This window comes from Vibrio sp. LaRot3 (assembly GCF_027587025.1).
In the GTDB taxonomy this organism is placed as follows: Bacteria; Pseudomonadota; Gammaproteobacteria; order Enterobacterales; family Vibrionaceae; genus Vibrio.
In genome coordinates this window covers 1,267,181-1,382,523 of record NZ_JAPPTI010000001.1, presented here as the reverse complement: position 1 = coordinate 1,382,523, position 115,343 = coordinate 1,267,181, and the positions used below count along the sequence as shown (strand labels likewise).

The 115,343-nt window shown below is 45.5% G+C and carries 109 protein-coding genes and 1 other RNA gene (1 of these 110 cut by a window edge); 63 read left to right on the top strand and 47 right to left on the bottom strand.

All coding sequences use genetic code 11. The annotated features are described in order from the left end of the window. Positions 1–622: the 3' portion of an orotidine-5'-phosphate decarboxylase gene (gene pyrF, locus OH461_RS06285; RefSeq protein WP_270019738.1), read on the top strand. Its footprint begins 74 nt before the window's first position; only the last 622 of its 696 coding nucleotides appear in the window; its start codon lies beyond the left edge, outside the window; the stop codon is at positions 620–622. 66 nt (positions 623–688) lie between these two features. Here the strand turns inward: pyrF and miaE are convergent, their stop codons facing one another. Next, a complete protein-coding gene (miaE, locus tag OH461_RS06280; RefSeq protein ID WP_270019737.1) occupies positions 689–1,465 on the bottom strand; it encodes a tRNA isopentenyl-2-thiomethyl-A-37 hydroxylase MiaE in 777 nt (258 codons plus the stop codon). Positions 1,466–1,532: 67 nt separating this feature from the next. Then, entirely contained in the window at positions 1,533–2,297 is a 765-nt protein-coding gene (locus OH461_RS06275) for a DNA repair protein (protein ID WP_270019736.1), read from the bottom strand. Between the two features lie 363 nt (positions 2,298–2,660). Here OH461_RS06275 and cysB point away from each other — a divergent pair, with 363 nt between their 5' ends. The 5 genes from cysB to OH461_RS06250 all read left to right on the top strand — a co-directional run bounded on the left by cysB (position 2,661) and on the right by OH461_RS06250 (position 7,962). Beyond that, the gene (gene cysB / locus OH461_RS06270) at positions 2,661–3,635 is read left to right on the top strand and encodes an HTH-type transcriptional regulator CysB (protein WP_270019735.1); all 975 of its coding nucleotides are present in this window, start codon (positions 2,661–2,663) and stop codon (positions 3,633–3,635) included. Positions 3,636–3,725: 90 nt separating this feature from the next. Continuing rightward, positions 3,726–4,916 (top strand): methyltransferase, encoded by a 1,191-nt coding sequence (locus OH461_RS06265; RefSeq protein WP_270019734.1) that lies wholly within the window; start codon positions 3,726–3,728, stop codon positions 4,914–4,916. A gap of 243 nt (positions 4,917–5,159) precedes the next feature. Next, positions 5,160–6,125 carry an ABC transporter substrate-binding protein gene (locus tag OH461_RS06260; protein ID WP_270019733.1) on the top strand — a complete coding sequence of 322 codons (966 nt, stop codon included), beginning with the start codon at positions 5,160–5,162 and terminating at the stop codon, positions 6,123–6,125. A 104-nt stretch (positions 6,126–6,229) separates the two neighbouring features. Then, positions 6,230–7,171 (top strand): ABC transporter permease, encoded by a 942-nt coding sequence (locus OH461_RS06255; protein ID WP_270019732.1) that lies wholly within the window; start codon positions 6,230–6,232, stop codon positions 7,169–7,171. After that, entirely contained in the window at positions 7,168–7,962 is a 795-nt protein-coding gene (locus tag OH461_RS06250; RefSeq protein ID WP_270019731.1) for an ABC transporter ATP-binding protein, read from the top strand. Before OH461_RS06255 ends, OH461_RS06250 begins: the two co-directional genes overlap by 4 nt. Positions 7,963–8,047: 85 nt before the next feature. On the opposite strand, the gene dusC is transcribed toward OH461_RS06250, so the two are convergent. Then, positions 8,048–9,004: a tRNA dihydrouridine(16) synthase DusC gene (dusC, locus tag OH461_RS06245; RefSeq protein WP_270019730.1), complete on the bottom strand. Its 957-nt coding sequence runs from the start codon at positions 9,002–9,004 to the stop codon at positions 8,048–8,050. 197 nt (positions 9,005–9,201) lie between these two features. Here dusC and OH461_RS06240 point away from each other — a divergent pair, with 197 nt between their 5' ends. The 4 genes from OH461_RS06240 (at position 9,202) to serS (ending at position 13,267) form a co-directional block, all read left to right on the top strand. After that, a complete protein-coding gene (locus OH461_RS06240; RefSeq protein WP_270019729.1) occupies positions 9,202–9,816 on the top strand; it encodes a YecA family protein in 615 nt (204 codons plus the stop codon). A gap of 99 nt (positions 9,817–9,915) precedes the next feature. Further along, positions 9,916–10,515, top strand: coding sequence for an outer membrane lipoprotein chaperone LolA (gene lolA / locus OH461_RS06235; RefSeq protein WP_270019728.1), 600 nt, complete (start codon positions 9,916–9,918; stop codon positions 10,513–10,515). Positions 10,516–10,518: 3 nt separating this feature from the next. Beyond that, on the top strand, positions 10,519–11,868 hold the full coding sequence (locus tag OH461_RS06230) for a replication-associated recombination protein A (RefSeq protein ID WP_270019727.1): 1,350 nt from the start codon (positions 10,519–10,521) through the stop codon (positions 11,866–11,868). Positions 11,869–11,959: 91 nt separating this feature from the next. Beyond that, positions 11,960–13,267: a serine--tRNA ligase gene (serS, locus tag OH461_RS06225; RefSeq protein ID WP_260259396.1), complete on the top strand. Its 1,308-nt coding sequence runs from the start codon at positions 11,960–11,962 to the stop codon at positions 13,265–13,267. 40 nt (positions 13,268–13,307) lie between these two features. On the opposite strand, the gene OH461_RS06220 is transcribed toward serS, so the two are convergent. Then, positions 13,308–14,159 (bottom strand): LysR family transcriptional regulator, encoded by an 852-nt coding sequence (locus OH461_RS06220; RefSeq protein ID WP_270019726.1) that lies wholly within the window; start codon positions 14,157–14,159, stop codon positions 13,308–13,310. 111 nt (positions 14,160–14,270) lie between these two features. Between OH461_RS06220 and OH461_RS06215 the strand changes: the two genes are divergently transcribed. Next, positions 14,271–14,918, top strand: a complete 648-nt coding sequence (locus OH461_RS06215) for a glutathione S-transferase family protein (protein ID WP_270019725.1) — start codon at positions 14,271–14,273, stop codon at positions 14,916–14,918. A gap of 92 nt (positions 14,919–15,010) precedes the next feature. Here the strand turns inward: OH461_RS06215 and OH461_RS06210 are convergent, their stop codons facing one another. Together OH461_RS06210 and OH461_RS06205 are read right to left on the bottom strand one after the other, a co-directional pair. Next, positions 15,011–15,556, bottom strand: coding sequence for a hypothetical protein (locus tag OH461_RS06210; RefSeq protein WP_270019724.1), 546 nt, complete (start codon positions 15,554–15,556; stop codon positions 15,011–15,013). A gap of 152 nt (positions 15,557–15,708) precedes the next feature. Then, complete coding sequence (locus tag OH461_RS06205) at positions 15,709–16,596, bottom strand: LysR family transcriptional regulator (RefSeq protein WP_270019723.1); 888 nt, start codon at positions 16,594–16,596, stop codon at positions 15,709–15,711. A gap of 176 nt (positions 16,597–16,772) precedes the next feature. On the opposite strand from OH461_RS06205, the gene OH461_RS06200 reads away from it, so the two are divergent. Continuing rightward, positions 16,773–17,441: an NADPH-dependent F420 reductase gene (locus tag OH461_RS06200; protein WP_270019721.1), complete on the top strand. Its 669-nt coding sequence runs from the start codon at positions 16,773–16,775 to the stop codon at positions 17,439–17,441. A 251-nt stretch (positions 17,442–17,692) separates the two neighbouring features. Continuing rightward, entirely contained in the window at positions 17,693–18,571 is an 879-nt protein-coding gene (locus OH461_RS06195; protein ID WP_270019720.1) for a DMT family transporter, read from the top strand. Between the two features lie 71 nt (positions 18,572–18,642). On the opposite strand, the gene ansA is transcribed toward OH461_RS06195, so the two are convergent. After that, positions 18,643–19,659 carry an asparaginase gene (ansA, locus tag OH461_RS06190; protein ID WP_270019719.1) on the bottom strand — a complete coding sequence of 339 codons (1,017 nt, stop codon included), beginning with the start codon at positions 19,657–19,659 and terminating at the stop codon, positions 18,643–18,645. Positions 19,660–19,805: 146 nt separating this feature from the next. After that, a complete protein-coding gene (gene sppA, locus OH461_RS06185; RefSeq protein ID WP_270019718.1) occupies positions 19,806–21,656 on the bottom strand; it encodes a signal peptide peptidase SppA in 1,851 nt (616 codons plus the stop codon). Positions 21,657–21,899: 243 nt separating this feature from the next. Here sppA and OH461_RS06180 point away from each other — a divergent pair, with 243 nt between their 5' ends. Then, complete coding sequence (locus OH461_RS06180) at positions 21,900–23,903, top strand: NADPH-dependent 2,4-dienoyl-CoA reductase (RefSeq protein WP_270019717.1); 2,004 nt, start codon at positions 21,900–21,902, stop codon at positions 23,901–23,903. A gap of 69 nt (positions 23,904–23,972) precedes the next feature. Here the strand turns inward: OH461_RS06180 and purU are convergent, their stop codons facing one another. After that, a complete protein-coding gene (gene purU, locus OH461_RS06175) occupies positions 23,973–24,806 on the bottom strand; it encodes a formyltetrahydrofolate deformylase (protein ID WP_270019716.1) in 834 nt (277 codons plus the stop codon). Between the two features lie 232 nt (positions 24,807–25,038). On the opposite strand from purU, the gene OH461_RS06170 reads away from it, so the two are divergent. Continuing rightward, complete coding sequence (locus OH461_RS06170) at positions 25,039–25,239, top strand: hypothetical protein (RefSeq protein ID WP_270019715.1); 201 nt, start codon at positions 25,039–25,041, stop codon at positions 25,237–25,239. 130 nt (positions 25,240–25,369) lie between these two features. After that, positions 25,370–26,062, top strand: a complete 693-nt coding sequence (locus OH461_RS06165) for an aspartate/glutamate racemase family protein (RefSeq protein ID WP_270019714.1) — start codon at positions 25,370–25,372, stop codon at positions 26,060–26,062. Positions 26,063–26,140: 78 nt separating this feature from the next. On the opposite strand, the gene OH461_RS06160 is transcribed toward OH461_RS06165, so the two are convergent. Beyond that, entirely contained in the window at positions 26,141–26,389 is a 249-nt protein-coding gene (locus tag OH461_RS06160; RefSeq protein WP_270019713.1) for a DUF3297 family protein, read from the bottom strand. 87 nt (positions 26,390–26,476) lie between these two features. Further along, the gene (locus OH461_RS06155) at positions 26,477–26,935 is read right to left on the bottom strand and encodes a MarR family winged helix-turn-helix transcriptional regulator (RefSeq protein ID WP_270019712.1); all 459 of its coding nucleotides are present in this window, start codon (positions 26,933–26,935) and stop codon (positions 26,477–26,479) included. A gap of 131 nt (positions 26,936–27,066) precedes the next feature. On the opposite strand from OH461_RS06155, the gene OH461_RS06150 reads away from it, so the two are divergent. From OH461_RS06150 to rnd, 8 genes are all read left to right on the top strand, one after another. Further along, entirely contained in the window at positions 27,067–27,489 is a 423-nt protein-coding gene (locus OH461_RS06150) for an organic hydroperoxide resistance protein (protein WP_270019711.1), read from the top strand. Positions 27,490–27,603: 114 nt separating this feature from the next. Then, positions 27,604–29,529, top strand: coding sequence for an ATP-dependent DNA helicase (locus OH461_RS06145; RefSeq protein WP_270019710.1), 1,926 nt, complete (start codon positions 27,604–27,606; stop codon positions 29,527–29,529). A gap of 8 nt (positions 29,530–29,537) precedes the next feature. Further along, a complete protein-coding gene (tsaB, locus tag OH461_RS06140; protein WP_270019709.1) occupies positions 29,538–30,239 on the top strand; it encodes a tRNA (adenosine(37)-N6)-threonylcarbamoyltransferase complex dimerization subunit type 1 TsaB in 702 nt (233 codons plus the stop codon). 45 nt (positions 30,240–30,284) lie between these two features. After that, positions 30,285–30,587, top strand: a complete 303-nt coding sequence (locus OH461_RS06135; RefSeq protein ID WP_270019708.1) for a chromosome partitioning protein ParA — start codon at positions 30,285–30,287, stop codon at positions 30,585–30,587. Positions 30,588–30,646: 59 nt separating this feature from the next. Further along, on the top strand, positions 30,647–31,201 hold the full coding sequence (locus tag OH461_RS06130) for a Slp family lipoprotein (protein ID WP_270019707.1): 555 nt from the start codon (positions 30,647–30,649) through the stop codon (positions 31,199–31,201). Continuing rightward, entirely contained in the window at positions 31,201–32,067 is an 867-nt protein-coding gene (locus OH461_RS06125; protein ID WP_270019706.1) for an alpha/beta fold hydrolase, read from the top strand. The genes OH461_RS06130 and OH461_RS06125 overlap by 1 nt, the downstream gene beginning before the upstream one ends. A 141-nt stretch (positions 32,068–32,208) precedes the next feature. After that, positions 32,209–33,921 carry a long-chain-fatty-acid--CoA ligase FadD gene (gene fadD / locus OH461_RS06120; RefSeq protein ID WP_270019705.1) on the top strand — a complete coding sequence of 571 codons (1,713 nt, stop codon included), beginning with the start codon at positions 32,209–32,211 and terminating at the stop codon, positions 33,919–33,921. A gap of 68 nt (positions 33,922–33,989) precedes the next feature. Then, complete coding sequence (gene rnd / locus OH461_RS06115) at positions 33,990–35,108, top strand: ribonuclease D (RefSeq protein ID WP_270019704.1); 1,119 nt, start codon at positions 33,990–33,992, stop codon at positions 35,106–35,108. Between the two features lie 50 nt (positions 35,109–35,158). On the opposite strand, the gene OH461_RS06110 is transcribed toward rnd, so the two are convergent. Both OH461_RS06110 and OH461_RS06105 read right to left on the bottom strand, forming a co-directional pair. Next, positions 35,159–35,626 (bottom strand): hypothetical protein, encoded by a 468-nt coding sequence (locus OH461_RS06110; protein WP_270019703.1) that lies wholly within the window; start codon positions 35,624–35,626, stop codon positions 35,159–35,161. A gap of 10 nt (positions 35,627–35,636) precedes the next feature. Further along, positions 35,637–37,592, bottom strand: coding sequence for an alkyl/aryl-sulfatase (locus tag OH461_RS06105; RefSeq protein ID WP_270019702.1), 1,956 nt, complete (start codon positions 37,590–37,592; stop codon positions 35,637–35,639). A gap of 301 nt (positions 37,593–37,893) precedes the next feature. Here OH461_RS06105 and OH461_RS06100 point away from each other — a divergent pair, with 301 nt between their 5' ends. Further along, positions 37,894–40,590 (top strand): hypothetical protein, encoded by a 2,697-nt coding sequence (locus tag OH461_RS06100; RefSeq protein WP_270019701.1) that lies wholly within the window; start codon positions 37,894–37,896, stop codon positions 40,588–40,590. Between the two features lie 73 nt (positions 40,591–40,663). Here the strand turns inward: OH461_RS06100 and OH461_RS06095 are convergent, their stop codons facing one another. The 3 genes from OH461_RS06095 to rne form a co-directional block, all read right to left on the bottom strand. Then, positions 40,664–42,247: a phospholipase D family protein gene (locus OH461_RS06095; RefSeq protein ID WP_270019700.1), complete on the bottom strand. Its 1,584-nt coding sequence runs from the start codon at positions 42,245–42,247 to the stop codon at positions 40,664–40,666. A gap of 154 nt (positions 42,248–42,401) precedes the next feature. Beyond that, the gene (locus OH461_RS06090; protein ID WP_270019699.1) at positions 42,402–43,961 is read right to left on the bottom strand and encodes a SulP family inorganic anion transporter; all 1,560 of its coding nucleotides are present in this window, start codon (positions 43,959–43,961) and stop codon (positions 42,402–42,404) included. 700 nt (positions 43,962–44,661) lie between these two features. Beyond that, positions 44,662–47,694, bottom strand: a complete 3,033-nt coding sequence (gene rne / locus OH461_RS06085) for a ribonuclease E (RefSeq protein WP_270019698.1) — start codon at positions 47,692–47,694, stop codon at positions 44,662–44,664. Between the two features lie 567 nt (positions 47,695–48,261). Between rne and rluC the strand changes: the two genes are divergently transcribed. Next, positions 48,262–49,209: a 23S rRNA pseudouridine(955/2504/2580) synthase RluC gene (gene rluC / locus OH461_RS06080; protein WP_270019697.1), complete on the top strand. Its 948-nt coding sequence runs from the start codon at positions 48,262–48,264 to the stop codon at positions 49,207–49,209. A 91-nt stretch (positions 49,210–49,300) separates the two neighbouring features. Here the strand turns inward: rluC and OH461_RS06075 are convergent, their stop codons facing one another. Next, the gene (locus OH461_RS06075) at positions 49,301–49,882 is read right to left on the bottom strand and encodes a Maf family protein (RefSeq protein ID WP_270019696.1); all 582 of its coding nucleotides are present in this window, start codon (positions 49,880–49,882) and stop codon (positions 49,301–49,303) included. A gap of 160 nt (positions 49,883–50,042) precedes the next feature. Between OH461_RS06075 and yceD the strand changes: the two genes are divergently transcribed. From yceD to OH461_RS06000, 15 genes are all read left to right on the top strand, one after another. Next, positions 50,043–50,567 carry a 23S rRNA accumulation protein YceD gene (gene yceD / locus OH461_RS06070; RefSeq protein ID WP_270019695.1) on the top strand — a complete coding sequence of 175 codons (525 nt, stop codon included), beginning with the start codon at positions 50,043–50,045 and terminating at the stop codon, positions 50,565–50,567. 31 nt (positions 50,568–50,598) lie between these two features. Continuing rightward, a complete protein-coding gene (rpmF, locus tag OH461_RS06065) occupies positions 50,599–50,769 on the top strand; it encodes a 50S ribosomal protein L32 (protein ID WP_260259363.1) in 171 nt (56 codons plus the stop codon). 9 nt (positions 50,770–50,778) lie between these two features. Further along, positions 50,779–51,804, top strand: coding sequence for a phosphate acyltransferase PlsX (plsX, locus tag OH461_RS06060; RefSeq protein WP_270019694.1), 1,026 nt, complete (start codon positions 50,779–50,781; stop codon positions 51,802–51,804). 5 nt (positions 51,805–51,809) lie between these two features. Beyond that, a complete protein-coding gene (locus OH461_RS06055; RefSeq protein ID WP_260259361.1) occupies positions 51,810–52,760 on the top strand; it encodes a beta-ketoacyl-ACP synthase III in 951 nt (316 codons plus the stop codon). Between the two features lie 72 nt (positions 52,761–52,832). Continuing rightward, positions 52,833–53,756 carry an ACP S-malonyltransferase gene (gene fabD / locus OH461_RS06050; RefSeq protein ID WP_270019693.1) on the top strand — a complete coding sequence of 308 codons (924 nt, stop codon included), beginning with the start codon at positions 52,833–52,835 and terminating at the stop codon, positions 53,754–53,756. A 21-nt stretch (positions 53,757–53,777) separates the two neighbouring features. Continuing rightward, a complete protein-coding gene (fabG, locus tag OH461_RS06045) occupies positions 53,778–54,512 on the top strand; it encodes a 3-oxoacyl-ACP reductase FabG (RefSeq protein WP_260259609.1) in 735 nt (244 codons plus the stop codon). 235 nt (positions 54,513–54,747) lie between these two features. Beyond that, positions 54,748–54,981: an acyl carrier protein gene (gene acpP, locus OH461_RS06040; RefSeq protein ID WP_004406112.1), complete on the top strand. Its 234-nt coding sequence runs from the start codon at positions 54,748–54,750 to the stop codon at positions 54,979–54,981. 90 nt (positions 54,982–55,071) lie between these two features. Then, on the top strand, positions 55,072–56,313 hold the full coding sequence (gene fabF, locus OH461_RS06035; RefSeq protein ID WP_270019692.1) for a beta-ketoacyl-ACP synthase II: 1,242 nt from the start codon (positions 55,072–55,074) through the stop codon (positions 56,311–56,313). A gap of 84 nt (positions 56,314–56,397) precedes the next feature. After that, on the top strand, positions 56,398–57,201 hold the full coding sequence (gene pabC / locus OH461_RS06030) for an aminodeoxychorismate lyase (RefSeq protein WP_270019691.1): 804 nt from the start codon (positions 56,398–56,400) through the stop codon (positions 57,199–57,201). Continuing rightward, positions 57,198–58,214, top strand: coding sequence for an endolytic transglycosylase MltG (mltG, locus tag OH461_RS06025; protein WP_270019690.1), 1,017 nt, complete (start codon positions 57,198–57,200; stop codon positions 58,212–58,214). Before pabC ends, mltG begins: the two co-directional genes overlap by 4 nt. Further along, entirely contained in the window at positions 58,211–58,843 is a 633-nt protein-coding gene (gene tmk, locus OH461_RS06020; RefSeq protein ID WP_270019689.1) for a dTMP kinase, read from the top strand. The genes mltG and tmk overlap by 4 nt, the downstream gene beginning before the upstream one ends. Next, complete coding sequence (locus OH461_RS06015; protein ID WP_270019688.1) at positions 58,843–59,805, top strand: DNA polymerase III subunit delta'; 963 nt, start codon at positions 58,843–58,845, stop codon at positions 59,803–59,805. The genes tmk and OH461_RS06015 overlap by 1 nt, the downstream gene beginning before the upstream one ends. Continuing rightward, positions 59,796–60,563, top strand: coding sequence for a TatD family hydrolase (locus tag OH461_RS06010; protein WP_270019687.1), 768 nt, complete (start codon positions 59,796–59,798; stop codon positions 60,561–60,563). Before OH461_RS06015 ends, OH461_RS06010 begins: the two co-directional genes overlap by 10 nt. 445 nt (positions 60,564–61,008) lie before the next feature. Next, entirely contained in the window at positions 61,009–62,505 is a 1,497-nt protein-coding gene (gene ptsG, locus OH461_RS06005; RefSeq protein ID WP_270019686.1) for a PTS glucose transporter subunit IIBC, read from the top strand. Between the two features lie 233 nt (positions 62,506–62,738). Next, positions 62,739–63,116 carry a hypothetical protein gene (locus OH461_RS06000; protein WP_443088446.1) on the top strand — a complete coding sequence of 126 codons (378 nt, stop codon included), beginning with the start codon at positions 62,739–62,741 and terminating at the stop codon, positions 63,114–63,116. Between the two features lie 57 nt (positions 63,117–63,173). Here the strand turns inward: OH461_RS06000 and OH461_RS05995 are convergent, their stop codons facing one another. Both OH461_RS05995 and OH461_RS05990 read right to left on the bottom strand, forming a co-directional pair. Continuing rightward, positions 63,174–63,269, bottom strand: a complete 96-nt coding sequence (locus OH461_RS05995; protein ID WP_260259352.1) for a MetS family NSS transporter small subunit — start codon at positions 63,267–63,269, stop codon at positions 63,174–63,176. A gap of 2 nt (positions 63,270–63,271) precedes the next feature. Next, the gene (locus tag OH461_RS05990; RefSeq protein ID WP_270019684.1) at positions 63,272–64,738 is read right to left on the bottom strand and encodes a sodium-dependent transporter; all 1,467 of its coding nucleotides are present in this window, start codon (positions 64,736–64,738) and stop codon (positions 63,272–63,274) included. Positions 64,739–65,346: 608 nt separating this feature from the next. Here OH461_RS05990 and OH461_RS05985 point away from each other — a divergent pair. Beyond that, complete coding sequence (locus OH461_RS05985; RefSeq protein WP_270019683.1) at positions 65,347–65,859, top strand: prepilin-type N-terminal cleavage/methylation domain-containing protein; 513 nt, start codon at positions 65,347–65,349, stop codon at positions 65,857–65,859. Here the strand turns inward: OH461_RS05985 and OH461_RS05980 are convergent. Continuing rightward, a complete protein-coding gene (locus tag OH461_RS05980; protein ID WP_270019682.1) occupies positions 65,856–66,452 on the bottom strand; it encodes a porin family protein in 597 nt (198 codons plus the stop codon). The two genes, OH461_RS05985 and OH461_RS05980, sit on opposite strands and share 4 nt — an antisense overlap. Positions 66,453–66,644: 192 nt before the next feature. Between OH461_RS05980 and cydH the strand changes: the two genes are divergently transcribed. The 4 genes from cydH to OH461_RS05960 all read left to right on the top strand — a co-directional run bounded on the left by cydH (position 66,645) and on the right by OH461_RS05960 (position 70,430). Beyond that, positions 66,645–66,737 (top strand): cytochrome bd-I oxidase subunit CydH, encoded by a 93-nt coding sequence (gene cydH, locus OH461_RS05975; protein WP_260259348.1) that lies wholly within the window; start codon positions 66,645–66,647, stop codon positions 66,735–66,737. A gap of 9 nt (positions 66,738–66,746) precedes the next feature. Next, positions 66,747–67,919 (top strand): patatin-like phospholipase family protein, encoded by a 1,173-nt coding sequence (locus OH461_RS05970; protein ID WP_270019681.1) that lies wholly within the window; start codon positions 66,747–66,749, stop codon positions 67,917–67,919. A 242-nt stretch (positions 67,920–68,161) separates the two neighbouring features. After that, positions 68,162–69,379 (top strand): sugar metabolism global transcriptional regulator Mlc, encoded by a 1,218-nt coding sequence (gene mlc / locus OH461_RS05965; RefSeq protein WP_260259346.1) that lies wholly within the window; start codon positions 68,162–68,164, stop codon positions 69,377–69,379. Positions 69,380–69,482: 103 nt separating this feature from the next. Next, complete coding sequence (locus OH461_RS05960; protein ID WP_270019680.1) at positions 69,483–70,430, top strand: chemotaxis protein CheV; 948 nt, start codon at positions 69,483–69,485, stop codon at positions 70,428–70,430. A 304-nt stretch (positions 70,431–70,734) separates the two neighbouring features. Here the strand turns inward: OH461_RS05960 and OH461_RS05955 are convergent, their stop codons facing one another. From OH461_RS05955 to OH461_RS05940, 4 genes are all read right to left on the bottom strand, one after another. After that, positions 70,735–73,806 carry an error-prone DNA polymerase gene (locus OH461_RS05955; RefSeq protein ID WP_270019679.1) on the bottom strand — a complete coding sequence of 1,024 codons (3,072 nt, stop codon included), beginning with the start codon at positions 73,804–73,806 and terminating at the stop codon, positions 70,735–70,737. Between the two features lie 9 nt (positions 73,807–73,815). Beyond that, entirely contained in the window at positions 73,816–75,213 is a 1,398-nt protein-coding gene (locus OH461_RS05950; protein WP_270019678.1) for a Y-family DNA polymerase, read from the bottom strand. A 2-nt stretch (positions 75,214–75,215) separates the two neighbouring features. Next, positions 75,216–75,893 (bottom strand): translesion DNA synthesis-associated protein ImuA, encoded by a 678-nt coding sequence (gene imuA / locus OH461_RS05945; RefSeq protein WP_270019677.1) that lies wholly within the window; start codon positions 75,891–75,893, stop codon positions 75,216–75,218. 140 nt (positions 75,894–76,033) lie between these two features. Continuing rightward, a complete protein-coding gene (locus OH461_RS05940; RefSeq protein WP_270019676.1) occupies positions 76,034–76,789 on the bottom strand; it encodes a YciK family oxidoreductase in 756 nt (251 codons plus the stop codon). Positions 76,790–76,879: 90 nt separating this feature from the next. On the opposite strand from OH461_RS05940, the gene sohB reads away from it, so the two are divergent. Further along, positions 76,880–77,941 carry a protease SohB gene (gene sohB / locus OH461_RS05935; RefSeq protein WP_270019675.1) on the top strand — a complete coding sequence of 354 codons (1,062 nt, stop codon included), beginning with the start codon at positions 76,880–76,882 and terminating at the stop codon, positions 77,939–77,941. 201 nt (positions 77,942–78,142) lie between these two features. Here the strand turns inward: sohB and OH461_RS05930 are convergent, their stop codons facing one another. From OH461_RS05930 to rrtA, 11 genes are all read right to left on the bottom strand, one after another. Next, entirely contained in the window at positions 78,143–78,997 is an 855-nt protein-coding gene (locus OH461_RS05930; RefSeq protein ID WP_260259339.1) for a tagatose bisphosphate family class II aldolase, read from the bottom strand. Next, entirely contained in the window at positions 78,988–80,181 is a 1,194-nt protein-coding gene (gene nagA / locus OH461_RS05925) for an N-acetylglucosamine-6-phosphate deacetylase (protein WP_270019674.1), read from the bottom strand. Before nagA ends, OH461_RS05930 begins: the two co-directional genes overlap by 10 nt. Continuing rightward, a complete protein-coding gene (gene agaF / locus OH461_RS05920) occupies positions 80,171–80,611 on the bottom strand; it encodes a PTS galactosamine/N-acetylgalactosamine transporter subunit IIA (RefSeq protein ID WP_270019673.1) in 441 nt (146 codons plus the stop codon). Before agaF ends, nagA begins: the two co-directional genes overlap by 11 nt. A 59-nt stretch (positions 80,612–80,670) precedes the next feature. Further along, positions 80,671–81,555, bottom strand: coding sequence for a PTS N-acetylgalactosamine transporter subunit IID (agaE, locus tag OH461_RS05915; protein WP_270019672.1), 885 nt, complete (start codon positions 81,553–81,555; stop codon positions 80,671–80,673). Beyond that, positions 81,545–82,321, bottom strand: a complete 777-nt coding sequence (gene agaW, locus OH461_RS05910) for a PTS N-acetylgalactosamine transporter subunit IIC (RefSeq protein ID WP_260259335.1) — start codon at positions 82,319–82,321, stop codon at positions 81,545–81,547. Before agaW ends, agaE begins: the two co-directional genes overlap by 11 nt. A gap of 17 nt (positions 82,322–82,338) precedes the next feature. Beyond that, the gene (gene agaV, locus OH461_RS05905; protein ID WP_270019671.1) at positions 82,339–82,812 is read right to left on the bottom strand and encodes a PTS N-acetylgalactosamine transporter subunit IIB; all 474 of its coding nucleotides are present in this window, start codon (positions 82,810–82,812) and stop codon (positions 82,339–82,341) included. Between the two features lie 58 nt (positions 82,813–82,870). Continuing rightward, positions 82,871–84,028, bottom strand: coding sequence for an SIS domain-containing protein (locus tag OH461_RS05900; protein WP_270019670.1), 1,158 nt, complete (start codon positions 84,026–84,028; stop codon positions 82,871–82,873). After that, positions 84,028–85,335: a D-tagatose-bisphosphate aldolase, class II, non-catalytic subunit gene (locus OH461_RS05895; RefSeq protein WP_270019669.1), complete on the bottom strand. Its 1,308-nt coding sequence runs from the start codon at positions 85,333–85,335 to the stop codon at positions 84,028–84,030. The genes OH461_RS05900 and OH461_RS05895 overlap by 1 nt, the downstream gene beginning before the upstream one ends. 8 nt (positions 85,336–85,343) lie before the next feature. Next, positions 85,344–86,120, bottom strand: coding sequence for a transcriptional repressor AgaR (gene agaR / locus OH461_RS05890; protein WP_270019668.1), 777 nt, complete (start codon positions 86,118–86,120; stop codon positions 85,344–85,346). A gap of 458 nt (positions 86,121–86,578) precedes the next feature. Then, complete coding sequence (gene agaR / locus OH461_RS05885; protein ID WP_270019667.1) at positions 86,579–87,349, bottom strand: transcriptional repressor AgaR; 771 nt, start codon at positions 87,347–87,349, stop codon at positions 86,579–86,581. 86 nt (positions 87,350–87,435) lie between these two features. Then, entirely contained in the window at positions 87,436–87,999 is a 564-nt protein-coding gene (gene rrtA, locus OH461_RS05880; RefSeq protein ID WP_270019875.1) for a rhombosortase, read from the bottom strand. On the opposite strand from rrtA, the gene OH461_RS05875 reads away from it, so the two are divergent. Then, complete coding sequence (locus OH461_RS05875; RefSeq protein WP_270019666.1) at positions 87,988–88,599, top strand: tRNA-uridine aminocarboxypropyltransferase; 612 nt, start codon at positions 87,988–87,990, stop codon at positions 88,597–88,599. The two genes, rrtA and OH461_RS05875, sit on opposite strands and share 12 nt — an antisense overlap. Positions 88,600–88,602: 3 nt before the next feature. On the opposite strand, the gene OH461_RS05870 is transcribed toward OH461_RS05875, so the two are convergent. The 3 genes from OH461_RS05870 to OH461_RS05860 form a co-directional block, all read right to left on the bottom strand. After that, positions 88,603–89,919 (bottom strand): anti-phage deoxyguanosine triphosphatase, encoded by a 1,317-nt coding sequence (locus OH461_RS05870; RefSeq protein ID WP_270019665.1) that lies wholly within the window; start codon positions 89,917–89,919, stop codon positions 88,603–88,605. 119 nt (positions 89,920–90,038) lie between these two features. After that, entirely contained in the window at positions 90,039–90,623 is a 585-nt protein-coding gene (gene yfbR / locus OH461_RS05865; protein WP_270019664.1) for a 5'-deoxynucleotidase, read from the bottom strand. A gap of 121 nt (positions 90,624–90,744) precedes the next feature. Continuing rightward, complete coding sequence (locus tag OH461_RS05860) at positions 90,745–91,959, bottom strand: pyridoxal phosphate-dependent aminotransferase (RefSeq protein WP_270019663.1); 1,215 nt, start codon at positions 91,957–91,959, stop codon at positions 90,745–90,747. Positions 91,960–92,166: 207 nt separating this feature from the next. Between OH461_RS05860 and OH461_RS05855 the strand changes: the two genes are divergently transcribed. The 7 genes from OH461_RS05855 to OH461_RS05825 all read left to right on the top strand — a co-directional run bounded on the left by OH461_RS05855 (position 92,167) and on the right by OH461_RS05825 (position 99,692). Next, on the top strand, positions 92,167–93,474 hold the full coding sequence (locus OH461_RS05855; protein WP_270019662.1) for an isochorismate synthase: 1,308 nt from the start codon (positions 92,167–92,169) through the stop codon (positions 93,472–93,474). Further along, a complete protein-coding gene (gene menD, locus OH461_RS05850; RefSeq protein WP_270019661.1) occupies positions 93,474–95,207 on the top strand; it encodes a 2-succinyl-5-enolpyruvyl-6-hydroxy-3-cyclohexene-1-carboxylic-acid synthase in 1,734 nt (577 codons plus the stop codon). Before OH461_RS05855 ends, menD begins: the two co-directional genes overlap by 1 nt. Next, complete coding sequence (gene menH, locus OH461_RS05845) at positions 95,194–95,985, top strand: 2-succinyl-6-hydroxy-2,4-cyclohexadiene-1-carboxylate synthase (protein ID WP_270019660.1); 792 nt, start codon at positions 95,194–95,196, stop codon at positions 95,983–95,985. The genes menD and menH overlap by 14 nt, the downstream gene beginning before the upstream one ends. A gap of 25 nt (positions 95,986–96,010) precedes the next feature. Next, positions 96,011–96,877 (top strand): 1,4-dihydroxy-2-naphthoyl-CoA synthase, encoded by an 867-nt coding sequence (menB, locus tag OH461_RS05840; protein ID WP_270019659.1) that lies wholly within the window; start codon positions 96,011–96,013, stop codon positions 96,875–96,877. Between the two features lie 131 nt (positions 96,878–97,008). Continuing rightward, positions 97,009–97,995, top strand: coding sequence for an o-succinylbenzoate synthase (gene menC / locus OH461_RS05835; RefSeq protein WP_270019658.1), 987 nt, complete (start codon positions 97,009–97,011; stop codon positions 97,993–97,995). After that, the gene (gene menE, locus OH461_RS05830; protein WP_270019657.1) at positions 97,995–99,410 is read left to right on the top strand and encodes an o-succinylbenzoate--CoA ligase; all 1,416 of its coding nucleotides are present in this window, start codon (positions 97,995–97,997) and stop codon (positions 99,408–99,410) included. Before menC ends, menE begins: the two co-directional genes overlap by 1 nt. Positions 99,411–99,518: 108 nt before the next feature. Further along, positions 99,519–99,692, top strand: a complete 174-nt coding sequence (locus OH461_RS05825; protein WP_270019656.1) for a hypothetical protein — start codon at positions 99,519–99,521, stop codon at positions 99,690–99,692. Here OH461_RS05825 and OH461_RS05820 read toward each other — a convergent pair. From OH461_RS05820 to OH461_RS05810, 3 genes are all read right to left on the bottom strand, one after another. Continuing rightward, positions 99,689–100,612 carry a YeiH family protein gene (locus OH461_RS05820; RefSeq protein WP_270019655.1) on the bottom strand — a complete coding sequence of 308 codons (924 nt, stop codon included), beginning with the start codon at positions 100,610–100,612 and terminating at the stop codon, positions 99,689–99,691. The genes OH461_RS05825 and OH461_RS05820 overlap by 4 nt on opposite strands. Before the next feature lie 143 nt (positions 100,613–100,755). Continuing rightward, positions 100,756–102,630 carry an MFS transporter gene (locus OH461_RS05815; RefSeq protein ID WP_270019654.1) on the bottom strand — a complete coding sequence of 625 codons (1,875 nt, stop codon included), beginning with the start codon at positions 102,628–102,630 and terminating at the stop codon, positions 100,756–100,758. A 15-nt stretch (positions 102,631–102,645) separates the two neighbouring features. Continuing rightward, positions 102,646–103,236 carry a TetR/AcrR family transcriptional regulator gene (locus OH461_RS05810; protein ID WP_270019653.1) on the bottom strand — a complete coding sequence of 197 codons (591 nt, stop codon included), beginning with the start codon at positions 103,234–103,236 and terminating at the stop codon, positions 102,646–102,648. 194 nt (positions 103,237–103,430) lie between these two features. Between OH461_RS05810 and OH461_RS05805 the strand changes: the two genes are divergently transcribed. Together OH461_RS05805 and OH461_RS05800 are read left to right on the top strand one after the other, a co-directional pair. Then, positions 103,431–104,306 (top strand): Tim44 domain-containing protein, encoded by an 876-nt coding sequence (locus tag OH461_RS05805; protein ID WP_270019652.1) that lies wholly within the window; start codon positions 103,431–103,433, stop codon positions 104,304–104,306. Positions 104,307–104,410: 104 nt separating this feature from the next. Next, positions 104,411–104,731 (top strand): DUF1244 domain-containing protein, encoded by a 321-nt coding sequence (locus OH461_RS05800; RefSeq protein WP_270019651.1) that lies wholly within the window; start codon positions 104,411–104,413, stop codon positions 104,729–104,731. A gap of 61 nt (positions 104,732–104,792) precedes the next feature. Here OH461_RS05800 and tsaA read toward each other — a convergent pair whose 3' ends face one another. Both tsaA and OH461_RS05790 read right to left on the bottom strand, forming a co-directional pair. Further along, positions 104,793–105,191, bottom strand: a complete 399-nt coding sequence (tsaA, locus tag OH461_RS05795; protein WP_270019650.1) for a tRNA (N6-threonylcarbamoyladenosine(37)-N6)-methyltransferase TrmO — start codon at positions 105,189–105,191, stop codon at positions 104,793–104,795. A 10-nt stretch (positions 105,192–105,201) separates the two neighbouring features. Then, positions 105,202–106,089: a DMT family transporter gene (locus OH461_RS05790; RefSeq protein ID WP_270019649.1), complete on the bottom strand. Its 888-nt coding sequence runs from the start codon at positions 106,087–106,089 to the stop codon at positions 105,202–105,204. Positions 106,090–106,190: 101 nt separating this feature from the next. Between OH461_RS05790 and OH461_RS05785 the strand changes: the two genes are divergently transcribed. Continuing rightward, positions 106,191–106,778 (top strand): TetR/AcrR family transcriptional regulator, encoded by a 588-nt coding sequence (locus OH461_RS05785; RefSeq protein WP_270019648.1) that lies wholly within the window; start codon positions 106,191–106,193, stop codon positions 106,776–106,778. 21 nt (positions 106,779–106,799) lie between these two features. Here the strand turns inward: OH461_RS05785 and OH461_RS05780 are convergent, their stop codons facing one another. Further along, positions 106,800–108,002, bottom strand: coding sequence for a CobW family GTP-binding protein (locus OH461_RS05780; protein WP_270019647.1), 1,203 nt, complete (start codon positions 108,000–108,002; stop codon positions 106,800–106,802). A 194-nt stretch (positions 108,003–108,196) separates the two neighbouring features. Then, positions 108,197–109,270, bottom strand: a complete 1,074-nt coding sequence (locus OH461_RS05775; RefSeq protein ID WP_270019646.1) for a PLP-dependent cysteine synthase family protein — start codon at positions 109,268–109,270, stop codon at positions 108,197–108,199. 125 nt (positions 109,271–109,395) lie between these two features. Here OH461_RS05775 and OH461_RS05770 point away from each other — a divergent pair, with 125 nt between their 5' ends. Further along, complete coding sequence (locus OH461_RS05770; protein WP_270019645.1) at positions 109,396–109,854, top strand: Lrp/AsnC family transcriptional regulator; 459 nt, start codon at positions 109,396–109,398, stop codon at positions 109,852–109,854. A 63-nt stretch (positions 109,855–109,917) separates the two neighbouring features. On the opposite strand, the gene tesB is transcribed toward OH461_RS05770, so the two are convergent. Continuing rightward, positions 109,918–110,778, bottom strand: coding sequence for an acyl-CoA thioesterase II (tesB, locus tag OH461_RS05765; RefSeq protein ID WP_270019644.1), 861 nt, complete (start codon positions 110,776–110,778; stop codon positions 109,918–109,920). A 190-nt stretch (positions 110,779–110,968) separates the two neighbouring features. Between tesB and OH461_RS05760 the strand changes: the two genes are divergently transcribed. Beyond that, a complete protein-coding gene (locus tag OH461_RS05760; protein WP_270019643.1) occupies positions 110,969–111,391 on the top strand; it encodes a YbaY family lipoprotein in 423 nt (140 codons plus the stop codon). 24 nt (positions 111,392–111,415) lie between these two features. Here the strand turns inward: OH461_RS05760 and OH461_RS05755 are convergent, their stop codons facing one another. Continuing rightward, the gene (locus tag OH461_RS05755) at positions 111,416–111,718 is read right to left on the bottom strand and encodes an MGMT family protein (RefSeq protein ID WP_270019642.1); all 303 of its coding nucleotides are present in this window, start codon (positions 111,716–111,718) and stop codon (positions 111,416–111,418) included. A gap of 123 nt (positions 111,719–111,841) precedes the next feature. Between OH461_RS05755 and OH461_RS05750 the strand changes: the two genes are divergently transcribed. From OH461_RS05750 to ffs, 3 genes are all read left to right on the top strand, one after another. Further along, on the top strand, positions 111,842–112,582 hold the full coding sequence (locus OH461_RS05750; protein WP_270019641.1) for a hypothetical protein: 741 nt from the start codon (positions 111,842–111,844) through the stop codon (positions 112,580–112,582). Positions 112,583–112,786: 204 nt separating this feature from the next. Beyond that, a complete protein-coding gene (locus tag OH461_RS05745; protein ID WP_270019640.1) occupies positions 112,787–114,748 on the top strand; it encodes a GGDEF domain-containing protein in 1,962 nt (653 codons plus the stop codon). Between the two features lie 159 nt (positions 114,749–114,907). Continuing rightward, an RNA gene (gene ffs / locus OH461_RS05740) (signal recognition particle sRNA small type) lies at positions 114,908–115,004 on the top strand. Positions 115,005–115,343 lie beyond the last annotated feature (339 nt).

Here is a 115,343-nt window from a genome sequence, read left to right as displayed (position 1 = left end):
TGATCCTACGTCATGCCGCCTAAAAGTAGGCAAAGAGATGTTTACACTGTTTGGTCCTAATTTCGTTAAAGAGCTGCATAAACGTGGCTTCTCAGTATTCCTAGACTTAAAATTCCACGATATTCCAAATACTTGTTCAAAAGCGGTACGTGCTGCGGCTGAGCTAGGGGTATGGATGGTCAACGTTCACGCTAGTGGTGGTGAGCGCATGATGACTGCCTCACGTGAAATTCTAGAGCCGTATGGCAAAGATCGCCCACTGCTTATTGGTGTTACTGTATTAACCAGTATGGAGCAAAGTGACTTAGCGGGTATCGGTCTTGATATTGCGCCAAAAGACCAAGTGATTCGTTTAGCATCACTGACTAAGAACTCAGGCTTAGATGGTGTGGTATGTTCTGCTCATGAAGCTTCTATGCTTAACACAGAGCTTGGTAAAGAGTTCAAGCTAATTACTCCAGGGATTCGTCCTGCTGGCTCAGAACAAGGTGACCAGCGCCGTATTATGACACCGGTAGAAGCGATTCAAGCGGGCTCAGATTATTTGGTCATTGGTCGTCCGATCACTCAAGCGGCAAACCCTGCGGAAGTATTGGCTCAAATTAACGCGACGTTAGCGTAAGCATCTGAGTAAATAGAGTAAAAAGGCCAACATATCGTTGGCCTTTATTCGTTTAGGATAGCGGTATTAAGCTGAAGTAGGTATTCCGCTGTGGAATTTGAAGTCACTATCCGGTGATGAGATAAGCTCCGCTTCTAACTGACCCAAAAACGCCACACGATCAGAAATATCTTTGCCTGCGATTTCTTCCGCTAATATCAAGTAGTCTTGATAATGGCGAGCTTCTGAACGAAGAAGAGAGATGTAGAACTTAGCTATATCTTCATCCATGTGCGGCGCTAACTTGGCAAAGCGCTCACAAGAGCGGGCTTCAATATAAGCACCAATAATCAGTTTATCGATCAGTGTCTGAGGTTCGTGAGTAGCCATTTCAGCTAATAAGCCTTTGGCATAACGACTAGCCGTTACTGGCTCATACGCAATGCCTCGTTGCTCCATTATTTCAAGCACTTGATAAAAATGGTGCAATTCTTCTTTGATCAGCAATACCATCTTATCAATTAAATCTTGGCTATAAGGTGAGTTAGACTTAGCCATGATCGCCTTAGAGATATTGCTTTTTCCCTTCAACGTTTCAAGTGAGCCTGTTTTACGATAAGCGAAATCTTCATAAGGTTTAAACCAGTCTAATAGGCTATGTGCACTCTGTTTATCCACCGCATACTTGCGAATGAGGTACATCGCTGATTGGCCTGCCTTTAACTCACACAATAAGTGATCAATTAAGACGGTTTTCAGATTTTCTGGTTTAGCGGCTTCCGATACCCACTCATCGGGCGTTGGGCATTGAAGGAACTGATTAATAGGAGCGAGCAGCTCTTGATATTGTTCTAGTTGTTTCATGTGACTTTACAAATTTATATAAAAAAGGCCGCGATAGCGGCCTTGGTCATTTGCTGCGGTAAGTATATTACCACTTTTTCTTTTCGCCAAAGAGCGCATCCATATCATCGTTGCGTTCTTTTTCAGCAGATAATTGAGCTTCTTCTGAGTTTTTGTTTTGGCGACGTTGCTCAAGGTCATCGTACATGGCTTGTAGTTTTTCACGCGCCTGTGCTGAGTAAGCGTCATTCTTAGTACTCAATACATCTAAGCCTTTGCGCAATAGCTGAACTGCAGTGCCTGGCTGCCCGCGCACAATGGCATCGTTAGAACGTTTGATTACGTTTTCGATGTTGATACGAACTTGAATCGTTTCTAAACGTGCATTCTCAGCAACATAGGCTTGAGTTTCGAAACGACCTTTGTTGTGTTCGTTGCGAATCGTGTCACGCAGACGCTTAACCAGCTTCAGCATAACAATCGCTTGTTTATCGCTGCTTGGCACTTTAAATGCTGCCGTTTCGCCGCTCTGATTGCTGTTTTTTAGCTGTTCAATTTGCTGCTTTACGTGTTCTACGCGCTGCTCTAATTGTTTGTTTTTAGGATCAAGCTCATGCATATTTTGCACAGCATCTAAAATACGGTTATTCAGACAAAGCAATAGGTCTTTACTAAACGGCATATGATGCGCATGACCGATAAGCTCTTCAGTCGCATCAATAATAGCAATGTAACGAGCGCTTTCTTGTTTTTTGGCAGTGGCGATTTTCGCGTTGTACTGCAGCATAATGTTGTAGCCAAGAACTAATACCAACAAAATGGCAACTAAAGCGATGATTAACCCAATATTCATAAATTCCGTATCTTATGTTTATGATGGCTAGCCGATAAGCATACACGATTCTGTACACCTAAAGCACTATATTCTCCATCATTTATTCCAACATCCTGCCTATTATTACTTGTTGCTGATTTGATTAATATTGAAAAGCTGAAATTAGACCAGAAACTGGGCTTTCCATTGCAAAAATCGCTTTTATAAATCTTATCTTTATCGAGATATCTGTCTATTTTGTCAATTTGACTGTTAATTTGATCAAAGAGACGTTATAACTAAAACTTATAAACTATGTGAGCGAGCTGCTAGTTGAACAGTTCAACTGTGGGGCTTGGTTATATCCATTGAGTCCGTCGATAAGGGATTACGAGGTCGAGAATGAAGTTACAGCAACTGAAGTACATTGTTGAGGTAGTCAACCATAACTTAAATGTCTCTGCTACCGCAGAAAGTCTTTATACCTCACAACCGGGTATCAGTAAGCAAGTTCGTTTGTTGGAAGATGAGCTGGGTATTCAAATCTTTGAGCGTAGTGGTAAACACTTAACTCAAGTGACGAATGCTGGTGAAGATATTATCCGCATCTCACAAGAGATTTTAGCTCGCGTAGAAAGTATTAAAGCGGTAGCGGGTGAGCACACTCATCCTGAAATGGGTACGCTGAACATTTCAACAACACATACTCAAGCTCGTTACGCACTGCCAGATGTGATTAAAGGATTTACCGCGCGTTACCCGAAGGTTTCGCTGCACATGCACCAAGGTACGCCAAGCCAAATGTCTGAAGCGATTGCTAAAGGAACAGCAAATTTTGCGATTGCGACAGAAGCGCTGCACCTTTATCAAGATGCGATCATGCTGCCTTGTTATCACTGGAATCGTTCGATTGTTGTGCCGAAAGACCACGCTTTGGCTCAGAAAAAGCATATCACCATTGAAGATTTAGCCAGTTTCCCACTGGTGACTTACGTGTTCGGTTTTACCGGACGCTCAGAGCTCGATACTGCATTCAACAAAGTGGGCTTAACCCCTCGTGTGGTGTTCACCGCGACCGATGCTGATGTAATCAAAACTTATGTGCGTATGGGCATTGGTGTAGGCGTCATTGCCAGCATGGCGATTGATAAAGAGCAAGATAGCGATCTAGTTGCCATTGATGCGAGCCATATCTTTGGTGCAAGCACAACCAGTATTGGCTTCCGCCGAGGCACTTTCTTGCGTTCGTACATGTTCGATTTTATGGAGCGATTCGCTCCGCACCTTACTCGCCCAGTAGTTGAACAGGCGCTTTCGCTTAAATCGAACGTTGAAATTGAAGAGATGTTTAAAGACATCGATTTACCGGTGCGTTAAGTCAAACGTCAGCACTATTCAAACTCTCTGCTTCCCTCTAGAATAAGGGGTACCAACGGTCTATGACACCGAATACCCCTAGAGGGAAGCATGCAACACCTTTTCCAATCCATCGATTCTTTTCTGCTTGAGCATCAAGCTTATTGGCGTTTTGAGCCTTTTTTTTCCAGTCACGGTTCTCAGCTGCCATGGCAAGAATTGCATCCAGAGCTCTGTCACTGGTTAGAAAGCTTATCTGAGCAGCAAATTGAACACTATAAGCAGGATTTTGCTTCGTTAGTGGACGAGCTTGCGCCTTTTTTTCCCGATCTAAAAGTGCACATAGAACAGCTTGTTGTTCCTTCACTACCTAATCATGGTCTCGAACTAGCGCGCGGCGTGGAGTCAGGTGTTCCGGGCAGAAAGCTCACCCAGATTGTTTCTATGGGGGAGGCTGCCCTAGCAAGTCATCATGGTCGAGAATGGCTTGAATGGTGCTCTGGTAAGGGTTTTTTAGGCCGTATTCTCGCAAGCCAAAGTGGCGAGAAAGTGACGAGTTTTGAGTATCAGCAAGCGCTGTGCGAGTCAGGCCAACATGAAGCGGATAAACAGCATCTGCCAATGCAATTTGTACAGGGAGATGCTTTTAATGAGTCTGCTGTGAAGGTTTTTAATGCTAATCAACACGCAGTGGCTCTGCATGCTTGCGGTGATCTTCATGTGACGCTGCTTAAACATGGGGTGAGCCATCACTTACCTGCGATGTCTATATCGCCATGTTGTTATCACTTAATCCAGAATGACCATTATCAAGCGATGTCTGATCAAGCAAGACAATCTCAACTTTCTCTTACCCAGCAAGAGCTTCGTATTCCATTGCAAGAGTTGGTGACTGGTGGAGAGCGAGTAAGGCGTCATCGATTTTTGGAAATGAGTTATCGACTGGGTTTGGATCTATTGCTTCGTGAACAGCTTGGTTATCAAGAGTATGTGTCGGTTCCAAGTATTAAAAAATCGCAGTTAGCAGAAGGTTTTCAAGCGTTTTGCCAATGGGCGGCGGATAAGAAGCAAATTTGTTTGCCTGAGGTCGAATTTGACCACTATTGGCAATTAGGCCAAAAGCGCTATTGGAAAATGGAACGCTTGAGCTTAGTACAACAGATGTTCAAGCGAGGCTTGGAAATGTGGTTGGTATTGGATAAAGCGCTGTTTCTACAACAACATAATTACCATGTCACGATTAATGAGTTTTGCTCGCGTGAGACGACACCACGCAACCTACTTATCAGTGCTCATCTTTAAGACGAACCCTATGTCAAATGTCGCTGGCTGAGATTCAAGGCTAGCGACAAACTCAACCTCTCCTTTTGTTGAATTGATGTTAAATCTTGCTTTCAATTTGTTTAACTTATTGGTAATAATGAAGGATGTGCGCAATAAGTGCACAAATAACTAATAATTAAATAAGCCAAGTACCCAGTTAACTAACTAGAGGTGACGGCAAACACACAACATCCCATTCAATGCTTAAATCAAGGAGTTAAGATGAAAGCAGGAAAAGTCATCGCAACCGCCGTTCTTGCCGGTGCAGCATTACTTTCTTCAGGCAGCATCATGGCAAAAACCGCCACTGTTGCAGTTTCTCAGATTGTTGAGCACCCAGCCCTAGATGCAACTCGTCAAGGTTTAGTCGATGGCCTCAAGGCCAAAGGTTACGAGCAAGGAAAGAACCTAGAATTTGATTACAAGACAGCGCAGGGTAATCCTGCCATCGCCGTACAGATTGCCCGACAATTTGTGGGTGAGCGTCCAGATGTATTAGTGGGTATTGCAACCCCTACCGCGCAGGCATTAGTGTCCGCTACCCGTGATATTCCGGTGGTATTTACCGCTGTCACTGACCCTGTGGGTGCAAAGCTGGTTAGCCAGTTAGAACAACCGGGCAAAAACGTAACGGGCCTTTCTGATTTGTCTCCAGTAAGCCAACATGTTGAGCTTATTAAAGAGATTCTGCCAAACGTAAAATCTATCGGTGTGGTGTTTAACCCGGGTGAAGCAAATGCCGTTACTCTTGTTGACCTACTCAAAGAGAGCGCAAAAGCACAGGGTATTGAAGTTGTAGAGGCGACTGCACTGAAAAGTGCTGATGTTCAATCTGCCACTCAAGCGATTGCGGCTAAGTCCGATGTGATCTACGCGCCTACCGACAACACCGTCGCAAGTGCGATCGAAGGTATGATCGTTGCCGCGAACCAAGCGAAAACCCCTGTATTTGGTGGAGCGACTTCATACGTTGAGAAAGGGGCGATTGCGAGCCTAGGTTTTGACTACTACCAAGTTGGTGTTCAAACCGCGGATTACGTGGTGGCAATCTTGCAAGGTGTTGAGCCCGGAGCACTGGATGTACGCGTTGCCAAAGGTTCAGATTTGGCAATCAACAAGACAGCTGCGACTAAGCTCGGTATAGAGGTTCCTCAAGCCGTGTTAGATCGCGCAACAAGCGTTAAGTAATACTCTTAAAGCATGGTTAGTGGGTAAAGGAGTTTACCCACCTAAAGCTTACGCCATCAGATGTATTGTTGATGGTGTGAGCATTAAGCAGAGAAGGAGTATGTATGTCTGCTTTTGCTTTTTTTGGCGCGCTTGAAATTGGTTTGCTCTATGGCCTTGTGGCTCTTGGCGTGTACCTAACATTCCGCGTGCTTGATTTTCCTGATCTTAGTGTTGATGGCAGCTTCCCTATGGGGGCGGCAGTTGCCGCGACTGCGATTGTTGCAGGTATCGACCCTTGGATTGCAACAGGTATGGCGATTTTAGCGGGTGCGGCAACGGGTTGGGTTACTGCATTTCTCGCGGTTAAATGTGGAATTTTGCATCTTTTAGCTTCCATTCTTACCATGATCGCCGCGTTTTCTATCAATATTCGCATTATGGGACGTCCAAACATGGCGCTGCTGGGGGAAGAAACCATTCTGACTCCTTTTGAAGCGATGGGTGATCCGGTTTATATCCGTCCTCTGGTCGTTGGCGTATTGGTACTGATCTCTTCTTGGTTTGTGGTTCGGCTACTAAACAGTGACTTTGGCTTAGGTTTAAGAGCCACTGGCGTTAACTCGCGTATGGTCTCAGCACAAGGTGCGAGCACTTCGTTTTACACGTATTTCGGTCTTGCGCTATCGAACGGGTTTGTTGGTTTTGCGGGCGCGCTGTTTGCTCAAACCAATAGCTTTGCTGATGTGACGTCCGGCGTGGGTACGATTGTGGTTGGTCTAGCGGCGGTCATTCTTGGGCAAACTCTAATACCCGGTCGTAAGATTTGGGTTGCGGTAGTGGCAGTTGTGGTCGGCTCGGTATTGTATCGACTCGCAGTGGCCTTTGCGTTGAGTACCGGTATGTTTGGCTTACAAGCATCGGATTTGAACCTAGTGACAGCAGTATTAGTCGCCATTGCGCTTATCGCTCCTAAGATTCGGAGCAATCTTCGTGCAAAAAAGCTTAGCCCTGCGACGGGCAAAGCATCGACGAAGACAACCAAAGGATCAAGAGAGGCGGTATGATTCGTTTAGAAGATATTCAAGTGACGTTTAATCCCGGCACTATTTTAGAAAATCGCGCTCTGAAAGGCGTGACATTAGAAGTCCCAGAACATCAGTTTTTGACGGTTATCGGTTCAAACGGTGCAGGTAAGTCGACCTTATTGGGTGCTGTCACCGGTGAAACCCCTATGGTTGGTGGACGAGTATTGATCGATGAAAGCGATGTTACTCGGCAGACGGTTGCTCAACGTGCTACTCAATGTGCACGAGTATTCCAAGACCCACTGGCAGGCACTTGTGGTGATTTGACCATTGAAGAGAACATGGCTTTGGCCTATATGCGTGGTAAGCGTCGTGGTTGGAGCCACTCACTATCGTCCAAGCGTCGTAAATTGTTCCAAGAGCGAATTAGTATTCTGGGGTTAGGTTTGGAAGATCGCCTAGGTGATAACATTGGCTTGCTATCAGGGGGGCAACGACAAGCTGTGAGTCTTGTTATGGCAACATTGTCAGACAGTAAGTTGCTGCTTCTTGATGAGCATACTGCAGCGTTAGACCCTAGAATGGCTGCATTCATAATTGATTTAACCAAACGCATCGTTAAAGAGTTTAATTTGACGGTGATGATGGTGACTCACTCGATGAAAGATGCGCTTGCGTGCGGGGACAGAACCGTGATGCTACATCAGGGTGAAATCGTCCTCGATGTTGCAGGCGAGCAGCGGTCAAACATGCAAGTGCCAGATCTGTTAGAGATGTTCTCTAAAGTTCGTGGCGAAGAGTTAGCTGACGACAGTTTATTACTCAACTGAGTCAGTTTAACCGTTTGGAGAAAAGTCAAAGCCCTATCGAGTTTGATAGGGCTTTTTAGTCTTGATTGCTATTTATGCTTTGCTGCTACTTTTGGGCGATGAGCTCATCACGGTAGCGAGTAATGTATTCAACAATAGGTGCCGCTTTGTTGAAGGTGCGGATTTGTCTAAATAGCTCAGCGGCTTGCGGATACTGTTGGCGTAAGTAAGAGAACCATTGCTTAACTCGGTTAGGGTAATAGAGACCTTTATCGCCTTTCATTTCATAGCGTGAGTAAACCAAAAGCAGTTCGACCACTTCTTCCCAAGGCATCTCTTTGTGGTTGTGTTTGACTACGTTACCTAAGTTAGGCACGTTGAATGCGCCGCGGCATACCATTAGTGAGTCAACGCCTGTTGTTTCGATACAGCTTTGACCATCTTGGTAATTCCAGATCTCGCCATTGGCAATCAGTGGAATAGAGCAGCGTTGGCGGATTTGGTTAATGTAGTCCCATTTGATTTCGCTGGCTTTATAACCGCCTGTTTTGGTACGTGCGTGCACAGTGAGTTCGTTTGCGCCGGCAGACTCAATGGCACTGACGATTTCAAAACAATCTTCAGGGTTCTCCCAGCCTAAGCGTATTTTCGCTGTAACGGGAATTGATTCATCGACTGCGTCACGACACGCTTTAACAACCTGATGGATGAGCTCTGGGTGTTGGAGTAATGCCGCGCCACCTTTGCTTCGATTAACCAATTTTGCTGGGCAACCAAAGTTAAGATCAATACCTCGCGCGCCTAAATCCGCCGCCATCACAGCGTTTTCAGCCATCCAATGAGGGTCTTGGCCTAGTAATTGGATATGTACAGGCACGCCTGATTTGGTTTGTGAGCCTTGGTCTAGTTCAGGGCATAAACGTTTAAATACATGCTCAGGCAGTTTTTGATCGATCACTCGCACGAACTCTGTCACACAAAGATCATAATCGTTGATATCCGTTAAGATCTCACGCATTAGGTGATCTAAAACGCCCTCCATCGGGCCCAAAACTACTCGCATATATCAAACACCATAAAAATAGGAGGCGTGATTCTAATGATTTAACCACTGGAAGTCACGAATATCGGCGAGATAACGGTTTTGTTCAGTTGAGATTCATCTAGGCGGGTTTATCTTGCTTAATACGCAAGTGACCCAGCAAGACAGGCAAGGTATAATCCTTTGCTTAATTAAACTGACGCTAATATAACAATCTTATGACTGACCAATTAATCGCTTTAGACACGCAGAGCTGTGAAGAATCACCAATGTTCATTGAAGGTGTTGTACTGGCCGCTAATTTAGCGACTAAGCCACTGCAACCAGAATCTTGGTTAGCCGACATTTTTGGCGATAATGCTGAGCAAATGAATCGCCTAGTAGTGGAACAGATCAATAAACAACACGGATTGTTAAAACGTAATGAATATTCACTGCTTACTTTGATTGATAACGAGCAAAATAGTGAATGGTTGGCCGATTTTTCTGAAGGTTTCATGACATTATGGCCAACCATTGAGCCACAATGGATGGAGGCTAACATCGGTGATGGTTCGTTGCGTATGCTGCAAGCGATGTTAACGACTTTTATGTTGGCGATTGATGAGCAGCAAACCCAAGAGCAGATGAAGCAAGCGGGTATTGAGACGCCTCCTTCACTGGCTGATCTACTCGATCAAGTTGATTTGATGATCAACGAAGTGGCGCAAGCGGCAGATGAAGCCATGGTGGGCGCTAAAGGTCAAAGCGTAAACCCATTTAAAGACATCGGCCGTAATGACCCGTGTCATTGCGAGAGCGGCAAAAAGTTTAAGCAGTGCTGCGGTAAATAATTTTTACTGGTTCGCCTTAAGAACCAAGTGCGCTTTTGCTGGTCATACAGAACATGATGGTAAGGGAACACCCTTACAAACGCATTCAGGAACGAAAACATGAAAAAAGCCCTTTTATTGTTACTCGCTGCGAGCTTTACTGCATCTGCAACGCCGAAAGATGAATTGAACCAACGCTTACAGATGCGTGCTGGGTTTAGTGCCGATTTTTCTCAAGTAGTGACAAGCCCAGAAGGTGATGTCATTTCCGAGGGTGAAGGCCAAGTAGAAATTGCTCGCCCTAGCTTGTTCCGTTGGACAACCGTATCACCCGATGAAAACGTATTGGTGTCGGATGGTAAAACATTGTGGTACTACAGCCCATTCATTGAGCAAGTAAGTATTTACTGGCAAGAGCAAGCAACCGCGCAAACACCTTTTGTATTGTTGACTCGTAACAAGCCAAGTGATTGGGATGCCTACCATGTTGTGCAAGAAGGTGATGTATTTACTCTTACGCCAACTGCGGTTGATAGCAACCAAGGTCAATTCAAAGTAGAAATTGATGCAAAAGGTGCGGTTCAGGGCTTTAGTGTGATTGAACAAGATGGCCAAAAAAGCCAGTTCAAGTTCAACAAAATCACTCTCGCGACGCCAAAAGCGGATCGCTTTACCTTTGCCATTCCAGATGGTGTAGAGGTCGATGACCAAAGGAATTAATCTGTGAGTAACTACTCGTTTGATTTTGCAGGGGACGAAGATTTTCGTCCCCTTGCTGCTAGAATGCGCCCGCAAACTTTAGACCAATACATTGGTCAGCAGCACATATTAGGTGAGGGCAAGCCGTTAAGACGCGCGTTAGAAGCGGGTCATATTCACTCCATGATTTTGTGGGGGCCTCCGGGCACAGGTAAAACAACCCTTGCCGAAGTCGCCGCGAATTACGCCAATGCTGAAGTTGAACGCGTTTCTGCGGTTACCTCGGGCGTGAAAGAGATTCGTGCAGCAATCGAACGCGCGCGTGAGAACAAACTGGCTGGTCGTCGAACCATCTTGTTCGTAGACGAGGTGCATCGCTTCAATAAGTCTCAACAAGATGCATTTTTACCTCATATCGAAGATGGCACTGTTACCTTCATCGGCGCAACGACAGAGAACCCATCATTCGAGCTGAATAACGCATTGCTATCACGAGCTCGGGTTTACAAACTCACCTCGCTTGCGACTGAAGATCTTCAACTGGCTTTGCAGCAAGCCATTCAGGATGAAGAGCGTGGTCTAGGCAAGGTATCGGCAAACTTTGTTGATAACGCACTGGATCGCTTAGCTGAGTTGGTCAATGGTGATGCTCGTATGTCGCTCAACTACCTTGAGCTTTTGTATGACATGGCCCAAGAGAATGAGCAGGGTGAAAAGCAAATTACCCTACAACTGCTTGCGGAAGTGGCTGGTGAGAAAGTCTCTCGCTTTGATAATAAGGGCGACATTTGGTACGACTTAATCTCTGCGGTTCATAAGTCTATCCGTGGCTCTAACCCAGATGCCGCCTTATATTGGGCGGCGCGCATGATTGCTGCGGGTTGTGATCCTCTTTACATCGCAAGACGCCTCTTAGCCATTGCTTCAGAGGATGTGGGCAATGCTGACCCTCGAGCAATGCAAGTGGCGCTATCGGCTTGGGATTGCTTTACCCGTGTTGGTCCCGCAGAAGGAGAACGAGCGATTGCTCAAGCGATTGTGTATTTAGCCTGCGCACCGAAAAGTAATGCAGTGTACACCGCTTGGAAACAGGCGCTGACTGATGCCCATAACCTACCCGAATACGAAGTGCCTGTGTATTTGCGTAATGCGCCGACTAACTTGATGAAAGATCTCGGCTATGGGGCTGAATATCGTTATGCCCATGATGAGCCGGGAGCATACGCAGCAGGGGAGCAATATTTGCCACCTGAAATGGTAGGTACACAGTACTATCAACCGACAAATCGTGGTTTAGAAACCAAAATTGGCGAAAAGTTAGATTACTTGGCTAATTTAGACGCAAATAGCCCACAAAAGCGCTATGAAAAGTAGCTAAATTTGGATACATTTGTTCGGTTAATATTTTTAGTGCTTGAGCATGATGTTCGAGCACAATTTCACCACTAAAAGCATAGGATTAACAATGCTGGATTCTAAATTACTTCGTACAGAGCTGGATGAAACAGCTGCTAAACTGGCGCGTCGTGGCTTTAAGCTAGACGTAGAGACAATCCGTACACTTGAAGAACAACGCAAGTCCATTCAAGTTGAAGTTGAAAATTTACAATCCACGCGTAACTCCATCTCCAAGCAAATCGGCCAAAAGATGGCGGCTGGTGACAAAGAAGGCGCAGAAGAAATCAAGAAGCAAATCGGTACTCTAGGTAGCGATCTTGATGCGAAAAAAGCTGAACTAGCAGAGATTCAAGTAAAACTCGAAGACATCACGCTGTCAGTTCCTAACTTACCAGATGATTCTGTGCCAGATGGCAAAGATGAAGACGACAACGTAGAAATCTCTCGTTGGGGTGAGCCTAAAACTTACGATTTCGAACTGAAAGATCACGTTGATCTAGGTGAAATGGGCGATGGCCTAGATTTCGCTAGCGCAACTAAGATTTCAGGTGCACGTTTCATCGTAATGAAAGGTCAATTCGCTCGTCTACACCGCGCAATTGCTCAGTTCATGCTTGATCTTCACACTGAACAGCATGGCTACACAGAAATGTACGTGCCATACCTAGTGAACGCAGACAGCCTATACGGTACTGGTCAGCTACCTAAGTTCGGTAAAGACTTGTTCCATACTGAACCACTAGAAGAGAAAGTAAACGACGAAGAACCTCGTAAACTGTCACTTATCCCAACGGCGGAAGTACCAGTAACGAACATGGTTCGTGACACTATCTCTGAAGAAGCTGATCTACCACTTAAGATGACGGCTCACACGCCATGTTTCCGTTCAGAAGCAGGTTCTTACGGTCGTGATACTCGTGGTCTGATTCGTATGCACCAGTTCGACAAAGTGGAACTGGTACAAATCACTAAGCCAGAAGATTCAATGGCGGCACTAGAAGAGCTAACGGGTCACGCTGAGAAAGTTCTACAACTTCTAGAACTTCCTTACCGTAAAGTGGTTCTATGTACGGGTGACATGGGCTTTGGCGCTCGTAAAACTTACGACCTAGAAGTTTGGGTTCCAGCACAAGAGACTTACCGTGAGATTTCTTCTTGTTCAAACATGTGGGATTTCCAAGCTCGTCGTATGCAAGCTCGTTTCCGTCGTAAAGGCGAGAAGAAGCCCGAGCTAGTGCACACGCTAAACGGTTCTGGTCTAGCTGTGGGTCGTACAATGGTTGCTATTCTTGAGAACAACCAAGAAGCAGATGGCCGTATCGCGATCCCGACTGCACTACAGTCTTACATGGGCGGTGCAACGCACATCGGTTAATCTCAAGCGAGATAAGCTAAGCAAATTAAACAAAGCCGACTCACTGAGTCGGTTTTTTTGTGTTTAAATTTTGCGTGAGTTGTTCAATGCAGCTTTTATCCAGCAATGGATGCCCATTCGCGCCTGTCAGCAGAACAATATCCACCGCAGGGAGTGGCGGCATATCATGGATTAGTTCTAAATCCTCACAGGTACTGATTGCTCCCATTGCCCCTACGGCCAAACCTTGTTTTATGATAGCTCTGAGCGCTGAAGAGGTATTACAGCAGGCCAGCAGTTGATATTCCGTCCCACGCTTAGTTAAGCCATCAATGGCGGCAGCGTGATACTTACAATCGGTTTGATACAAAGCGATAGGCAGGGTTTTCTGCTGGTGGTCGATGGCGTGCTTTTTACTGGTAACCCAAACGCCCTGATCGCTAGCGAGCCAATAGCCTTCTTCGCTATCTGGCGCTCTGGTAACAATTGCTGCGTCTAACTTGCCCTCATCTAACCATTCTCTTAGCGTCACGCTGGGTTCACTGAACACTTGAATTGAACAGGTAGGTCTAGCTTGTTGGATAGCATGGATAACCGTAGGCAGAATTTTATCGTTGTAATCTTCAGGGCATCCTAGTCGAAACGGGTGCTTATCTTGATATCGTTTTACTTGATGAATAGCTTCACTGTGAATCCCAACCAGCTTTTCTGCATGGCTGCGCAGTGCGAGGCCAGCTTCACTGAGTACAAGATTACGACCTTCTTTTTCAAAGAGGTTGACGTTTAACTCTTGCTCTAGTTTACGCATCTGAGCGCTAAAGGCGGATTGAGTGCGGTTAATTTGCTTTGCCGCACGGGTAAAGCTGCCAGTTTCCACAAATGCGAGAAAGCTTTTGAGTGATTCAATATCCATATCGGCGCAACCCATCGTTTTTATTAATATATGCCATCAAAACTATCCGTTAGTTGGTCATTAAACAATTCTTTACTCTGTCAACAGATGTTAAGAGACAAGGGAAAAGATATGCAACTGTTTATTGCCAATCAAAACTATTCGACGTGGTCATTGCGAGCTTGGCTGATATTTACCCAATACAATTTGGATGTCGAGTTCATCAAGTTAAAGCTTTTTACGCCAGAGTTTTACACCACACTTGAAGAGGTGACACCAACCGCAAAAGTCCCCACTTTGGTTGATGAGCAAATCGCAGTATGGGATTCGCTAGCCATTTTGGAATATGTGAATGAGCAATATCTTGATGGTCAAGCATGGCCAAGTGATGCGGGGCAGCGCGCATTAGCACGAGCAATATCTGCGGAGATGCACTCAGGCTTTTTCAATTTGCGTAATGAAATGCCAATGAACTGCCGAGCTAAGCGAAAAGTAGACATTAGTGCTGGAGCGAAGCAAGAGATAGCACGAATTGACCAAATTTGGTCACAACAGATGCAGACATTCCCAGATGGATGGCTATTTGGCCAATGGTCGATTGCAGATGCGATGTACGCGCCTGTAGTATTGAGATTTCAAACGTATGGCATCGAGCTATCGCCTCTTGCTGAGCAATATGCGCAAAAGGTGTTGAGCAGCGCCGCAATTCAGCGTTGGCTAACTGAAGCCAGTGAAGAGAAAGATATCGTCGAAGAAGATGAAGCGGGCGTTGAGATTTAGAGCAAATAAAGCTCCCTAACTGCTAATGACAAGTGCTGAGGGAGCTTTGCGCCAGTGAAGGGTACTGCTGAGGAGACTTTGGCGCTAATCGGTTATTTTGCCGCACGCAAGCAGCGTTTCACTTCGCGGCTACGCTTTTTCTCAAGCTGTCTTTGAATCTCACTTTCAGACGCATTGGCGACTTCTGCGGAGTTAGCACTTTTCACTAAGCGGTCGACATTATCAAATGCATTCAACTTTTTGGTATAGAAGTATTTTTCGGCTGAGTCTTCCATATCCGATGGGTCTTTGATGTCATTTTTCATTTGGTCGCGTATATCATCTGCGCTCGTTCCATCAATTGAAGCGGCATACAGCGCGTAATTGTAATCGCCAACGAATTCGCATTGTTCTTGAGCGGACGCATCTGTAGGGAAGCTTTGCGCCAACATGTCGCTGCTACTGCTTGAGCCACCAAATAGCATCCAACCTACGCCTAACAACAGCACTGCACCGCCAGCAATAATGCCAATTTGGGCTTTTGGATTGTCCGCAATTCCGGACTGCTCAATTTGGCTTTTCGCTTGTTCAGCATTTGCTTTGATTTTTTCGATGTCGACTTTTTGTTTTACTTGGTCTGTTACTTTGTTCAAATCCATTTTGCTATCCTCACGGTTACTCTGTTCTGCCTAGCGCTATAGGGGGATGCGCTGCTCGTCTCTATAGGAGTAAGTTTGCCCGTGAGTGTAAAATGAACCTAGGTACGAAAATTGGAAAAAAACGCGAAATTTATTTTTCGATTTGTTTGTATCTATCGATAACGGTCGATCACTGCTTCAATAAATGCTTGCATGGTCGCGGTTTGGTAGCGGTCTTGGCGATAGACAAGGTGAAAGCTGCGCGCTGGAGTTTGATAATCAGGGAGCACCTCAACAAGCTCGCCTGAGTGGAGTTCTTTACTCACCATAAGCTCAGGCACCATACCTATCCCAAAGCTGTTCACCATCGCTGAGAGTAATGCTCTGCTTTCGTTGACTTTAAGACGCGATGCTATGTCTATCTTGATAGCGCTGCCATGCTGGTAAAAGTGCCAGCGGTTGTAATTCATCGCCCCTTCAAATAGGTAGCCTAGGCATTGGTGATGCTCGAGTTCTTCAGGGGTTGAAGGTGTGCCATGACGTTTTAAGTAATTGGGAGATGCGCAGCAAAGTAGCTTGTAGTCCATGAGTTTGCGGGCAACTAAGTTAGAGTCTTCAAGTTTTCCTACTCGAAATACCGCATCGAAATCGCTTTGTTGAATATCCACATATTCATCAGATAAATGTACCTCGACAGCAATTTCGGGATAGCGGTTGAGAAAGTCAGCCAGAAATGCGGTAAGGCTAAAAGCGCCAAAAGTTCTTGGCGCACTGATTTTTAATGTTCCTGATGGCGTGTTTATTAGAGAATCACTCAGCTGCTCGGCCGCCTTTATGTCTTGCAGTATTTGTTTACAGCGTTGGTAATAAGCGTGCCCAAACGCGGTGAGCTGGTGGCTGCGTGTGGTTCTTTGCAACAAGGTAGCACCGAGGGCTTGCTCTAGATTCGCCACTTGCTTCGCCACCATTTGTTGTGAGATCCCGAGCTTTTTACCTGCGGTAGTGAAAGAGCCCCCTTCAACGGTTTGGATGAAGGTCGACATTGCGCTGAGTTTATCCATGTTCACCACTTCTACTTTTTTACCGGCTAGATTCACAACCTTTAGTTGTTATTGTTTAAATTATTTACCCATTTAACAAGTAAATAAGTGGTAATAACATTAGCGCAAGTGAGTTGAAGGGGGAAGTTGTTGCATAAAGCCCTCTTCGCTAAATGGAATGAAAAAGGATGTAAAACATGAAGATAGGTATAATCGGCGCAGGGTTTGTGGGTAAAGCGATTGCGGAGTTATTGATTAGTCATGGTCACCAAGTGCTCATTGCTAACTCACGTGAGCCAAAGACGTTATTTAGCTTGATGGGGAGTCTACCCCAAGCACAATTAGGTACCGTTCAGGATGCTTGCGATTTTGCTGAGACAGTTGTTGTTGCGATTCCATTCTCAAACATTGAACAGTTACCAGTAGAAGCTCTTGCAGGAAAAGTTGTACTCGATGCAAATAACTATTACCCAGAGCGTGATGGCGCAATCGCAGCATTAGATAACTTTGACGCGACAACCAGTGAACTTTTAGCGAACCACTTAACTCAATCAACGGTAGTGAAAGTGTTTAGTAATATTATTGCTGCCCATATTAATCGTGACGCGTTACCGAAAGGGAATATGAGCCGTCGAGCACTACCAGTAGCGAGTGACGACCAACAAGCGAAACAGCAGATTATGGCTTTGGTGGATGAGTTAGGTTATGACCCGATTGATGGTGGTAGCCTTGCTGACAGTTGGCGTTATGAGCGCAGTAAGCCTGCCTATTGCTTCCCATTTAATGTAGCCGAGATGCAACAAGCGCTAGCAAAAGCTAAGCGAGATGAAGAGTTACCACTCAGTGCTTGGGCGGGTGTGGTGTGATGCTTAATCGCTAACGTAACACCGTAAAAGCCAGCCTTTGCTGGCTTTTTTGATGATGGATATCTTTGTTTACCGGCTCCCAAAGGGACACGTCACCCCTCTATACATTTGTTACACAATTCTCATTATGTAATAAAAAAGTTACGACATATATCGCGTTTGCAGACTTGAACTGGCATGATTTATCGAGTGAGTCATTAATGAGATTCACGATAATTCTCTCCCATTTGTGAACGAACGAGCCGCCGATAGTGAAATCTGAACAAAAAGCAGCCGCCATATTGGTATGCGCGACCGTCTTGTCTGCGCTAGGCTGGATTTTTTCCAAAGAAACCATCCAAGGCTTGCCTCCGTTTGGCTTTGTAGGGCTCAGGTTTTTATTCGCCTCTCTATGCTTATTACCCTTTTGTTTAGGTTCACTACGACTCGCCAGCTGGCGAGATATTCGCTCCGCGGCTTTGGTAGGTTGCTTATTAGCCACTGCATTGATGAGCTGGATACATGCTATTTCCATCAGTGATACTTTGGGTGAAGGGGCATTTATTCTTAGCCTTTCGATGCTGATGGTGCCGTTTGTTGCTTGGGTGTTATTTGGCCAGCGGCCGAAACGTATTTTCTGGGTATCGCTACCCGTGGCTATTTGTGGCTTGGCGTTTCTTTCACTTAAAGATGGTTGGCAAAGTTCGAGCAGTCAGCTGTGGTTTTTGTTCAATGCTGTCATTTTGGCGCTGCACTTCAATGTAAACAGCAAATACTCCAAGACATTGCCGATCTTATTGCTGACCTGTATCCAGTTGTTTGTTACCGGTGTGATTGGTTTGGTAGCGAGTTCGCTGTTTGAATCGGTGCCTGTGTCGATTGAACCGTCAATTTGGGGATGGTTTGCGGCGAGTACGATTTTGGCGACGGCACTGCGCTATGTAATGCAAACTACCGCGCAAAAACAGATAGTGCCGGGCAATGCGGCGTTGATTATGATCTTGGAGCCGATTTGGACGGTATTTCTGAGTATCGCTTGGTACGGGGAGCAGATGTCGTTGAATAAGATGCTAGGTTGTTCACTGATTTTGTTTGCGCTGATTCTCTATCGCACTGACGGTAAGCTAGCGAGTTTATTTCGTTGTAGCTAGTTGGTCGCTATTAAAGATCAAAACAAACAAGCCGACATCACTGTCGGCTTTATCAATCATTGTGAATCGCGTTAGATAGACATTTCACCGCGCAGAACTTGCTGCATCTTCACTTTTACTTGTTCGTAAGTTAAGCCTTGGCTTAGTAAGAAATGCAGTTTAGCGAGTGCTGCTTCTGGCGTCATATCATAACCACTGATCACGCCAGATTCTGCTAATGCACAACCTGTCGCGTAGCCGCCCATATTCACTTTACCAGCAAGGCATTGAGTTAAGTTTACGACCAATACACCACGTTCTGACGCTTCTTTAAGGTGAGCTAACAGCTCAGGGTTTTGTGGTGCGTTACCCACACCAAAGGTCAGTAGAATCATCGCGTTGACAGGTTGCAACAAGGTGTTGCGAATCACTTCGTGTGAAATACCCGGGTACATGGTGATCACGCCAATTGGCTGCGGAGTAATATCGTGGACTTTGAACTCACCCTCTGGTTGCTCATTCACCTGAATATCATTGCTGATTTGGATGTTGATACCCGCCTCAAGTAGAGGAGGTAGGTTAGGTGAAGTAAACGCATTGAAGCCATCAGCGTGTGATTTAGTGCTGCGGTTACCGCGCATCAATTTGTTGTTGAAGAACAGAGTCACTTCGTTGATTGGGTAGTTGGCTGCGATGTGTAAAGCGTTTAGCAGGTTTGCTTGGCCATCAGAGCGCAATTCCGCCAGTGGAATTTGTGAGCCGGTCACAATGACAGGTTTACCCAAGTTTTCCAGCATAAACGACAGTGCTGAAGCGGTGTAAGCCATGGTGTCTGTACCATGCAAAATCACAAAGCCATCATATTTATCGTAATTATCTCGGATGTCGTCTGCGATTTGCTGCCAGTCAGCAGGGGTCATGTCAGAAGAGTCGATCAGAGGATCGTACTCATGAATGGTGAACTCCGGCATCTCCGGACGTTGAAACTCTGGCATGCTTGCAAGTTGCTTTTCCATAAAGCCCGCAACAGGCACGTAACCGTGATCATGTGACTTCTGCATACCAATGGTACCGCCCGTGTAGGCGATATAGATGTGTTTTCTTGCCATTGCTCGAAACCAGTTTAATTGTAGGGGGAACAGAGCGGGCGATTATAAACAATTCTTCACCAATAAAAAGGGGCATGTCGCACAGACATACCCCTCTAATTGTGGCCTAGAGCGCATATAGGTTTAAACGCTCAAATAGTATACGGTTACTGAACTTGGCAGTTTAAACAGAAGGCGTAATGACCTTTTGGATCGTTAAAACTGTTCAGTAAACTTGCGTCTTGAACCAACTGCGTCGCCGCTGGTTGAAGGGCTTCAGGCAGCATCGAACTCACATCAAAACCAAGGTTTACTTTTACTTGGTTCATGAAGTCTTGGAAGAACTGCTCTGCTGGTGAAAGCGGCTCTTCAACCCAATAAATGTTGTAGCTTTCAAGCTCTGCCAGTTTTGCAGCAAGGGCAACTGCATCATCAAAATCACCCATCTTGTCCACGAGGCCATGATCTAACGCATCTTGGCCCGTCCATACGCGGCCTTCAGCGATGTTTGGCATAGTATCGATGGCAATATCACGGTTGGTGCTCACAAGATTAATAAAGCGTTGGTAGCCATGCTCAATACCCATTTGGAAAGCGTCAGCAGCATCATCAGTAAGACCTGTGGTCACTCCGATACCTGAGAATGGCGATGTGCCCACGCCGTCGGTGTAAACGCCGATATTGTTGAGACCTTTTTCAAAGGTAGTGATCACACTGAAAATACCGATAGAGCCAGTCAATGTCGTTGGCTGAGCGATGATTTGGTCGGCACTCATTGAGATCCAGTAGCCACCCGATGCCGCGAGGCTAGACATAGACACAACCACAGGTTTGCCAGCTTCTTTCAGCGCCTGAATTTCATTGCGGATAACTTCTGAAGCAAATGCACTGCCTCCTGGGCTATCTACACGTAGAACCACCGCTTTCACTTTGTCGTCATTGCGTGCTTGACGTAGTAGGGATGCGACGGTGTCACCGCCAACCGTACCGCGAGGTTGTACGCCATCCATAATCGCACCGCTTGCGACAACAATAGCGATGTCATCACTGTTGATGTCAAAGTCCGGCGTCATGGTTGCTGAGTATTCGTAGTAATCGATGTAAGGGTAGCTGTCACCGCCATCGCTGCCGAAGGCTTCAATCAGCTCTTTACGAACTTCTTGGCGTGTCGCTAATTGGTCTACTAACCCTGCTTTGAGTGACAGCGCAGCTAAGTCACCGCCAGACTCTTTCATTAGCGATAGGAACTCATCCATGGTTGGGTTCAGTGATTGAGGCGTGATTTCGCGGTTCGTTGCCACATCATCAACATACGCGCCCCAAAGTTGGCTTAACCAGCGAGTCGCAGACTCTTTTGCTGCATCAGACATATCGTCACGCACAAAAGGCTCAATAGCTGATTTATAAGTACCAACGCGGAATACGTGTGTGTTTACATCGAGCTTCTCTAGCAAGGTTTTGTAGTACATTGAGTAAGCGCTGTAGCCTTTGATCATGACCGCACCATCAGGTGCCATGTAAATCTTATCTGCGTAGCTCGCTAGGTAGTATTGGCTTTGGTTATAAAAATCACTGACAGCATAAACGGGTTTGCCTGACGCCTTAAACTCGTTCAGTGCTTTAGCGATGTAACGTAATTTAGTCAGGTTGGTCTCTGGCATATCTCTTAGTGCCAGAACGATCCCGGTAATGTTGGAGTCATCTTTCGCTTTGCGAATGGTATTCACAATGTCAAACAATACGTTTTCTTTTGGCAGGTCTTGACCAAACAAAGATCCAGTAAATGAATCCATAGGATTGGTGTAGCTAGATTGCTCAACTATAGGGCCAGAGATATTGAGGATCAGTGCAGAAGACTGCTGAACCTGAGGTTCTGGTGTTTCTGATGTGCTGTACAAGAAGTACATGGAAGCAATCACTGCCAAAAACAGTAAATTAACAATGGCGACTCGGATAAAGGTGATGAGTTTCCAAATCCCTTTGAAAAACAAGCCGATAAACTTGAATACTTTTTTCATTTTTTCTCCGCTGTGGGATCCACAGGTTCTGACGATGAACCTTATATCCTACTGAATCTATTGGTTTCTAGCTAGACGTTGAAAGGATTCATTTATAAATCTAGTCAAGGAACGACCATTTCAACCAACTTTCTACGTTATAGAATGCGTGATGTTTCAAAAATGTAAACGATTGTTTGATTTTTGTGTAATTAGGTCTTAGTCTGGTCAGACCAGAAAGATAATAATTAAGTGATGTCTGCCATGTACTCTAATTTGCTTAAACCACTGGATCTTGGTTTCACCCAATTGCGTAACCGCGTTTTAATGGGATCGATGCATACCGGACTAGAGGAAGATAAAAAAGGTTTAGACCGCTTAGCTGCGTTCTATGCAGAACGAGCTAAAGGTGGCGTTGGTTTGATTGTTACTGGCGGTTTCTCGCCTAACTTTCGCGGCCGATTACACCCTTTTAGCGCCGAGTTTAGTAAGGTGAAACATGCCAAGGCCCATAAAGTGGTGACCGACGCGGTTCATCAACACGGCGGCAAAATTGCGTTACAACTTTTGCATGCTGGTCGCTATGCTATGCATCCTTTCGCGCAAAGCGCCTCCGCCATCAAAGCGCCCATCGCTCGATTTGCTCCGAGTGAAATGAGTACCCGTCAAATCAACAACACCATCCAAGCATTTGCCAACAGTGCCGATTTGGCACAGCAAGCTGGCTATGATGGGGTTGAGGTGATGGGGTCTGAAGGGTATTTGATTAATCAGTTTATCTGCCAGCGCACCAATAACCGATATGATGAATGGGGTGGTGACTATCAAAATCGGATTCGTTTCCCGCTTGAGATAGTGAAAGCAATTCGCGGCAAAGTAGGTGAGCGTTTCATCATTATTTTCCGCCTATCAATGTTAGATCTTGTAGAGCAAGGCAGCACGTTTGATGAAGTGGTTATGCTAGCACAAGAGCTTGAAAAGGCAGGTGTCACCATTATAAACACGGGTATTGGTTGGCATGAGGCGCGCATTCCTACCATCGCCACTCAAGTGCCGCGAAGCGCGTTTGCTTGGGTCACTGAAAAAGTGAAGCCTCATGTTTCGGTGCCTATCGTTACTTGTAATCGAATTAACACCCCAGAAGAAGGTGAACGTATTATCGCCGAGGGCCAAGCCGATATGATCTCTATGGCGAGGCCATTTCTAGCCGACCCGTACTTTGTGGCTAAAGCTGAGAAGCAACAAGCGGCACTGATTAATACTTGTATTGGCTGTAATCAAGCGTGTCTCGATAATGTGTTTAAAGGCAAACGTGCCAGTTGTTTAGTCAATCCATATGCATGCCGTGAGACCGAGTTGATTCCGGTTCATACCGATATGCCGAAAAATATCGCAGTTGTGGGAGCGGGGCCCGCAGGGCTCGCTTGTGCGACCACATTAGCGCAGCGGGGACATCATGTTGATCTGTTTGAGCGCAGCGATCGCATTGGCGGACAATTTAGATTGGCGATGCAAATTCCCGGTAAAGAAGAGTTTCGAGAAACCATTCGATATTTTGCCAATCAGCTAGATGAAACGGGCGTAAAACTGCATCTCGATACTGAAGCTAATGCAGACTTGCTAAGTGAATACGATGAAGTGGTGATGGCTTCGGGGGTTACTCCGCGTAAAGTGAGCATTGAGGGTATCGATAATCCAGAGAAAGTGATCGATTACCAAACTCTGATCCGTGACAAAACGTATGTCGGTGAAAAGGTTGCGATTGTTGGTGCGGGGGGGATTGGTGTCGATGTTGCATCTATGCTGACAGAACCTGAGAGTCATCAGCTAGATGATTGGCTACATGAATGGGGGATCGATAAAGAGATGTCTCATCCCGGTGGCTTGTACCCATACCCAGATTCCATGAGCGACAAAACCGTGTGGGTATTACAGCGCCGTAAAGGACGTGTTGGTAAAGGACCCGGTAAAACGACGGGCTGGATTCATAAACGTACTCTTGAGAAGCGAGGTGTGAATCTTCTCGGTGGTGTGAGTTATGAAAAGATTGATGAGCAAGGCTTACACATTTCCATTAATGATCAGCCACAACTGCTTGATGCCGATAAAGTGATCATTTGTGCCGGACAAGAATCGGTTAGGCCGTTTGAAAACCAATGGCCTGATTTTGGCGACAAATTACATGTGATAGGTGGTGCAGACTATGCAGGTGAGTTGGATGCAGTTCGAGCCATTAAACAAGGTGTAGAGCTTGGTATTAAGCTTTAACGGTTGAGTTAACTGTTTAACAAATAAAACGCCCTCTCATTGTGAGAGGGCGTTTTTAATCTATGCGACTTACAAGATCACGGTTTTATTGCCGTACACAAATACGTGGTCATTAACGACTTTGTTAAGCGCTTTACTGAGCACGTTTTTCTCTACATCGCGGCCTGCTTGTGCCATGTCTTTCGCACTGAAGTTATGATCCACAGGAATCACGTCTTGCTTGATGATTGGGCCTTCATCAAGGTCGTTGGTGACAAAGTGCGCGGTCGCACCGATGATTTTCACTCCGCGGTCATACGCTTGTTGATAAGGCTTAGCACCAATGAATGCAGGTAAGAAGCTGTGATGGATATTGAGGATCTTGTGATGGTACTTTTCCACAAACCCCGGTGTTAATACACGCATGTATTTAGCCAATACTAGATAATCGGCTTGGTATTCATCGATTACTTTTAGCATTGCTTGCTCATGTTCTTCACGAGACAAACCTTCATGGCTGACATGGTGGTAAGGAATATCGAATTTTTCTGTCAGACCTTGAAGAATATCGTAGTTGCCGACAACGGCGGCAATTTCAATATCTAAACTGCCGTCGTAGGTCTTCATTAAAATATCACCTAAGCAGTGCGCTTCTTTGGTGACCAAAATGACAACGCGTTTGCGGCTAGAGTCGACAAGTTTGCGTTTTGCTCCGCTTGGAAGCGCCTGATCGAGATCTGCAAGAAGGGTTTGATCATTAAAGTACCCCTCCAGTTCGGTGCGCATAAAAAAGTGGCCACTCGAGTTATCAACAAATTCATTGTTATGAATAATATTCAGCTGGTGCTTGTAACAGATATTCGTGATCTTGGAGATGAGTCCAGGCGCGTCGCTACAGTGTGTAAGCAGTGTTTTCTTTTCCATTTCGTACGTACTTCCGTGAATTATTTTTTTCGTATGGTGAATTTTTTCAGGGCCCCTGAAGGGTGAGCTAACCCGCAAAACTTCCCTAACAATTAAACTAATATCAAGTTGAATTCAACAGAAAATCTACTTAAATAGGAGTAGGTTATCTCGACGAAGATACTCTTTTACGATTATTTTCGTTGCACGGTTGAAGATTCTTTTCTCATTTGAGCGTCTTAAGGTGGTATGTATGGATAAAGAGCTATTAGCACGTAAATTATATTCTGAGCGAGTAAGTGCATTACTAGGCGAATGTGAAATAGACGAAGCTATCCTAACCGAAATGTGGGACAACAAGGCTTCACCAAGTGATGCGGCGAAAGCAATCATTGATAGCCATAATGACTTTGCTGGCCCAGCGTGGTTATCGCGCTATCTTCAACGACGTTAAACGTCAATTCAACCAGATTCCGACGCGGCTCATTTGAGCCGCGTTTTTATTTGTCTAAAGGTGTATTGAGATTACAACTGACGGTTGATAGTGTGAAGTATCGCTTCAATGGTTAGCAAGGGAAACACAAATGAAAACAATCGGCATGCTAGGTGGCATGAGTTGGGAATCAACCGCAAGCTACTATAAAGCGATTAACCAAGGGGTGAAGCGCGAGCTAGGCGGTTTGCACTCAGCAAAAATCTGCCTTTATAGTGTGAATTTTGAAGAAATTGAAAAGCTCCAACATCAAGGAAAATGGGATGAAACCGCAGTCATACTATCGGATGCGGCGAAATCAGTTGAAGCGGGCGGTGCAGATTTTTTGATGATTTGCACTAACACTATGCATAAAGTAGCCAGTGAGATTGAAGCCAATATCGACATTCCAATTTTGCACATCGCAGACGCGACAGCGCAAAAGTTGCAATTAGATGGCGTAAGCAAAGTTGGTCTATTGGGTACGCGTTTCACCATGGAACAAGATTTTTATAAGAGCCGACTGATCGAGAATTTTGGTATTGATGTGTTAGTTCCTAATAGCGATGACATCACAACGGTGCACGAGATTATTTACAACGAGCTTTGCTTAGGTGAGATTCGTGCTGAATCGAGACAAAAATACGTCGAGATCGTAGAGCATTTAGCTGGGCAGGGCGCTCAAGCGGTGATTCTTGGTTGTACTGAAATTGCATTATTGATTGACCAGCAGCATACCCAAGTCCCTTTGTATGATACTACCGCGATACATGCGGAGCAGGCGGTTCAATTGGCTATCTCTTGATAGATTTTAGATTCGCAGTGAATAAAAAAAGCGCATAAAACCTTAAGGTTCTATGCGCTTAATAATAGGGATGTGCGATTACTTGTAGAACGCTTCCACTTCGCCTTTAAGCTTGATTAGCATTGGGTTGCCGTAACGGTCTTTTGCTTTTGGTGAAGCGATTTTTACCCAACCTTCGCTGATGCAGTATTCTTCTACATCAGTACGCTCTTTGCCGTTTAGACGAATACCAATGTGGTGTTCAAAACACTCCGCAACATAGTGTGGGCTGCGTGGGTTACCAGCTAGGTGATCTGGCAATTCTGGTTTTGCGTTGTTATCGCTCATGTTTGTATCCTGAATATAGGGAATAAGGCGCTCATTTTAGGGGCTGACATCAATTGGCTCAACCAATTTGCCGTGTGAACCATCAGTTTAATTCAGTTTGTTGAGCACTTTTTCACATAACGCTTTTAAAGTAAGCAATTCATCTAAACTTAAATCAATTTTGCATTTCATTGCGTTGGGGATTGTTTTGGCTTGTTTATGCAGCGCTAATCCTTGCTCAGTTAAGTTAAGCACACGCACTCGCTCGTCCTCTTCACTTCGACCACGAGTCACATAACCTTTGCTTTCTAAGCGTTTGAGTAACGGAGTTAGCGTGCCCGAATCAAGGTGCAACCGAGACCCTATCGCTTTAACACTCGCTCCATCGCTTTCCCATAAAACCATCATTACCAAATATTGAGAGTAAGTAAGCTCGAGCTCATCCAGCAGAGGTCGATAAGCGCGAATCACGGCATTCGCAGCGCTGTAAAGTGGGAAACAGACTTGATTATCAAGAAGAAGTTTCTCGTCATCGGTTAATGATTGAGTGAATTCACATTGGCTCATGATCTGATTCCTAAAAATAAATTGTGCACAATATAGTTGCATTTTATATTAGTCTCGACATAAGATAGAGGGCAATTAAGTTGCGCGCAATTTAATTTAAAAAGAATCAGAACACCAATAAGGAATCACGTATGTCTACACTCTACAAAACACAAGCAACTGCATTGGCTGGTCGTAATGGTCAAGTAAAAACCGACGATGGTCTGTTAGACCTAGAGCTGTCTTATCCAAAAGAGATGGGTGGAAGTGGTGTTGCAACCAACCCTGAACAGCTATTTGCTGCGGGATATTCGGCGTGTTTCTCAAATGCATTGCTGCACGTTGCTCGCGAAGCAAAAGTGGCTTTGAAGCAAGCGCCTGTAACGGCACAGGTAGGCATCGGCCCGAATGAAGCAGGTGGCTTTGCTTTAACGGTGTCTCTACAGGTTGAGCTTGAGTTGCCGCAATCGCAAGCATTAGAACTTACTCGAGTGGCTCACCAAGTGTGCCCATATTCAAATGCTGTGCGTGGCAATATTGATGTCGCAGTAACGGTAAACGGTGAGGCGATTTAACGCCAAACTTGCGTAAATGCCTTTCGGCTGAGGCTATTGTCGGCCGAAGGGTTTGGATACTTATTTAAAAATCGATCAGGTATACTTTGGTTTTTGGTTACCCGCAGCAGTTGCATGATCTCTAAAACCTTTTCTCAAGATGGCGCTTTAGGCAAAGCGATTCCGGGCTTTCAGCCACGACAAGCTCAGCTTGATATGGCCGAGGCTGTTCGTAAAGCGATCAAATCTCAAGGCCAGCTGGTGATAGAGGCAGGAACAGGAACAGGTAAAACTTTTGCCTACCTAGTGCCCGCTTTGCTGAGTGGGAAGAAAACCATCATTAGTACGGGTTCTAAAAACCTCCAAGAACAACTTTTCCACCGAGATCTCCCCTTGATGGTCAGCGCACTGGGCTTTTATGGCCAAGTTGCGTTACTGAAAGGGCGCGCAAACTACCTTTGTCTGGATAGACTCAGTCGCCAAATGATTGAAAGTCATGGTCATCATGCTGATCCAACGTTGTTAAGCCAGTTGATAAAAGTGCGTAGTTGGTCATCGGAAACCAAAACGGGTGACCTTGGTGATTGCGATGCCATCGCAGAGGATAGTCCAGTTATTCCCACCATCACTTCAACCAATGACAACTGTTTAGGCAAAGATTGCCCAAGTTACACTGATTGCTTCGTATTGAAAGCACGTAAGAAAGCGCTTGATGCTGACGTGGTGGTGGTGAACCATCACTTGTTTTTAGCCGATTTAGCGATCAAAGAAACGGGCTTTGGCGAACTGATCCCTGAAGCTGATGTATTTATCTTTGATGAAGCCCACCAGTTACCAGATATTGCTAGCCAATATTTTGGCCAGTCAGTATCTAGCCGCCAAGTTCAAGAGCTGGCGAAAGACATTGAAATTGGTTATCGCACCGAAGCAAAAGATATGCGCCAGCTACAAAAAGTGGCCGAGAAGTTGGTTCAATGTGCGATGGATTTACGCATCACATTAGGTGAACCCGGATTTCGTGGTAACTGGCGTGAAGCGTTGCAATCTCCCTCGATTGCAAGGGAGATGGAGCGCTTAATCGAAGCACTCGATTTTGCTATTGAAGTGCTCAAAATTGCCCTCGGGCGAAGTCAGTTGCTAGATACAGCATTTGAGCGAGCGAACTTAATCAAAGGCCGCATAGAGCGGGTATGTGATGTTTCCATCACTGGCTACTCATATTGGTTTGATACGTCCCCGCGTCATTTCAGCTTACATATCACGCCTTTATCGGTGGCCGATAAGTTTCAAGAGCAGATTGAGTTAAAGCAAGGCGCGTGGGTATTTACCTCGGCGACGTTGGCGGTAAATGACGACTTCGGCCATTTCACGGCGCGTTTAGGTTTAAAGCCTCAGCAGCAAATGTCATTACCTAGCCCGTTTGACTATCAAAGCCAAGCGCGTTTGTGTGTGCCTCGCTATTTGCCTGAGCCCAATAGTGCAGGCTTAGCCGATAAGCTGGTGCGTATGTTGGCTCCTGTGATAGAGAAAAACCAAGGGCGATGCTTCTTTTTATGTACATCGCACAGCATGATGCGCGATCTTGGAGAACGCTTTAGAGAGGTTTTGACCGTTCCGGTACTCATGCAGGGTGAAACCAGTAAACAGAAAACGCTGGCCGAGTTTATGGAACTGGGTAATGCGCTGCTGGTGGCTACCGGTGCCTTTTGGGAAGGCATTGATGTTAGAGGTGACACCCTGAGCTGTGTTATTATCGATAAATTACCGTTTACTGCCCCAGACGATCCGCTGCTAAAAGCGCGAATTGAAGATTGTCGATTGAAAGGCGGTGACCCATTTGCTCAAGTGCAGTTACCCGACGCGGTGATTACCCTTAAGCAGGGAGTGGGGCGATTGATTCGCGATAAGAAAGACAAAGGTGCGTTGATCATTTGTGATAACCGATTGGTGACTCGTGATTACGGCGGTGTTTTTCTTGCTAGTTTACCGCCAATTCCGCGCACGCGAGATTTGGCGAAAGTTGACCACTTCCTTCAACAGATACAAACAGATACAAATTAGAGATTTTGATGAGCGTAAAGATCCTTGCTTTAGATACTGCAACAGAAAATTGCTCTGTTGCCCTATTGGTTGACGACAAAGTGTACGTACGTAGTGAAGTTGCCCCGCGTGACCACACTAAGAAAATTCTGCCTATGGTAGACGAAGTGCTAAAGGAAGCGGGTCTTACGCTAGCAGAGCTTGATGCATTAGCTTTTGGCCGTGGTCCGGGTAGCTTTACTGGTGTGCGTATCGGTATTGGTATTGCACAAGGCCTTGCCTTTGGTGCTGAGCTTCCTATGATTGGCGTATCGACGCTAGAAGCAATGGCTCAAGGCTCTTATCGAGTTCATGGCGTCACCAACGTAGCTTGTGCTATTGATGCACGTATGAGTGAAGTGTATTGGGGACGTTACTCTCGTCAAGATAATGGTGAATGGGCAGCGGTTGATGCGGAATGTGTTATTGCGCCTGCTAACTTGGTTGAACAAGCAACAGCTGACGAGCAAACATGGACTACAGCGGGTACGGGTTGGGCGGCTTACCAAGATGAATTGGCTGGTCTTGCTATCACTCGTACAGCGGGCGATGTGCAGTTCCCTGACGCGCAAGATATTGTGCAAGTGGCTAAGTTTGCATGGCAAAAAGATCAAACTGTGAGTGCAGAAGATGCCAGCCCTGTTTACTTACGTGACACGGTGGCGTGGAAAAAACTGCCAGGCCGCGAATAAGGCGAATGTGTTTTCGTTAAGGCAATGAGTTAATAAGCGAATAGTATGGTTTCAGTTAACGGTTTACCTCCTTCGGTCCCCGGCCCAAATAGAGCCAATAAGACCAACAAGAAGAATCAGGTAAAGAAATCTCAGGATAAGTCACCGGTTGGCCAACCTTCGAAAGTGGCCAACGCGGTTGCTCATACTATTCGCCATGTTAATGAGTCCGATATTCATAAGGCGCAGATTCAATATGATCTTCCTGAAGGCCGCAGCCGTAAAGCAATGGAAGAGTATATGCGAGTCATGAATCAAGCCAAAAGAGAGGAACTAATTAATATGTTAGGGGTCGATATTTATATATAAAGATTCCATTTTTAGCACCATGGTGCTGCCTTATATTTCGCTAATTCGAGATTGCCATTATGAATATACATATTGCAAAATTTGCTGCAGTTTTCGCTTCCTCTTTTTTCCTTTTTGCTTGTTCATCTCTACCCGAAGATCTTAAATCCGATAATCCTGATGTAGTAACGGATTACGACACTTGGCTGAAAAGCTCGGGTAGTGAAAGTGAAGTACGTGTTGGCGGTGTCATCGCCAACGTAACAAACCTTGAAAATCGCACTCGTATTGAAGTGGTTAATTTACCAATCCGTGCATCGGGTAAACCCGATATTAGCGAAGAGCCGAAAGGTCGTTTCGTTGGTTATATCGAAGGTTTTGCTGATCCAGTAACTCTCAGTGAAGGTCGTTTGATCACTCTATTGGGCAAAGCAGATGGCACAGAGAAGAATAAAGTGGGAGAGTTTGATTATGATTTCCCCGTTATGGACGTTAGCAACTATCATCTATGGCGTATTGAAGAGCGTGTAGTAGTGCATGATACAGGCAGTTACTTGTATCCATGTCGTAGCTTGTATTGTCGTGATATTCACTACGGTACGCGTTCAGGAAAAGTTGTCCAAGAAGTGAAGTGATGATCAAATCAACCCAATATGCTTGCGGGCAGTTATCTCTCGCAGCATTGGAAATAGGACACCCTAAAACGGCCGATATTTCGGTCGTTTTTTTGCATGGTTGGCTAGACAACGCTGCCAGCTTTGAAACGATATTCGTAGAACTGTATCAGTACCATCCTCACCTTCATCTTTGCGCAATCGATTTACCGGGACATGGCCTTTCTGAGCATAAAGGTGATGGCTATTTCTACCCATTTCATGACTATATCGACGATGTTTATCAGCTGTTGGCTACTTTATCGCCAAACAAGTTGGTGCTAGTAGGACATTCGCTTGGTGCTTTGATTGCAAGTTGCTATAGTGCCGCCTTTCCTGAGCAAGTGGCAGGATTAGTGCAGATTGAAGGGGATGGCCCTTTAGCCGAAACATCACTTAATTGCGTGGAAAGATTGTGTGATGGTGTTAAAAGCCGTCAGCGTATTCGACGCAAGCCAGAAAGGGTGATGGCAACGCTTGAAGAAGCCGTTGCAAGACGCTCGGCGATAAACCAACTTGAGCCAGAACTCATCGCGCCTGTGGTTAAACGCGGCCTGATTAGGGGGGAACAGGGTTGGCAATGGCGACATGACAAGAAGCTACAAGCTGATTCTTTGTATCGCATGCCTTTTGAAAGTGCTAAGCAGTTTCGGCAGCAAATCGTCTGCCCACAATTGATCCTATTGGGTGAGCAGGGTTTTGCCGCATTAAAGCAAGCGAAACCGACGCCCCAAAGCGATGTTGAAGTTCACATCATTGCTGGTGGTCACCACTGTCACTTACAACAGCCAAAGGCCGTCGCGGAACGGATTTTTGGCTTGCTTAACAAAATTGAAACAAGTGTTTGAGTGTTTCGTGCTCAAGCTCTTAGCCTGTGTTGTAATAGCATAATTAAAAACCAGTTGAACTGGATTCGGGCGGCTAAATAAGCGTTCAATCGCTTCGCTTTGCCCCTGTTGCAACACCCATCATATTCGAGGAGTAGTACCGTGGATAAACCTTGGTTATCACGTTATCCAGATGAAGTGCCTGAGCACATCAACCCAGACCAATACCCATCTTTGGTTGAGATGTTTGAGCAGTCAGTACAAAAGTTTGCTGATCAACCAGCGTTTATGAATATGGGCTCGGTCATGACCTTCCGTAAATTGGAAGAGCGTAGCCGTGCTTTTGCCGCGTACCTACAAAACGATCTTAAGCTGCAAAAGGGTGACCGTGTTGCACTTATGATGCCTAACTTATTGCAATACCCAGTGGCACTATTTGGTGTGTTACGTGCGGGGCTTATTGCGGTAAACGTAAACCCACTTTACACGCCACGTGAGCTTGAGCATCAGTTAAACGACTCAGGCGCAAAAGCGATTGTGATTGTGTCTAACTTTGCTAATACGCTAGAGCAAATCGTTGACAACACACCAGTGAAACACGTGGTTCTGACTAGCCTTGGTCAAATGCTACCACGCGCGAAAGGTACGATTGTTGATTTCGTGGTGAAGTACGTAAAAGGCATGGTGCCTAAGTACGATCTGCCGGGCGCAATCTCAATGCGTAAGGCGCTAAGCAAAGGCCGTCGTTTACAATACGTTAAGCCATTTATGTCGGGTGATGATATTGCGTTTCTTCAATATACCGGTGGTACAACGGGTGTAGCAAAAGGCGCAATCCTTACTCATCGTAACATGATTGCTAACGTGTTACAGGCAAAAGGGGCTTATGGACCAGTATTGTCTGAAGGCCGAGAGCTGGTTGTGACAGCGCTACCGCTGTATCACGTATTTGCTTTAACGGTTAACTGCTTGCTGTTTATTGAGATGGGTGGTCGTAACCTGCTTATCACTAACCCACGTGATATTCCGGGCTTTATTAAAGAGCTACAAAAATACCCATTCACTGCAATGACGGGCGTAAACACGCTGTTCAACGCACTCGTGAACAATGAAGACTTCCACGAGCTTGATTTCAGCAATATGAAACTATCTGTTGGTGGCGGCATGGCGGTACAACGTGGCGTCGCAGAGCAATGGAAAAAAGTAACCGGCATTCACTTGCTAGAAGGTTATGGTCTAACGGAGTGTTCGCCGCTTGTAACAGGTAACCCATACGACCTTGTTGATTACACTGGTGCAATTGGTCTGCCTGTGCCATCAACAGAAGTGCGCATTGTGGATGAAGAGGGGAATCCTCTGCCAAATACGGAAGTGGGTGAACTGCAAGTTCGTGGCCCTCAGGTAATGCAAGGTTATTGGCAACGTCCTGAAGCAACCAAAGAAGTGCTGACAGAAGATGGTTGGCTATCAACGGGTGATATTGTTAAGTTTGACGATGAAGGTCTGATTCATATCGTTGACCGTAAGAAAGATATGATTCTTGTCTCTGGTTTCAACGTTTATCCGAATGAGATCGAAGATGTGGTATCACTGCACGGTAAGGTGCTTGAAGTTGCGGCGATTGGTCAGCCTCATGAAGTATCGGGTGAGTTGGTGAAGATCTACGTGGTGAAACGTGATCCTAGCTTGACCAAAGAAGAAGTGATTGCTCATTGTCGTCAACATCTAACAGGCTATAAGATTCCTAAGATTGTTGAGTTTAAAGACGATCTGCCAAAGACCAACGTGGGTAAGATTCTACGCCGCGTATTGCGTGAAGAGAACGACGCGAATATTGCTAAAGCCGCACAAGGCACTCAAGCTAAGGCTGAATAGCCCTATAAACTCTGTTAGAATGCCGACCGTCAAAGTCGGCATTTTTATTTGCTCACAGCGAGAACTCAGTGAATTATCAAATCATCACCGAGGTAGCTCAACTTGAAGCTGCCTGTCATCAAGCAAGAAGCGTGGACGCTGTTATGCTTGATACCGAATTTGTGCGTACACGCACTTTTTACCCTCAGCTAGGCCTTATTCAGCTTTTTGATGGGCAAACTCTGTCGTTAATCGACCCATTGAAAATTGATGACATGTCAGCATTTGTCGGCTTGCTGCAAGACAAGCAGGTGCGCAAGGTTCTGCACGCTTGTGGTGAAGATTTAGAAGTATTCCATAATAGCTTTGGCTGTCTGCCTGAGCCAATGGTTGATACGCAAATCATGGCCGCATTTTTGGGCAACGGTTTATCGACGGGTTTTGCTACCTTAGTGGAAGCAAACTTAGGTGTCGCGCTTGATAAGAGTGAATCACGCACAGACTGGTTGGCGCGCCCACTCTCTCAGAAGCAACTCGATTACGCAGCGGCCGATGTGTACTACCTAAAACCCTTGTATGAAAAGCTACTTAGTGAAGTTGAGCAAGCGGGTTGGTGGCAAGCGGCGCAATCTGAATGTGAGTTAATTGCTTCTAAGCGCATCAAAACCGTCGATGTTGAGAATGCTTACTTAGATATTAAAGGGGCATGGCAACTTAAACCGCGCGAACTAGCGATTTTAAGACCGCTAGCCACTTGGCGTTACAAAGAAGCGGTACGTCGTGACTTGGCACTGAACTTCATCTTTAAAGAGAATGACTTACTGACCATTGCTCGTCATGGGATTCAAAATCGTCATCAGATGGAGCAAGAGGGCATTGATCCGCGAGCTCTGCATCGCCACAGTGCGCGAATCATCTCGATTGTAAAGTTGGCTAAGCATACTCCTGTTGAAGAGCATCCAGCGCCGATTGAGCGTCTGATGGACAAGCCGGGCTACAAGCAGTTATTTAAAGTGCTGAAAGATGAAGTAAAGAAAGCGTCTCAAACCAGTGGACTAGCAACAGAGTTTTTGGCATCTAAAAAGCAATTGAATCAGCTATTAAGCTGGGTTTGGAAGCGCAATCGAGATGCGGAAAAACTACCAGATGTGATGCAAGGTTGGCGTTTAGACTTGTTTGGCGCTAAGTTGGATAAACTGGTTAAGTAACCAGAAAAATAATGAAGAAAAGGCTGAGGAGAAAAACCTCAGCCTTATTTTTAACGCGACACTTTGACGAGCCCAAGCTCAATGGCGTTATTTAATTCAAGCTCATTACTCACTATAGCGTAGAGTGTGGCTTCACTGACCAATAATACCTTAGCTTGTCGTGTGTCCTCGGGTGATGAATGAATCTTTATCCTTTGGCTTCCCCCAAGTTTTGACCATAAGTGACTATCAATCAGATAAATGTATCCAATCGAGTGTAGCTCTTTTTGGTACTCTTTCACCATCAGAGTTAACCACCAACTGGCGCGCCTCAAGCCTTTCTGCCCTTCAATTGGCTCCAAGCTGGACAGGCGCTTACTATCTAATGCTTCTCGGGTTGCAAAGGCGACATCAAGCGAACCATCTAAGCTTTCCGTAAATGGGTTGCTGAATTGCCCATCATAAGAGCAAGCGACAGCTGATACGCTAATTGATGCACTAAATATCAGTGCTAGAGCAGTGATAAGCGCCTTTCTCATATACGGTCTCCTAAGGCAATACAATATTGAACCAGAAGTTGAATGTATCAAGCATACTAATGAAGTCTTTGAATACTTCCTTATCACCTGTGAGTTTGATATCTCCGTTAAGAATAGCTTGCTCTAAAGTAATTACACCTAACTGAACGTCATCTAATGTCTCTTTGGTTAACGTTAACGTGACATCAGGTTCTTCGCTGAGTTTGGTTGTGTGGTTAAGTACGGAGTTTTCAATGTAGATGGTGTATTGTTCATCAAGGTCGGTAAAATCAATATTGATTGCGTAGTCTTTTCCATCCGCTTTTTCAGGTAGTAGGCGAACGGCTAGATAGTCAAACAACATCTCTGGAGGCATGTTCTTTATAATATCTGGCGAGGCGGTGGTGGTACCACCAGAGCTAGGTGTTCCGTTTCTTAACTCGAAAGCACCTTGCAGATAAACTGAGCGCCAAGGGCCGGATTCAGCTTGATATCCTAGTTGCTCATACGCATCTGCCAGCAAAGATTTACCTTTGTTGCTGTTAGGATTAGCAAAAACAACGTGTTTTAACACTTCCGCTACCCAACGATACTCGCCTTTATCGTAATCTTGCTGAGCTTGTTTGATGGTTGCTTCTTCACCTCCCATATACGCCACATATTTAGTCGCTGCATCGGCTGGTGGTAGGTTATTGAGGTCTGAAGGATTACCCGAGTACCAACCCATATAGCGTTGATATACCGCGCGGCTATTGTGACGAAGAGTCCCGTAGTAACCACGAGTATTCCAGTTTTTGTCGATTTCATCTGGGAACTGAATCATTTCAGAGATTTCTGAACCAATGTAGCCCTGATTCATTAGACGCACAGTTTGATCGTGAGTGTATTTATACATGTCGCGCTGTAGCTTGAAGTAATCGACAATTTCTTCTTGTCCCCACATCGGCCAGTGGTGACTTTGGAACTTAACTTGCACTTCGTCTCCCCACATTTCAATGGTTTCATTTAAGTAGGATGACCATTTAAGTGCATCACGCACTTGAGCGCCGCGCAGAGTCAGAATGTTGTGCATTGTGTTGGTCGTATTTTCTGCCATCCACAGCGCTTTTTTATCGGGAAACCAAGTGTTTATCTCTGTTGGTGCTTCTGAACCTGGGGTATATTGAAAAACCATTTTAATACCATCAATGGTATGTTTTTCACCGGTTTTTTCGATAATCAGCGTTGGGCGAATGAGGGTAGCAAGTCCGGTTGAAGTGGTTTGGCCTAAACCTCCGTTAACACTACCCTGTGCGTTTTTCGGTAATAAAGCGCCATACATAAAAATGGCTCGTCTGCCCATCGCATTACCGGCGATGACATTTTCAGAGACAGCATGTTCGGTGAATCCGTGCGAAGCGATAATCTCTACTTTACCTGCATCTATATCTTCTTCGTTCACAATTCCTCTCACACCACCAAAATGGTCGATGTGGCTGTGACTATATACAACAGCGGTAACGGGTCTTTTTCCTAACTCTTGGTTAATAAAATCCAGTGCTGCTTTTGCGGTTTCTTGAGAAATTAATGGATCGAAAACGATCCATCCTTTTTTACCTTCTACGAATGTGATGTTGGTGAGGTCATAGCCACGTACTTGGTAAATGCCATCTGTTACTTTGAAAAGTCCATTAACCATATTCAATTGGGCATTACGCCAAAGGCTTGGGTTTACCGAGTTAGGTGCTTTAGCATCGAGAGTAATGAATTTTTTGTATTCTTCTAGATCCCAAACAACATCGCCGTTTTCATTCTTGATGGTGACGACATCTTGCTGAGCAATAAAGCCTTTCTGTGCTCTTTCGAAGTCTTTTGTGTCATCAAACGGAAGCGTTTGATAGAGCGCTTGGTTCTCGTCGATCGTGGCTTGAGTCGCAGGTTTTGTTTCCGCTGCATTGCTTGAAATAGATAGGAACATAGCCAATAACGGAATGGTGAGATGTTTCATCTTCAATTTCCTTTTGTTATGAGTTGTCATGCATATGTAAAGGTAGTTGAATATTTAATTTTCACCGTAATTTTCCGCCTGTTCTATATCTTTTGCATGTTTGCATTGCGAAAACGTTTCACTTTTTTAAGTGTTGGTTCGCAGTGTGCGCTGTCCCATACATTTCACTTTGCTGTTAGACATTGTAGGTGCAATCGATATACTGCCTATCATTCTAATTGTCTTTTATATCAGTATCTTAGATGTTGACCGAACTGATTAATTAGTGCGCGAAATGTCTATCGTCTGAAGCAGGTTTTACATGTCAGAGTTCGATAAATCCATCCACATCACCGTTAACCCTAAAGATCCCGAAAGTATTGCTAAAGCACTGGCTGAGTATCGCCAACGTCTTGTTGATGGCACGGCATTTAGACTGCGAATGTCTACTTTGTTCAACATTGAATTTGTCGATCAAACAGGTCGAGTTCTGAATGTTGATGATGCGGGTGATAGTCGTGATTTAGTTGCTCACGTACTCAATACCTACCGTAGTGACGAGAAAGCGCTTTATATTAGCGAGCCAGTTCTGTTTGCTTGTGCGCTTAACTTCCCTCAGTTGGAACAAGACTTACAGCTTACTGCTCAAGCCATGGTGGATTTTGCGCGCAGCCGAAATGACCACAATGACTTGATGCTAAGTGATATGAACCTCTTTGGTCTTGAAGCGCTGTTTATCATGGCTAAAGTGAATCCTGCCCACAGCTTCTATTTGAGTAGTTTCGTTATTCCTTACTGGGATACGGAATCTTGGTCTGTACCATTTGAAATGTTTAACGCTTTAGTTGAAGAATTTGGCTGGAGCCGAGATCTGATCAAGGCTTATATTTGGTCCGATGCGGCACACATTCGTCGTCATTTCTATATGGATAGAGATGGGTACCAACATCAGCCTGATCTCATTGAGCATTTCACGAAGAAACCAGAAGATTACGTTTGGTTTAAGCAGCAACTCATTGAGCGCTTAGGCCATCAGCCTATGGTGTCTGTTCCAGTGGAAAGTTCGGAACATCCGACTTTAAGCTTCTATTACAGCTTAGGTAACTGGGATGTCACTGCGGCGTACTATGAAGATGAACAGTATCAAGACCAAGTGAAGCAACAGACCATTTTAGGTTCGCGTGTAGACGAAGAAGCGATTCATTTGCTTGGCGAAGTGAAGGCTCAATATCCGGGAGTGAGCTTAACCAAAGTTGCGCCAGCTTGGCAGCTCGAAGATCGCTATGCCCAGTGGGAACATACGCGTATCGTTGATGAACCGTGCGATGATGAAGTAGAACCTGAAGAGGTGTGGTCTGAGGCTGAGTGGAAATCTTGTTTTTCTGCTCTAAATCCTAACTTGCCGCTTATGACTATCAGTGAGTTTGAGAGTATTGACCACAAGTTAATGGGGCTTGATGATCAGATGCTTGAATATCTACCCACTCACATTGGTGGTTGTGCTTATGCTGCATGGCGATTGAATGATCATATCGAGTCGGAACCTGAAGAACATGAGCTGTTAGCGTGGTTAGAGCAGCATTTATTGCCTGCTTTAACAGACAAATACAAGCGCTATACAAGTTTAAAAGCAGGCGAACTAGCGGACGTGCAAGCTTGGCTTTCTCAAGTCGACAGCGGCTTTGACGACCAAGCAATGATTTCGTTGTTGGCTGAATCTTGCTACAGAGATGGCGGCCGTTCGGGCGATATGGTCAGCCCAAATCAGCCAGCCTATGCCTTACTTGGGAACAAGGATGGTTATCAAAGAGCGATTTTAGCGCTGTTTTGGTTGATGGAAGTCTTTGCTCGCGGGGATTTGAAATCTGATTTAGAAGTGCTGGTTAAGCGTCATTGGACTTTATGGGTGACGCTCGCACCTCAACGCGTCATTAACCGTATTTTCCACTTTCGGTCAGATTATCCATTGTACGGACTTATTGAAAGTGAGGCACTAGAACAGCACATCGTACAATGCTTAGCATCGGCGGGGGTTGAGCAATCGGATATTGATACTTACCTGTTAATGACCTACCAATCTGCATCTTGCTATCGTCCGGTTTCGCCCCGTTTCTGGCAGAGCTACTGTGAACGGGTCAATGGCTTTGCGTATGCAGAATCTGATGACAACAGTATGATTGGTCGCCATCAGTGGGCTGAGCGAGAGAAATTGCTCAAGTCGTTTGAACGCTGTTACCCAGCACAGGTCGCTCTGTTCTTTATGCATGCTCGCTTGGTGAATCCAGAGGTGGAACTACCCATTGAAGGATGGTTTGAATCGATACTGTTAGATGACCTAACCGATGAACTTGAGCCGGAGAGAGCAGCAGAGATTACCAACAAAATTTTGAGCTACTTGGATACAGGTGAAGGCTTAGATTCTTTAACGCCGAAAGCTTTAGGTGCACCTAAATTACAAGGCTGGGATCCTTACGCGAGATATCGAGGTCAAGTCGCGCCTTCTGAACTGATTTGGTTGCTACCAGAGCAAAAAGCGAAACGTTTAGCGGTATTCTTTAGCCAACTTGGTAAACGAGGCTTGCATTGGATGATGTGTAATTTCGTTGAACAAGCGCACGCGATCCATTGTATCCAAACCAGAGAACTCAATCTTACCGAGCGTTGGACAGATGAACACATAGGCCATAACACTATTAACCAACCTAGCTATAGCAGCGCACTAATCCGTGCCCGAGAAGAATGGATGTTAAACTGGCTGGATGATGCGGGTGTGAATGAGTTTATGTTGTTGTACTTCGCTGCGCATGAGGCGCGCGAACCTGTAGAGTTTGTACAGAGACTAGCGCAAGAAGGACGAATCCCAGATCTTAAAGCGTGGCTAACCGCCGCTGAACGCATAAAGTTGCTGAGCATGCTTGAGCAAGGTGATGTCGACTCTTATCGTGAAGGTTTGCAAGTTTTCCTTAGTGATGGCTCCATTGAAGTACGAAAGGCTGCTCAGAAGCTGTTAGATAGCTAGGTAAGTCTTAAACCATAAGCTATTTAAATAATTAAAAAGGTCGCTGTGAAGCGACCTTTTTATTTCTATAGCATCATAGTTGTTCTTCAATTGGCAAAATACCCGCTCCCCACGCGCCAAGTCGAAGTAACAGGCTTGCGTCTGGCTCGCTGGTGAACTCTTGCTGAGTCCTATCGTTATGCCAGACAATGTCATTATTTTGAGTGAGGGATAAACGGTAAGTGTTTTGCGCTAAGTGTTTATCGAGATTGGCGAGTGCATGAGTCACAAACTGCGGAGCTTCGATTAATACCCCCATCTCGGTGTTGAGAAAAGCCGATCTTGGGTCAAAATTAAACGAACCGGCGAAGATCTTACTGTCATCAAGAATGAACGTTTTAGCGTGCAAGCTGGTGCGTGAGCTCCCCAGCCATGAGTATTTCTTTTTGATTTTTGGGTCTGCTTTTACTTCATACAGTTTAATTCCGGCCGCCAATAGTTGAGCTCGGTATTTAGCGTACCAACCGTGAACAGCAAATACATCGTTAGATGCTAAAGAGTTGGTGATAATGGTAATATCGATACCAGAGTGCGCGGCACTGACCAATAAATCCGTACCCGCTTGAGTTGGAACAAAGTAAGGGGAAACCAACAAGAACGATGTTTCTGCTTGGCGTAAAATGCCATCTAAGGCATTGAGCATAAAGTCGTCGTTACTTGGTTTGTAAACTTTGGTTGGTTGATCGTAATGTACGTCAGCTTCACCCCAATAGAATTTAAGTTTCTCGTCTTTTAGTGCCTTAATTAGTGGTAATTCGTCGATGTTTGCAGCGTAATCTGAACCATTAAAGTGCTCGTTCAGCGTTTGCTTCCATTGTTCGATATGGCTGGCATCGGGCTGGCTTTGTTGCTCGAATAGCATGGTGCTAGGCACTGCGGGAGTACTGTTCCAATACAGATCGAACTGGTTACTGATTTCTGGCACTGATTGTCCAGTCAAAAGAAAATCGAAGTCACCAAAATCAACTTCGTGGTTGGCCGCAAAGTACTCATTACCGATGTTACGCCCACCGGCTATGGCAAAGGCATTGTCAGCGATAATGGACTTATTGTGCATGCGTCGATTCATACGCTTGAAGTCATTGATGAAATCTAGAGCACGTAGACTGCGATTAGCGAACGGATTGAACAAACGCAGCTCGATATTCGGATGGGCGGCGAGTGAAGCCATATCGCTATCGTTACGCGCTTGCATGTCATCAAGTAATACTCTCACTCTAACCCCACGCTCGGCAGCTAAATAGAGCGCGTAGGTCAATAGAGAGCTAGTGCTATCATCTCGATAGATATAATACTGTAAGTCGACAGAAGTCTGTGCGTTATCAATTAAGGCTAATCGTGCTAGCAGCGCTTCTTGTCCGTTAGCGAGAGGATAGAAGCCTGTCTTGCCCGTTTGGTCGCCCTCTTTAGCATACTCGGTTGCGAGTTGACCAAGTAAAGTGCTACCTGAGAAGGGGATCGAATGGTTGTGAGGCTTGTCTATCGCCTCTAAAGGTGTCACGGGGTAAAGCCAAGCAATCGCAACCAGTATGAGCAATAAGGTACAGAGGGCTTGAGCAAGCCTTTTAATCCCAATTCGCCATGCAGAATGTGCTGTATTCGTCCTTAAGCCTCGCATATCTAATCTTATCCTTTTGATTTTTATCGTTAAGATTTAAGCATATAGCGAAGTAGAGAGCCAGAGTGATTTTATAGAAGTGATTTTGTAGCTGAAAAGAAAAAGGCTTCCAACTGGAAGCCCTTCTACTTATCTATTCAGTATTAACTGTCTATTAACCCGCGAGTACGTCAGTTGCGACTTTGTAGCTAGGGTCTTCTTTTACGTTAATTTCAACTAAGCTGCCGGCTTTCTGAAGTAATGCTCGGCAATCTTGGCTTAGGTGACGTAGGTGCAGTGTTTTGCCAACCGCGGCATAACGTTCCGCTAGAGTCTCAATCGCTTCGATTGCAGAGTGGTCTGTTACGCGTGAGTTTGCGAAATCAACAATCACATCTTGCGGATCGTTTTGTGCGTTAAACAGCTCTAGGAAGTTGGCTGCGCTACCAAAGAATATAGGGCCGTGGATATGATACTCTTTCGAGCCTTCTTCATTGATTTTGCTTGATGCGTAGATGTGTTTCGCATGTTGCCAAGCAAACATTAGAGCAGAAACAATCACACCAACTGCAACGGCTACAGCAAGGTCAGTCAGTACAGTTACTACTGTTACTAGTACGATAACGAAGAAATCTTGTTTTGGTACGCGACGCGCAAGCTTGAACGTTGCCCATTCGAATGTGCCAATCACTACCATGAACATAACACCAACAAGCGCTGCTAGTGGGATCATTTCAATCAGAGAAGATGCGAATAGGATAAAGCAAAGTAGCATTACCGCAGCAACAATGCCGGATAGACGACCACGACCACCAGAGTTTACGTTGATCATTGACTGACCAATCATCGCACAGCCACCCATAGCGCCGAACATAGAACAAGTCACGTTCGCTAGGCCTTGGCCTACACATTCGCGGTTAGACTGGCCACGAGTGTTTGTCATTTCGTCTAGTACCGTCAGGGTCAGTAGAGACTCGATAAGACCGATAGCCGCAAGGATGATTGCGTAAGGCAGAATGATTTGTAGTGTTTCTAGCGTGAATGGAACTGCTGGAATCGAGAATGTAGGCAGTGTACCGGCAAGAGTTGCAGCTTCATCACCAGACATGGTACGTAGGAAGTCAACTACTGTGCGGGTTTCAAGATCCAAACCTACTACTAACGCAGTAACCGTCACGATTGCCACCAAAGAGGAAGGTACTGCAGTGGTTAGTTTTGGCAAGAAGTGGATGATCGCCATAGTTAGTGCAACAAGGCCAAGCATCAACATCATCTGATCGCTTGGTAGCCACGTAAGCGCACCGCTTAAGTCTGGCGCTTTAAACTGACCTAACTGAGCTAGGAAGATCACAATCGCCAAACCGTTAACGAAACCAATCATTACTGGGTGTGGCACCATGCGAATAAATTTACCTAACTTAAAGATACCCGCTGCGATTTGCAGTGCACCAGCTAGAAGAATAGCAGCGAAGAGGTATTGCACGCCGTGAGTCGCTACAAGGCTAACCATTACCACCGCCATTGCGCCAGTAGCACCAGAAATCATACCTGGGCGACCACCAAAGATAGAAGTGATTAGGCCAACAATGAAGGCTGCGTAAAGACCAACCATAGGGTCTACGCCTGCAACAAATGCGAATGCAACGGCTTCAGGGACTAATGCAAGTGCAACGGTCAGGCCTGATAACACATCGTTTTTTACGGAGTGCTTAGAAAATTGTGGGAATTCAAACATGTTTGCTCAGTTAGGCTAAGTGTTTACAACTATTCTGAATTTGGCTTTTGTCGGCACTGAAGCAAAAATGAGATGTAACACCAAGCTCACTAATTATCTATTCATTCTTGCTGGTTAAAATGACTTATGACTAGGTGCAAGATCGAGTAGGTAGAGTAACTAGCTGCAATCTTCGCCTTGTTCTAAGTGATTTTTCCTGCGTAAATTTACGAACACCTAATTAATGCATTTGGTTCAAAAGAGCAGAGTGACTAAAGTCAGTAATTCAGATCGAATCGGCGCATGCTACCGAAAAGTGTGATTAAGTTCAAGAATGAACCAGAAGTTAACCAATATTAATGTTTAGGGCGTGTTGACCTTTCGAGCTGATTTTCGCAGCTGTTTGTGAGTTCTTTATACAAGGCAGAGGCTTTGAGGTGTAGTTAACCTACCTGATAAGCCGATAACGCAGTAAAAAGGAGTCACAAACGCTGCCCGAAGGGTTCGGCCAAAAGCCTTTTACTCTTTGTTGAGAGGATTTTGCTTAGAATGACTAGGCTACAAACCTCTCGCCTTGATTAAAAAGCTTTTGTCTCGAACGAAACTTAACCGCGAAAGGTTAACACGCCCTATTTAATGTCGTATCGAACATCTGCACATGAAATAAAAAAGGCCCCTATTTCTAGCGGCCTTTTATTCAGAGATGATTTGCTAAGTTGACTTAGTAACCTTGCGGCTTAGTCATGCCTGAGCCAGCTTGGCTGCGAGCTACTTGGCTACCTGCACCTTTACCTACATAACGCTCTGTACGCATAGGCGCGGCATTTACTGTGATCTCTTTTAGCTCTTGTGGACCCGGTGCTTTCGCCATTGGTGCACTTGCTTGAGATTTCACTGCCTTTTCAACCTTAGCTTCAACAGCTTTAGTTTCTGTAGGCTCGGTTTCAGTAGGTTTAGCCTCTGCAACTGGAGCTTCTGTTACTTCAGCTTCAACTACTGGAGTTGGCTCTACAGCAACTTCAACAACTTCAGGTGTTGCTTCTACAGCCGTTGCTTCCGCTTGCTCAACTTGAACCGTTGCCTCGACAACTGGAGCGACGACTTCTTCAACCGCAGGTGTTACTAGTGGTTGTTCAACAACAGGCTCTTCACGACGGATAATTACTTTACCCATTGCCATTTCAGGACAAGCGAAGCCACCTAGAGTTGCTACAGTTGCAACTTCTTCAGCTTGGTTTTCATTGCGCTTAGGTTTCGGCGTTGGCTTAGTGAGATCGTAACGCGGCATTACTTTACCCATTGCCATCTCAGGAGAGGCTACACCACCTTTACGAAGGCGGAATGGGTTAGGGCGACGATCACGACCACGACGACGACGTTGACCACTTGCACGTAAGTGACGAGGTGAGCGACGGTTACGACGTTGTTTGCCGTTTTCTTGCGCGCCATTGTCTTGCGTGTTTTGAGCTTGGTTTTGCTCATTCGTTGCAACTGCTTCTTCAACTGGTGCTTGTGGTTGTTCTTCCACCACTTGCTCCGCTTTGTCTGCTTTTGCTTGTTGGTCTTTAACGCGTACTTGTTTAGAAAGCTTACGACGCTGGCGACGCTCTTTTACTTTTGCTGTTTTCTCTTCAGCGCGAGTATCGGTTTTTTCGCCTTGTGCATCAGCTGCCAGTTTCAAGCCTTCCTCTTCAACCTTGCTCGCTTTTACGTCATCACGTTTGTTACGACGGTCTTGCTTAGGTTTACGATTCTGCTTGCGCTCAGTCTGCTTGTTATCACCCGCTTCATCGCGCTGATGTTTGCGTTTGTTATCGCGCTTATCATCACGGTTGTTGTCGCGGTTATCCTCGCGGTTGCCGTTACGATCGTTGCGGTTACCATCACGGTTATTGCGACGGTTGCGATCGTTGCGGTTGTTGCGACGATTACGATTGTTGTTACGGTTCGATCTTTCGCGCGGTTGTTTCTCTTCTGGCTTGTCTTCCGTTTTCTCTTCTGACTTACCAAATAGGAAGCTACCTAGTGCTTTAAAGAAGCGACTAACAATGCCGTCTTGCTCTTGTTTCTCTGCTGGTTTTTCTGCTTTCGCTTTAGGCGCTGGTTGCGCTTTTTTCACTGGTGCAGGTGCAGCTGCTGATTGAGCAGGAGAGGCAAAGCCTTTTAGCGCAGGCTCTTCAATCTTCTTAACTTTTACTTCAGCTTCTGGAGCTTCTTTGCTCTCTGCTTCTTTCATTGCTTCCAGTTTCTTAGGAAGTAGGTAAGAAAGCAGGTCAAATTCTTCACCTTCACGAACGCGAATTACGTCGAAGTGCGGAGTTTCCATGTCAGAGTTAGGAACAACCGTGATCTTCACTTCTTGGTTACGTTCGATATGGTTTACTGAGCGACGTTTTTCGTTCAGTAGGTACGAAGCGATTGGCACAGGAACCACAGCAAGAACTTGTGCTGTATTGTCTTTGAGTGCTTCTTCTTCGATTAAACGCAGTACAGATAGCGCAAGTGATTCGTTATCACGAACAACACCAGTACCAGTACAGCGAGGACAAATGTGGTGGCTAGCTTCAGCAAGAGATGGGCTTAGACGCTGACGCGACATCTCTAGTAGGCCAAAGCGAGAAATACGGCCGATTTGAACACGAGCACGGTCCATACGAACAGCATCACGTAGACGGTTTTCTACTTCACGTTGGTGACGAACTGGCGTCATATCGATGAAGTCGATAACCACTAGACCACCTAAGTCACGTAGGCGCAATTGACGAGCAATTTCATCTGCCGCTTCTAGGTTAGTGTTGAGTGCTGTTTCTTCGATATCGCCGCCTTTAGTTGCACGAGCTGAGTTTATATCGATAGAAGTCAGTGCTTCTGTTGGGTCGATAACGATTGAACCACCTGATGGCAGACGCACTTCGCGTTGGAAAGCAGATTCAATCTGGCTCTCGATTTGGTAGTGGCTGAATAGGGGAACATCACCGTCGTATTTCTTCACGCGGTTTTCGAAATCTGGGCGTACCAAACGGATGTGCTCAAGAGCACGGTCGTAAATGGTGTTGCTGTCGATCAGAATCTCACCAATGTCGCGGCGTAGGTAGTCGCGGATTGCGCGAACAATTACGTTACTTTCTTGATGGATTAGGAAAGGCGCTGGGTTTGCATCAGATGCTTGTTTGATTGCACCCCAGTGGTTTAGCAATACATTTAAGTCCCACTCAAGTTCTTCTGCGCTTTTGCCTACACCCGCTGTGCGAACAATAAGACCCATACCTTGCGGCAGTTCAAGGGTACTTAGTGCTGCTTTTAGTTGTGTACGCTCATCACCTTCGATACGACGAGAGATACCGCCAGCACGAGGGTTATTAGGCATAAGAACTAGGTAGCTACCCGCAAGAGAAATGAAAGTAGTTAGAGCTGCGCCCTTGCTACCACGTTCTTCTTTCTCAACTTGTACGATTACTTCTTGGCCTTCAGTTAGCACTTCTTTAATGCTTGGACGGCCTTGGTAGGTGTAACCTTCAGGGAAGTATTCGCGGGCAATTTCTTTAAGAGGGAGGAAACCGTGTCGTTCTGCACCATAGTCAACGAAAGCCGCTTCTAGGCTTGGTTCTATGCGAGTGATACGTCCTTTGTAGATATTTGCTTTTTTAGATTCGTGGCCTGGGCTTTCGATATCAAGATCGAATAGGCGTTGACCGTCTACTAAAGCAACGCGCAACTCTTCTTTTTGAGTTGCGTTGATTAGCATTCTTTTCATTTAAAAATCTCGTTGTCATTCTTTGTTTTTTAGCTTGCTGCCTTGCTTTCGCTTTCACGGTGCCTGATCCCATGGTTTAATCGGTGCAGCCTCCCGGCTGGAGGGATGCTCGTGGGCACTCCAGTTCTCACAAGTCAAATTCTGCTTGTGAGCCGCAATGTCGGCGGATATTTACTCAACATGAAGGGCGATGAGTAGGGCAACAAGTGTGTTGAGAGTGGGAAAGGTCTTACGCCGTATGCTGCGCTTCCTATCAATCAACGGTCTACTCATTAATTTTTGCTCTTAAATGATTCGCTTAGTACAAAACTCATTCAAATCACTCATTGCAGGTGTGAACTATAGCAGTACCCAGTTCAGTCAGCAATCTGCTTTATAATAAAACGCTAAATAATCCAAAACTATTTTTATCAAGTGTTTGTTTTTTAAGGTAACCCGAAAACTTAACATAATATTTATCATTGGCTTGGCGGTTTTTTGTTCGTAGTTCAACTGAAATTAAGTAAACTCCCGTTTAATTGCGAAGAAAATGTGAATTTGCGCAGAGTAGAGTGATAGAATATCGCCATGAGTGAAATAAGAACGAAAGTCCAGTTTGTCGATATTGATGCAGACATGGCTGGCCAGCGTATTGATAATTTCTTACGCAACCAATTGAAAAGTATCCCAAAAAGCATGGTTTATCGAATCTTGCGTAAGGGAGAGGTTCGGGTAAACAAAAAACGCATCAAAGCGGAATACAAACTTCAAGCGGGCGATATCGTGCGTATCCCGCCAGTGACGCTGGAAGAAAAACCAGAAGAAACCGCACCAAGTACCAAGCTAAACAAGGTGGCTGAGCTTGAGCATATGATCATTCATGAAGATGAGCATATGTTGATTTTGAATAAGCCATCGGGGACTGCTGTACATGGCGGTAGCGGCCTTAAGTTTGGCGCAATCGAAGCGCTGCGCGCGTTGCGACCGGATGCTCGTTTCTTAGAATTAGTGCATCGTATCGACCGCGATACTTCCGGTATTTTGTTGGTGGCTAAAAAGCGTTCTGCGCTGCGCCACTTGCAAGCTCAATTCCGCGAGAAAACCGTCAAGAAGTTCTACTTTGCATTAGTCATGGGCGAGTGGAAAAACAGCTGTAAGAAAGTGAATGCGCCACTGCTAAAGAATGAAGTGAACAGTATCGTACGGGTGAATCCAAACGGTAAGCCATCTGAGACGCGCTATAAAATTCTTGAGAAGTTTAAAGATGCAACCTTGGTGCAAGCTAGCCCAATTACTGGGCGTACTCACCAAATTCGCGTGCATTGTCAGTACACTGGTCACCCAATCGCATGGGATGACCGTTATGGAGATCGCCGTTTCGATGCCTATACCGGGCGAGTAGGGTTAGATCGTTTGTTCTTGCATGCCGCGAATATTAAGTTCCAACACCCTTCAAACGATGAGTGGATGGAAATTAACGCGCCAATGGAACCTAAGCTTGAAAAAGCGTTAGCAGGCTTGCGTAAGCAAAATTAATCGTTGTTGTTTTGTCTAGAGTGAATGAATGTAGACAAGCGGACGAGAAATCAATAGGGAGCTTTGGCTCCCTATTTTGATCTGGAAGAGCTTAAAGGATTTCTATACCTTGTTTAGCTAACATATCAATCAGGTCGATCAGTGGTAAGCCAACTAGTGTATTAGGATCTTTTCCTTCTAAACGGTTAAATAGGGCAATCCCCAATCCTTCACTTTTAAAGCTTCCTGCACAGTAAAAGGGCTGCTCTTTATCAACGTAGTTTTCGATTTGTGACTGGCTAAGTTTTCTGAAATGGACGGTGAAGGTATCCACTTTTACGTCTGTTTGTTGCGTGTCAGTGTTGTATAGCGCTAGACCCGTGAAGAAAGAAATCGCGTTACCGCTTTGACGGCTGAGCTGTTCAATAGCCTTTTCTCTGGTGTGTGGTTTGCCGATGATTTCACCATCAATCACACAGACTTGATCACTGCCAATGACAACACTTGGCTTTTCGACTGAGCAAGATTGCGCTTTGCCTATCGCCAAGCGCTTCACTAAATCAATTGGTGATTCGTTTTCAAGGGCGGTTTCATCGAACTCAGGAGAGGCAGTCTCGAACGAGATTGCTAGTTTATTGAGCAGCTGTTTTCGATATGGCGACGTTGAGGCTAAAACTAGTTGGTAATTTGGCATTTTTATTTACAATCTGATCTTGAATAGTGATTGGGATAATTTCGCTTGTAAGTAGATATCTTAGCACTAGAAGTATTAAGTATGTGAGAAGCAAAAAAAGTATAACTTTTTACCCTTTTCCTTTGACTCTAAACAATTTGGAAGATAGAATTCGCGCCCTATGCAAAAGGTAAAAATACCGCGAACGGTTGATCCGGCACGAGCTGCTCAAAAGCGACTTGATTATGATGGTATCATTCAGGTCAGTCTTTTTAAGCGCTTATTGGAATCGGTCGAAGGCGTTCAACGCGACGCTCAAGTGTCATTGTCATTTGAGTTAGATGAACAGCGACTCGTTGTTATCTCTGGTAAAGCTAACATCGAAGTTGATTTAGAGTGTCAACGCTGTAATGAGGTTTTCGCACATGAGTGCGAAGTTCAATTCACTTATACTCCTTACTATAGTGAGAAAAGTGAAGAGGACGCACCGGAAGAGTACGATTTGGTAGATCTGAACGAGTACGGTGAAGTCGACCTAATACAGTTAGTTGAAGACGAGTTCATTCTAAACTTGCCTCAAGTAGCGATGCATGATGATGCGGACTGTAGCGTTGATTCAGATAATTTGGTGTTTGGTGAGATTCCAGAAGAAATTGTGGAAGAAAAACCGAATCCATTCGATGTTTTAAAAAGCTTAAAGAAGTAATTCTTTAAGAATTTACATAGGAGTAGGGTCCATGGCCGTACAGAAAAACCGTAAAACACGTTCTAAGCGTGGTATGCGTCGTTCACACGATGCCCTAACTACAGCTGCACTATCTGTTGATGCGACTTCAGGTGAAACTCACCTACGTCACAACATGACAGCTGAAGGTTACTACCGCGGCAAGAAGGTTATCAACAAGTAAGGTTGACCTTTGCAAAATATAACCGTTGCACTTGATGCAATGGGCGGAGACTTCGGTCCTCGCGTAACAGTGCCTGCCGCCGTGCAGGCACTGTCGCATTTCCCAGAGCTTAAAGTGATCTTATTAGGTGATCGGACTTCGATTACCAATCAGTTATCCTCCCTTGGTTACCAGCCAGATGCTCGGCTGAGCATTCAACACTGTGACCGAGTGATCTCAAACTCAGAAAAACCCTCCCTCGCATTGCGTAATGGCCACGACAGCTCGATGGGCTGCGCGATTGAACTTGTTTCCGATGGAAAAGCCGATGCTTGTGTCAGTGGTGGTAATACCGGTGCTTTGATGGCTTTGTCGCGTTTTCGATTGAAGCTATTACCGGGTATTGAACGTCCTGCTCTCATCTCTGCATTGCCTACTGCATCAGGTAACCGAACTTGGATGTTGGATTTAGGCGCAAACGTATCAAGCGATGCAGATTCTCTATTTCAGTTTGCTGTAATGGGCAGTGCGTTAGCAGAACAGTATCTCGAACGTCCACCTCGAGTAGCGATTTTGAATATCGGCGCTGAAGAAATAAAAGGCAATGATCTTGTCAAGCGCTGTGCAGAGATGCTATCACAGACCCAATCTGTTAATTTCGTCGGCTATATTGAAGGTAATCAGCTATTGCATGATGCGGCAGATGTCGTAGTGTGTGATGGTTTTGTTGGCAATGTATGCTTAAAAACGTGCGAAGGAACAGCCCAGCTCTTTATAGATAAGTTGAAAAACTACATGATGGCCTCATCTATAAAGGGTTGGATTGCAAGAAAAATCTTTTCTGGGTTATTTAATGAACTAAAAACATTGAACCCCGACCAGTATAACGGCGCAAGTTTGCTAGGATTGCGCGGCATTGTGATAAAAAGCCACGGAAGTGCTGATGTAGAAGCGGTCGTTAATGCCATTGGCGAAGCTCTGCACGAGGTCAAACGACAAGTACCAAGCCGTATTAGCGATCGTTTGGAAGCGGTTTTACTCGAGAGGCATTATTAGTCTTCATGTATAGCAAAATTTTAGGTACTGGCAGCTACCTGCCATCTCAGGTGCGTTCTAACGCAGATCTAGAGAAAATGGTAGATACAACTGACGAGTGGATTGTCACTCGTACAGGTATTAAAGAACGCCGCATCGCTGCTGAAAACGAAACCGTGGCAGATATGGGTTACCACGCAGCGGTAAACGCTATCGACATGGCGGGCATTGATAAAAACGATATCGATTTGATCATCGTTGCGACCACAAGTGGTAGCCACACTTTCCCATCATCTGCTTGTCAGGTGCAGGGCATGCTTGGCATTAAAGGTTGCCCAGCATTTGATTTGGCTGCTGCATGTTCTGGTTTTGTATACGCACTTTCTGTTGCTGATCAGCACATTAAAACGGGCATGTGCAAAAACGTGCTAGTGATCGGTGCTGATGCATTGTCTAAGACTTGTGATCCAACAGACCGTTCTACCATCATCTTGTTTGGTGATGGCGCTGGCGCAGTGGTTGTTGGTGCAAGCGAAGAGCCGGGTATCTTATCGACTCACATTAATGCTGATGGCGCATTTGGCGATCTACTGAGCCTTGAAGTACCAGAGCGTGGTAAAGATGCTGACAAATGGCTGCACATGGCTGGCAATGAAGTGTTTAAAGTAGCGGTAACTCAGTTATCTAAGCTGGTAAAAGACACGCTTGCAGCGAATGATATGCATAAGTCAGAACTTGATTGGCTAGTGCCACATCAAGCGAACTACCGCATTATTTCTGCGACAGCGAAAAAACTTTCGATGTCATTAGACCAAGTCGTGGTTACTTTGGATAAACACGGTAACACCTCGGCGGCAACCGTGCCAACAGCGCTTGATGAAGCGGTACGAGATGGTCGAATTAAACGTGGCCAAACTCTTCTACTAGAAGCGTTTGGTGGTGGCTTCACTTGGGGCTCAGCCCTAGTGAAATTCTAAGCCATAAAGAATTCAATTTAAGATGCACTTTGGTGCATCTTTTCTTTCTTACTTTGCTTTAAGGAAAAGAATATGAGCAAGTTTGCTATCGTATTTCCAGGTCAAGGTTCTCAAGCTCTAGGTATGCTTGCTGAACTTGGCGAACAATATGACGTAGTAAAACAAACTTTTGCAGAAGCGTCTGATGTACTAGGTTACGACCTATGGGCGCTGGTTCAAAATGGCCCTGTAGAAGATCTAAACCAAACTTTCCGTACTCAGCCAGCACTACTCGCTTCATCTGTTGCTATCTGGCGCGTATGGCAAGAACTTGGCCTTGAGCAGCCTGCAAACCTAGCGGGTCACAGCCTAGGTGAATACTCTGCACTTGTATGTGCAGGTGTTATCGATTTCAAACAAGCAATTAAACTGGTTGAACTTCGTGGTCAACTAATGCAAGAAGCTGTTCCTGCAGGTACTGGTGCAATGTACGCAATCATCGGCCTTGATGATGATGCGATCGCTAAAGCGTGTGAAGAAGCAGCGCAAGGCGAGGTTGTTTCTCCAGTAAACTTCAACTCACCTGGTCAGGTTGTGATTGCTGGTAGTAAAGACGCAGTAGAGCGTGCAGGCGCTCTATGTAAAGAAGCAGGCGCTAAACGCGCACTACCACTACCAGTTTCTGTTCCATCTCACTGTGCACTAATGAAGCCAGCAGCAGAAAAGCTAGCGGTGGCACTAGAAGAGATCGAATTCAATGCACCTCAACTGCCAGTTATCAACAACGTTGATGTCGCGGCTGAGACAGATCCTGCGAAGATCAAAGATGCACTTGTTCGTCAGCTACATAGCCCTGTTCGTTGGACTGAGAGCGTTCAGCTAATGAGCGAGCAAGGTGTTGAAAAACTACTAGAATTAGGTCCAGGTAAAGTTCTAACTGGCCTAACTAAGCGAATCGTTAAGACTCTTAGCGGCGCAGCGGTTAACGATATTGCATCGCTAGACGCAGCTAAGTAATCGAAAGGAACTAGAATAATGATGAATCTAGAAGGCAAAATTGCCCTAGTAACCGGCGCAAGTCGCGGTATCGGCCGTGCAATCGCTGAGCTTCTTGTTGAGCGCGGCGCGACAGTTATTGGTACTGCGACTTCTGACAATGGTGCGGCTGCGATCAGCGAGTACCTTGGTGAAAATGGTAAAGGCCTAGCGCTTAACGTAACGGATGTTGCGTCAATTGAAGCGACGCTAAAAACCATCAATGATGAATTTGGTGCGATTGATATCTTAGTGAACAACGCAGGTATTACACGTGACAATCTACTTATGCGTATGAAAGACGATGAGTGGAACGACATCATTGATACTAACCTAACGCCAATCTTCCGTATGTCTAAAGCGGTTCTACGTGGCATGATGAAAAAGCGCGCTGGCCGCATCATCAACGTAGGTTCTGTTGTTGGTACTATGGGTAATGCTGGTCAAGCGAACTACGCAGCAGCGAAAGCGGGTGTGATCGGTTTCACTAAATCGATGGCTCGTGAAGTCGCTTCTCGTGGCGTAACAGTAAACACTGTAGCACCTGGTTTTATCGAAACTGACATGACTAAGGCGCTAAATGATGACCAACGTGCAGCAACGTTAGCGAACGTGCCTGCAGGTCGTTTAGGTGACCCTCGTGAGATCGCATCGGCTGTTGCATTTTTAGCATCGCCAGAAGCGGCATACATCACAGGTGAAACTTTGCATGTTAATGGCGGCATGTATATGGTGTAATAGCTGAGTTTGATAGATTTAGCGAGTTTATATGTTCTAAACTCGCTATAATTATGTGAAACTTGCTATTGTTGTGCACAAGATTTGTGCATGATATAAGTCAAAAATGTATTGAATTTCGGTTAAAATCGCTAAAATTGTGGTTTGACCAGCAAGGTCCCTCTTGCAACTTTCAGTAGTTCTAATAAACTACGGAATCATCGCATTAGGCGAAATCTGTAAAGGAAAAGAAAAAATGAGCAACATCGAAGAACGCGTAAAGAAAATCATTGTTGAACAGCTAGGTGTAGACGAAGCAGAAGTTAAAAACGAAGCTTCTTTCGTTGATGATCTAGGTGCTGATTCTCTAGACACTGTTGAACTAGTAATGGCTCTAGAAGAAGAATTCGACACTGAGATTCCAGACGAAGAAGCTGAGAAAATCACTACTGTTCAAGCTGCTATCGACTACGTAAACAGCGCTCAGTAATATCCCCCCAGGCGGCCTTCTGGCCGCCTGAGTTCTTTTTAAACTCTTCTATATCCTCATAGAATCATTTCAAACCCGGAGAATAAGATCGTGTCCAAGCGTCGTGTTGTTGTCACTGGCATGGGTATGTTGTCACCGGTAGGCAACACTGTAGAATCATCATGGAAAGCCCTGCTAGCTGGTCAAAGTGGCATCTCGAATATCGAGCACTTTGATGCAGAGAATTTCTCTACTCGCTTTGCAGGCCTAGTCAAAGATTTCGACTGCACAGAGTACATGTCTAAGAAAGATGCTCGTAAAATGGATCTATTCATCCAGTACGGTATCGCTGCGGGCATTCAAGCCCTAGACGACTCTGGCTTACAAATTAACGAAGAAAACGCTCCACGTGTTGGTGTAGCAATTGGCTCTGGTATCGGCGGCCTAGACCTAATCGAAAATGGTCACACAGCACTTGTTGAGAAAGGCCCACGTAAAGTTAGCCCGTTCTTCGTACCATCAACCATCGTAAACATGGTTGCAGGTAACTTATCTATCATGCGTGGACTTCGTGGTCCAAACATCGCTATTTCTACAGCGTGTACCACTGGTTTGCACAACATTGGTCATGCGGCTCGCATGATTGCATACGGCGATGCTGATGCAATGGTTGCAGGTGGTTCAGAGAAAGCTTCTACACCACTAGGTATGGCAGGTTTTGGTGCGGCTAAAGCACTTTCTACTCGTAACGATGAGCCTCAAAAAGCTTCTCGTCCATGGGACAAAGACCGTGACGGTTTCGTTCTAGGCGACGGCGCAGGCATCATGGTACTTGAAGAGTACGAACATGCTAAAGCTCGTGGCGCTAAGATTTACGCTGAGCTAGTTGGCTTCGGTATGTCTGGTGATGCTTACCACATGACTTCACCAAGTGAAGACGGTTCTGGTGGCGCGCTAGCGATGGAAGCTGCGATGCGTGATGCAGGCGTAACAGGTACTCAAATCGGTTACGTAAACGCTCACGGTACATCGACTCCTGCGGGTGACGTAGCGGAAATCAAAGGTGTTAAGCGTGCTCTTGGTGAAGAGGGTGCTAAGCAAGTTAAGGTTTCTTCTACTAAATCTATGACAGGTCACCTATTGGGTGCTGCAGGTTCTGTTGAAGCTATCATCACGGTAATGTCATTGGTAGACCAAATTGTTCCACCAACGATTAACCTTGATAACCCAGAAGAAGGTTTGGATATCGACCTTGTTCCACATACTGCTAAGAAAGTAGATATGGAATACGCTATCTGTAACTCATTCGGCTTCGGCGGTACGAACGGTTCACTAGTCTTCAAAAAGATTTAGTAAAGAATCTTCGTTAGATTTGTGATAAAACGGCTTAATGTTCAGGCATTAAGCCGTTTTTGTATTTAAACAAAGGGAAAGTGCGTGGTTTGGCTAAATGGACAACCTACTGAGACGGTTTCAGTTTCTGATCGCTCATTTCAATATGGTGATGGTGGGTTCACTACAATTCTTACCGCTCAAGGGAAGCTCGTTGCTTGGCAATATCATTTAGAGCGAATGCAATCGTGCTTGGACGCTTTGCGTATTCCTCATCCCGATTGGAATCAAGTTTTGAACTGGCTCGAAATGGCGGCAATTGATGCGCCTTTGGCGGGATTAAAGCTGCATATTAGCCGCGGAGAAGGGGGAAGAGGTTATAGCCCTACTCAAGTGAGTGCGCCTAATGTTACTATTAGCAACTTTGCTTATCCGGAGCACTACGCTCAGCTAAAGCACCATGGTGTAGAGTTGGCCGTTTGTTCCGTTGCATTAGGGATTAACCCATTATTAGCTGGACACAAACACAATAACCGCCTTGAACAGGTATTGTGTAAAGCGGACGTGGAGTCTCAAGGGTTTGCAGATGGCGTGGTATTGGATATCAACCAGCATGTGATTGAAACCACCATGGCAAATCTGTTTTGGCGTAAAGGTAGCAACCTATACACGCCAGATCTCAGCTCGTCCGGTGTTGCTGGGGTCGTGCGTAGGCAAGTGTTAGCACTCGCAGAGCGCGAAAAGATAAACACACATATTGGACATTACTGTTTGGATGCTCTCATTCAGGCAGACGAAGTAATGGTGTGCAACTCGATTATGGGTATCGCTCCCGTGGTTAAAGTTGCTCAACAACACTTTGAAATTGGAATTATGACAAGACGTATTCAGGAGATGTTGTCACCGTGATTAAGAAGATCACTTTGTTTTTAGTATTGGTAGCCGCTATTGCAGCTGGCACGTTTTTCTATGTAACCAATCAAGTTAACCTTTTTCTTTCTCAGCCTCTTAAGCTGTCAGAACAACAAATTTTCACGGTGAAGTCCGGTAGCAGTTTTCATAGTGTTCTGAACCAGCTTCAACAGCAAGAGCTCATTGATGGCAGCGATATGATGCCATTGGTTCGCCGTCTGCATCCTGAGTTAACTCAGCTAAAAGCAGGCACTTACTTAATTACACCGGATTTAACGCTTACAACCGCATTAGAGTTGTTTAAAACGGGTAAAGAGCATCAGTTCTCTTTAACGTTTGTTGAAGGCTCTCGCTTTAGCGAGTGGCGCGAAATCTTAGCCAATGCGCCTTATTTAGAGCACAAAACTCAGCAGATGTCAGAAGCGGAAATCGCTAAAGCACTTGGTATTGAGCACGAGAAGCTAGAAGGCTTACTCCTTGCTGAAACTTTTCACTACACTTACGGCGACAGCGATTTAGGAATACTTAAACGTTCAGCAGATAAGCTGCAAGCGGTATTAGATGAAGCGTGGGCGACGCGTCAAGATAAGCTACCACTTAAGTCTCCGTATGAAGCATTGATTCTTGCTTCTATTATTGAGAAAGAAACCGCAGTTGAGTCTGAGAGAGAGCGTGTCGCCTCGGTGTTTGTTAACCGTCTAAACAAAGGCATGCGTTTACAAACCGACCCAACGGTTATCTACGGTATGGGTGATAAGTACGACGGCAACATCCGCAAAAAAGATCTACGTACTCGTACTGCCTACAACACCTACGTCATTTTTGGTTTGCCACCAACGCCAATTGCTATGGCGGGCGAAGCATCGATTAAAGCCGCACTGAACCCTGAAAGCAGCAAGTATTTCTACTTTGTTGCAAGTGGTAAAGGTGGTCATGTTTTCTCTAAAACATTGGCAGAACACAACCGCGCAGTACGTGCTTACCTAAAACAATTAAGAAGTAACAAATGAAGCAAGCAAAATTTATCGTCGTAGAAGGCCTTGAAGGGGCAGGTAAGAGTACCGCGATTCAAGCCGTATTAGATACGCTCAAAGCGGCGGGTATCGAATCGATTAAAAATACCCGTGAGCCAGGTGGTACCGCATTAGCAGAGAAACTGCGTAGCCTTGTAAAGCAAGAGCATGAAGGCGAAGTTCTACAAGATATGACTGAGTTGCTGATGATGTACGCCGCTCGTGTTCAGTTGGTTGAAAACGTGATTAAGCCAGCTTTAGCGCAAGGTACATGGGTGGTGGGTGACCGTCATGATATGTCTTCTCAGGCCTATCAAGGTGGTGGTCGTCAGATCTCGCGTGACACCATGCAATCTCTGCGTGATACCACCTTAGGTGAGTTCAAACCTGACTTAACGTTGTACTTAGATATTGACCCAAGAGTTGGTTTAGAGCGTGCTCGTGGCCGTGGTGAGCTCGATCGTATCGAGAAAATGGACATGAGCTTTTTTGATCGTACTCGTGAACGTTACCTTGAGATTGCGAACGGCGATGATTCGGTATTGATCATCAATGCAGAGCAAGAGATCGACAATGTAGCTGCTGATATCGTTTCAGCGCTGAATACTTGGCTGGAAGCGCAATAATGGCAGCTTTATATCCTTGGCTTACGTCTATGTGGCAACAGTGGCAAGCGCATCTTGAAGCGGATCGTTTTTCTAATGCTGCTTTACTGGTCGCAAAGCAAGGCTTAGGAGCAGAGCAGTTAGTCGAACAGTTTGGCCGCGCAGTGATGTGCAGCAATTACGCTGCTGAACCTTGCGGCTTTTGTCATAGCTGTGAGCTAATGGAATCACAGAACCATCCGGATTTTCATGTGATTAAGCCTGAGAAAGAGGGCAAAGCGATCACGGTTGAACAGATTCGCCAGTGTAATCGCTTAGCTCAAGAGTCTTCTCAGCTGTCTGGTTATCGTATCTTTGTTATTGAGCCTGCGGATGCCATGAATGAGTCTGCGGCGAATGCGTTACTCAAAACTCTTGAAGAGCCTGCGCCAAGTTGCTTGTTTTTATTGGTGGCACATTCGGCATCTCAATTATTACCGACCATCACCAGTCGTTGTCAGCAATGGCATTTAGCTTCACCTGAAGCACAAGAAGTCGCTGCTTGGCTCGCTGAGGAAACTCAGCAATCTGTACCGAGTTATGCTGCGCATATTAATGGTAATGCGCCATTAAAAACGTTGCAGTTTGTTGAGCAGGGTGAGCAGAAACGATACCAAATGATTGAGCAGCAGTTTTTAGCGGTTGTTCAGCAGCAAGGTGATGCGATTAAACTAGCGAAAGATCTAGCCTCTGATGCTGAGCAGAGTTTGATTTGGTTATGGTACTTGATGACTGATGCGCAAAAGCAGCACTTTGGCTTAACGTTAGATTCGGCCGTACCAGGTGCGTCTACGTTGGTTAACGCGGTAAATTACGCATTACTCTATACTCAGACGGATGCCTTGAGTGCATTAATTGAGCAGATTACACAGCACACGGGCTTAAACCGTGAACTTCTCATACTGGATTGGTTATATAAGTTTAACGAGGAAGCATGTTTGTAGATTCCCATTGCCATCTGGATAAATTGGATTATCAAGAGCTACATCAAGGGATTGCTGATGTTGTAGCAAAAGCGGAAGCGGTCAACGTTTCGCATCTATTATCGGTAGGGGTAACCCTAGATGCATTTCCAAATATGTTGGAAATGATCAAGCCGTATCAGAATATCTCTGCTTCTTGCGGGGTACACCCGCTTGATGTTGAAAGTGAGTTTTCTTTGGATGTATTGCGCCGTTACGCGAGCCATGATCGTGTCGTGGCTATCGGGGAAACCGGGCTGGACTACCACTACAAGCCAGAGACAAAAGACTTACAGCAATTGCGTTTTGAGCAGCAGGTAGAGTTAGCCGTAGAGCTCAACAAACCTCTAATTATCCATACTCGTGATGCACGAGAAGATACGCTGAATATTTTACGCAATGGTGGCGCAGAGAAATGCGGTGGTGTTATCCACTGTTTCACTGAAGATCTTGCATTTGCAAAAGCAGCAATGGAGTTGGGTTTTTATATTTCAATCTCGGGGATTGTGACGTTTAGGCAAGCAACAGAATTGAAAGAAGTGGTTAAGCAATTGCCATTAGAAAGGCTACTTATTGAGACTGATTCTCCTTATTTAGCGCCCGTTCCGCATCGCGGTAAGCAGAACCAACCTGCATACGTGGTCGAAGTTGCTGCATATATAGCTCAACTAAAAGGTGTCGCGCTGTCTGAAGTTGGTGAAAAAACTAGCGAAAACTACCGAAATCTTTTTTTGAGATAGAAAACGAAACTCGAATAAAAAAGGAGCAGTTGCTCCTTTTTTTTGTGCCCTAAATCACGCGCAAACGTTTTTTGAGCCGTGTTCACTAAAAATGTTGAAATTTATAGAGTGAATACCCAAAAATGTATTTTTGTTACACGAAATAACAATCACCTCTATTTTATTCACTCAACAAAATTAATGTTATCTTCGGCTATTGTTTTAATAATCAATAGGATACAGGCATGTAATCCATTCCAAAATGGTTTTTTGCGTGTGATCTATCTATTACTTTGAAACTTAATTTTCCAAGTGACTAGAAAACGCGACGAGCCTCAAGATATATTTAGAGGCAGAAAATATAACGTAACAAGTGGTTACATTTTCTATGGGTGCTAACATTTAGGCTACGGGGGTGTGCCGTTAGAGCCCATGATGATTCTTATAATCTTTCAGGAGCATAAACATGTTTAAGAACCTTTTTGCTAACCTGCAGAAAGTTGGTAAAGCTCTGATGCTTCCGGTATCAGTTTTACCCGTTGCAGGTATCCTACTTGGTGTAGGTGCTGCCGACCTTCCATTCATTCCAGAAATCGTTTCAAACCTAATGGAACAAGCTGGTGGTTCAGTATTCGGTCAAATGGCGCTGCTATTTGCTGTTGGTGTAGCACTTGGCTTTACAAACAATGACGGTGTAGCTGGTCTAGCTGCAATCGTTGGTTACGGCATCATGGCTGCAACTCTTGGCGTACTAGCTGGTCTAGACGTTGAAGCGGCAAAAGCAGCGGCACTAGCTGCTGGTGAAGTGCTAGATGCTAAAGCAATCGGTCTAATCGAGAAGCAATACGAGACAGGTGTACTAGGTGGTATCCTTGTTGGTGGTATCGCGGCTTGGTCTTTCAACCGTTTCTTCAAAATTCAACTTCCAGAATACCTTGGCTTCTTCGCTGGTAAGCGTGCAGTGCCAATCATCACTGGTTTCCTAGCAATTGCTCTTGCTCTTGTACTTTCTATCATTTGGCCACCAATCGCGTCAGTAATGCAAACATTCTCTGACTGGGCTGCGCACCAAAACCCACAAGTAGCATTCGGTATCTACGGTATCGTTGAACGTTCTCTAATTCCATTCGGTCTACACCACGTTTGGAACGTACCGTTCTTCTTCGAAGCTGGTTCTTGTGTTGACGCAAACGGCGTTGCTCAAAACGGTGTTCTAACTTGTTACCTAGTTGCTGATGACGCATCTCGTCTTGCTGGCAATGGCTTCGGTCAGCTAGCGGGTGGTTACATGTTCAAGATGTTCGGTCTTCCAGCTGCTGCTATTGCTATCGCTCACTCTGCTAAGCCAGAGAACCGCGCGAAAGTAATGGGTATCATGGCTTCTGCTGCACTGACTTCATTCCTAACAGGTATCACTGAACCAATCGAATTCTCGTTCCTATTCGTTGCTCCAGTACTATACGGAATCCACGCTCTACTAGCAGGTTCTGCATACGTTCTAGCGAACACTCTAGGCTTTGTACACGGTACTTCGTTCTCACACGGTCTAATCGACTTCCTAGTACTGTCTGGTAACGCTAAGAACCTAGGCCTAATGGTTGGTTGTGGTATCGCATACGCAGCAATCTACTACCTAGTATTCCGCACTGTAATCAAGGCACTAGATCTTAAGACTCCAGGCCGTGAAGACGAAACTGAAGAAGAAGTAGTAACTGCTGGTTCTGACATGGCTGGTGAGCTTGTTGCAGCGTTCGGTGGTAAAGCGAACATCACTGGTCTAGACGCATGTATCACTCGTCTACGTGTTGCAGTTGCAGACACTGAGCTAGTTGACCAAGACAAACTGAAAAAACTAGGCGCAGCAGGTGTTGTTGTAGTTTCTGGTGGTGTTCAGGCAATCTTCGGTACTAAGTCAGACAACCTTAAAACAGAAATGGATGAGTGGATTCGTAACCACGGTTAATCCAACCTATTTCCCCTAATAGGTACAAAGGAGGCTTCGGCCTCCTTTTTTTGTGCCTGTCGAATACGCATATCAACGTCATATTTTGGCAAGCTCTTTCGGCAACTTAGCCTGTTACTGACCTTACTTTGACCCATTCATAGCTGCGTACCTAAACAATAGGTTTTTAGGGGATTAGGTTTGGAGAAGAGATGAAACGTCGGATATTGATAGCCGCTGTTGGTGTTACCTCAATGATGGCAAGTATAAGCGCCGTTGCTAGTGACAATGCACATCCTGAACTCGCCGTTGGTTTGGCTGTAGATCAGCAGCTGAGTGTGGTGATTGAGTTAGATGAACGCTACCGATTCATTATTGGCAATCAAGGCACAGCGTTTGACTACATTGCGATGAACGGCGAGTTTGACGTGGATGAACCTGTTACTTGGTATGCGGGAGTGGGCGCATGGAATGAATGGGATGACGGTTTTGGTCTGCGCGTGCCATTAGGGTTAAATTACCAAGTGAGTCAAAATTGGCAAATGTACGGGCAGATTCAACCAGAGCTGAATATGTATAAAGGTTGGGAGTTAGGCATTGGTGGGGCGATTGGCGCGAAATACCATTTCTAACATTTAAATATGAAAAAGCCGGCAATGTTGCCGGCTTTTGTCTAGATAGTTCGATGTTTATTGTTTATCCATCGCTCGCTTGATACAGATGGCTGCGCCACCCCATGTAATACCAAGACCTAAAACCATCATAATGATTGCACCTGTAGTCATGATTATGCCTCCTGCTGACGGTTAGTTGCGTTGATAAGTAGACCAAAGACAAAGAGTGCTGCGATAACTGCCCAACCTAATGTTAGGTCATAGCCGCCGTATCCTTCGGTGAATAGTGTTTGTAGCTTAGTTGCAAGGATGATGGCTAACATCACTGGTGTTACAAAGCGTAGACAAACATCAAACCACTGACCGATAGTGAAGTCAGACGTTGCGTTTACGTAGCCGCGTACATCTGCCACTTTGTTTAGTAACCAAGCCATTAGAATAATCTCAACTAAGCCACCAACCATAATGCCGACGTTGTTTGCGAAGTGGTCAACTAGGTCTAGTAGTAGTAGGCCACCGTTAGTTGCGAATGCCATTGAAATCACAACACCTACGCCGATAACGATGTTGGCTGCTTTTTTACGGCTCCAGTTCAATTTATCCATGATGGCAGATGTTACTGCTTCCATGATAGAGATATGCGAGCTAAGACCAGCAACCACTAGAGCGAAGAAGAACAGTGGGCCAAGAATGTATGGTGCTGGCAGCAAATTGATTGCCGCAGGTAGCGTTACAAACGCAAGACCTACACCAGCAGTAACAACTTCAGTTAACGGTTTACCCTGTTCTTGAGCCATGTAGCCCAATACTGAGAAGATCATGATACCCGCTAGGATAGAGAAGCCACAGTTGATAAGAACCGTCATGAATGCGTTGTTAGTGATGTCTGATTTCTCTGGCAAGTAGCTAGAATAAGCAAGCATGATGGCGAAACCGATACTTAGGGTAAAGAAGATCTGACCGTAAGCTGCTGCCCAAACTTTTACATCCCAAATTTTGCTAAAGTCAGGTTCAAACATGTAGTTCACACCGTCTAGAGCTCCTGGTAGGAACACCATACGAGCGATCAGTAGAACGACCATGATGAATAGGATAGGCATCATGATTTTTGATGCGCGCTCGATACCAGATTTAACACCACCTACGATAGCGGCATAAGTGATACCCCATGCGATGAGCATAGCAATAGCGATCTTCCATTGGATGCTACCTAACGCCGTCGGTGAGTTGTCACCACCTAGTTGCAGGTATTCGCCGAAGAAGAATGCGTTAGTGTCTGCGCCCCAGCTTTGGTTGAACGACATACCAAAGTAAGAAATAGCCCAACCAATAACCGCGACATAGTAAACGGCAATTACCGCTGCAACACCCACTTGGAACCAGCCAAGCCATTCAAATTTAGCGTGGATTTTGCCTAATGTTTTTGGTGCACTGCCACGATACTTTTGACCCATGCTGAATTCCAAAATCATGAATGGAATACCAGCGGTTAGCATGGCAAATAGATAAGGGATAAAGAAGGCACCGCCGCCATTCTCATAGGCCATATAAGGGAAACGCCAGATGTTACCCAAACCGATAGCAGATCCTACTGCAGCCAAGATAAATCCAGCTCGGGATCCCCATTGTTCTCGCTTCATAGTTGACTCCTGTTACAACTCCCTGAGATATGAAGCTTTTCTTAGGCTGAGAGCCAAATTACGGGTGTGATAAGACAAAGTGCTAGAAGATAGCCGATGTGCTTTGCTCTATCATCCATGATATGGCTAAAGTTTAGATTTAAATTTTGTAAGCTCTAAGAAAACTCAGAATATTGTTCTTAAAATTTTGATGTGTGTTTGCAAAAACTGAAACTTTCAGCTGTGCATGCCTAGAGACTAACGATTAATGCGCGTTAACGCAATAGATTGTAAGTGTTACAAAATGTAGATTTAATGGTGTTAAAATTGTTTAAATAGACCATTGTTAGAGGAAGGTAAAAGTGTGATCTCGGATTTACCTATCGTTATGACTGAAAATGCGACGATCTGTGGAATATTAAACTTTTTAAAATTAAAGAGCGTATCACTGACATTTATACAATCCTGTTCGTTTTTTGCTGCTTAGTCGCTATTTGCAAAAACAATCAGTAAACCTCGCTATATCTGGCTATACGCTCTCAAATCTCTTTTTTCGTTCAATATCGCAATGATAATCCTTTCGGGGTAGTGGTAGCGTATTACCCATTGCGGGATAAAGAGGTTGTAAAGTGGTGGTCAGTAAAAGAAAAAGCGGGTTTTCGCTCATTGAACTGGTTGTATTGATTTTCATACTGCCTGTGTTGGTTATCAGTGCTTCTAGCTATTACATTAACTTGCAATCTCAGGCTCGTATCAGTGTTTTGGAAAATGTGTTGGGCAGTATAAAAGCGCTGAATACTCAAGTGGGCGTGATGTCTCATTTGGATTATGTCAAAGTCAGAGCGGATCATAGTGAAGGCAGTCGCTTACAATATTTGGATCTAAATCGCGATGGTGTGCAGCAAGAAGAGCAGGGCGAGTGGGACTTAATATGGGGTTATATAGACAATACTCATATGCCGGATGCTTTGGTGCTTGATGATCAATTAGTCCAATTCGTCGCGGGTCGAGCAGAGTATTACGTTGGCTTTGACCGCGACGGAACAGGCTCGCCTATTAGCGGGCAGTGCTGGGTACGCTATGGCCAGCCGGATTTTGAGGGCGACGAACCTGTCTATGCTTCAAACTTCACGGGGTGTTAGAATTTAAACACCAATCCAAAATTGACCGAGACTTGATTCATCCAGTCAGTATCGAATTTAACCACGCAGTTGTTTCCCCCGCTTGTCGGTAGATTACAAGCTGCCGTTGTTTGATCATCGACAACCGTACCAAGCCAGCGAACTTGAGTATTAAAACTCAAATTATTACTAATCGGGTATTCGAAGCCACCAAAAATACTGGCTGAAAATCCTAGATTATCATCGACCCAATTTGCGTCGACATAACCACCACCTAACCCCACACCTACGTATGAGTTAATGCCTCCATCCATAGGGTAGTAAACGCTACTTTGAAAATGCAGATAGTGAACAGTGACGTCCAAGTGGGTGTTTTCAGCGTCGCTGGACTGGTTGGAGTAGAATAGGCCGACTCGTCCTTGTTGTAAGTCGCTTTCGATAGAGAATGCGTAGTTTACGCTTGGTGAAATGTCGTAATTTTGTTGATTTTGGTCAGTGACGTCACCGCCCCCAGTATGACCTATCCATGGCGTGATATGGATCTGTGCCCAGCTATTTGAGCTAAACAACAGGATGGAAATGCCAATTAACGTTGATAGTTTCAGGTGTTTCATTCTGCTTTCCCTTATTTTTCGCCTAGCCTTAATGTCGTTGTATGTTGTACTGGCTGGTTTACCGAGATAGAGCGCGTTATATACCTACTTATTGTGATGCTAACGTCATAATTGTGCACAAAAAAACCACAAAAATTGAATGTGATTCACGTTGGTGTTATGGTTTTGTTAAATTAATGTGGAGGTGTATCTATGGAATCAGAACTCAAATACGCATTGCTTATTACAGCGTCAGTATTCGTTGTATTGATTGGTTTTGGTGTGGTAGCAATCGCTACTGCTTAGGAACTCATCATGAAAAATAGCGGTGTAGTGACTAACACTGCTGATTGGGTCGACATCGATCGACTCAGTAAATACACCGGAGGGCAAAATGCCCTTATCGCTCAAGGTGGTGGGCAACGAGGAATATTTACCTCTGGTGTGTTGGACGCTTTTTTATTGTCTAATTTTGACCCTTTTCATCGTTTCTACGGCACTTCTGCCGGAGCTCTCAATATTGCTGCTTACCTTTGTCGCCAAAAGGGCATTGGACGCTCGTTTATATTAGATCTCACTACGCACCCTGAATTTTTCCATTTGTTTAGTTATATCCGTAACAATCAGTCATTAGGTTTGGATTGGGCATTAGATCAAATCTGTGATTATCCTTATAAACTTGATATTGATATGGGACGACAGGTACTTGGTACTCGCAAAGCTTTTGCTGCGGTGACTGATCATGCTCGTTTGAGCGATCACTATTTGCCTATGTTGCAGACAGATTGGAAAAAAGTGCTGATAGCGACGTGCGCCATTCCGCGTTTATATCGTCAAGAAGTGGAGTTTGAACACGGGCGTTACATTGATGGCGGCGTATCGGCATCGATACCGGTGCAGGAAGCTTGGCGCCAAGGTGGTCGTTGTTTAGTGGTTATTCGGACTGAAGGTGACGATCTGGCAGCGTCAGACCCTGTTGTTGAACAGGGGGACGAATTGCATTGGTATCGTGATTCCTTAAATACAGTTCAAGAACATTGGCAGCAGAAGTTAGCGCAATGGAAACAGGACTGGGGCAGTTTCTTTGGTGAACGTATTCAGCGTTCAAAAGAGCAAAAGCAAGCCAATGGCAATGCACCACTGCTTAATGGGGGGCGCTGGTTATTTGGTGCGGATGATATCTATCGTTTAAGCCATTTGCTAGGCGACAGCTTTGACTCCGGGCTTGCTGATATGTTGATGGTTCATTATCAAACCTATTCATTAACGCAAGACTTCCTTCATCAGCCACCAGATGACTGTTTTATTGTCCAAATCAAGCCAGATAAACCGCTTCGTTCGAGCTCATTAATGAGTAGTCATGAAGACTTATTGCACGATTATCAAGCGGGTCTCGATGCTGGCTTTCGTTGTGTCGATCTTTTCGCTAAAACTGGTATTACTCTCAATGAGCAAATGTTGGATCTTCTCCCCAAAAAGTGGGCTTAGCTCTTAAATTGAGTGTAAGGTCTGAAATTCCTACCCTGATATCGCCATGATCGCTCGCATTACCCACATATTTATTACCGCAAAATAATTAAGCAAAAAATGTAGTAAACGTTTGGCTATTTGATGTCGCACACAAAGAAATACGTTTGTGCGTGATGCTTGTCACGGCAATCTATCAAAGGACTTCACAATTACTTCGCAAAGTAAAAAAATTACCAAGTTATTGATTGTCGGAGTGCCTTATGTACATGGCTCAACCTGGTCATATTGATCATATCAAGCAGGTCAATGCTGGCCGTGTATATAAACTGATAGATCAAAAAGGCCCCATATCTCGAATAGATTTATCTAAACAGAGCGAACTTGCCCCTGCGAGTATTACCAAAATTACTCGTGAGCTTATCGAAGCGCACCTTATTCATGAAACTACGGTTCAAGAAGCAACCAGTCGAGGTCGACCTGCCGTAGGTCTACAAGTTAATAATGAAGGGTGGCAGTTTTTGTCGATGCGTTTAGGCCGTGGTTATTTGACCATTGCGCTGCACGAACTGGGTGGTGATGTGCTTATCGATACCAAAATCGATATTCATGAAATCGACCAAGAAGATGTGTTAGCCCGCCTACTGCACGAAATCGATGAGTTTTTCCAAACCTATTCTGATCAACTTGATCGTGTCACCAGTATCGCCATTACCTTGCCGGGGCTAGTAAACTCGGAGCAAGGTATTGTATTGCAAATGCCACATTACAACGTTGAGAACTTAGCGTTAGGTCCAGAGATCTATAAAGCAACAGGCTTGCCAGTTTTTGTGGCCAACGATACGCGAGCTTGGGCGCTGGCAGAGAAGTTGTTCGGTCATTCACAAGAGTGTGAAAACTCGGTTCTTATCTCGATTCACCATGGCTTAGGTGCTGGTATCATTCTTGATGGCCGCGTTCTTCAAGGTCGTCATGGTAATATTGGTGAGCTAGGCCATATCCAAATTGATCCTCAGGGTAAACTGTGTCATTGCGGTAACCGAGGTTGTTTAGAAACCGTCGCGAGCTCACAAGCTATTCGTACTGAAGTTAAGGAACGTATCGCTAACGGCGAAGAATCGGTATTATCAGCAATAGAAGAAGTGTCTGTTGAAGATATATGTGAAGCTGCAGCCAATGGTGATGCTCTAGCGGTTAATGTGATTGAAAAGCTTGCGCGCTATTTAGGTGCGGCGATTGCTTTGGTGATTAACTTATTCAACCCTGAAAAAGTGTTGATTGGTGGTACAATTAACCAAGCCAAAGAGATTCTTTATCCTGCTATTCAAAAGTGCATTAACGAGCAAAGTTTGCCGGTGTATCATCAAGATTTGGAATTGGTAGAATCACGCTTCTATAAACAAGCAACCATGACAGGTGCCGCGTTGGTAAAACAAGCGCTGTACGACGGTTTGTTGCTTATGAAAGTGATTGAAGGTTAACGTCGAGCTGTTTTGCTGTTAACCTTATAGAGCATGTGGGTTGTGGCCAAGTCGGCCTCTTCCAGACAGTGTGATGTATAGATTACCGTTGTAGAGATGCCTTATGTCCGGAGTATTAAATACAGTAGACCAACGTACCAATTTGGTCGGTGAAAACCGTTTGGAGTTGTTACTGTTTAGCTTAAACAGCAGCCAAATGTTTGCGATAAACGTGTTTAAGGTACGTGAGGTTATTAAAGTCCCACCTCTAACTAAAATGCCAGGTTCTCATTACCACATTACAGGTGTGGCTTCGTTACGTGGCGTTTCAGTACCCGTTATTGATTTACGTGGTGCGATTGGCTTTCCTGCATCTCGTTTAGAAAACCAAGAAGAGAACTTAATCATTACGGAATATAACCGTACGATTCAAGGTTTCTTGGTTGGCCAAGTGCGTAATATTGTTAATACCACTTGGAGTGAAATTCAGCCGCCGCCAAAGACAGCAGGCCGTGCTAACTACTTAACTGCTATCACTCAGCTTAAAGAAGGTGATAATAACCGCATCGTTGAAATTATCGATGTAGAGAAAGTGCTAGCAGAGATCATTGATTACGATGTGTCGATTTCTGAAGGTGTGCTTGATGATGAGCTTGCAGCGCAAATGGTCGGTCGCAACGTACTTATCGTTGATGACTCCTCTACAGCTCGCTCTCAGGTTAAAGGCACCTTATCTCAGCTTGGTTTGAATATCATTGAGTGTTGCGACGGTCTTCAAGCTCTTAATTTGTTGAAGTCATGGAGTGATGAAGGCAAGAAGGTAACTGAGGAATTGCTCCTTATGATTACTGACGCTGAGATGCCTGAAATGGATGGTTACAAATTAACGCATGAGATACGAAATGACCCAAGAATGAGTGATTTGCATGTTGTTCTGAATACGTCACTTAGCGGCAGTTTCAACGAAGCTATGGTGAAAAAGGTAGGTTGTAACCGGTTTATCTCGAAATTTCAGCCTGACTTGTTAGTGGAAGTTACGCAGGATCGTTTACGCGAATTACTTACCAAATAGTACGCGGTTCCATATATAGGCCGTGAACTCTGGTTACGCTGATGTTAGTATTTATTCATCACTTCATTAAATGAAGTGAGACACATTTTGTAAAATACAACTTTTCATCAGATAGCAAAGGTAGTTCCTATTCATGATATGGTTTACGTCTAAGGTTGTGATGACCTTATGTCTTTTACTGTATAGGGAATACAAAAAACGTAGTATGGATGCTGAAGACGAGTTGTAACTTGTCACAAATAACTTTAAAAGGGAGCGATTGCTCCCTTTTGCTTATCATTAAATGGTATGTTGAACCGTTTATCTAATGAAAGTCTCTCGATTTTGTGGTGAGCCCTGAGAGCTCTTCAGTAAGGTCTTCGAGTCTGCCTGCAATCACGTGAGTCACTTCTCCTTCTCGTTCTAATATCCCTTTGACGCGCAGTATCTTTGCGGTGAGATAAGCTTGCTTTTGTGCTCTCGCTGTAGCGCGCCAAACCACCACATTGATGTTGCCAGTATCGTCTTCTAAGGTAACAAAAGTTACCCCTGCCGCAGTGCCGGGGGCTTGCTTCCCTGTGACTACACCCACAACCGTGACCAGTGATTGATGGTCTTGATTCGCTAATTGGTTCATTCTCGTAAATCGCCCTAATACGCCTGCCTGTTCAAGCAGCTTAATCGGGTGGTGGTTTAGAGATAGTCCAATGGATGCGTAGTCTTCGAGTAATGTTTGCGCATCGGTTGGCGCGGCAATCGGTACTTGGCTGGGTTCTTCTATTTGCTGAAATAGTGGTAAGTCGGATAGGGAGTCCATCATTGCCCAACGTGTTTGGTAGCGGTTATTGGCGATAGCGCGCATCGCATTTGCTGAGGCCAGCAGTTCGATATCACGCTTGCTTAGTCCGATATGTTTGATTTGGCTAGGATGGGTAAAGCCACCATGACCACGAGCCTTAATTAGCTGTTGGCAGCTCTCTTTGCTTAATCCTTTTATCTGGCGCAACCCTAAGCGTATGGCAAGGCGGTCTTGGTGTTGAACCACTTGATGATCATAGCTTGAGGCATTGACACAAACAGGGTGGATGATAAGCCCGTGTCGGAGAGCATCCTGCACCAATTGTGAAGGGCTATAAAAGCCCATTGGTAAACTGTTCAAAAGGGAGGTGTAAAAGGCTTCTGGGTAGTAATATTTAAGCCATGCGGAGCAATAAGCCAATACCGCAAAAGAAGCTGAGTGACTTTCTGGAAAACCATACTCACCAAAACCTAAGATCTGATCAAAGATGCGCTCAGCAAATTCCAACTCGTAGCCACGGCTTTGCATGCCATCAATCAGTTTGGTTTTAAACTTGATCAGATCGCCATTTTTCTTCCACGCGGCCATTGCTCGGCGCAGTTGATCTGCTTCACCGCCACTAAAACCTGCCGCGACCATCGCTAGCTTAATGACTTGTTCTTGGAAAATGGGCACGCCCATAGTACGCGAGAGTACCGCTTCCACCTCTTTGGATGGATAGGTGATAGGCTCAATGCCATCGCGACGCTTTAAGAAGGGGTGGACCATGTCACCTTGAATCGGACCGGGGCGGACGATGGCGATTTGAATTACCAGATCATAATAACTACGAGGTTTTAACCTTGGCAGCATACTCATTTGTGCCCGAGATTCGATTTGAAATACGCCTACAGTGTCGGCTTTTTGAATCATGCCATATACATTGGCGTCATCTTGGCGACGCGTAATTCCTGCAATCGAAAGGCGTTGACCATGAAAGCGTTCGACTAACTCAAAGCATTTACGAATGGCACTGAGCATACCAAGGGCGAGGACATCCACTTTAAGTAGCGCAAGGCTTTCCAGATCGTCCTTATCCCATTGAATTACAGTTCGGTCAGGCATTGAGGCATTTTCGACGGGTACAAGCTCATACAAAGGCCCAGAAGAAATCACAAAGCCACCTACATGCTGAGATAAATGACGAGGAAAGCCAATGACCTCATTCACTAAGCTAATAAACTGCTCACCTTTGAGTGAACTCGGCTCAATACCAAGTTGGACGATTTGCGCTTGCCAGCCTAATCCACGATCGCGGCGATTGACGTTCTTGATAAAGTAGTCGAGCTGGCTTTCTTCAATACCTAATGCTTTACCGACATCGCGAACCGCGCTTTTAAAACGGTAAGAGATGACCGTAGCCGCGAGCGCTGCACGCTCACGGCCATATTTTTGATAGATGTATTGAATTACTTCTTCACGCCTTTGGTGCTCAAAGTCGACATCAATATCTGGTGGCTCATTACGCTCTTTGCTAATAAAGCGCTCGAACAACACTGAGATTTGTCTCGGATCGACAGAGGTGATTTCTAAGCAATAACACACCACAGAGTTGGCTGCTGAGCCTCGGCCTTGGTAAAGAATCTTCTGCCGTTTGGCAAACATTACGATGTCATGAATCGTGAGGAAGTAAAACGGGTAGTTGAGCTCCTCAATCAGTTGCAACTCTTTCTCTATAGTCTGGGCTATGTCATTAGGAATACCTTCTGGGAAGCGGCTCCGCTTACCCTGCTCAACCAAATTACGTAGGTAGCTCATTGGCGTTTCGCCATCAGGAATGAGCTCGCTTGGGTACTCATATTGCAGCTCATCCAAGCTGAACCGGCAACGTTTGGCAATGTAGACACTTTCAGTAAGCCACTCAGCTTTAAATAGCTTACTGAGTTTATCTAAACTGCGTAGCGAGCGTTCAGTATTAACCAACAAATGGCCACCAATACTGCCCACACTGCCGCCATGTTTAATGGCGGTTAATGTGTGCTGTAAAGGAAGTCTTGTCGCGGTATGCATGAGTACACCGCCACAAGCGGTTATTGGTAACTGAAATTCTTTGGCGAGTTGCTCACAATGGGTGAGGTATTCTTTATCGTTAGACCCAAGGTGGCGCTGAATGCCAAGCCATAATCGTTGCTGGTGGTGTTGGCTAAGCCATTGCCCCCATTTGTGATCAACGTGTTGATGGCTAGGTAGCCAAATGACGAAACAGTGACGTACAGACATTAAATCCCACTCAGAGAGCTGATATTGACCTTTCTCTGAGCGACGACGAGCATTGGTGATAACTCGGCACAATTCCGCATAAGCTTGACGGCTAGGGCAGAGCAGGACTACTTGGCACTCTTGGTTTAGCCAAAACATACTGCCGATAATCAGTTCAACACCAAGTTGATGGTTTTTAATTGCAGTGTGAGCACGTACTACGCCTGCGACAGAACACTCGTCAGTAATGGCTAATGCTTTATAACGTAAGAAGTCTGATTGTAAGATCAGCTCTTCTGCATGGGATGCACCCGTTAAAAACGAAAAGTTGGTTTGGCAGAATAATTCAGCGTAATTCATGGTGATGCCTTAGCTAAATTGGCCGTGGAGAAACCACTGCTTATCTTGATTGCGAAATACCCAAAGCCATCGGCCTTGCTGGCTACGCGCCACAAAGTAATCGCGAGTGATGTCTGCGCCATCCCACCATCCTGTCACAAATCGTTCAGGCCCTTGAATCAAAGCGACCTTTTCTTGTAGTCGCTGCGGTTCTGGTAGCAAGATGCTTGGCCTATGGCGTAAGGTTTTGGCCTTATAGGGTATCGGTTTACTTGGGTCACATAGCTGAGTAGCATGTTCTGGGCGAGGATCGTCGCTGAGCATCACTTTACGTACTTGCTGCTTGCCTAATTTAGCTTGCAGCAATCCAATCAGTTCTAGCTCCGTTTGTTGCCCTTGTGGGCCATTGAAAATATCACGGCTGGTGGCTTCTAACTCACCACTGCGAGTAATGGCGAGAGTCAGCCCTTGCACTGGTGCATCAAGTTTGATGGATTCTAGCGTAAGTTGGCATAAACGAGCCCATTGTTGAGCGGTGTAATCACCACTCGCAGAGGTGAAAGTGATGGTACTGTCTTGTTTGTCTCGCTGATGCAGAGTAAGTGCTAACTCATAAGCGACTTGGTTGCGTAGGGTTAGAAATAACTCTAATCGTTTGAGTAAAATATTGAGCGGCTTCTCTAGCCACTGAATATTTTCGATTTCGTACAACAGCTCTAAGTAGCTGTGGAATTTCTCTGGCGGGTGATAAAAATCAATAGGGTGCTTAAACTGCCCCAGCAAACGTCCCACATAATTGACCAAATCAATATCAAATCGGCGAGCCAGCTCTTGCATGGGCAAGCTAAGCAGATCATTTAGTGTATTCACGCCCACACGTAGTAAAGCATCGACTTGTTTGCTTGCGAGTTCTGTCGCCATCAGTGGGAAGTTACGTACTTTTTCGAGTAAGTGGTCACGATCGTCACTGATGATTTGTGTGGCTGACTTTGCGAGCAAAATGGCTGAGTATGGGGAAAAGCCGGTTGAAAAATAGTATTTAAAACCGAGTGCATCTAAGTGTTGAGATAAGGTTTGCCAATAGCGCTCTAAGCCACCATATAAACAGAGCATATCACTGGCTTTCAGCAAAATGCCTTGTGGCGCAAATAGGGCAATATCGGATGTGACCATGTAAAGCCATTGAGCAATATCTGTGAGTGTTTGTTGCTCTTGCTTCTCATCATAAGGGTGCACTTGTAAATCATGGCACAAGGCACTGGCACTGGCTAAGCCCATCCCAATTTGAATACCTTGCTCAGTGGCGAGATCGTTCGCTTGCACTACTTGAAAGCGTGCGCCATCAACAATCACTAAAGGGTGCTCTTGCTCTGCAAACAGAGCGTTTAATTGCAGTGCAGGGAAGTGTAAGTAAAGCCACAGAGTCATAGTTAGCCTTGCTTACGCATAGGAAAGGGCACAATGACAGATTGCGGTTTTTGAATGGCTAATTGTGGCCAGCGAGCGCTCATATCAATCACAAAGTTGCCATGTGGCCAACCGCCTTTACGTTTAGTAATGGCAACACTTAAGCCTTGATTATGCGCTTCCAATTTTAAGCTTAAACTGACCGGCAGAGAGAACACATGTTGCTGTGGCTGCTTAAATAAAAAGTGCAGGCATTGACCGGTTTCGCTTGCTACTTGCAGGCGACGGGCTTGATGTACTTCAAGTTCGGTTTGCCAAAGCAATACGTTGCTGCATGCGCCGCTTTTTAAACATTGCTCAGCCGCCCATAAAGCGTGTTTCGGGTTGTCTGGGTAAATCAGTAGGATCTGATTAGGATCGAGCCCCTCATTGATCAGCATTTCAGCGCAGAGATAGCCAGGAGGTTGAATAAACACGCTGAGCCGGTCGCTACTGCTATTGAGTAAATGCGGCAGCAATAGGCGCAGCTCACCAATGCCCGGTTCAGATTGCACCTCGACCACGCCGTGTTTGGGAAAACCCCCATCGAGTTTTTGATCAAGCAGGCTAAAGCCAGTGGTGCAATGATCTTGTGGCTCATGTTGTGTTGAGCCTTGCCATAACCACTGTTTTTGCTTGAGATGTTCGATAGAAGGAGTCATAAGCGTCGAAATAAAAAAAACTGTATATACATACAGTATAATTTATTCGTTGCTCGCTGCAATAGTCCTAAATCAAAAAAACGCCTTGTGGATTCACAAGGCGTTGATGTCATTCAGTTAAATTGTCTTATTTTTTGTAACTATTTCTGCGAGTGTTTTTTCGGTTGAGCATCGATGCATTGGCCATGAACGGCCTTTCCTTCGGGGGCCATTAAGTAGAGGTAAAGGGGCATGATATCCAGCGGTGTTTTGAGTAGCTCAGCATCTTCAGCAGGGTAGGCTTTAGCGCGCATGCCGGTACGAGTTGCACCAGGGTTAATCGCATTTACGCGAATTTGAGAGTCACTTAACTCATCAGCCAATACTTGCATCATACCTTCAGTGGCAAACTTCGACATGGCGTAAGTGCCCCAGAAAGCGCGGCCACTATGGCCAACGGTTGATGAAGTAAACACCAAACGTGCGTCTTGGGATTTGTGCAATAACGGCAACAGGGCTTGTGTCATTAAGAATTGCGCTTTCACATTGACTTGCATGACATCGTCGTAGCTGTCTTCACCAATTTGGTCGAATGGGCTGATCACCCCCAGTAGGCTGGCATTGTGTAATACACCATCTAAGCGACCAAACTGTCCTTCAATGGTCTCAGCCATATCAATATAGTTCTGCTTTGATGCGCCTTTCATGTCGAGTGGAATGATGGCGGCTTGAGGATAGCCTGCTGCTTCAATTTCATCGTAAGTTTGTTCGAGCTTTTTGACTGTGCGTCCGAGTAGAATCACCGTCGCGCCTCGCTCAGCAAAGCTAAGTGCGGCTTGTTTACCAATTCCTGCTCCTGCGCCAGTCACAAGAATTACTTTGTCTTTTAATGCATCGCCAGCAACTGAATATTCCACTCTATACTTCCTTATTATGATGATTTACTTTAAGAAATCGTAATATGGTGGTTACAATACATCAATTCGCCCATTGAGAGGATATTCACCTTGGAATTTTTGTTGGATTACGGCCTGTTTTTGGCCAAGATTGTGACTGTAGTAGTCGCATTGGTAGTGATTCTAATCATTGCTAAAAGTGCTGGTGGAAAAGGTGGCTCGGCTAAAGGTGAGCTAGAAGTGACCAACCTAACTGAAAAACACAAAGAGACGGTTGAGCAGTTAGAACACCACTTGCATGATGACTCTTTCATCAAAGCTCGCGATAAAGCTGAGAAGAAACAAGAGAAAGAGAAAAACAAAGCGCGTGAAAAAGAGATTAAGCAAGCAGCGAAAGAGGGCGAGTTAGATTCTAAACGCGAACCTCATCTGTTTGTATTGGATTTCAAAGGCAGCATTGATGCCAAAGAAGTGGCGTCATTGCGTGAAGAAGTGACCGCGGTGCTAGCGGTAGCGCGTGACGGTGATGAAGTGCTACTTCGCCTTGAATCAGGCGGCGGTATGGTACATGGCTATGGCTTGGCATCATCGCAGCTTGATCGCCTAAAAGCGGCGGGTCTGCCATTGACGATTTCAGTGGATAAAGTGGCAGCAAGTGGCGGCTACATGATGGCATGTATTGCCGATAAAATTGTGTCAGCCCCTTTTGCTATCGTGGGTTCAATTGGTGTGATTGCACAACTACCAAACTTTAATAAAGTCTTGAAAAAGTACGATATCGAGTATGAACAGTTGACCGCGGGCGAGTACAAACGCACATTGACCATGTTTGGTGAAAATACCGACAAAGCGCGTGATAAGTTCAAACAAGAGCTAGAAGAGACGCACGTACTGTTCAAAGACTTCATTCGTGAGCGTCGCCCAGAGCTCGATCTGGAAAATGTGGCAACGGGTGAGCACTGGTTTGGTACTCAAGCACACAAGTTGGGTTTGGTTGATGAAATCAAAACCTCAGACGATCTTGTTGTTGAAGCGTGTAAAGATAAGACCGTATTGGCGATTCATTACGTAGAGAAGAAGAAAATTACCTCTAAGCTTGCAGGCCTTGTGGGTGAAGCAGCGGATAACGTATTGATGAAGCTAGCCGATCGTGGTCAACGCCCGATTGTTTAAGCTAGTAAAAGCTAAATGGATAGTGAAAGAGCAAGGCCTTGAGCCTTGCTTTTTTTATGCCATTTCAATCAGTATCGATCGCATATAACAAGACATTAGACCGAAAAAAGGGAGCCTGACTAGGGCTCCCTGAATAACACCTATAGGGGGTGGGTGTTACCTATACCAAATCGGTGCTGCCGCAACCTCGGGTATAAATGTTTAAGCTTTACCTTCACTTCCGCACATGCGGATCTTATCTATAACAACTTGCTTCATCGCTGCTTTGCCCGGAGTAATGTATTTACGCGGGTCATTAGCGCCTGGGTTTTCGCTGAAGTGCTGTTTCACCGCATCTGAGAAGGCAATTTTTAGTTCAGTGGCGATGTTCACTTTGCATACACCTAAATCGATGCTGCGCTTGACCATCTCATCAGGCACACCAGATGCGCCATGAAGGACCAAAGGAATATCAACCAAAGAGCGAATCTTCTCTAAGCGATCAAAATCGAGTTTTGGTTCAGACTTGTACATGCCGTGAGCGGTACCAATCGCCACCGCAAGAGAGTCGATACCAGTGCGACGAACAAACTCCGCAGCGGATGCTGGGTCGGTCATAAAGGCATCGGCACTATCAACGATAAGGTCATCTTCTTGGCCTCCAAGACGGCCTAGTTCAGCTTCAACACTGGCGTCGTAACGGTTGCAGTGCTGTACGACTGAGCGGACAATCTCAATGTTTTGATCAAATGCGTGGTGAGAACCATCAATCATCACTGAGCGAATACCATGCTCTACCTTAGTGCGGATGTCTTGCAGATCTTCGTGATGGTCAAGGTGCAGTACAAGCGGCATAGAGTGTTTATGTGCTGCCTCTTTACAGATGCTGATTAGGTAATCAGTGCCTGCGTAATCATAAGTGCCCGGCGTACCCGCTAAGATAACAGGCGAGCCCATTTCAGAAGCGGTTTCAACGATAACTTGCACAGTTTCAAGGTTGTGAATGTTGAAAGCGGGTACGGCATAGCCACCTAGTTGCGCACGTTTAAGCATTTCACGAGAAGAAATTAGATACATAAAGCCTCCTGGTTGGGCGTAGCAACTGCATCGAATACCAGACGCCCGTTCACCCAAGTTTTATCAATTGAGAAATCAGAATGAATAGCCACCATAGAAGCGCGTTTGCCCACTTCTAAAGTGCCGAGTTGATGTTGAATACCGAGAGATTGAGCAGGCGTTAAAGAAGCCATGAGCCATGCTTGTTCAAGCGGTAAATTAAGCCATTGCTGCAAGTTAGTGACGGCGTTATTTAGAGTCAGAGTGCTGCCAGCTAAGCTGCCAGAGTCCGTCATAACCACACCGTCTTTCATCGTGACGGTGTATTCGCCCAGCACGTATTGACCATCAGGCATACCTGCTGCGCACATTGAATCCGTGATAAGGGTTAAGCGAGATGAGCAGCAGCGATGCGCGACATCTATCGCGGTTGGGTGTACGTGATGGCCATCGGCAATCATTTCCACATAACAATTTGGGTGAACTAAGCCAGCGCCAACAACGCCCGGGTCTCGGTGATGAAGACCACGCATACCGTTGTAACAGTGGACAATGCCATTTGCGCCAGCATTTAATGCGCTCTGAACTTGGTCATAGCTTGCGTCTGTATGGCCAAGCATTACTTTGATGCCTTGAGAGCGTAGATGATGAATCGCTTCTACTGCACCCGGTTTTTCAGGGGCTAATGCCACAGTGATAAGCTGGTTATCGCAGTAAGACATCCAGTTATCTAACTCTTCCGTAGATAACTCACGAAACCATTCTATTGGGTGAGCGCCTTTGTTCTTCTCTGTGAAGTAAGGCCCTTCTAAATACGCACCAAGGATCTCAGCGCCATCGACACCTATTTTTTTGCTTTGTGCCACTTGCTTAAGAGCTGCGCGGATCTTTGCCACAGGTGCCGTTACTGTCGTGGCAACAAAAGCGGTAACGCCTTTGCTCGCGAAAAAGGTCGACATGGTATTTAAACTGTCGTGGCTTGCATCCATGACATCGCAACCATGAGCGCCATGAACATGCGAGTCAATCAGCCCCGGCATTAAGCTGACTTTGCCTAAGTCGGTGTAGTCTTGGTCAATCGTGTTATCGAAGGGGCGAATTGCCGCAATCAAACCGTGGCTATCGACACTCACAACGGCGTCATTAAGCCATTGGTTGCCGTGAAGCACTCGCTCAGCACGATAATGTTGTAGATCAGATGCCATCTTCTTCTACCGTTGCGGTTTGTTCAGCTTTGCATGCCATTTCTGCTGCAAGAGAGGTAATGCCTCGGTGCGCACATTCAAGGGCTTGGTCACGAAACTCGACCAGCTTGAGTTCGTCGCGCTCTAAAAGCATTTCTGCTGCCATTTGCAGGTTAGTGCCGGTGACAACTTCAATATCGCTACGTTCTTGGCTGAGTAGTGATGCGGTGCGAAATGGTGTTCCGCCTAATAAATCAGTGAGAAAAACGATACCGTCGCCTGAATCAATCTCTTCAATTGCACTGCGCATCGACGCTTCGAGTTGTGGTGTCGTCGCTTCTTCCGGGAAATCGATGAACTTGAACTGAGGCTGCTCACCAATCACTTGATGAATCGCTTGAGCGATACCAGAAGCAAAGCCACCGTGGCCAGACAAAATTACTGAAATCATGTGTTGTTCCTTTTGTAGGGCTGGCGTACCAGCCCCGTTTTATTGGTGTTAACTCGTGTTTATAGGAAGCCCATAAAGCGGCCAACAATGCCTAGAGTCACGGTAATACCGATCAGTTTTAGTGGGCTCCAGCCACGTTTCACTAGTGCATACATCGCTAGGGTGTAAACCAGTGGTAAGAAGGCTGGCATAAGCTTGTCGATAACGTCAGCTTGCAGTTTTACGACTGCATCACCAGCGGTGATTTCAGCCGTGGTCGACAGGCGAACGTAAGTTGCGACCAATGCACCGATAACTGTCATACCGACCATTGAAGCGGCGTGTCCCACTTTCTTGGTGTTGGCTTTAATGACAGGAATTGCTTGCACGCCCATGCGGTAGGCGTAGTGCGCCAAACCAAAGCGAAGACCAAAGTGAACCGCGTTAAACAATACGAAGAAGAACACTGCACCCATGATGGAGCCTTGCAATGCTAAGTCGGCACCGATACCACCACAGATAGGAAGCAGAGTGAGCCAGAACATTGCGTCACCGATACCACCCATAGGGGCACCGACGGCGATTTTTGTGCTCTGAATACTGTTGATGTTTTGCTTAGAGCGTTCCATCGCCAGCACGATACCCATTACGAATGTCACCAAGAATGGGTGAGTGTTGAAGAAACCCATGTGACCTTGCATCGCTTTAGAAAGGTCAGCTTTATTGGTGTGGATTTTCTTCAGTGCAGGCAGTAGGCCGTATAGCCAACCAGATGCCTGCATACGCTCGAAGTTGAATGACGCTTGCAGTAACAGTGAACGCCAAGCCATTTTGTTGATGTCAGCTTTGGTTAGCTCAGCACCAATTTCTTTATTTTCGTACTCGTCTTGAGCCACGCCCGGAGCAGGTTGCACGTCGGCGTTTTGGCTGCGAAGGTCAAGTTCGTTGCTTACATTAGATTCCATCTTCAAAGTCCTCAGCTGGTGCAGTTGCAGGGGTTGGTTCTGTCTTACGCATAAAGTCGATGATTGCCATGGCAGTTGCAGCGGCAGCGATCGCTAGGATTGGTAGTTCAATCCAAGCTGCGGCAACAAAGCCAAGGATGAAGTAAGGGATGTAGGCATTCTTCATCATGATCTTCATCAGTACTGCGAAACCAATGGCTGGCATGATGCCGCCGGCAACACCTAGACCGTCGATAAGCTCTTTTGGTAGCGCTTGGACCATCGCACCAGCGTGCTCGGCACCTAGGTAGATTGGTAGGAAGGCACATAGGAAGTAGAAAGTGCCCAGTACAGCCAGTGCGAAGTAGTTAACGCGTTCGATACCGTCGGTATCGGCATTGCGAGCAAAATCGTCACATTTTGACATCACAGCTGACATGGCTGAGAACAGTAGGGTAATACCCATTTGCACCGCGACTGCGAAAGGTACAGCGACACCCACCGCCACATTTGGCTCAACTTTGGTGGTGATAGCAAAGGTAGTACCTACGATAGTACCGATGATAACGTTTGGCGGCTGAGCGCCTGCAAGAGGGGCAAGGCCCATCCAGATTAGCTCTAACGTACCACCAACCAGAATACCGGTTTGTAGGTCACCTAGGATCAGGCCGACCAGCGGGCCGAGTACCACAGGGCGGTGGAAGTGGGTGAGGCCGTTGAACAAGTCAAGGCCTGCAAAGAAGGCTAGGATGCCGAGCATCAACGCCTGTAAGAGTCCTATTTCCATGATGTTTGTCCTTATTATTAGATAAGAGTAAAGAGGTCTGTTGCGCTTTCAGTTGGCACACCTTGAATGGTGCAGCTCACCCCTAACGCTTTTAGTTTTTGAAATTCTTCGACGTCTGCGGCATCGACCGAAACCGTCTTAGAAATCTGGTTTTTACCTTCCACGTAGTGCATGTTGCCTACGTTGATATTGGTGATTGGCACACCGCCATCGACCAATTGACGGAAATCTTTTGGTGTACGGCACACCAGTAGGATGCGTTGGCGGTCGGAGGCTTTATGAATGGTGTCGATGGTTTTCTGCACCGTCCAAAAACGAATTGCGATACCATCAGCGAGCACCATTTCCATTAGGTTTTGTTGGATGGAGTCTTCCGCGACTTCATCGTTAACCACAACAACGATGTTTGCGTCTGCAAAACCTACCCACTGCACACCGACTTGGCCGTGAACTAGACGCTCATCAATACGACTTAAAACGATATTTGGCATGTTAGTTTCCTTCTAAAATTCAATTTCTTACTTAATTGATGCTTATTAATGGGTAGCGTTATTGGTTAAATGGATAGATGGTGACGCCTTGCACCACTCGGTTTACTTCGCCAGTTGGACATGGGTTATCAGGGCCGAATCCAAGCTGGAGTGATTTTTCAAATGCCAACATTTGGCAGAACAGGATGTACGGGAAGCACAGCCATGCATCACCTAAGTTGAGTTGGCCTAGCTCAAATACGTTGTCGCTATCAAGCGCACCCTCTGTAATGGCAATATGGCCAAGGGCTTGCTGGTCACTGCGAATCTCGTTGAATAGATCCATGTCGTATTGGCGGGTATAGGTATCGCTAGAGAAGAGTTGAATCACTAGCGCTTTGTCATTGATGGTGAATTTAGGCCCGTGACGGAATCCTAGAGATGAGTCAAATGCAGTCATCACCTTGCCAGCACTTAGCTCTAAAGATTTCAGAGATGCTTCACGAGCAAGGCCTGCAAAGCCGCCGCTGCCCAATACAATTAAGCGTTCATACGCTTGAGTTGAGAGCTGTTTAATATTGCTTTGCCATTGCGAAAGTTTGTTCTCACAGAGCTCTGCGATGGTTTCGATGTGGCTGCGCCATTGGGTAGGTGTTTCTCCACCGAGCAGCACCAAGGTAGACATCAACATACAGCTGAAGCTGGATGTCATGGCAAAGCTCTTATCGTTTGAACCTTCAGGCATCAACATGCAGTAAGCGTTGCTGGCTTTGTCTGAGTAACGAGAGAGAGCACCTTCACTGTTACAGGTTAAGAACAGGTGGAAGCTTTCAGGGATGAACTGATCCACTAACTCAACCGCTGCCACACTTTCAGGGCTGTTGCCTGAGCGAGCATAAGACACCAACAGAGTAGGGCGCTTAGGGTCTAGGTACTGCTCTGGATTAGAAACTAAATCCGTGGTTGGAATAGATTCGACTTGGAAGTTCAACCCTGCTTGGATGAAAGGTGCTGCCGCATCGCCCACAAAAGCGGAAGTGCCAGCGCCAGTGAGAATGATGCGCAGCTCTTTACGAGCCAATAGTGGCGCTAAAAATGCGTTCGCTGATTCGAACTGGCTCTGCAAAATATCCGCAAGGTTGCGCCATAAACGTGGCTGATGATTAATTTCTTGAGCAGTATGAATGCCGTTGTGTTGCTCAAGCCATGTAGCTTCGTAGCCTAAAAACGTGGTCATTAGATGGTCTCCTTGCACGCCACTGCATTTGAATAACAGGCATCGGAATAGACTTCGGTCACTTCCATGATCTTGTGAATTACAATGTCAGTGGGCTGGTTCTGAATATTATTTTGGAAAATTGCTTTCGCTTGATTCGGTAAATATTGGCTAAGTAAAGTCAGCGGCAATGGATTGGCAGCAAGGTTGTTAAACAGGGTACGCTGCGCTTTTTGTACTTCTGGGTGTGTCCAGTAGTAACGAATGCGATCGCTTAAGCTGTAGCTGCAATCAAGAAACTGCTGGTGGCCTTTGCTTAGGTAATGAGAACGCCAGTAGTCCGGCTCTTCACGCATCACTTGCTCGACGGTGTCACGTAGGTGAGAAGCATCGTGACTGCCTAACCATTCAAGCTCTGCTCGCTCTAGTCCATATAGAGCTTCACGTAGAGCGAAGGTCAGCGCTGGGCCTACTTTTAAAATGGCAAAGTGGTCTTTGACCAACTCGTGGTAAGCGCTAGGGTTTTGATAATCGGTAGAGTGCGCTTCAAACACTAAATGAGGCTGGCTCTCAATGATTTTACTTAGTGCTTGTGCTTGGCTACTTTGGTAGTGATGAATTGAGTGATGGTCAAATTCCACACCCGGCTGGACAACAAGACCAATCACACGAGGCCAAACGTAACCTAAGCCGTGATCGCTGAATGCTTGATGGTGAGCGTCTAAAGTGGCGAGCGCTTCTTCTGGTTTGGTTAGCTCTAAACCTTCCTCTTCCAAAGATTCCAGTGCACCACCGGGAGTCGGTACCTCCGTCCCAATGACATAGAGTGGTGCTTCGCCGCCAGATTGCTGCCATGCATCTTCGGCGACTAAACAAAGCTGCGCAGCACGCTCAGCCATCACAGCTTCGCTGAGTGGCGTTTCGTCGTCAGCGCAAGACATTGAGCAGTCGAGGTGAATCTTGTTAAACCCAGCTGTGACATAGTCATGAATCATCGTTGCTGAGTATTCCATGGCCTGTTTCGCGGGTAGGTTCTGCCAGCAGTTTGGGCCAAGGTGGTCGCCACCAAGTACGATACGTTCAGTCGGGAAGTTAAGCTGCTCCGCAAGCTCATAAGCGTGTTTAGCAAAGTCTTGTGGTGTCATACCTGTGTAGCCACCAAATTGATTCACTTGGTTTGAGGTGGCTTCAATGAGCACGAGTTGGTCGTCTTGCGCCGCTTGCTTGATCGCTGCCTCTAATACTAATGGGTGCGCAGAACAAACCGAGTAAATGCCGGTGGCGTGTCCTTGTTTGTGCTGTTCAATCAGTGATTGTAAAGATTTCATGGTGGTCCCTAATTAATGGTTTGGTCTGCGAGAATCACTTCGACACCCATGTCGAGTAAGGCTTGGTGTGTGCTAGTTGGGATATTGCTATCCGTTACGAGCACATCAATTTGGTTCGCTGCGCGAATCATGCAAAAGCTTTTGCGGCCAAATTTACTGGAGTCAGTGACCGCGATGACTTGACGCGCCGATTCGCACATCGCTCGGTTGATTTGCGCTTCATGGTTATCTGGAGTCGTGATACCCGCTTTGAGGTCGAAGCCATCGACCCCTAAGAAAAGCTTGTCGAATAGATAAGAGCGGACTTGTTGTTCGCCGTGGTGGCCAATTAAAGAGCAAGATGCTCGGCGCAAAGTGCCGCCCACGACGTGTAAATCGATGTTTTCGTTGCCACTGAGCTGGTAAGCGGTATTAAGCGCGTTAGTCATAACGACCAGCTGTTGTTTACCACTGAGGTATTGAGGCATTAAGCCGATGGTAGAGCCGGAGTCTAGAATGATAGCTTCACCATCTTCGACAAGTTTGGCGGCCGCTTCGGCAATGCTCTGTTTGGCGCTGCGGTTGATCTGATCTTTGCGGTAAAGAGGCTGATCGAAGGCAAAGTTTGGGTTCAAACTAGCGCCACCGTAGCAGCGGAACACGCAGCCTTCTTTTTCGAGTAAGTTCAGATCATGACGAATGGTTACCGCAGACACATTAAATTGGTCGACAAACTCATCCACACGGCCAGAGCCATGGGTGCGAATATGCGCCATAATTTTTTGTCTTCGTTCTGCACTGGTCATTACCAATCCCTCTTTCGTTGCATTTCATTCTTCTGTTGAAATGTTTCGATTTCTTTTGATTGGTATTAAATCAGGGCAAGCGAAATAAAAGTGAAAGGTAGATCACACCCTGTTTTCTTTCGGTTTAGTGGGTTAAATCCTTTCGTTTGAATGAAAGTGAAAGCACGGGCTTTCGTTTTGTAGCCAAGAGGATCAACCGAAAGCCAGTTGGGGTATGGGTTTTATAAAATCAAAAGTGAAAGGAGCGAAATAGTGGTACTGAAAGTGAGGGTTTCGGAGTAGCTCCTGCGCGAGATCACACTTTAGGTAAAAGTAGAAATTTATGCGTATTGAAATGAATATTAGTCAGTGGTGATGAATAGTTTTTAAATAGAAAGGAAGTTAATCGAAATGGTTAAGGTAAGAACGAAACAGAGTGAAAGGCGTTCGAATACTGAATGTCAAAAGCTAGCAGTGATTTAGTCATTAACGATACGAACATCAACGCCAAGCGCAGTTAAATGATCTAAGTAGTCTTTAGGAATACCGTTGTCTGTAATCAGCATATCCAGCTGTTCAGGACGAGCGATGAGACAAAAACTTTGACGATTAAACTTGGACGAGTCAGTAATGGCAATGACAGTTCGTGCCGCTTCAACCATTTTGCGATTAATGTCGGCTTCGCCTTGGTGTGGGGTAGTGACGCCAGTCTGCTTATCAAAACCGTCAACGCCTAAGAATAAGGTGTTGAACCGAAAACCTGACAGTAACTCTTCACCACCCGAACCATGTAAGGAATAGGAGTTCTTACGCATCATCCCTCCGCTGACCATCACTTCGATCTCGTCTTTGTTCGCGAGATGATAAGCGATATTGATGCCGTTGGTCATAACGGTCAGATTACGTTTATCGCCAAGATGGTGGGCTATTTGCTCCGTTGTAGAGCCTGAATCAAGAATAATACGATCACCGTCATTCACTAACGAAGCAGCGTATTGACCTAACTTCGCTTTTATATCGGAATGGAGCTGTTTTTTATCGTTAAGTGGGCGGTCAAAGGCGAAGTGATTATTGATAAGAGCGCCGCCGTAGCAACGAGTGACACAGCCTTTTTTTTCTAAGTAATTAAGATCACTACGGATGGTGACTTCAGAAACGTCATACAATTCAGAAAAATAGTTTACCTCACCTTTTTGATGAGTCTGAATATGCTGCAATATGGCATCGCGACGCTGAGCGGTAGTGGTCATAATTTATACTGTGCAACTGGGTGTTTATGGCGCAAAGAATATCAATCTTAATTAGTTTAGAAAATCATTAAGTTAGGTAGTGCGACTTAACGAGCGTTTTTATAAACCGGATAAGAAATGAAAGCAAACAATATACCGCTTACAGTGCCACAAAGATGGGCTTCAATTGCGACTCTGGCGTTAATGAGCGCCGCTGTTGACGCCGATGGGCCTTGAGTCAGCTCCCAAGCGACCTTAGCGATAACGCCTACCACTAACAGCCAACTGCTTTTGCGACCTTGCAATGCTTCTCTTAATGCGTAATACGCAAATAAGCCATGTAGCGTGCCAGATAGACCGACATAGCTTTGAATATCGGTATAGAGAATCCCGATGCCAACGCCTAAGCTCACCAACACTAATAACGCGAGTAGTGAACGAGCACTCGGCTTAAAAATAAAAGTGATGATCCATAAAGCGGCGATGTTCATGGCAAGGTGGTTAAAGTTGGTATGAGTGAAGTTTCCTGTTAGGATGCGCAACCACTGGCCTTGAGGAATAAGCTCCGCTTGCCAGTTGGCAAAAGATGCCAATGGTTCAAACTGTAATGCTAAGCAAGCAGCACTTACCGCCAATAACAGAAAGATTAATTGCCAGCCATGTCTCGATATTGTTCTCAATGTGGAAAATCACTCAAAGCGTGTATTTGTCAGTGGGTACAAAGCCTACCATCGAACGTTGAGTTAATCATCCTTCAACATCCAAGTGAAACTAAGCGCCCTATGGGGACAGCTCGCATTCTCACGCTTTGCTTATCAAATAGTTACTCTTTTGTTGGCGAGAACTTTTCAGACAACGAGTCGTTAAATCAATTATTAGCCGATAAGACGTACCAACATTTTGTTCTCTACCCGGGAGAGCAATCCATTGAGTTAGAAACACTGCGTAATCGCCAGAGTGATCAGGTGAGCCGATACCGAGTGATTTTGCTCGATGGCACTTGGAAAAAAGCGTTTAAGATGTGGCAGCTTTCTACTAATTTACACACCTTGCCTCAAGTGCGCTTGCCAAATGACTTAAAAGGTAATTATCGGATTCGTAAAGCCCCAAGTGACAATGCGCTGTCTACGGTTGAGGCTGGTTACCATGTGCTTCAAGGGCTTGAGCCCGAGCGGGACTTCTCACCTCTGCTGGTGGCATTTGAGCAAATGATTGAGTTTCAAATTGCCCAGATGCCTGCGGGTGTGTTTGAGAAAAACTACCGAAGCTAATGCTTATAGCGGAGAGAACAACTGCTGGTGCAAGCGTTTCGCGTGACCGTCGGTAATTGATGAGATGTAATCCGCGATCACGCGCATCTGCGCGGCTTCCTCTTTAGCGCAGCTCCAGTCTTTTCTCACTTCTAAAGGTAACAATCGCATCGGGTCGGCGCTCATCGCTTCAAAGATATCCATGATGATTTGTTGGCCCTTGTATTCCATCACCTGTACGTGCGGCGCTTGAATCACGTATTGGCTGACAAAGCGTTTTAGAATGTCTAATGCTTTCGCCATGCTTGGCTCAAGGTAAGCGTTGAACGCCAGCAGTTTAGAATCAAATGGAGCATCGACAGGTTTGATTGAAATACTGGTCAGTAAGGCGTTAACCATACCACCAATGGCATCTTTGCGTTGATAGTGTGTGCCTGCAAACAACATCTCATTGACTGATGCGATGTGTTTTTCAAACCATGGGTCACCACATTCCGCCAGTTGGCTGGCTGCTGCTTCTAACCATTGATGGCGATTAACCATACCTAATACAATCGCATCTTCTAGATCGTGCACACCATAAGCAATGTCGTCTGCCAGTTCCATTATCGAGCAGTCTAAAGACTTATAGCGTGTTTTGCTGTGCTGGCTAGGGCTAAGTTGTTCATCACGCATCTGGGAAAACACCTGTTTTTCACCATCAGTGAGAGGTTGTAAGACCCAGTCAAATAATGCTGCGTCACAATCGTAAATACCTTTGGCCGGAGTCCAATCGTGAGCACGTAACTTTCTTTGATGGGAGACAGGTTCTGCGCGCTGCTTCGCTTGAGTGGCGCTAATAAGCGCAGGGTATTTGATTAAGCCGAGTAGGGTGCGGCGCACTAGGTTCATCCCGAAGTTTTCGGTGTAAGGTTCTAGCTTAGTGACGATGCGGAAGGTTTGGGCGTTGCCTTCAAATCCGCCATGGTCACGCATCATGTAATTCAGTGCGATTTCACCGCCATGACCATAAGGCGGATGGCCGATATCATGCGCGAGACAGATAGAATCGATCAGGCTATCGGTAGGCAGTAAACTACGAAATTCAGGTTGCTTCTTTTTGATTTGAGCAACGATGCCGGTGCCAAGTTGCGCGGCTTCAAGCGAGTGAGTCAGGCGGGTTCGGTGGAAATCATCGATGCTGGTGCCGTGTATTTGAGTTTTCGCTTGGAGGCGACGAAATGCCGCGGAGTGGAGAATGCGGGCTCTATCGCGTTGATAAGGGCTGCGATGGTCATCGCGGCGGATTTTATGCTCATCGTCATGACGGCTTTGCCACATCGGGCTGAGATCAAAAGTCATACGCGCACTCCTTAACTTGGGCCAACCAACAATCAGTAATTAGAAATACTCACTCACCTGTATTTTCCGAATAGGAATTTATCGGATATGTTCAACTTATTTCATTACCATACAGTGTGTTAGCTGATTTCGTCTAGTGATAGTTCAAAGCTTGGCGCAAAAGTATTGAGAAAATAGTCCATTTCTGGTGTGTGGCGCTCTTTTAAGGTGACATCAAGGCGTTTTTTCGCCAAAGCGTACTCGTGGTTGCCGGCGCTAAGTTCTTCTAAACACTTAAGATAGGCGCAGATGGTATCCGCTTGTTTAACGATTTTTGCGTCTTCAGTGTGGGCAGATTGAGAAACCAGATAAGGGGCGAAGTCCTCTTGGAACTCTTCTGGCAGCATAGAAAGCAGCTTTTGCTCTGCGGCGGCTTCAATCTTCTTATATTCTTTGGCGATCTCTGGGTTGTAGTATTTCACCGGAGTGGGCAAATCACCGGTTAATACTTCACTGGTGTCATGGTACATGCCCAATATAGCGATACGTTCAGGGTTGACGTTACCGCCAAACTTTTTGTTTTTGATCAGAGCAAGGGCATGGGCAACAAAGGCGACTTGTAGGCTGTGCTCAGAGATGTTCTCTGTGGAGACAGAGCGCATCAGTGGCCAACGTTGAATCAGTTTCATCCTAGCTAAATGAGCGAAAAAATGGCTCTCTTTCATGACTTGTTTCCTTCCCTTTAAATCTGACTCAAGATAATGGCCTTTGAGTCACCATCAATAAAAAAGCAACCACCTGATTGCAGATGATTGCTTTAAGAATAAGAGACTTAGGTTTGAAATGCTACTGGCTATAGGTCGACAAGAAGCGTTCAAAGCGGCCAATAGCGGTTTCCAAGTCTTCCACGTGCGGCAAAGTCACGATGCGGAAGTGATCCGGTTTAGGCCAGTTAAAGCCAGTGCCTTGTACTAACAGCACTTTTTCTTGTACTAAGAAATCGAGCACCATCTTTTGGTCATCGTGAATCTTGTATTTCTTAGTATCAATTTTCGGGAAAAGGTACATCGCACCTTTTGGTTTTACACACGATACGCCCGGGATTTGGTTGATCAGTTCCCACGCACGGTCGCGTTGCTCAAGTAAGCGTCCACCCGGCAAGATCAGTTCATTAATACTTTGGTAGCCACCCAATGCGGTTTGAATAGCATGCTGCATTGGCACGTTGGCACATAAACGCATCGACGACAGCATTTCTAAGCCAGCAATATAGCCCATTGCTTGATGTTTAGGACCAGTCATAAACATCCAACCGCCGCGGAAGCCACACACTCGGTAGGCTTTCGATAGACCATTGAAGGTCATTACCAGTACGTCATCCGTCAAAGTTGCTACTGAAGTATGGGTTGCACCGTCGTACAGTACTTTGTCGTAGATCTCATCAGCAAAGATAATCAGCTTATGTTGGCGTGCAATTTCGATCACTTCCAACAAGAAGTCACGGCTGTATACCGCACCGGTAGGGTTGTTCGGGTTGATCAGCACGATGCCGCGTGTTTTTGGCGTGATTTTGCTGCGAATGTCATCCAGATCAGGGAACCAGTCTGCTTGCTCATCACATAGATAGTGCACGGCTTTACCACCTGATAGCGCTACAGATGCTGTCCATAGTGGGTAATCAGGTGCCGGCACAAGCATTTCATCGCCATTGTTCAGCAATGCTTGCATTGCCATTACGATCAGTTCAGAGACGCCATTGCCAATGTAGACATCTTCTACATCTAAAGAGCGAATACCTTTCTTTTGATAATGCTGCACCACGGCTTTACGCGCAGGGTAAATGCCTTTTGAGTCACAGTAACCTTGCGAAGTTGGCAAGTTACGAATCACATCGACCAAAATTTCATCTGGGGCGTCAAAACCAAATGGGGCGGGGTTACCAATATTTAGTTTCAGTATTTTATGCCCCTCTTCCTCCATGCGCTTAGCATGTTTGAGTACAGGACCTCGAATGTCATAGCAGACATTATCGAGTTTTGACGACATCCCGATATTTTGCATTGTGTAAAACCTAAAAATAATTGAATTTCTTTATTAAAGTACACCAAAATGGACTTTGGTAGAATAAAAATCTGGCTTTTCGCGCTTTTTAGTTCAACTGTCATCTGAGTGCAATCACAGGATTCTGCAAAACATTGCTTACGATCTTGATCTGCACGCAGTGTATAATTAGATTACTCATCTAAATCGATTGTGATCGAGGTTTATTTGTCATATTTCCAGCAAGCCATTACCGAACTGATTAACCGTGTAAAGGATGCAAATGACGGGGAAACTCGTCTGGTTCAAGTTCTACCGCAAAAACCTGATTTTGCGTGCATTGATTGGTTACAAGCCCAGCCTTTGTTTCCAAAGTTTTATTGGCAATCACGAGATACCCAAGAAGAAGTGGTGGCGTTAGGCCAGTTGTACACTTTTACTGATCCAGCTCCGGCGTATGCTTGCATTAACGAAGGGCAGCGTATTTGGGGGGGGCGTTCTTTTGATGGCCAAACTGACAAAAATCCCGATTGTCCAGAATCGTTTTTTTTCTTACCGCAAATAGAGTTGATTCGTGAAGAGACGTGTTGGTCTTTGGCGGTTAACTTTCACCACGATAAGCAGCTTGCAATAAAAGCGTTAAGCGGATTAAAGCAGCAAGTCAGCAATCTTTTGCCATTATCTGCTCATGTTAACAAGATGAGCCATAGCCCCGAACAGCCTCAATGGTCGCAATTAGTTGAGCAAGCTCTGACGGGTATTGAGCAACAAGCGTTTAAAAAAGTGGTGTTAGCGCGCAAGACAACCCTTGAACTCGACACGGCTATTTGTGGCACTCAATTACTGAAATCAAGCATTGAACATAATCATCAGAGTTTTCATTTTATGTTGGCGCTTGATGACACTCACTGCTTTTTAGGTTCGACACCAGAGCGCTTGTATCAACGCTTAGGCTCTGATCTTTATACTGAAGCACTGGCTGGTACGATTGGACGCGGCGATAGCGCGAGCCAAGACATGAAGCTCGCGAATTGGCTTTCTCAAGACAGCAAAAATCTCAACGAAAACCAATTTGTTGTTGATGACATCATTGAACGTCTGACGCCATATTCTGAATCAGTGACTGTGGAGCACGAGGTGCGTTTGGTGCGTCTACGTAAAGTGCAACACCTCAAACGTAGCATTCGCGCTCATCTTCAATCCGGTGTGAATGGCGTTCAGCTGCTTTCTTGTTTGCAACCTACCGCTGCCGTAGCAGGCTTACCACGAAAAGAGTCGATGGACTTTATTCAAAAACATGAGCCTTTTGCTCGTAGCTGGTACGCGGGTTCTATGGGCTATATCAGCCATGAAAAAGCCGAGTTTTGTGTTGCGATTCGCAGTGCGCAAGTGGTCGACGAACAGGTTCATCTTTATGCTGGCGCGGGGATCGTTCCCGGCTCAATTGCTGAACATGAATGGCAAGAGCTGAATAAGAAAATGGCAACGTTATTGTCGTTAATTACTGACCATCCACCATTGGGAGTAGCCTCTTAATGGCTCAACAACCGCCAATCTCAGATCAAGCGATACTCAACCGAATTTGGTCGCAAACTTTATTAGAAGAGTTAGCGCGTTTCGGCGTCGAGCAAATTTGTGTGGCGCCGGGCTCTCGCTCGACGCCATTAACGTTAGAAGCGGCTGCTAACCCCAAGCTGAACATTCATACTCACTTTGATGAACGTGGGCTAGGCTTTCTTGCATTAGGCTTAGCAAAAGCGAGCCGTAAGCCGGTGGCCATCGTTGTTACTTCGGGCACTGCGGTGGCTAATTTATTGCCAGCCATTGCAGAAGCTAAGCTAACCGGTGAAAAGCTGGTGGTATTAACCGCTGATAGACCGGTTGAACTAGTCGATTGCGGCTCGAATCAGGCGATAGTACAAAGCGGTATTTTCTCATCTCATGTAACTGCGAATCTTGAGCTTCCAACGCCAAGTGAACAAGTTTCGCTGCGTTGGTTACTGACTTCTATTGATGATGTTATGTATCGCCAGCAGCAATTTGGCAGTGCGGTGCATATTAACTGTCCGTTCCCTGAGCCGCTCTATTCCGAGCAAGACAAGTCCATTTACCAAGGCTATTTAGCACAGGTTTCGGCTTGGCAGCAAAGTCAGCAGCCGTACGTCAATAAAGTGATACCTCAGGCTTGCTTCACGACTGATATTGATGTGAGCTGGATGACTCGTAAAGGTGTACTCGTTGTCGGTAGCGTGGAGCTCAAAGAGACTAAACTAGCGCTGCAACTAGCAAAGTATTTAGGGTGGCCTCTGCTTTGTGACCCACAATCTGGTTGCACCAGTGAGTGGGCTCATTTTGATATTTGGCTGCAAGATGCTAAGGCCAAAAACGAGCTTAGTGAAGCGCAAGTTGTGGTTCAGCTTGGTTCACGAATCGTTTCTAAACGCCTTAACCAATGGTTGAGCACTGTAGTGGAGCAGGGCGCGGAGTATCACTATGTGAGCCCGCAGTTATCACGTAACAACCAAGCCCACTTACCACAAATACACCATCAAAGCGGGCTAAAGTCTTGGCTTGAAACGCACATAGAACGAAGTTACGACTTGGTTATTGATAATGCAGGCTGGGCAGACTCTCTCAAAGTAGAAAGCCAACGAGTTGCCAACATTGCAAAAGACTTGTGTGCCGGAAATACCTCTCTGTCAGAGTTAGAACTCGCGTTAACCTTGTCGCAATTACCAAGTCAGACTGAGCTATTTTTAGGCAATAGCTTGTTTGTTCGCTTGGTCGATATGTTCTCTAAAATTAATGACTTAACCGTTTATTCAAATCGAGGTGCTTCAGGTATTGATGGTTTAGTAGCCACTACTGCCGGAGTGGTACGAGCAAATCAACAGCCAAGTGTGTTGTATATTGGCGATACGTCGCTGCTTTACGATGTGAATTCTTTGGCGCTGTTTACTCATCAGCAAACCCCTGTGGTCATTGTGGTGACCAATAACGATGGCGGCGCTATTTTTGATTTGCTGCCAGTACCACAACAGCAAAAACAGGCGTTGTATCAAATGCCGCATGGTTTTGATTTTAGCCACGCTGCGCAGCAATTTAAGCTTGGTTACCAGTTGGTGACGACTCGCCAAGCGTATCAACAGCAGCTAGAAAACCATTTACAGTCTGGAAGCGGTGCACTGCTATTAGAGATACAAACGCCTCCAGAACAAGCGTCGAGCCAAATTAAACAGGTACTGAATCAGTTACATGCTTGCTTATAGCTATCATCAACCGAAACGCCTAAAGACAGATGCACCATTATTGGTGTTTCTGCATGGCCTATTAGGGGATGGTCATGATTGGCAAGCATGTATCGAGCACCTTTCTGACTGGCCGTGCATTACCCTTGATTTGCCCGGACATGGTCAAAGTAAACACATTGTGTGTGATGATTTTGCCCACGTTTGTCAGCTCATTTCTGACACTTTACTTACTCTAATAAAAGACAATTCTTCTATTGTATTAATCGGTTACTCACTCGGTGGGCGTATTGCTATGCATGGCATCGCCAATCATGCTTTTAATGGTTTGTATATTCCATTGGCTATGATTGAGGGGGGTAACTTCGGGTTACAGACCAAGCAAGAAAAGCAGCAGCGCTGGCAGGCGGATTGTGACTGGGCAAACCGTTTCAAATCTGAGCCAATTGAACAGGTATTGAACGATTGGTATCGCCAAGCGGTATTTTCTTCATTAAACCATGCGCAAAGACAAACTTTCATTCGTCGCCGCAGTGCTAATCTAGGCCCAGCAATAGGACACATGCTGCAAGCCACATCGCTTGCGAAGCAATCGTATTTACTCAATGAATTACGCAATAGCAGTACGCAGTTACACTATATATGCGGCGAAAAGGATCATAAGTTCAGCCAAATGGCGCAAGCCAGTGGCTTAGCTTTCAGTCAAATCGCAAATGCAGGGCATAACGTACATAAAGAACAACCCCAAGCATTTGCAGACCAAATTAAAGAACGAATCTGCACTCATTTCGGTGAGTGAATAGCTAAAACAAACAGGAATCACCATGGCTAAAACAGTAGGTATTTCAGAACAAGAATTATACGCACCAGTGAACTGGCAAGATTGTAGCGATCAGTTTGAAGACATTCATTATCACAAGTCGGAAGATGGCATCGCGAAAATCACCATTGCACGTCCACAGGTACGTAACGCGTTTCGCCCACAAACAGTAAAAGAGATGATCAATGCACTCGCGGATGCTCGCTATGATGAGCAGGTCGGTGTGATTATCCTAACCGGTTTGGGTGAAGATGCGTTCTGCTCTGGCGGTGACCAAAAGATCCGTGGCGATTACGGCGGCTACCAAGATGATAGCGGTACTCACCACTTAAACGTATTGGACTTCCAACGTCAAATTCGTACTTGTCCTAAACCAGTTATCGCAGCTGTTGCTGGCTGGGCAGTTGGCGGCGGCCACGTACTTCACATGATGTGTGACCTAACCATCGCTGCTGAAAATGCGCAATTTGGACAAACTGGCCCGAAAGTCGGTTCATTTGATGGCGGCTGGGGTGCTTCATACATGGCACGTATCGTGGGTCAGAAGAAGGCTCGTGAAATTTGGTTCTTATGTCGTTTTTACGATGCACAAGAAGCTCTGGATATGGGCCTAGTTAACACGGTTGTGCCACTTGAAGATCTAGAGAAAGAGACCGTTCGTTGGTGTCGTGAAACATTGCAGCACAGCCCAATGGCGTTACGCTGCCTGAAAGCAGCCCTAAATGCTGACTGTGATGGTCAAGCGGGTCTGCAAGAGCTAGCGGGTAACGCAACCATGATGTTCTACATGACGGAAGAGGGCCAAGAAGGCCGTAACGCGTTCAACGAGAAGCGTCGTCCTGATTTCAATAAATTTCCTCGTAACCCATAGAGATCATTAGGATTCGCAACAGCAATGAAAATAAAGTGAGATTAGATTGAATCTTAATAGATGTAATCGGGTCTATATCATTGCTGTTTGTTCGTTTTATGAGTCCCTTTAACGAGTGAAAGAGAAAGATTATGAGGTCAGCTAAACTGTACCGATACGCTCTGCCAATGGATAGTGGAGTGATATTACGCGAGCGTCGATTGACCGAGCGTGAAGGGTTCATTATTGAACTCGCAGAAGAGGGTAAAATCGGTCGTGCCGAAGTTGCACCTTTGCAAGGTTTTAGCACTGAAACCATGGAAGAAGCCTATTCTCAACTGGTTGAACACTTGAGCGCATGGCAACAAAACAAGACGCTTGAACAAAGCGAAATGTACCCATCCGTTGCTTATGGTTTGTCGATGGCTCAGCTTGAACTGAACCAAGGTTTACCTGCTGAAGGTAACTATGATTCAGCGCCTCTGTGTAGCGGTGACCCTGATGAGTTATTACCAAAATTGCTTAATATGGAAGGCAAGAAAGTCGCCAAAATTAAAGTTGGCCTTTATGAGCCGATTCGTGATGGCATGGTGGTGAATCTGTTCTTAGAGTCGATTCCTGAGCTTACTCTGCGTTTGGATGCTAATCGCGCTTGGACAAAAGAGAAAGCGCTCAAGTTTGCGAGCTACGTGACGCCATCATTCAGACAACGCATTGAGTTCATCGAAGAGCCATGTAAAGTGCCGGGCGACAGCTTCTCGTTTGCGATTGATACGGGCATCGCGGTGGCATGGGATGAAACCTTGCAACATGCAGTGCGCAAGCCAGATTTCAAGCTGGCGGACTTTACGGGCGCGAAAACCATCGTTATCAAGCCAATGTTAATTGGTTCGGTTGAGACTTGCGTATCGCTGATTGAGCAAGCGAAAGCGATGGGTATCAAAGCGGTGATCAGTTCAAGTATTGAAAGTAGCTTAGGCTTGAATCAATTAGCTCGCTTAGCTAAATGGTTGTTGCCTGATGAAGTGCCGGGGCTAGATACTAATAGCCTGTTTGCTTCTCAGCTTGAAGTACCATGGCCGGGTAGTGATTTGCCAATCGCTAAGCTGTCAGATCAAGCGTTAATCTGGCAAGCTTAATGGCAGCTAACACGCCAGTACAAAACTGGGCTCGCACGAGCCCAGATTCCCTCGCTCTTACCACACCAAATTATTCACTCACTTGGTTACAGCTACAGTCACGCATTGACCACCTTAGTATTCAGCTAGACCAGCAAGGCATTACGCAAGGTGATGTTGTCACCTGTATTGGTCGAAACAGTGATCAATTGCTACTGCTCTACTTAGCCTGTATTCAATCTGGAGTGATATGCGCCTTTAGCATGCCAGAGCCGCAGCAAAAGTTAGCCGACAAGCTAGAACGATTATATTCATCGAGTCATGATGCTTTGATTTGGTCTACTGGTGATATGAGTTCTTTTGACGTTGTAACTAGTGAACGATTGGTCAAGTTAGACTTTGCGAGTTCTGACGAGATCTCCGACGATAGTCGCCTTTCACCAGTTGCATTTTCACCTCAGCAGTTGTGCTCGATAGTGTTCACCTCTGGCTCGACGGGCGCACCTAAGGCCGTTGCACATCAGTTCACTCAGCATCAAGCTTCTGCTCAAGGCTTGCTTGAGCAGTTTCAGTTTATTCAAGGCGATACTTGGCTGTTAAGCCTACCTATGTACCATGTTTCTGGTTTAGCGATCGTGCATCGTTGGTTAAGTGTTGGTGCATGTTTAAAAGTCGGCATAGGCGATCTCGCCCAAGATATACAAGGGGTTAGCCATGCCTCCCTTGTTGCAGCCCAATTAACTCGCCTATTGGCAGACAACCAGCCATTGTCTTTGAGCCATGTTTTGCTTGGTGGTAGCCATGTTGATTTATCATTGAGTCAAGATGCGGCCAAACGAGGCATTGAAACATGGTTTGGCTATGGTATGACGGAAGCGGCCTCAACGGTGACAGCGAAAAGAATTGATGCAAACTACAGTGCGGGGAAGACGTTACCTCAACGGCAGTTAGAGATTCGAAATGGTCGTATTTGGGTTGGTGGAGAAACCATCGCCAGTGGCTATTTTCAACAAGGTAAGCTCGAGCCGATTTTAGATTCCGAGGGTTGGTTTGATACCAAAGATCTTGGCCGTTGGTCAGCGCAAGATGAGTTGATCATTGTCGGTCGCGCAGACAACCAGTTTATTTCTGGTGGCGAAAACATTCACTGTGAAGAGATTGAACAAGTGCTTGCCCAGCACCCAAACGTATCACAGGTCATTGTTGTTCCTGTCGAAAATGAAGAGTATGGCGCTCGCCCAGTCGCACTGATTAGCGGTGAGGCTGATTTAGAGTTGAACGATATTGATGCTTGGTTGAAAGACAAACTCGTGCGATTTAAACAGCCAGACGCTTATCTAAAGCTACCTCAGCATTTATTGGCAGGCGGAATCAAACTCTCGCGACGAGATGTCAAACACTGGCTGGCGGAAAATACGGTTTGGGTTCCGCTTTAGGCGGTTTCTAGTGACGCAAAGTTATATCACAGAGCAAAAGTGAATTTCGCACTCTTATATCCATAATTCATAATAACCTGAATGGAATTGTCTATAAGGATATAAGAAGTGAAGCTAGCGTTAATTATGATTGCGTTGCTTAGCATAGGCGTAGCAACGCAAACCTTAGGTTTATACCGTTCGATTGCGGAGTTGGTCGCGTTTGTGTGTGTGGCTGCGGCGGTTATCCTATATCGTAAGCATAAGCGCCGCAAAGAGGTGTTTGAACCTGAGGAGCTTTAGGCGAGCATTAGCCATGCTAATGAGCTTGTAGAAACAAGAACCCAGAGTGTTACGCCGTACATTAGCGGTTTTGCTCCTGCTGAGCGCAGTTTCCCTACCGAAATGCCACAACCAATCAAGAATAAACACACCACCAGCGTTTTCTTCGCCAGATCAAAGATGATTTGATATACCGCTTCGAACTGAGGCAAAGCGTCGCTGATGCCGATAGCTGCGCAGTAAAATAGAATGAAGTAAGGGATGGTGATTTTCTTAGAATCATTGCGAAATATAAACGCGCTAACGAATGCCACAGGAATAATCCACAATGCGCGCGCGAGCTTTAGCGTAGTGGCGGTTGTCAGCGCTTCTTCTCCATACGCAGATGCCGCGCCAACCACTGACGAAGTATCATGAATCGCAATCGCTGCCCACGTACCAAAAGTGTGCTGATCTAACCCTAGAGCATGGCCAATTACCGGGAAGATGAACAGCGCCACGGAGTTAAGAACAAACACGGTTGCCAGAGCTAAACCAATTTGTTCATCTTCTGCTTTGATCGCAGGAGAAACTGCCGCGATGGCACTGCCACCGCAAATAGCGGTGCCAGAGGCAATCAAGTAGCCCAGTTTTTGATCAAGTTTCAGTAATTTGGTTAGCCACCAGCCAACGATTAACGTACCAGAAATAGTCGCAATGATGATGCCGATACCGTCAGTCGTTACAGCGAGAGCTTGCTCAAAATGGATACCAAATCCTAAACCAACAATAGAGTAGGCGAGTAGCTTTTTGGTAATCTTCGCCAGGTTGAGCTCGGTGGGAACTAAGCCCAAAGAAGCAAGCAAAAAGCCGATAACGAGTGCCGTCGGTGAAGTGACATATGGAGTTAAACAAGCGACAAGAGCCAGTGCAAAAATAAAGTAATGTTTATAGTTGTTCATTATTGTGGATGGTATAAAAAATAGTTTGGAACAGAACGTTATTTTAGCTTAACGATGATGGTCAGTAAGTCTGAATGTTTTGAACGCCTGTTCAGAAAAACTGAACAGGCGTTTTTAGTTAATAAGCTAAAAGGGTGGGGCTGTTAGCGCCAATCGCCTCGTAATGCTGATACTTTCTCGTGCATGACCACTGTGGTGGCGTTTTTCGGATCAACCGGTTCACCCGCTTCAATCTCAAGTTTTGACCAAAAACGCTTTGGTCGGCCTTTGCATGCTCTACCTTTGTATCGGCTGAAATAGCTTCCCCAGAGCCCTTTTAAAGCCATTGGAATAACAGGAACCGGACTACGGCGCAAGATGATGTCCATGCCGCGCATAAACTCGTTTATCTCGCCATCAGAAGTGAGCCTGCCTTCAGGGAATATACACACGATATGACCTTCGCTGAGTGCTTTTTCTACTTCGGAAAATGCTGTGCGAATCGAGCCTCGGCGCGTCGCAGAGATAGGGATAACACCCGCCCGTTTCAGAAAGCGCCTTAATGGCGGTAAGTTGGCGTACTCTTCTTCCATAACAAAGCGAATGAGCCGTGGGCACACCGCGCTGAGCAATAGAGCATCCATGTAGCTTACGTGGTTACATACAATCAGTGCGCCGCCTTTTTCAGGTAGGTGATGAAGGTTTTTATGATTTACGCGGTACATAGTATGGGTGACTACCCACATTAAAAAACGCACCACGAAAATAGGCACTTGTAAGAATAGATAAGCAGCCACTAGAAAGTTAAGCGCTGCCAATAATGCGAACAGTTGTGGGATGGTCAGTTCAATGACGCTGAGGCAAATAATGCCAAGAACTGCGCTGCCAACCATAAATAAAGAGTTATAGATATTGAGAGCAGCGATAACCTGAGCGCGCTGAGTGACCTTTGCTCGTTGCTGCATCATCGCGTAGAGAGGCACAATAAAAACGCCGCCTGATGCACCTAGCAATAGTAAGTAAGTAAAGACTGGCCAAAGCGCTTGGTGGCTTACAAACTCAACAAAATTAGTAAACTGCGGCAACGAATCGGGCACTGAACGTGCCATCAACCACCCAAAGATAGTGATGCCAAGGCTGCCTAAAGGCACGATACCGACTTCAATGCGATGGTTAGAGAGCTTATCGCACGCCAATGAGCCTATGGCGATACCAACGGAAAACAGCGCGAGTAGAAACGAAACGGCGCTTTCATTGCCGTTGAGATAAATCTTGGTGAAGTTAGGGAACTGGGTAAGATAAGCTGCACCCAAGAACCAGAACCAACTTATGGCCATGATTGATTGGAAAATCACGCGGTCAGATTTCGCAATAGCGATCGTCTGTTTGGTCTGTTTTACTGGCTGCCAGCGGAACTTAAGATCTGGCGCAGCAGCGGGTGCTTCTGGAATGGAACGACTGGCCAGATAGCCAAACAGCGCAAACACCACCACACTTCCTGCCGCTGCATATCGGGCGTTCTCGATTGAGGCAATAACCCCAGCGCCGAGCGTACCGAGTAGGATGGCTAAGAAGGTGCCTGTTTCAACGAGAGCGTTACCTGGGACCAATTCTTTAGGTTTAAGTTGTTGAGGCAGAAGCGCATATTTTACTGGGCCGAAGAAGGCTGACTGTGTGCCCATTAAAAACAGCAAAAATAGCAAAATAACGTAGCTTTGAGTGAGAAAGCCGATAGCGCCAAGGCACATGATGCCTATTTCAGCTAACTTAACTTTGCGGATAAACCAAGATTTCTCGTACTTATCGGCCAACACCCCCGCGGATGCTGAAAATAAGAAAAACGGTAGGATAAACAGACCAGCAGCAAGATTAATGAATAAATTACTTGAGACAGGTAAAGCGCCAGCGCCTGCAAACGCGACGAATAGCAACAAGACGTTTTTGAATATATTGTCGTTGAATGCGCCAAAAAACTGGGTAATGAAGTAAGGTAAGAAGCGTCTCTGAGTTAAAAGGGACGCTTGATTTTGCTGTGGCATTGCATGTCCTTTTGCTTACCAGTTGGCTAGATAGTTCGAAAGTAAGTTTTCAATGAGTTGGTTGCCATCAATTGGCTCTGCGGCAAAAAACTTGTCATCCACACTAAGCAGTGTGATGCCGTGAACACCTGACCACAACACGCGGCTGGCTTGTAACACTTCTGCATCAGAGCGCTGTGGAGCAAGCACGCGTAGTAAGCTTTCCAGCATACCTGTCATATTATCAATACGCTCACTTTGCCATTCAGGTAGGGTTTCACCATTCATATTGTGCTCAAAGATCAACTGCCAACGATGCGGATGGCGCTGAGCAAACTCATGGTAAAGGTAAGCTAACGCATATAAAGCCGTCTTTGGATCTTTGCTCTTGTTGACGACTTGCTTGGCTTCAACTGACAGCTCATCCAATGTTTGTGCGACCGCGTGCAATAGCAAAAGGTTGTAGTTGCCAAACACGTTAACCAAGGTACTAGGAACGTAACCAATCATATTGGCGATTTTGCGCAAGCTAAGTTCATGGTAAGAGTTATCTTCTAAAAACTCTTTTACCGTCTTCAAAGTCAGTGCGATGAGCTGTTCGCGGGTGTGATCGTTTCTGCGTGCCATAGTTACCTAAGAAATGTGGAGCTTAAGTTAAAAGAACAATGTTCAATATTCTAATGAGGTACTACCACTAGCGTCAACCGGCGTAAGTAGCATATTTGCAATATTCTGATACATGAATTCAAGTATAGAATGTTCCAATCTGGTATAGAGAGCGCTAATATTAAAATTGAAAGTAAAGTACCCTAAGGAAAAACATGAAACGACTTTTTTCTCTAGTGGCGTTACTCATGGTCTCTGTGGCCATTACGCCGATAGCGGAAGCTAAAAAGTTTGGTGGCGGTAAGTCTTTTGGCAAGAGCTTTAAGACAGCACCAGCGCCTAAACAACAAAAACAAAACACCAACACGGTAGGTAAAGAGCAAACTGCGAAGCAAAGCTCAAGCAAAAAAGGTTTGATGGGCGGTATTCTTGGCGGCCTATTAGCGGGTGGTCTACTTGCTGCGTTCTTTGGTGGTGCGTTTGAAGGTATCCAGTTCATGGATATTCTCATCATGGGTTTGATTGCGTTTGTGATCTTCAAACTGATGCGCGGTCTACTCGGGGCGAAGCAAGGCAGTATGAATCAGCATCAACGCCAACAGCCTGCCTTTGGTGGTAATGCACCTAAGTTTGAGCAACCAAACGTGCAAAACTTTGAACAGCAGCCAAACGTAAATCAAGGCGGCTTTGGTTTCGGTTCGCAAACAGACGTACCTCACAATTACCCACCGGGCTTCGACCAAGCGGCATTTGTGAATGGTTCGCGTGAGCATTACCGTATTTTGCAAGGCGCGTGGAACCACAACCAGCTAGAAACGATTGAAGAATACGTTTCTCCGAGCCTCTACCAAGATTTAAAAGCGGAACGCGCAAAACTGAGCGGCGAGCAACACACAGACGTTATGTATGTGGATGCAGAAATCGTTCGTGCCGATCATGATGCGAGCAAAGCTCAGCTGAGCTTGCAGTTTAGTGGTCGTTACCGTGATGCGGTTGAAGGTATTGAAGATAACATCGAAGATATCTGGCACTTGGAACGTGATCTAACGGTACCAAATGCACCATGGTTGATTGTTGGCATTCAAGGCTAATTGTTACCAAGCTAACATTGCTAAAAACGCCCAAGTGAAAGCTTGGGCGTTTTTTTATCGCTGGTTTATACTCGCTTAAAATTCATTATAAAAAGGAAAGTAAAGTGGCTGACTTTAAATATAAAAACCTCACCCAAGAGCAACAAGATAAGCTAGATGCGCAGGTATTCCGTCGTTTGTTGGCGCATCTTGATGACAACAAAGACGTACAAAATATTGATTTGATGATCTTGGCGGGTTTCTGCCGTAATTGCTTCAGTAAGTGGTATAAAGCAGAAGCAGACCAGCAAGGCTTGGATTTAGACATCGATGATGCTCGCGAACGAGTGTATGGCATGACTTATGATGAGTGGAAACAGAATCATCAACCGAAGGCAACGCCAGAGCAGTTGGCGGCATTTGAGGCACGCCAGAAAGATAAATAAATAATGTAGAGGCAGCTTATGGCTGCCTCTGTGACGTTTGGCTCGGTTATTTTCTGTTACTTTAATCGCGCAATTCCTTTTTAATGGCGGGCTTAATATCTATGACTGGCGTTCCGTCTAAGCAATCTAATCCTTTTACCGTAATACAGCCATTATTGATGGACTCGATTGGTAATACGGCCGCGCCAATTGGATTTGGTCGATGAGGGGAGCGTAATGCAAACGTTCCTTTGGTTATCCCTTGCTTACCTTCTTGAACCATTTGACTTCGCTGCGCTTGCTCTAACCAATACAGAATCAAAATTTCCTCACCAGTTTTGAGCCCTTCTAAGCCAGATTTATACGAGTCAAACAACATAATTTGGCAATTTGGACCATCCGTATCGATGTTACTAGGGCATTGGGTGAGTGATGTATAAGGTGTTGCGATAGTCCCGATATAATTGATCTCTGCTCTCATGTAAGCACTCCTATTGTTCGTCTTTCATTGATGTAAAGGTATAAAGCAAAATAGTGATCAAAATAATCACGCCACCAATTACGCTGGTCAGTGTTGGTATCTCAGTAAAGAACAAAAATCCCCACACAGGCGCCAGGACAGTCTCTAGCATCAACGTCATTGATACTTCTGCGGCGGTGATATAACGAGTCGCGACCATAGACATAACGCGACCGAGCGGTGCACTGAATAACCCCATCGCCCCCATAATGATCCATGTACTGATGTCATAGCTGCTTGGCTCAGCAAAAAAAGCCATAACGATGGCGAGTAGAAGCCCGCCTAAACCAACACTCGCTAATCGGCTCACTTGTTGATATTTGCGTAGCAAGGTAAACATCAGCCCAAGACAGATAACTGAGAAAAGCGCTAGAGCATCGCCAAACCAATGGCCTGAGCTCATTGAACCTGATACGACAATGCCGATACCAACCATAACGGTAACAATCGCTACGATGGTGGAGCGGCTGGTTTTTTCTCGCAATATGAGCCAGCTAAAGATAGCGGCAATCGCGGGTGATGCACTCAGGATGATAAAGGTGTTGGCAATTGAAGTATTTTTGATACTAAAGACAAGCCCTGAAGCGCTACCTAGCATCAGTATGCTAGCCAACAGCAAGGGCCAACCGCTTTGAAAAACAGCTTGTTTTATGCCTCTTTTATCGGTTGCTTTAAGCAATAACGGCATTGAAATAGCGCTAAATAGGCCGAACAAGAAAGCGGTATCAAAGCCACTAACTCCAGCAAAACGGATGAATACGGGGTCAATACTCATGAGCAACGCCCCAATTAAGGCGATAAGAAACCCACGAGTTCGGTAGTTGTTGTTAGCGAAAGCTCGGGTAATAAGAGTCGTCATAAAAGTTCTCCACTATAAAATCATACTCGCGAGTATGATTTTATAGTGGTACTCTGTCAATTAAAATCATACTAACAAGTATGATTAGTGCTTTGAGGCTGATGATGAGTAAAATTGAACAAAACAGAGAAAAGAAAAGGCGTGCGATTTTAGATTCGGCAAAATCTGTATTTTTATCAGAGGGATATAGCGCCGCCAGTATGGACGAGATTGCTGCACAGGCTAAGATAACTAAACAGACGCTTTACCGTTATTTCCCTTCGAAAATACAGCTTTTTCATGCGGCTTTGCAGCAAATAGGCGCTAATTATAATGACCGATCCTCTCAACATTTAGCTCTGCAGGATACACGTGAAGCTTTGATTGCGTTTGCGACTGAATTTGTTCAATTTCATCTATCTCCAGAGCATATCGCCACGCAAAGGTTGCTGATTGTTGAGGCTGCTCAAGCTCCTGAAGTTGTGGAAAGCTTCATGAATATTGGGCCGAATGACACGCATCATGTGTTAGAAGTCTTCTTTCATGAACGACTAGGGCTGACGCAAGCTAAGACGAAAATAGAATTGTGGTTAGGTATGCTGTTAGCCCCGCGTTCGGGGGCTCTATTAGGACTGGCGGCTTGGAGTCAAGCTCAGATAGAACAACACGCAATAGAGGCAACGGATTTACTCCTTACGTCCATTAAATAGTGTTACTTAAGAACGACCGTTCTAGTTACTAACTAACTTAGCGACTTTTTGTGGCCATGGATCGGCAAAATGTTTGCCATTTTGCCAATCAATCAACTCACTCTCGGTCAGCAGGCAATCTTTGAGCGCTTGAATAAAGCTATCGGCTTCCTCGGTTTGGCCGATCACGGTTAGTTTGCAGCGGCGATCGCCAAAACGGCTTTCTGTACTATCTATTTTCTGCTGAACAATTTGTCGCTGTTTATCGGTAAGGTTTTGGCCATCATCTTCCAACACTGCCGCGCGCCAAAAGCCGACGACTTCTAAGCCTACGCTACCGTTGGTTTGACTCCAAAGTAATGAAACATCATCTCTGGTGGGTAACCAAAAGAATCCCTTGCTGCGAAATACCCCTTTTGTAAGGTGTTGATGGCAGGTTTGCCAAAGCCTTTCTGGGTGAAAAGGCCGATCGTCTTCAAGCACTTTTGCGACAATCCTTTGATTGGCTTTGCCTGATAGATTCAGTGGAGCGTTGGCTTGTGCTCTTAACTCTTCGGTTAACTGCGCCACAAGGTGATAGTTGTATTCTTGGTTTTGCAATAGGTGTTGCGCAGAGATATTTCCCCAACTCACACTGTTAATCGCAGCATAAGGGTTAATTGGGTGAATGTTTTTCCCAATCGTTTGGATTGTCTCTGCGTCCAATCGATCGGATTTGGTCAGCAGTATTTGATTGGAAAACATCATCTGTTCCACCAACACATTTTCTATTCCGCGTGTATTTTGAGCGAGATTGTTCTGCCAGTTTGGTATCAGTGATTTTCCAGCATTAAAATCTTGTGCTAGCCAAGTGGCATCAACAAGGGTAATCACACTACTTAGGCGAAATTTGCTTTGGCCTTTGAAGTATTCAACCAAAGGTAAAGGGTGGCTGCTACCAGAGCTTTCAATCAAAATCCAAGCAGGTTTTTGGCTTGCAAGTGTTTTTAGGCTCTTGTGCAGTTGCTTCACGCCATTTGGGCTGCTGATGCTGTCACCACTGATAGTGGCAAAGTTGCCTTGCGCTTCATTGACCGCATCGGTGTTGGCAATGAGCACACCATCAACGTTCAGTTCACTCATATCGTTAACCAATACCGAAGGCGCGGGGTGCTTATCGTTTGAACGAGTGATAATGCTTCGTAGAAGGGTGGTTTTTCCTGAACCAAGAAAGCCGTGCAAGACGACAACGGGAATGCGAGCCACGGTAGATGTCCTTTATTTGGTTTGATGTTATAACATAACAAAAGTTAATTGGGATATCTAACTTGGATTTCAGGCAAATGTCGTTTAATTGGGAAGTAGCGTAGCTTGTTTAGTAGTTTAGAGCTAAGTAAAGGAGAGTAAGGGAGTAAGTGATTTCAGGCTTCACCTACTCCCTTATACGTTATTGTGATTAGTTAATCGGCGTTGAGCTCACCGGTGGCTTCAAAGGCTTCAAGCTTGGCCATGTATGGCTGTAAGTCACCGATGTTTTGCGCTACCCACTCAGGGTTGTAGTAAGTATCTAAGTAGCGTTCGCCACTATCACACAGTAATGTGACAATTGATCCTGTCTCGCCACGTTTTTTCATTTCGCTTGCTAGCTGAAGTACGCCATAAAGGTTAGTACCGGTTGATGCACCCACTTTGCGCCCCAAGACTTTCTCAAGCCAGTGTGCAGTGGCTACGGAAGCCGCATCTTTAATAGTGCGCATTTCGTCGATAACGCCAGGGATAAAACTTGGTTCAACACGAGGGCGACCAATACCTTCAATCTTGCTGCCGCAATCGCCGGTTAGGTTAGCATTGCCTGTTTTGAAGTAGTCGTGGAATACGGAGTTTTCTGGGTCTACGACACACAGTTTTGTGTCGTGTTTTTGGTAACGGATAAAGCGGCCAATGGTTGCAGATGTGCCACCAGTACCCGGGCTCATTACGACCCATGCTGGAATAGGGTGATCTTCTAGCTCCATTTGGCTGAAGATAGAGTTAGCGATGTTGTTGTTACCACGCCAGTCAGTTGCGCGCTCAGCGTAGGTGAACTGGTCCATATAATGGCCGTTTAGCTCATTCGCAAGGCGGTGTGATTCTGCATAAATTTGGTCTGAACGATCAACAAGGTGAGCTTGACCGCCGTAGAACTCAATTTGTTCGATTTTTTTACGTGCAGTGCATTTCGGCATCACGGCAATAAATGGCAAACCTAATAAACGAGCAAAGTATGCTTCAGAAACCGCAGTACTGCCAGAAGATGATTCAATGATGGTCGTTTCAGGGCCAACCCAACCATTACAAATCGCATATAAAAACAGTGAGCGAGCCAGACGGTGCTTTAGAGAGCCTGTTGGGTGGGTGCTTTCATCTTTTAGGTAAATGTCGATACCTGCAACGCTAGGCAAATCGAGTTTGATTAGATGGGTATCCGCAGATCGTTGGTAATCGGCTTCAATTTTACGAACAGCGTTGTTAATCCAGTTATGGTCAGTACACATCAGACTCTCTCCAATTAATTATTATGTTAATAATCTACCTATAATTAGAGAGAAAACCTTTGCTAAATTGCCTTCGATTTTCCTATTATGGAGAAAATTATTCTCCAAATGAGTATTGTTGAGAAATGGAACTGGATAAAACAGACAGAAAGATACTCAGTTTGCTGCAAAATGATGCCACTTTGTCGTTAAATGAGTTGGCAGAAGCGGTGAACTTGACCACAACACCGTGTTGGAAGCGTCTTAAAAAGCTCGAAGATCAAGGCGTTATTCAAAAGCGTGTGGCACTGCTTAACCCAGATAAGCTCGATCTTTCATTTACTGCATTTGTTATGGTTAAAACCAGTGATCACTCCCATGAGTGGTATAGCCAATTTGTTGAAACCGTTTCAGAGTTTCCAGAGGTGATGGAGTTTTATCGAATGGCAGGGGAATATGACTACATGCTGAAAGTGTTGGTTAAAGATATGCCGTGTTTTGATCGCTTCTATAAAAAGCTGGTTAACTCGGTGGTGGGCATCTCTAATGTGACGTCTACCTTTGCGATGGAGCCACTTAAATACACCACTGCTTTACCGTTGTAGCTTGATTTTACTGGCATAGAAAAGGGCTCTTAGAGCCCTTTTCTTATTAGTGGTTGATTGAGCTTAGCCAGTGAAACGCATCACGCCTTCTTGTACCGCTGAAGCAACGAGATCGCCATTGCGATTGAAGATCTCACCTCTTACTAAGCCGCGAGTATTGCTCGCCGTCGGGCTTTCAATCGAATAGAGCAGCCATTCATCCATCTTAAATGGGCGATGGAACCAGATAGAGTGGTCAATGGTCGCCACTTGGAACTTAGGTGTAAGCAGTGAAACCCCATGAGGGTGTAGGGCAGTTGTCAGGAAGCCCCAGTCAGACGCGTAGGCCAATAGATATTGGTGAATGAGTTGGTTATCTGGCATTTCACCGTTAGCCTTAATCCAAAGGTACTGTTTCGCTTCGACCTTCTGTGGCTTTAACGGGTTCACAACCGTAACAGGGCGCATCTCAATGGACTTCTCACCGCAGAAAGTTTTCTGCAATTTTTCAGGTAAGAAATCTTTGATTTGCTCTGCCAGTTGAGACTCTGACGCAAAGTTCTCTGGTCCCGGAATATCAGGCATAGTGTTTTGGTGTTCAAAGCCCGGCGCATCACCATGATAAGACGCGGTGAGGTAGAAAATAGGTCGCCCGTTTTGAATGGCTTTCACTCGGCGAGTGCTAAAACTACGGCCATCACGTAAATTTTCTACGTCATAGATAATAGGCTTTTCAGGATCGCCCGGATATAAGAAGTAGCTGTGAAATGAGTGTACGGTTCTATCTTCTGCGACGGTGTAACGTGCCGCTGATAGTGCTTGGCCGATAACTTGACCACCGTAAACTTGAGGAAGACCTAAGTGTTCACTTTGGCCGCGGTATAGCCCTTCTTCAAGTTTTTCGAGCTGCAACAAGATAAGTAGCTCGGTGAGAGGTTTACTCATAGTTTTGATATTCCGTTAAAAATTCTAAGTCCATTTTACCCTACTTGGTTGAGTATAGAGCAAATACTCATTAAAAATTGACACAGTCAAAAGTGGGTCAATAGATTGCGCGTCAGCATGACTTTAGTGAACCCCATATCTATAATGGATTTATAGGCTCATAACTATCTAATTTATAAAGGGGCACGTTATGAAAAAAGCACTGATGTTGGCCATATCGGTATTGTTTGGCGCTCTGCTTATTGGTTGTCAATCAAACTCATCTCAACAAGGCGTTCAATTGCAAACTATTTCCGGTTCTGTTGCTTATCGTGAGCGAATTGCACTACCTGAACACGCAGTCGTGACGGTAAAATTGCAAGACGTTTCGCTTGCAGATGCACCAGCAAAAGTCATTGCGGAGCAAACCATTCAAACTAATGGCGCGCAAGTACCGTTTGACTTCAAGCTGATGTATGACGCGAGTTCAATTATCCCTAATCATACTTACAGTGTAAGTGCGAGAATTGAAGTCGACGGTAAACTACGTTTCATTACTGACACTATCAACCCAGCGATCACTGACGCGAACAACACTACACAGTTTAACCTGATGTTGGTTGGCGTGCGCTAGATAGCAAAATGGATGGCAACTGAACTAAGGTTGCCATCTATATTGTTTCATCGATATTTTCCCTGCCGCACTGACTTGCACGCCTTCGGCAATGAGTGCTCTTTTCTGCCTAAGCAAATCATCACCTTTTAAAGAAATTTGTCCTTGAGCATTGGTCACGCGGTGCCATGGTAAAGTTGAGCCTTCAGGTAAACGGCTTAACGCTTTACCGACATGGCGTGCATAACCGGGATAACCCGCCATTTTTGCAATTTCACCGTAACTTGTGATTTTTCCATGTGGAATTTGGTGAATTACAGCAAAGATTTGCACTAAAAACTGGTCCATACTTTTACTTGATGTGTTGACGATAAGATTCAGTAAACTGAGATGAATCTGAATATTGTGCAATGAATGCGTATAGGTCAACACCCTAATTCGATGTTTCCAAGGATGGGATAAGGAGAGGGTATGCTGTTTTCGACTGTGCAGTTTTTTATTGCTGCTATTTTGGCTGTCATTTGTGCCAGAGTGATCGGACATAGTGATGGCGATATACCGTTGCTTGCGGTATTAATCCCGGTTTTGTGGTTCATTCCTCGTCGCAGTTTTTCCACTGTTACTTTCTTATTGGCTTCTGCTGTTTATGGCTTAACCTTGCCTTACCAATCTATTACGCTTTCGGTCAGTCTTTGGGTGCTGTTCCCATTGCTCATGGTGGTCTTTTCTCATCGGAGTAACTTGGGGGTTATGGTCACTATTGGTTTGATTGTGTCCGCGCTACTGGTTGGAATTATGACCACTCAAGCGGCAGGAAGGCTGGAAGGGTCAGCATGGGTTACCGTAATACAAACGCTCGCAATTTCTACCGTTTGGTGGTCTATTCGTTATTGGCAACCAACCAAACAGCATAGCTGGTGGGCGCTACTGTTGATCGTGCCACTTTGGATTGCACAGTTAGGTTATGCGGTACTGTTCGCCTTGTCTGTGGTGGGTATCATGGCTGCCATGGAGAGCCTAGCGAAGCTAAAGAACTTCCGTTGGAGCAAGTTGCTGTGCTGGACGTTACCCTCAGTGGGATTCGCGGCGTTGGTATTAGCGCCGAGCGTTGAAGTGCCAAATCCTGTGTTCGTTGTATGGTTATGCCTGTTGGGTACAGCATGGATTGCAGACTATATCTTGCAAAGTGTCGAACATCACGAAGAAATATAACTAAACAGCATGCCATCTGTTGGACTGGTGACAAAAATATGACAATATGTTCACATAATGTTCAACCAGTGGCACAGTTTACTTAATAAGCAGCAAGCAAGTGAGCCAATGCCCTAACGGTAAACCGCGATTATTTTAAAAGTTATGGTTAGGTTAAGCGCACTTTGTTCTCTGTTTCTATTGCTCGTCAGCTCGGCGTTCGCCATGCCTTCGTCTTCGAGCAAAGCATATCGTATCGCGATGGAAGCGGACGACGTCGTCAGTCGAGTTTTGTTTGATTCATTGGCGGATGAATTCAATCTATCGATTGAATACGTTTATTACCCCAGTTTTAATGACATTCTCACCGCGGTTGAACTGGGCGAAAGTGATTTTGCCGCCAATGTCACTTATACCTCTCAGCGCTCTCACCGGTTCGATTTCTCAAGCCCGACCAATATTGAATACACCTATCTTTATAGCTTTTCTAACTACACGTTAGATTCCATTGATACCGTGGGTATCCCAAAAGGGACAATTTATGGCGATCTGATTCGAGAGCATTACCCCTCGATTAAACAAGTAGAATACTTAGGGCATGAGCACGCAAGGCAACTTCTCAATGATGGCGTTGTAGATGGAGTAGTCGATGCCATCAATCAGCTAAAACCCATGCTGATGGCAGGGCTTGATGCGCAGCTACTTAATCACCAAATTTCAATTAAGCCTGTTTCTCTGATTGCACCTAAAAATAAGTATGCGGAACAGTTGAAACAGTTTGAAGCCTATATCCACTCGGCGTCAGTGCAAAAGCTGTTACGAGAGACGATCCGCGATTACCAATTTAATATTCGTCAGAAAGCGCTGAGGCAAATGGTGGTCGACAGTGGTATTGACCGCAGTAAGCTACTGCGCATGAAAATTGAGAATGCCGCGCATTTTGCCAGCTACCAAGACAATGGAACAGTGACAGGCATTACCCCTGATGTGCTTTATTCTGCTTGCCATATTCTGATGCTGAACTGTCAATTACTTAGCCATGCAGATGAGCCATGGGATCAGATGTACAGTGATTTTCAGTCTCAAAAAATTGAAATCATTTCGCCGCTAGCTAAGTCTGAATCCCGTAAACAGCTCGCTTATTTTAGTGACCCTTATGTCATCTCTCACGGTGTGATGATCAAGCGAGAAGGGTATAAAGAGAATGTCTATAGCAATGTGTCTGAGCTGATTGTTGAGCGAATCGGCGTTCAGAAAGATGACTTTTATCATGAGTTGTTAGCGCAAATGTTGCCGCAGAAAAAGCTTTATACTTACAGCAATACGCAACAGCAGGTCGCGGCATTGATGAGCCGTGAAGTGGACTACATTGCAATCAGCAGAGCCAGTTTTCACCAAGTACTCCGAGATTCCAATACATTACTGCCATTGGTCGAAGATGAGTTATTGGGTGAAATTTATTCCTCTGAATTGACGATTGGTTTTGTCAAAAATGATTTGGGCGAGGCGCTTGTGCCTTTATTTAATCGCGCCATCAAAATCATGGATTTAGAAAAAATCATCAGTCGCCATGACATTCAGCCAGATTGGAAAGCCACGCTGCAAACTGAGCAACGTTTTGCGCGTAAAAGCATTGCCTTGTTTGTGCTAGTTTTGATGGCCACTTTCATTTTTGTTATTTATCTGCATCATCAATCCAACACTGACAACCTAACTAAATTGCGTAACCGCCGCTCGCTGCAGCGACGGTTTAGACAAGGTATTGCCGCTAACCAGACGCTCATCTATTTGGATGTAAACAAGTTCAAACCCATCAATGACACCTTTGGTCACGAGGTTGGTGATCAAGTGCTTAAGGATATTGCTAAAAAGATTCAACTGTATTGGAAAGGCCAAAGCTATCGAATTGGTGGCGATGAATTTATATTGGTCGGCACGGTCAGTTCGGTAGAGCTCAGCTACGCATTGATTAATTTGCAAAAAATGCAGTTCACCTCTTTGGATAATACCATTCAACTGGATGTCTCATTGGCGTTTGGGGTTTCTAAACCGCGCGCCGAAACCATGAGCCTAGAAGATGTGATGCATGAGGCGGATTTGTCCATGTACTCGAACAAGCGCAAAATAGCAGAAAACGAAGTACAACTTAATCGAGCATCTTCGCTAAAAACGCAACTCGCTAATTAAATGATTTTGCTTAGTTAATTATCAAAACGCGGTTACTTTGTTTATTTGCTAGGCAGTTAAACTGAAATGAGCGCTTTAATTGCGATTGGCACTTGCAATAGCGCAAGTGATACCTGATAATTCACGCACTCTCTGGTTAACAGAGATGCTCTATGGAGGCCCTGGTCCTCCCGCAACAATAGCTCGTGAACTCGGTCAGGTCCGGAAGGAAGCAGCCGCAGCGAGTGACTTGTGTGCCGGGATGTGGCTGGGGCTTCCACCCATCTAGCGTTTGTAAATTTCCTCCCAACTTTTTCTACTTTAGATATTTTTCTAAAGCGACTTTTCATGTTCTATTTCTAATTTAGACTGCACCATCTTGCTTGGATATGGATACATTGGCTGAGCTTGGTCGATTCTGCCCGTAATCTTCCTAAGACAGGTATTGAACAAGAAACTTAGCGTTGCCAACTTAGGCGATATATGCACGAAAATAACGAGTGTGTGGTTGGGCCAAACAGTTAGCAATGACAAGCTAAGCTCTCATCATAGATGAGAACCAGAAGTCGCTCACACTCATGTATGTCTTGCAGTGGCATCAATGCTAGCTTGCTAG

Coding starts and splice junctions, on each gene's coding strand:
- OH461_RS05820 (WP_270019655.1), bottom strand. CDS start 100,612: ATGAACAACTATAAACATTACTTTATTTTTGCACTGGCTCTTGTCGCT.
- menC (WP_270019658.1), top strand. CDS start 97,009: ATGAGGTCAGCTAAACTGTACCGATACGCTCTGCCAATGGATAGTGGA.
- fabD (WP_270019693.1), top strand. CDS start 52,833: ATGAGCAAGTTTGCTATCGTATTTCCAGGTCAAGGTTCTCAAGCTCTA.
- sppA (WP_270019718.1), bottom strand. CDS start 21,656: ATGAAAAAAGTATTCAAGTTTATCGGCTTGTTTTTCAAAGGGATTTGG.
- OH461_RS06180 (WP_270019717.1), top strand. CDS start 21,900: ATGTACTCTAATTTGCTTAAACCACTGGATCTTGGTTTCACCCAATTG.
- mlc (WP_260259346.1), top strand. CDS start 68,162: ATGTACATGGCTCAACCTGGTCATATTGATCATATCAAGCAGGTCAAT.
- OH461_RS06220 (WP_270019726.1), bottom strand. CDS start 14,159: ATGGATATTGAATCACTCAAAAGCTTTCTCGCATTTGTGGAAACTGGC.
- purU (WP_270019716.1), bottom strand. CDS start 24,806: ATGGAAAAGAAAACACTGCTTACACACTGTAGCGACGCGCCTGGACTC.
- OH461_RS05960 (WP_270019680.1), top strand. CDS start 69,483: ATGTCCGGAGTATTAAATACAGTAGACCAACGTACCAATTTGGTCGGT.
- OH461_RS06265 (WP_270019734.1), top strand. CDS start 3,726: ATGCAACACCTTTTCCAATCCATCGATTCTTTTCTGCTTGAGCATCAA.
- OH461_RS06105 (WP_270019702.1), bottom strand. CDS start 37,592: ATGAAACATCTCACCATTCCGTTATTGGCTATGTTCCTATCTATTTCA.
- OH461_RS06010 (WP_270019687.1), top strand. CDS start 59,796: ATGTTTGTAGATTCCCATTGCCATCTGGATAAATTGGATTATCAAGAG.
- menD (WP_270019661.1), top strand. CDS start 93,474: ATGGCTCAACAACCGCCAATCTCAGATCAAGCGATACTCAACCGAATT.
- lolA (WP_270019728.1), top strand. CDS start 9,916: ATGAAAAAAGCCCTTTTATTGTTACTCGCTGCGAGCTTTACTGCATCT.
- OH461_RS05805 (WP_270019652.1), top strand. CDS start 103,431: ATGAAACGACTTTTTTCTCTAGTGGCGTTACTCATGGTCTCTGTGGCC.
- OH461_RS06160 (WP_270019713.1), bottom strand. CDS start 26,389: ATGAGCGATAACAACGCAAAACCAGAATTGCCAGATCACCTAGCTGGT.
- menE (WP_270019657.1), top strand. CDS start 97,995: ATGGCAGCTAACACGCCAGTACAAAACTGGGCTCGCACGAGCCCAGAT.
- yfbR (WP_270019664.1), bottom strand. CDS start 90,623: ATGAAAGAGAGCCATTTTTTCGCTCATTTAGCTAGGATGAAACTGATT.
- OH461_RS06075 (WP_270019696.1), bottom strand. CDS start 49,882: ATGCCAAATTACCAACTAGTTTTAGCCTCAACGTCGCCATATCGAAAA.
- imuA (WP_270019677.1), bottom strand. CDS start 75,893: ATGACTCCTTCTATCGAACATCTCAAGCAAAAACAGTGGTTATGGCAA.
- OH461_RS06255 (WP_270019732.1), top strand. CDS start 6,230: ATGTCTGCTTTTGCTTTTTTTGGCGCGCTTGAAATTGGTTTGCTCTAT.
- OH461_RS06210 (WP_270019724.1), bottom strand. CDS start 15,556: ATGGATTTGAACAAAGTAACAGACCAAGTAAAACAAAAAGTCGACATC.
- OH461_RS06125 (WP_270019706.1), top strand. CDS start 31,201: ATGATCAAATCAACCCAATATGCTTGCGGGCAGTTATCTCTCGCAGCA.
- OH461_RS05875 (WP_270019666.1), top strand. CDS start 87,988: ATGTCTCGATATTGTTCTCAATGTGGAAAATCACTCAAAGCGTGTATT.
- OH461_RS06015 (WP_270019688.1), top strand. CDS start 58,843: ATGGCAGCTTTATATCCTTGGCTTACGTCTATGTGGCAACAGTGGCAA.
- cysB (WP_270019735.1), top strand. CDS start 2,661: ATGAAGTTACAGCAACTGAAGTACATTGTTGAGGTAGTCAACCATAAC.
- OH461_RS05810 (WP_270019653.1), bottom strand. CDS start 103,236: ATGGCACGCAGAAACGATCACACCCGCGAACAGCTCATCGCACTGACT.
- serS (WP_260259396.1), top strand. CDS start 11,960: ATGCTGGATTCTAAATTACTTCGTACAGAGCTGGATGAAACAGCTGCT.
- agaR (WP_270019668.1), bottom strand. CDS start 86,120: ATGACCAGTGCAGAACGAAGACAAAAAATTATGGCGCATATTCGCACC.
- OH461_RS05760 (WP_270019643.1), top strand. CDS start 110,969: ATGAAAAAAGCACTGATGTTGGCCATATCGGTATTGTTTGGCGCTCTG.
- OH461_RS05930 (WP_260259339.1), bottom strand. CDS start 78,997: ATGTATCTAATTTCTTCTCGTGAAATGCTTAAACGTGCGCAACTAGGT.
- OH461_RS05815 (WP_270019654.1), bottom strand. CDS start 102,630: ATGCCACAGCAAAATCAAGCGTCCCTTTTAACTCAGAGACGCTTCTTA.
- OH461_RS05895 (WP_270019669.1), bottom strand. CDS start 85,335: ATGAAATCTTTACAATCACTGATTGAACAGCACAAACAAGGACACGCC.
- rluC (WP_270019697.1), top strand. CDS start 48,262: ATGAGTGAAATAAGAACGAAAGTCCAGTTTGTCGATATTGATGCAGAC.
- OH461_RS05860 (WP_270019663.1), bottom strand. CDS start 91,959: ATGCAAAATATCGGGATGTCGTCAAAACTCGATAATGTCTGCTATGAC.
- OH461_RS06215 (WP_270019725.1), top strand. CDS start 14,271: ATGCAACTGTTTATTGCCAATCAAAACTATTCGACGTGGTCATTGCGA.
- OH461_RS06155 (WP_270019712.1), bottom strand. CDS start 26,935: ATGAGCCAATGTGAATTCACTCAATCATTAACCGATGACGAGAAACTT.
- OH461_RS06145 (WP_270019710.1), top strand. CDS start 27,604: ATGATCTCTAAAACCTTTTCTCAAGATGGCGCTTTAGGCAAAGCGATT.
- OH461_RS06100 (WP_270019701.1), top strand. CDS start 37,894: ATGTCAGAGTTCGATAAATCCATCCACATCACCGTTAACCCTAAAGAT.
- ansA (WP_270019719.1), bottom strand. CDS start 19,659: ATGGCAAGAAAACACATCTATATCGCCTACACGGGCGGTACCATTGGT.
- agaF (WP_270019673.1), bottom strand. CDS start 80,611: ATGATTTCAGTAATTTTGTCTGGCCACGGTGGCTTTGCTTCTGGTATC.
- OH461_RS06250 (WP_270019731.1), top strand. CDS start 7,168: ATGATTCGTTTAGAAGATATTCAAGTGACGTTTAATCCCGGCACTATT.
- OH461_RS05990 (WP_270019684.1), bottom strand. CDS start 64,738: ATGAAGCGAGAACAATGGGGATCCCGAGCTGGATTTATCTTGGCTGCA.
- fabG (WP_260259609.1), top strand. CDS start 53,778: ATGAATCTAGAAGGCAAAATTGCCCTAGTAACCGGCGCAAGTCGCGGT.
- OH461_RS05755 (WP_270019642.1), bottom strand. CDS start 111,718: ATGGACCAGTTTTTAGTGCAAATCTTTGCTGTAATTCACCAAATTCCA.
- agaR (WP_270019667.1), bottom strand. CDS start 87,349: ATGACCACTACCGCTCAGCGTCGCGATGCCATATTGCAGCATATTCAG.
- OH461_RS06260 (WP_270019733.1), top strand. CDS start 5,160: ATGAAAGCAGGAAAAGTCATCGCAACCGCCGTTCTTGCCGGTGCAGCA.
- OH461_RS06055 (WP_260259361.1), top strand. CDS start 51,810: ATGTATAGCAAAATTTTAGGTACTGGCAGCTACCTGCCATCTCAGGTG.
- OH461_RS06165 (WP_270019714.1), top strand. CDS start 25,370: ATGAAAACAATCGGCATGCTAGGTGGCATGAGTTGGGAATCAACCGCA.
- menH (WP_270019660.1), top strand. CDS start 95,194: ATGCTTGCTTATAGCTATCATCAACCGAAACGCCTAAAGACAGATGCA.
- OH461_RS05955 (WP_270019679.1), bottom strand. CDS start 73,806: ATGAATTACGCTGAATTATTCTGCCAAACCAACTTTTCGTTTTTAACG.
- OH461_RS05750 (WP_270019641.1), top strand. CDS start 111,842: ATGCTGTTTTCGACTGTGCAGTTTTTTATTGCTGCTATTTTGGCTGTC.
- OH461_RS05790 (WP_270019649.1), bottom strand. CDS start 106,089: ATGACGACTCTTATTACCCGAGCTTTCGCTAACAACAACTACCGAACT.
- OH461_RS06240 (WP_270019729.1), top strand. CDS start 9,202: ATGACTGACCAATTAATCGCTTTAGACACGCAGAGCTGTGAAGAATCA.
- OH461_RS06110 (WP_270019703.1), bottom strand. CDS start 35,626: ATGAGAAAGGCGCTTATCACTGCTCTAGCACTGATATTTAGTGCATCA.
- OH461_RS06200 (WP_270019721.1), top strand. CDS start 16,773: ATGAAGATAGGTATAATCGGCGCAGGGTTTGTGGGTAAAGCGATTGCG.
- yceD (WP_270019695.1), top strand. CDS start 50,043: ATGCAAAAGGTAAAAATACCGCGAACGGTTGATCCGGCACGAGCTGCT.
- agaE (WP_270019672.1), bottom strand. CDS start 81,555: ATGGAATCTAATGTAAGCAACGAACTTGACCTTCGCAGCCAAAACGCC.
- agaV (WP_270019671.1), bottom strand. CDS start 82,812: ATGCCAAATATCGTTTTAAGTCGTATTGATGAGCGTCTAGTTCACGGC.
- OH461_RS05980 (WP_270019682.1), bottom strand. CDS start 66,452: ATGAAACACCTGAAACTATCAACGTTAATTGGCATTTCCATCCTGTTG.
- tesB (WP_270019644.1), bottom strand. CDS start 110,778: ATGAGTAAACCTCTCACCGAGCTACTTATCTTGTTGCAGCTCGAAAAA.
- OH461_RS05770 (WP_270019645.1), top strand. CDS start 109,396: ATGGAACTGGATAAAACAGACAGAAAGATACTCAGTTTGCTGCAAAAT.
- OH461_RS06135 (WP_270019708.1), top strand. CDS start 30,285: ATGGTTTCAGTTAACGGTTTACCTCCTTCGGTCCCCGGCCCAAATAGA.
- OH461_RS06130 (WP_270019707.1), top strand. CDS start 30,647: ATGAATATACATATTGCAAAATTTGCTGCAGTTTTCGCTTCCTCTTTT.
- OH461_RS05775 (WP_270019646.1), bottom strand. CDS start 109,270: ATGTGTACTGACCATAACTGGATTAACAACGCTGTTCGTAAAATTGAA.
- OH461_RS06275 (WP_270019736.1), bottom strand. CDS start 2,297: ATGAATATTGGGTTAATCATCGCTTTAGTTGCCATTTTGTTGGTATTA.
- rpmF (WP_260259363.1), top strand. CDS start 50,599: ATGGCCGTACAGAAAAACCGTAAAACACGTTCTAAGCGTGGTATGCGT.
- tsaB (WP_270019709.1), top strand. CDS start 29,538: ATGAGCGTAAAGATCCTTGCTTTAGATACTGCAACAGAAAATTGCTCT.
- OH461_RS05970 (WP_270019681.1), top strand. CDS start 66,747: ATGAAAAATAGCGGTGTAGTGACTAACACTGCTGATTGGGTCGACATC.
- nagA (WP_270019674.1), bottom strand. CDS start 80,181: ATGGCATCTGATCTACAACATTATCGTGCTGAGCGAGTGCTTCACGGC.
- cydH (WP_260259348.1), top strand. CDS start 66,645: ATGGAATCAGAACTCAAATACGCATTGCTTATTACAGCGTCAGTATTC.
- OH461_RS05785 (WP_270019648.1), top strand. CDS start 106,191: ATGATGAGTAAAATTGAACAAAACAGAGAAAAGAAAAGGCGTGCGATT.
- OH461_RS05745 (WP_270019640.1), top strand. CDS start 112,787: ATGCCTTCGTCTTCGAGCAAAGCATATCGTATCGCGATGGAAGCGGAC.
- OH461_RS06095 (WP_270019700.1), bottom strand. CDS start 42,247: ATGCGAGGCTTAAGGACGAATACAGCACATTCTGCATGGCGAATTGGG.
- rne (WP_270019698.1), bottom strand. CDS start 47,694: ATGAAAAGAATGCTAATCAACGCAACTCAAAAAGAAGAGTTGCGCGTT.
- tsaA (WP_270019650.1), bottom strand. CDS start 105,191: ATGAGAGCAGAGATCAATTATATCGGGACTATCGCAACACCTTATACA.
- OH461_RS06090 (WP_270019699.1), bottom strand. CDS start 43,961: ATGTTTGAATTCCCACAATTTTCTAAGCACTCCGTAAAAAACGATGTG.
- acpP (WP_004406112.1), top strand. CDS start 54,748: ATGAGCAACATCGAAGAACGCGTAAAGAAAATCATTGTTGAACAGCTA.
- dusC (WP_270019730.1), bottom strand. CDS start 9,004: ATGCGAGTAGTTTTGGGCCCGATGGAGGGCGTTTTAGATCACCTAATG.
- OH461_RS06205 (WP_270019723.1), bottom strand. CDS start 16,596: ATGGATAAACTCAGCGCAATGTCGACCTTCATCCAAACCGTTGAAGGG.
- ptsG (WP_270019686.1), top strand. CDS start 61,009: ATGTTTAAGAACCTTTTTGCTAACCTGCAGAAAGTTGGTAAAGCTCTG.
- menB (WP_270019659.1), top strand. CDS start 96,011: ATGGCTAAAACAGTAGGTATTTCAGAACAAGAATTATACGCACCAGTG.
- OH461_RS05950 (WP_270019678.1), bottom strand. CDS start 75,213: ATGACTCTGTGGCTTTACTTACACTTCCCTGCACTGCAATTAAACGCT.
- OH461_RS06170 (WP_270019715.1), top strand. CDS start 25,039: ATGGATAAAGAGCTATTAGCACGTAAATTATATTCTGAGCGAGTAAGT.
- tmk (WP_270019689.1), top strand. CDS start 58,211: ATGAAGCAAGCAAAATTTATCGTCGTAGAAGGCCTTGAAGGGGCAGGT.
- OH461_RS05900 (WP_270019670.1), bottom strand. CDS start 84,028: ATGACCACGTTTTTAGGCTACGAAGCTACATGGCTTGAGCAACACAAC.
- miaE (WP_270019737.1), bottom strand. CDS start 1,465: ATGAAACAACTAGAACAATATCAAGAGCTGCTCGCTCCTATTAATCAG.
- agaW (WP_260259335.1), bottom strand. CDS start 82,321: ATGGAAATAGGACTCTTACAGGCGTTGATGCTCGGCATCCTAGCCTTC.
- OH461_RS06150 (WP_270019711.1), top strand. CDS start 27,067: ATGTCTACACTCTACAAAACACAAGCAACTGCATTGGCTGGTCGTAAT.
- OH461_RS06000 (WP_443088446.1), top strand. CDS start 62,739: ATGATGGCAAGTATAAGCGCCGTTGCTAGTGACAATGCACATCCTGAA.
- OH461_RS05870 (WP_270019665.1), bottom strand. CDS start 89,919: ATGACTTTTGATCTCAGCCCGATGTGGCAAAGCCGTCATGACGATGAG.
- OH461_RS05995 (WP_260259352.1), bottom strand. CDS start 63,269: ATGACTACAGGTGCAATCATTATGATGGTTTTAGGTCTTGGTATTACA.